Source organism: Nocardia pseudovaccinii NBRC 100343 (assembly GCF_001613225.1).
Lineage (GTDB): Bacteria > Actinomycetota > Actinomycetes > Mycobacteriales > Mycobacteriaceae > Nocardia > Nocardia pseudovaccinii.
The window spans coordinates 1-92204 of record NZ_BDBY01000043.1; the positions used below are offsets into that span (position 1 = coordinate 1).

Sequence of the window (92204 nt, forward strand, 5' to 3'; positions counted from 1 at the left end):
GATACCAGCCGTCTGGACGCCCACAGCGTTTCCATCGAACATTGCCATTTCTCAAAACCTTTCGTTACAGATGATCTGGATCGGAGATCGCGATGATCTCCGATGCGGGGTTCGAAACGGAGCTACTGCGGCGGCCCCCTCCCCCGCGCATGTTGTCCGATAGCGCCGTAATCGTCTGCATGACAGAATGTTCGGCATCCGAGGTCGGCAATATCCATCAGTCACCATCCAGGATCAGACCGCGAAACCGGCTGCGGCGCGGTTGTGCCGCAGCCGGAATCGCTGTTCGAACTCTTCGGTATAGATCGACGGCGCGACCGAGGACGACGACTGTTCGATCACCCCGTCGTCGGCGACGTAGAAGATGGCGCGGCCGATGGCGATCTCCCCTGGCCGAGTGGGAACGAACACCATCCAGCCCACGCTGAGACGCTCGGCGACCAGCTCGTCGAGCGGATAGTCGGTGGTGTCGAGGCCAAGACCGTCGATGTACGCACGGACCAGCGCGATCGCCCGATCCTGCGGCAGGTCCTCGGGGACCGTCGTCACCAACCCTGCCATCGACAGCTGATGCAACGCGCCATCGATATCGTCGCCGGGATCGGTGAACAGCGCGGCCATGGTATCGCGAGTAACCACGCCCGCCTCCGCGGCAGCAACCAAAGCCGCTGCCGCAGTGCGCAATTCGTCGTCCGGTGCGTCACTGAGCACACCGCACACCACGTCGATCGCGGTGTCGGCGGTCCAGATACCGGGCACTGCCGGGGCGAGGAGGTCCGAAGTAGGCGACTCACCGCGATGCCAACTGCCGCCCTCCCACCAGTAGCAGAACGACAGCAGCCCGCGTGTCACACGAGGATTGAGCACCTGATGGGCCATCCACTCCGGAGCGCCCGCGTACAGGTCCGGCAGCGGTGCGCCCTCGTTGTAGGCCGCGTCCAGTGCCGGCGCGTCCCACATCCCACCCGACAGCACCGCCCGGCCACCCGGCAGCACGTACAATGTGGACCCGCTACGCGCCGCACCCTCGAACAGACCGAGCGAGGGCAGAATTCGCGGACCCCATTCCGAGCCCACCGCCACGAACGCCGCCGCGATCACCGCCCAGCGCGCCCACAACACCGGTAGCACGGGGAAGTCGTCCATGGACCGCACCGCCATGACACCGGCCTCCCGGTCAGCACGGGCCTGCGCGGCGGCCTGCTGCGGCGACCGCCACTGCCGATTGTCATGCCCGATATAGGCGGCCAGCCACACCGGCAACCATTGCCGCGGAAACGCCTCGAGATCGGCCAGATACGCCTCCGGCGCCAACATGTGCTCGCCCGGGAACGGATCGTCGCCGTAGTCGTAGTCGACCTCCAGGTCGCCGTCGCGATCGACGTCGATCATCATTCGCCACCAAGGACCGTCGCCGAGCCCCGCCGACACCTCGCGCTGCCGCTCGACCAGTTCCAGGATCTCCGCCGACGGCTCGACCTGGGCGACCTGATCGGCGGCGTCGTAATAGAGGACGGTGCGTACCCCGCCGGCGACAGTGAGCGCGAACACCGCCTCCAGACGACTCCAGCCCTCCGGACCAGCCGCCGCCAGCTCACGCGCGACCTGCTGTGTCAGCTCGTTCGCCCGGTCCTCGATCGATGGCGTGGCCTCGGCCGAATCTTCCTCCGGCGCAGCCGAATCCGGCGCATCTGCGGTAGCAGGTTCGGGGGACTCCAGGGCGGGTGGCGCTGCCTCCGAGTCAGGCGCATCCGCTTCCCGGGAAGATGAATCTGCGTGCAGGGAAGGCGAATCTTCCTCGGGCGCAGTCATATCCGATAACTGCGGGGTAGCCGACGGCGTAGGCTGCGACGGTCCGGCGCCCATCGCGAAGGCGATGTCCGGCCCACTGCCCTCCGCAGGGGTGTTGTGCTGCGATTCGGTCATCGGATCACGCCCCCGAATCCATTGTGTCCATCTTGTCCGCGGCACCGGACATGCCGTCGCCGAACTTCTTTCCCGAACCGGCCATGTTGTCGCCGCCGTCGAGCAGGTTCTTCGAGGAGTTCCCGTAACCCTTGTCACCCTTGACGAACTTGTCGCCGTAATCGTCGTGGCCCCACGGATAGCTCTTGCTCTGCAACGTATTCCGCAGCGTGGACATGATCTCCGCCGTCTTCCGGCCGACCTCGTCCATCTTCCCCGCGGCCTGCCGCAAACGCGTGGTATCCACCCGGACCCTGCGTTGTTCTGCCATGTCAGTTCCTGTCGTGGTTCGGGGTCAGTACCGGTCCTCGGAACGCCCTGATTCCCAATGGGTTTCGAGACGCTCCAGCAATTGGGCGATATCTCTGTCGATCCGCGCGGCGAGCTGTCGCCGGCTGGTTCCGACCGCAACCGGCGCCTCATCCAACGACATCACGTACCGGCCGTCGCCTGGCATGTCGCGCCACAGCATCTTCGTCTCGTGAATCCCGCGTGGGCCGTACTTCGACCGGCCCTGCACCACCATGATCGAGCCGGTGAGATCGGCACGCTGCCGGAAGAACCGCTGCGTCTGAGCTACCGGCCTGTCGTCGACGTTGTCCCAGATGAGGCTGTCTCTCCAGGCCGGCGTGACGTGCTCGGCCGGGTCGGTGACGATCGGAATGTCGGGCATCTGCCCGGCTTCCACCGCCGGAAGGGCCTTCACTACCGTCGCGGCCAATGTGTTCGGATCACATTCGGTGACGGCGACCATCGGCGAGTCGTAGGTGAGATTTCCCGGCACCTGTGCAAACGCATATCCGAGCGCACCCGACCGTGCGACGTGCAGGTGGAGCCTCTTGTCCATATCGTCCCGGCTCTGCTCGTCCCAGCCGCGGACGCGTATATACAGTTCGGGCGCGCGCAGCACCTCGATCACCCCGTCGAACGAGCCGTCCAGGCGACGCTGCAGGTCCTCCCACACCACGCGCCTGCGCGCCGCCATCTCGTGCACCATGACGTCCTCGGTGCTTTCGAACCACAGCGGCTGCGGCAGCGACCCGGCACGATAGCGGTCGCACAGTACGAGAAACTCGAGGCAGGTGAACTTCCACTGCTGAGTCACGGCTCGATCACCGGCCTCACCCGATCCACATCGGGCCCGACGATCTCGTCGAAATTGCTCACGGTGTCGAGGAACTTGGCGCGTTTGTGGCCCTGGCCGCCGTTCTGTCCGCCCATACCGCCGCCCATACCGCCCATCGGCGGCGCCATCGGGCCCGCGGGACTCCCTCCTCGCGATGATGTCGGCGTGGCGGATATCACCTCATTCCCGTTCTGAATCGCCGCCCGCGGGAACAACTTCGACGAATCGGCCGGATGCGCGGCGTTGACCTGCGAATGCACACCGCCGTCGCCACCGCCGGCAAGTCCGGCGCCACCGCCCCCACCCCTGAGAGCGGACGCCAGCTCGGTGGGGAGCGCGTCTGCCAAGCTACCGAGATGTTGCGGTTCGGCGATGCCCGGAATCCCGACCATGCCGGAATTCGCGAGACCGGCGATCACTTCCGTGCCTGCCTTCGTGACGGCTTCCACGACCCCCTTGATCCCGTCGGTCAACGTCCTGAGCAGCTCCGCACCGCCCTGGCCCCCGCCGCCCAGGGTGTGCCCCAGGTTCTGCAGCGTTTCCGGGCTCAGGTTGCGCAGCGCCTCCGGGTTCAGGTTCTTCAGTGCCTCGGGCCCGAGGCCCCCGAGCAGGTCGTTGCCGAACTTCTGCAGCTCCTGCGGGTCCATGCTCTGCAGCAGGTCGGAGCCCAGCTTCTGCAGCGCCTCCGGGGTCATCTGCTTCAGCAGTTCCGGGTTCAAGCCGCCGAGCAGATCGGCCCCGATCTTCTGCAGTGTCTCGGGGTCCAGGTCCTTCAGCGGGTTCTTGCCCTGGAGCAGATCGTTGAGCAGATCCTGCGGCGATTTCGGCGCCTTCGGCGATCCGGGAGGCGGAGGGTTCTTGAGGACAGGGTTGTTCGGCCGGTCAGACTTATTCTTGCCGTCGTCGCCCTGGTTACCGCCGTGTCCGTTCGAGTTGCCGTTGGTGTACGGGTTCGAGTCACCGTCACCATTCTTGCCACCGACATCCCCGAGGCCCTTCTTGTAGCCGTCCTCGTAACCGCCCCTGTACTCCGGGCTGTTCTTGTCGATGCCGCTGCCGCCGCCCTTACCGGTACCATCGCCCGGACCATTACCCTGACCACCGGGACCATTACCCTGACCACCGGGACCATTACCCTGACCACCGGGACCATTACCCTGACCACCGGGACCATTGCCGCCGCCACCTTGATTGCCGCCTTGGTTGTTACCGCCGTTCTTGCCGCCGCCCTCCTTCAGGCCTTGGTTGTAGCCGTCCTGGTAGCCGGCCTTGTAATCCGGGCTGTTCTTGTTGATATTTCCGTTGTTATTACCATTACCATTACCATTGTTGTTCTTGTCGTTGTTCTTGTCGTTGTTCTTGTCGTTGTTCTTGTCGTTGTTCTTGTCGTTGTTCTTGTCGTTGTTCTTGTCGTTGCCGTTGCCCTTATTCTTATCGCCGTCACCCTTGTTGTCCGGCGGTGGAGGCGGGGGCGCCGGCTGAGTGACGGAACCAGTCACGGTCACCACAGGCATAGCATTGACGGCGCCAGCGATACCCGGCTCATAGACCGCCTTGTAGGTTTCACGATAGCCGTCGACCCAACTTCGCTTTTGACAATCGGTACCATTATTACTGTGCACGCTGGCCGGGGGCGTGTCATTGAACATGGCATAAATCCACTTTGCGCAATAAATCAGATCGGCACCCAAATTATCCAGACTGGTGGCGAAGGTACGCGAATTTTCGGTGAAGCGCTTTATCGCATTACCGGCTTTGTCCGCCCCGTCGCCAGTCCACATTTCGGCGGTGACCTTTTTCAGCGAGCCGTTCAGTTCGTCGAGATCACCCCTGAGCTTCTCGGCGATCCACTTGTACTGGACACCGGATTCCATCGCTACCCAATCGCTGTTCTGCAGCGATTGGCCGAATTCTTTGAATCGTTCGAAACCCCAGCCACTGGCATCCGAAACCCAGATCGGATTGCCATTGTCGGGGCTCGGCGGTGGCGTCGGCGCCGTGGGGTGGTCTCCCGTGTTCGAGGGGGTGTAATCCTTCCGATCATTCGGCACATACCCCTTCGGCGCGATGGAATCCACCTTGTTCAGGTCGCCGACCTTTGCGAAATCTTTCGCCGCATCATCATCGGTCTTCAGATATTGTTTACACGCACTGATGAATGTGTCGCCCATATCCTCCATAATGAGCTTCAACATATCCATCGCCTCGAGCACGCTGACGGCTTTACGGTTGAAACGGTCCGTCAGCTCTTTACCACCCGTTTCATCAGAAAATTCCTTCATGCGCGTCATACCATGGCTGTTGATATGCCCCTTGTACCAATCCAGTTTTCCGATCATGTCGTGGCATGCCTGCGCACACGCTGCGAAAGCCTTCGTATCGGCCTTCAGCAGATTGGCCTGCAACTTGTGCGTATCCGCCTTTGTGCGCAGATCGTGCCAGTCGTCGCGATCGGTCTTGGTCGTATCGTCGATCTTCGGTTTGTCGTCTTTTTTCTCGTCAGCCATCGGTGGTACTCCTCGTGGTCTTCGTGGACGATCGCGCGGTGCTGTCCGGTTCGGATTCGGCGTTCGCAGCTTCCAACGCGAACGGGACATCGGCGGCGGAGTCGTCGGGTCCGGCCCGCAGCGCGGGCGCCTCGAACGGCGAGGGCATCAGCATCGATTTCGGATTCTTTCGGGGCTTGTCGTCCTTCTTGCGGTCCCGGCGCGGCGGCTTCTTCGGTCCGGTAGCCGCCCCCGGCGGCGCGGCGGGTGGCGCGGCGCCGGGTGGCGGCGCCCCGCCGGGCGAGGACGACCCGGTGGGTTGGTGCCCGTCCGGCATCGGTGCCGCAGGCGGCTTCCCCGGCATGGACGGATGCTGCGTCCCGGATCCACCCGGCTGCGACGAGTTCCCCGGCTGCTCCGTAGCTTTCGGTTGCCCGGGCTCGGACGAATGATCCGGGTTCCCGGGTGCACCCGAATGGCTTCCGGTTCCGGACCCATCCTGGCGGTTTCCGTCGCCCGGAATGCCGGGGTGTGCCCCTGCGCCGGGGGTATCCGGAGGACGGCCGACGCCGGGCTCGCCCTGGTGTTCCCCAGTCCCCGACGGATCACGTTGTTCCCCGGCTCCCAGCCCATCCCGCTGGTCCCCGGCTGCCGGCGCACCCGGATCGTCCTCGGACACCGGTGCGTGCGAAGGATCGCCGGACTTCGGCGCTCCCGAGTGGTCACCACCGCCCGGCGCACCTGAATTGCTCTCGCCGCCAGGAGCTCTCGAGTCGCCGGGCTGGCCCGGCGACTGCTGCCGGTTCGAGTTGTTCGACGCGTCCGGACGATCCGACTGACCTCCTCGACCGGGTGCTCCCGGCTGCTCCGGCGCACCCGGCCTGTTCTGTGCGGCCGGATCGTGCGATGCGCCCGGGCGCTCCCCCGCACCGGGATGCTTCGGTGAGCCGGGCTGATCGGGGGCTCCCTGCTGCCCCGAACCATCGTCCCCGCGGCCTGCGAGCCGGTCGCTTGCGAGTTTGTCGAGGGCCCCGCGCAGCGCGGACAGGTCAGGCCTGCGAGGACCGCCCTCGCCGCCGGGCGGCGTGAGTTTCGGCGGTGGGCCTGACACACCATTCTGTGAACCCGGTCCCGCGCCTCCGGTCTGCTCCGAAGTCGGCGGCCGCAAACCGTCGCCGAGGCCGAAGCTCGAGAAGTCCGGCGACAGCTCGCCCTCCCGGTCACTCCCACCACCCGGCGTGACCCGGTCGGACTCACCCGGCGGCGGCGCCATCCCATCCGCGGCATGCAAGTTTTGGAGCATCCGCTTGAGCATCGCCGGGTCCAGCCGCGGAGCGGGCGGGGGCTGCCGGTTTTCGGGCGGAGAGTTCCGCTCACTACTGGACGAGCCGCCCTCACCGGAGGGACCGGAACTCGAATCACGCGATCCGCCAAGCGAATTCGGGGCTCTTCCGGAACCGCCATCATGACCGGAACCACCGCCACCGTCATCGGAGCCGCCATGGCGCCCCAAGCCCTCGGGACCCTGATCGTTGTCGTAGGGGTCGCGATTCGGCCGATCCCGGTCATATCGATCCTGTGGATCCCAATCGTCGCGGTCACGATCCGGCGGGCCCCAGTTGGCCTTATCCTGCGGGTCCCAATCGTCCGGGTCGTAGTCCGGCGGGCCCCAATAGTCCGGATCGTGATCCGATGGATCCCGTAGGAAGTGCTCCGGCGGGACCTTCTCGTACCCCGGTGGGATCCAGATATCGGTTTCGGGCGCGGTCGGCGCCCGATACCCACCGGGTAGCGGATCGTTGTCGCTCAGGTGGCGTGGCTTGATCTTGGCGGTCAGGTCGGCACCGTCGACATAGGGATTCTTGGGGTCGGCCGGCGGCGCGACGGTCCCGTCGGGATCGGAGACGTGCACCTTGTTCTTGCCGTCGACCGTCCAGGTGGTGCCGTCCCCCCTGGTGCCCCACGAGGTCTTGTCCCCTGCGGTGACCCGCACGGCACCGTCGCCGCGGACCTCGCGGACGGGGCCGCCATCCGGTTGGTTGACGAAAGCCGTTCCGTCCGTGCGGGTCCCGCGCACCACACCGTCGCCATCGGTGAAACGCACGCCGCGCGGACCGATCTCGGAGACCGAATCGTCCTCGTGCACGACCCGGAAGCCGTCGCGAGTCCGCTCCAGCTGCGCACCGTTGGACAGCTCGATCGGCTCTTTCATGGACCGGGACTCGGTGTGTCCGTTCGGCGCGGTGATACGCACGGACCCGCGCGAACCCCGCTCGTAAACTGTGCCGTCGTCATCGAACACCTTGATGCCCTTGGGCGACGACTCGAACCCGGTCCCGTCGGGCCGATCCATCTGAACGACACCGGGTTTGCGCGGACCATCCTGACCGAGGCCGCCGAGCCGGTCACGCGACCCGACGTTCAGGGTGTCGTTCAGGTCGTGATGGATCACAGTCTGATCGGGATGCCGAGTCCGCCCACCGCCCTCGAGATCCGTGGAATCGAATACGACATGCTCGGTGCCGTCGGGATCCTCGACGGTGACCGCGCCATTGGGCTCGGTGGTCTGCTTGGTCTGGTCGGGACCGGTGATCACGGTGGGCTTCCCCGGCCCGGACTCGACCACCGTGTCGTCGGCCTTGTACACGATCTTGTCGCCGGTGGGCGAGGTGAATTCCGCTGCCCCGTTCGGTCTTACGGTCGTGGTCCAGTCGTCCGGAGACTTCGTCCGCACCGAACCGTCGCCCAGCACCGTATGCGAGACCCGATCCGGACGGGTGAACGCCGGCGACTGCACACCACTGCCCTTGCCCACGGTCGCCTCGGAGCGGGCGGCCGGGCCGGTGCCGTCCGGGCCGACGAACACGATCGAATATTCGGGACCGACCTTCATCAACTGCGGATCACCGGTACGGCCCACCACTATGGTCCCGTCGTCGCCGATCACATGCCTGGTGCCGTCCGGGGAGGTGACGACCAGGTTGCCGTCCTCGTCGCGTGTACGCCCGGCCTTGTCGTTCGGGACGACGTGCACCGTGTTGTCCGGCGTGGTGACGGTCGTCGGGTCGCCCGGCCGGGTGTGGACGGCGGTGCCGTCCGGGTCGAATCGGGTCCGTTCGTCCCTCGGTGAACGCAGATCCGCTCCACCGTCGCGCCCGACGATCGTCGTCGACCCGTCCGGGGATTCGGTCCGCACCGAGCCGTCGTCCAGCACCGTGTGCCGGGTCCCGTCGTCCCGACCGAAGCCGAACTCGCCCTCTCGCCCCGGTCCGGCCTGCGGACCTGGTTCTGCCACAGGGCGATTGCCATTGTTGGGCAAGAATTCGACCGAGCGGTCCGGGCCGATCCTGAGCAGCGTCGGATCGTCGGGGCGTCCGATGAAGATGTTCCGGTGCTTGTCCACCCAATGCTCGGTGCCGTCGGGCGAGGTGATCAGAATGTCGCCCGACTCGCTGCGCGTCCAGTTGCGATGTTCCCGATCGCCCTCGAAGGTCCGGGCGCCGCCCGGCCCGGCGGCGTCGTGTCCGCGCCGCCCGCCCGGGTCCGAATGATGTTCCTGCGGCACCGATCCGCGCGACGGAGGCAGATCCCCCTCGGGCCTCGGGCGCAGCGGCGGCAGCCCGCCCGAAGTCGATTCCGGCGGACGCTGCCTCGGCGGCGTGTGGCCCGAATCCGATGTGGGCATCTGTGGGCGCCGTCCCGATGGCGTCTCGTCGCCGGAGTTCGGATTCGGGACCGCGGACCGTGGCGGATTCGGGCTGCTCGAACCCGAATCCGAAACCGGCGGACGCTGTGGTGGCGCCCCACCGGGATTCAAGTCGACGGGTCGGCGTGGCGGCTGCCCCGACGCCGTCGAGCTCACATCCGACACCGCCGACGAACGCGGCGATTGACCCGAACCCGACGAACTCACATCCGATACGGCGGGCGAGCGCGGCGGCTGGCTCGAACCGGCCGAATTGGCCTCGGAGGCCGACGCCGGTCCGCGCTGCGATTGTCCCGCAACGATATTCGTGTCGGGTGTGGACGGGCGCGACGGCATCTGGATACCGCCCTTCGGCGGTTGCGACGTCGGCGATCGGTCCAGCTGCACCGAGCCGTCGCCTCCGGGGGACGGACGCGTGACGGCCGGGCCGCCCGTAGGCCGGTCGCTCGGACCGCTGATCGTCGACGAATTGCGGCCGTCTCCGGGCAGGTTCGTCGAGGGCGACGTTCGCGACGCTCCGTTCGAGTTGGACGAACTTCCGCCGTTCTCGGACGGATTCGAGGATGCCAGGGATTCACTCCGGCCTCCCCCAGCCGTCGACGACCCACTCGACGAGTGCGAGCCACCGTTCGAACCACCGACGGAGCCACCGGATTTCGACTCATTGCCCGACAGCGACCCATGCTGTCCGGAATTGGACGAACCACCAGACTGACTTCCGTTGACGTTGTTTGCCGCAACCGGGGGCGACTGCTTGCTCGAACCGGAGTCGTTCTTGCCTGAGTTGCTCGCACTCGAGTTGTTCGACCCGGAGTCGTACTTGCCCGAGTTACTCGCACTCGAGTTGTTCGAACCCGAGTCGTTCTTGCCCGAGCTGTTCGTGCTCGAATTGCTCGTGCTCGAATTGCTCGAGTCCGGGCCGCTCTCCGCCTCGTGCTGTGGAATCTTGCTGGGTGGCGGCGCGGCCGACCTCTCGGAATAATTGTCACCGGTGAAAGAGGCCGGGTGCGTTGCCAACGAATCCTGGTGGCCACCAGACGATCCCGACCTGCCGCCGGGCGAATAGGAATTGTCGGAGCTATTCCCGTTACCACCGCGCGGCCCGTTCGTTCCGCCCGGCTCGTTCTGGGGCATGATGTGCTCGCCGCCGAAGCCATTTCGAGAGCCGTGCGGTCCGAGCCCGCCCGGGTCGAACGAGTGCCCGCCCCGGACAGGGACATTCACCGACCCGTCCCCAGGCATCTTCCAATTGACCTCGAAGCTACTGTTGTCGAACCGGCGGCCGCCGCGGTATCCCCGGACGCCACCGACGATCCCACCCTGGGCCGCACCGCCGACCCAGCCGGCGGGATTGCCGAGCGTGCCGGCCCAATCACCGGTGACCAAGGCGGCACCGAGACCGCCGAAGGCGCCGAACACGGGGCTGGACCCGATACCCACGAGTGCGCCGTTCCCGGCTCGAACCCACGGATTCTCGAGTTTGTTTCCGAAAGCCTTCGTCGTGAATTTATTGAGCGAGTTGGCGGCTGATCGGCCGAACGGTGCACCGAGGCCCGTGGATGCCGCGGCCCCGAACTCTGTCCAGTCGAAGTGCTTCCGGTGCCCGGAGGCGATCTGGCCGACCTGCACGGCCGCATCGAGCCCGCCGGCAATGAACGCGCCCTCCAGGATCTTCATCACCCAGCCCTTGCTGAGGTTGGCGAACTTCTCCCCGAATACGGACAGCACTTTCGCCAGAATCCGTTCCTGCAACCACAATTCCAGTCTTCGCAGGATGAATCGGGTGGCCGCGGTCTCGGCGGCCTCGACGGCGGCGGCGGTCGGCGGAAACATCCAGGCCCAGGCGATCTCGATGGCCAGCGCGATCAGCGAGACGATCGTCATCAATTTCGCGGCCTCGATCTGCGTACCGTAGTCGTATACCGCGTCGGAGATCTGTTCCATGTACTTCGCCAGTGACTCCACCGACTGGTCGCCGGTGAGCATCTGGTCGAACAGCGCACCGATCCTGTCGCCGCCCGCGCCTTCGGGGTAGGCGGAACTCGCTACGCGTTTGACGTCCTCGATATCCGGGAGCTGTTTCCGGAGCGAACCGCTCGCGGTCTTGTAGGCGTCCGAGACATGCCAGACGTCGGTCTCGTCGCCCTCCGGCCACGCCCCGCCCGCAACCCAGCCCAACCAGGCCAGCTCCGGCGGAAGATACAGTCCCATGACGCTACGGCCTCACTCGTCGAGGTCGCTGACCATCGACCGACGACCGAGCTTCTCCGCGTCACGGAAACGCGTGTCCTCGTTGTCGTGCCGCCGCTCCGGCGAGTTCGGCGGCGCCACCGAGGCGGGCGGCGCCACCGGCATGGCGGACCCCAGATCCGGCGCACCCTCGATGAGATCGGACAGGCGCGGTAACCGAGACTTGCGCTCCCGCAACGGTTCCATGAGCCGGCGGCACTCCTCGTTCACCTTCCGGGCGGCAGCCTGCACCGCCTCGGTCATCGCCCCCGCGATCTCCGCATAGGAAAGTTCGCCGATATCGTCGGCGAACCAGGTCTCGATGAGAATGCCATCGGCATTGACCGTCACCGTGATTCGTTTCTCACACGCGGTGGCGGAAGCGGTGAGCCGGGACCGGTCCCGTTGAATTTTGGCGATGCCCTGCATTTGTTCCGTAAATGCTTCCATCATCATCGCGGCGTCGGCCCGCAGCCATTCATTCGCCACCAGAAGCCTCCGCATCTCAGGTCGAGCCGGTTCCACGATGCCACGCCGGAAACCGTGGTCACACAACAGGATTGAACACGAAGCGGATCATTTGCTCATCACTTGAAAACACGCCGGATCATTTGTCCATCATAATTCCGTCATAAATACGTCAGAACGTGTTTTTGTACGATGAGGTGCGGTACGTTCGCCAGGGAATCGATGCGGAACCGTCGCGAGTTCCGAATCCCTTCGGGCAGCAGGAGAATTCGACGTGAACAACGAACGCACCAAAGGTGACCTCGCCGACCTACTCGACACGGTCAACGGGCAGATCCGCGCGATCGCCGAGGCACAGCAGAAACGCGTCGAACTCACCGCGACCGCCACCGCGGGCGAGGGGCGCGTGCGCATCACCGTCAACGCCGACGGTGTCGTCATCGAGACCCACTTCGCCGACGACATCGACGAACTGGACTACGACGAGATCGCCGACGCCGTCACCGACGCCACCCAGGAGGCCGCGGCCGAGGTCGCCCGCCGCGCCGACGAGTTGATCGCCCCCATCCAGCAAACCCGGTCGCGGCTGCCCAGTCTCTCCGAGATCGTCGGCGGACTGCCCGACCTGACCGCCCGCGCGCCGGAACCGCAGCGAGCCTCGTTCGATCCGCCGTCCGAGCGAGATCAGACCGGCGACAACGGTTTCGGGACCCGGCGATCCCCTCTCGCCGACAACTGAAACCAGCGGACCCCCAAGCAATTCGACGCCGGAAGTTTTGATCGATGAGCATCCAGATGCCCGAGGGGCTGCAGTGGCTCAGCTACCTCGCTGGCGCTGAGTGGCCCGAGGGCGACGAAGATGCGATGTTCGCCCTCGGCGACGACTGGCAGACCGCGTCGAAGGGCGTGCACGACATCATCGATGCTCTGCACACCGCCTGCAATGCCGCGCTCGCGAGCTATTCCGGCGACGGCGAAGACAAGATGAAGAACCAGTTCGACAAGTTCTTCACCGGTGATCAGTCCATCGAGAAGCTGGCCGGACAGCTGGAGCAGCTGGGTAAATCGTGCCGCGACTGCGGCACCCAGGTCGAGTACGCCAAGCTGCAGATCATCATCACCCTGGCGATCCTGGCCGCGGAGATCGCATACGCCCTGGCCACCATGTGGGGCGCGTTCGCGATCCCGGCGATGAAGGTCGAAGCCGTCGGTGTCATCCAGGGCATCGGCCGCACCCTGACGACCGCCCTGGCCAGGCACGCCAAATGGATGGCGGAGCTGCCGATGTGGAAGCTGGCCGCGATCGTCGGGGCGGAGCAGGCGGCGATCGGCTTCGGCACCGACCTGCTGGCCCAGTCCATCCAGATCGGCAAAGGTCACCGCGACGGAATCGACGGCAAACAGCTGGCCACCATGACCGCGGTGTCCGGAATCTCCGGAGTGGTGGCCGCCCCGGTCGGCAGTGTCCTCGGAAAGCAGCTGGGCAAGTGGACCAACCAGGCGCTGACCAAGTTCGGCGGAAAGGAGCTGCTGGGGGGCAAGTTGGTCGTCCCCAAGGAGATGACGTGGTGGATGGCGGGAGCCAACGCGATCGGCGCGGGTGTACCCGCCGGTGTCGTTGGCGCCGGCGCGGGCATCGTCGCCTACGGCGCCATCACCGGCCAGTGGGAATTCGAACCCGCCGCGATTCTCGGCGGCGTGGGCGGCGGTCTGGTCGGTGGAATCCACGGCGTGGCGGGCCACGCGCAGTTCAAAGCTCTTGGCGAGAAGGGCTACATGAACGGCGACGCCGTACCACCGCTGGGCACCGACGGCAGCCACGACCGGCCCGATCCGAAGGTCCTCGATCACGACGGATCCTCCACCAACTCCGCGCGTGACAACGGCGCCAGACCGAATTCCGATGCCGTGCAGACACGTTCGACACCGCCCGGGAACTCGGACAGGCCTCCGGCGCGGAACAACGAATCCGGCACGCCACCAGTGAATTCCGGTTCCGACCGCAACTCGACGACGAGCCAGCACGGACCGCAGACCAACGCGCGCAACGAAGTCGGCGGAGAAAACGGCTCCACGGCGAACAGCGGCTCCGCGGTGAACAACGGCCCGCGCGGCGGGATCGATTCGAACGCGGCGTCCTCTCAGCACTCGGTCACCGCGGGTGCCACGGATTCGGTTGCGCCACAGTCGGCTACGCAACCCCATGTCGAAACGGGATCGAATCACGAAAGCGGCGGGAACAATTCGATCGCCTCGCCGGACTCCGATCGGTCCTTCCAGACAGCGGATTCCGGTCAGTCGTTCCACACGGCGAAATCGGATCAGTCGTTCCACACAGCCGAGTCCCAGCCGAACTCGCCAACGGGTTCCACCGAGACAGGCTCGCAGCGCACGACGCCGCGGCCGGACGAGTGGAAGGGCGGGGAGCCGCCGACGTCGTGGTCGTCGTCGGTGGACGGCGGGTGGCGACCACCCGTGTCGCACACCGATGATCCCGCGAATTCGCTTGCACCCCAATCGGGTACGGGAACTCGCCCGGAGGCGCAGTCGCCCACCCGGAACGCCAGTCTCATGTCGGGCGGCCCGCAGTCCGTGGCGTCTCCGCGAAGCGACGGGCCCGCTCTCACCGACAGGGCATCGGCACCTCAGTCGCAGCGCCCGACCGTCTCGTCCCTGGGCGACGGCTCCCACACGCGACTCACCACCGAATCAACCCGCCCCATCGGCGAGCATCGCACGCAGACCCCACCGCCGGGCGACCACATCACATCGAAGGTTCATCCGGACCTCCAGCAGCCCCCGCCCCTTGTCCCGTCACGCGAGGAGCAGCCCACCGAAAACCCGCGCAGCAGACTGGAATTCGAACCACAGGATCGCTTCGACCCGACACCGGAGCAGGCGGCCGCGCTGCCCGGGTATCGCCTGCATCGCATCGACGCGGACGGCGACTGCTGGTTCGCAGCGATGGATCACGTGACCGAAGGAAGAATCGGGTTCGGGCACGAGACGCTCCGGGCTCCGATCGTCCAGGCCCTGGGAGAGCGCAAGGGGGAACTGCTCCCCTTTTTCGCCCCCCAGTCCGAGCAGTTCCGGGAGATGTCGGAGGGGATAACCAATCTCGATATCTCCATCCGCGACCATCCGGACGACCCGGAGCACGCCGACTGGGTCGTGCTACGGGACGACCTTCAGAATCATTACGACCAAGAACGCTCGAGAGAGTTCGACCGGCAACTCGAGAACCTGCTCCGGCCCGGTACCTACAACAACGAGCTCGGCGAATTCCTCAATACGGTTGGCGCCGACCATTTCAACCGGCGCCTCGTGGTCGTGACCCAAGACGGCAGAATGGAGTACTTCGGTCCGCGAGACGCCCCGGAAGCGGTTCTCGTCCGGGTCGACGAGGCCAACGGCCACTACCACGTCGCCGAGCGAATCCCGGAGCATCGCCGCGGCGCCGAGTCGTTCACACCCGATTCGAATCCGCCACCGCGCACCGAGCCGACGGGCTCCAGGCACACCGAGCAGGAACCCGGTCCGACACGCTGGGAGCCCGCGCCCGCCGGGGATGATCCGCTCTTCGCTAGCATCGCCCACATCCTCGACCTCCCCGGTGCCGATCATGTGCGCACAGGAATCACCGACCACCTGAACCGCTTGCAGCAGCAGGAAACTCAGCGGCGCACCGATATCGATACAGAGCGGCAGCAGGGCCGGATCGACACTGCGCGGTGGCGCAGCGAACAGGACTGGCGCCGGGAATTCGACACCCGGATGAACGAGTGGCGCCGAGCGGCGGCGCCGGATTCCGGCACGACGCGGGCGACGCCACAGCGCGAGGTCGTGGACCGGGACGTCCGCCTCGCCGCGAGTGCGTTCGAGACGAACCTCGTCGTCGAGCACCCGAACGGCTCCGGGACGACCGAACACTTCTTCGCGCAGGATCGGCCGAATGCGTACCTGCGCTACACATCCGACGGCCGCTACGAGATCGGCACAACCCCTGACCGCGAGCCACGCGCGGGCCTCGGCCCCGAACACGACGGCAGCGACACACATTCCGTCCACGAGCGAAGCGATGACGGCTCCCGCGAGGCTCCGGCCGGGACGACCACGCCTCGTCCCGAGCCCCCCGGTGGTCAGCAACGTACCGACCCGCAGCGTAAGACGGCTGGTGCCGAGGAACCGATGGACCGGCACGAGGTGCGGCTCCGTGAGCGGTTGCGGGCGGAGGTCGAATCCGATAACCCGAGTGTCATCGCTGCCCGCGAGCGGTTGGACACCGCTGCGGCCGAGGTGCGTGAGAGACGTCGAGCACTCGAATCCGCGTCGGCAGAACATGATCGGGCGCGGGAGCGGCCGGGCACTCGCGCCGAGGCGCGGAGCAGGACCGAAGACGCCGAGGCGCGGCTCGAGTCGGCCCGGGCCGAGCACGATGCCGCGCGGGCCGAGCACGATGCGGCCGTGCAGCGTGCGGTGCAGGAGCGCTACGAGGAGCTGCGGGCCGAGTCGGAGGCGAGAGTCGCTGCCGCCGAACAGGACGCGCTGCACATGCGTGCCACCACCGACGAGCAGATGAATACCGCCCGCGAGCATCTGCGTACGGCAACCGACGATGTGAAGGACGCCCGGAACAGGTACGAGACGGCGAAGGCGGAACTCGACGCAGGTCTGAAGGACAGGCTCGACGACAATATCGCGGCCTCGGAGCAGCGGGTCGAGGCGGCGGGGAATGCGTTGCGGGACAGCCGGAACGAGTACGAACAGGCACGGGCGGGCAACGAGCCGCGGCGGGAATACCTCGACCAGCTGCGCCGGGAAATTCAACAGCGTCATAGTGACCTGCGGAGCGAGCTGATCGAACACGAGGCGCTGCTTACGGCCGGAAAGAATCACACCGAGGAGTTGGCTGCGGCGCGAGACAGACGTGCCGAGCTCGTGCCGGGTTGGCGGGGACGGTGGCTGTTCGATTGGAAGGTCGCGCGGCGGGCCGCCGACTGGGGCGAGGCGTTGAACCGGCGTGAGCGCGACGCTGCGGCGGAGTCGCAAGTAAACGAGCTGCACCGGGATCTGCAGGCGAAGGAGCAGGCGTATCCGCAGGCGGTAGCGGATTTCAAGAACGTGATGCGGGGGGTGATCGAGGATCGTCTGGCGAGTGTGGGACGCGCGAAGGCACCGGACCGAGACGCCTACGAGGCGGGGCTCGCGGACCGGCGGAAGGCGATGCGGGCGGCCTCGCACAAGGCCCTCGAGGCTGCGGACGCAGTACAGAAGGCGGGGTTCGTATTCCGGGACGAGGTATTGCGCCGTACCAGTGAGACGAACCCGGTAGTCGGGCGAAGGGCGTCCGACGACGAGGTAGACCGCCTGGTGCGCGACGGTTCTCCTTGGGAGCGGGTGGCGGCGATGCCGGAATGGATGACGCGCCGTGATCCGGAGGGCCGCACGCCGCGGGAGACGCAGATGCTGGCGTACGTGCTGACCGAGTTCGGCCCGGCGGATATGAAGGGCGGGGAGGGCAAGACCCTGGTGATGATCATGTCCGGGTACCGCGATGCCCGCGAGCACGGCGTATCGATTAACTTGACCAGCAGCGATCCGCTGGTGGTCGACATGATCGACGAGGTGCGGACGTATCTGGGGGAACACCACCCGGATTCCGGGGTGGATATCGTGCAGCTGCGCGAGAACGAGCCGTTCCCGCAGTCGGCCTGGAAAGCCTTGGAGGACGGGCGCAGTCTGCTGGTGGTGGGGACCAAGGAGGGGGTGCTGTTCGCCGGGCTGCACGAAATACAGGCGATGGTGGACGAGATCAAGCGCGCCGGTGCGTCCGACGACGTGGTGACGGAGCTGCGGGACTGGCTGCGCACCGAGCCGCAGGTGGATGCGCTGACGGATCGTTTGAACACGGTGGCCGAGGAGCACGGGGTGACGCGGCGGTTCCGGCCGCTGCCGGAGGGGGTGGCGAATTTCGACGAGGTCGATACCGCCTTCGACGGGGTGGTCCGAGCCATCTTGTCGCCTGGTGCGCGCGGAGACGCAGACCCGGCGACCGTGCAGCATCTGAGCGATGTGTACGAGAATTTCCGGCTCGCGATGCTCGAACACGGACTGACCGACAAGGACTTCGGCAGGCCGGAAAATACGCGAGGGCTCTGGCATTCGCGTATGAGCGACGAGGCGGCCGACAAACTGGCTGCGGTGATCGGCGACCGGGATGCCGTACACGCCGACGCCCGGCATTACGCGCAGTTCGCGCTGGCCAGGTGGGGGCTGCACCGCGGCTCCGACTTCATCACCTCCCGTGAACACGACAAGGTAATGCTGATCAATGCGAAGACCACCGACAAGCTGTCGTGGGATCGCGACAAGGCCAGCGAGACACGACTGCAGGAGCTCGGGCAGTACCTCGACATCGTCGAAGGCGTGACCGTGCGCGGCAACAACCCGGCCGATTCGCTGACGATGTCGTTGAAGCAGTGGATCGGCAGCCGCTTCCTGCAGAACCCGAAGGGCGTGTCGGGCACGGCGAAAGAAGTGGAAAACGCCATGTACGACGCGTGGGGCGGGTCCCGTGACGTGCGGGGCGACTATTTCGGCGTGCCGGAAATCGAGCGGTTCTACCAGAACAAATTGTTCGAGGAAGCCCTGGCGGAGTTTAAGAACCGCGAGGCGAAGCTGAAGGGCCAAGCGACCGATGCCATAGACGCCGCGAAAATCTCGTTCACGGTGCGGGACGGCGAGATCGTGGGGATCGAGCAGAAGGGCCGGCCGTGGTGGAACATTTCGCTCGACAACGCCGAGATCCGCGGAGCCGACGAGCGCCGGGTGGAGACCGTGGTCGACAAGCCGGGCGGCGGGCGAATGGTCGAGGAGACCAGGATCGAGCTGAATCACTGGCGGGACAAGGAACTTTCCGAGCGCGGGGTAATCGACTGGGTCGACGCGATCGTCGACCAGCGAATGAAAGACTATGCGCGGGAACACAACCTGACGATCGCCGACGGAGTGAAACTCGACTACACGGCGATCGACGCCCGCTGGCACAAGGAGAACGGCGGCGGGGACGCCGCCGAACGCAAGGCCGCCGACCTGGTCAAGAAATTCGGGAAACCGGGCAGCATCATGTTCATCAACAAATCCGGCGCCCGCGGCACCAACCCCAAACCTACGGCGGAGGCGAAGGCGCTCGGCGGCGTGATCACCAGCATCAGTGGCGGCCCGGCATACTCGAAACGCGTACTGCTGCAGGCGATCTGGCGGTCCGCCCGCGGCGGGTCCGGCGAGGATCGCGTCAACGGCGGCACGCCCGGATCCTATCGGAATTACACCTCACCGGAGGACTTCCGCACGGAGATCGAAGACGCACAGGCCATCCGGGAAATCACCCGGTATCTCGACGCCGTCGACGAACGCGACCAAGCCGCCCACAGCTACGAAACCGACCCCACCGCAGGCAAAAAGAACACCCTCGAAGAAGCCGATCAGCGCGTCGACGAAGCCGTACGGGTACTGCGGGAAGAAACAACACCGAGGCTGCAACAACGCGTCGAAGAACAGCTCCTCGCCCCCCACATCGGGCACGGCGACGCGCAACCCGCACTGCCACCGCAACCGACGGCCAATCCCGCGACAACCGCGCTCGACAACCTCGACCTCGCCCCACCGGGCATGGGCCTGCCTACCCCGATGGCCGGGCCCACACCATCTTTCGAACCCGAGGGCGACGACACCTACTTCGGCGACCACCTCGACGACATCCTCCGGTCGGACTGGCCCGGACCCACCACCGAGCACCCGCAGCGGACCCGATTCGACGACACCGCACTCCAACCGCCCACCTGGGCCGAGCAGCAGACGAAGCTGCCCCGGACACCACCCGCCGTCCCGGTCACCGCCCACCGCATCGATCACCCCGACGGCGGCGCCGCCCTCGCCATCGTCAACCACGACGGCGACCTCGTTCTCCTACCGGCCCGTGGCGACATGAAAGCCAACCTTGGCGTACTGCCGTCCGGTCGTCCCGCCTACATCCTGCCGGACCCGGACCCGGATAAACCGGACGCCGTTGTTCCCGGGGACATGGTGCCCGAGTTCACTTTCCACCCCGGCGCCGACGACACCCACGGCACCGTCACCTGGGAGGACCGAGGCGAAATCCGCATATTCGACGTCGGGACGATGTCGTACGGAACCGAACTCGTCGCAAGGCCCGAGCCCCAGGGCCTGTCGATCAAGCACCCCGGGACCGCGACCTGGCTCGCCCACAACATCCCCCACGAGATCCTGCCGGACATGCCGACGCTGGACCGACCCGACGGGGAACTGTTCCCGCACGACCCGCGAGCAGGAGACGCACGCCAGGGCAACGCCGCCGACTGCGACCTGTTCGCCGTGCTCGATGCGAAGGCGGACCGCGACCCACAGCTGATCCGCGAACTACTCCAAGACCACAAGAACGGCTGGGCCAGTGTGCGGATCGTCATCGATGGCGAATTCGAGTGGGAGCCGGTCAATCTGAACGAACTCTACGTGACGGCGCGCACCCAGAGTGGACACTTCGCCCGTCATGAACCCGGAGAACCTTTGTGGCCCACCGTGATCGAGAAAGCTCTCGCGCAACGCCTCGGCGGCATCGACGGGTACCACGGGCTCCGCGGGCTCAAGACCCAGCCCTACCTCGACAAGGGTTTCCACCGCGCCTCCAACGGCGCGCTGACGCAGCCCAGCCGGGTCATCGATGAAAAAGACTTCCTGCACCCATTCCGTCTCGACGCCGACACCCTGCGGCAACTGATAGTGGCGGGCGGCGGCGACACCGAATTCGTCCCCCGTCTGACCGAACGCATCGACACCCGCGAGCAGCAGACCAAGGCTCTGGCCGCTGCCGCGCGGGAAGCAGTGAGCACCCACTTTCCAGACGACCCCACAGCCGGGCGCGACGTCCGCGAAGCCACCAGGGCCACCCGTGAAGCCACGCATGAACGAATTGTTCATCCCGAGCTCCTACTGAATCCCCGAAGCTTTCGCCGGTACCTCGACGAGCAGTTTCCGGATAAATGGTCGAAAGAGAAGACTATCCTGGCCGAATACCACCGTGCGATATACAGCGGGCCCGCCGAACTCCGGGTGTTCCCCGAAGAACGGGAATTTGCCTCCGAGGCGATCGCCAACCGCATCGACTGGGCGCTGCGACCCGAACGCGGCACCACAGTGGTAATCGGGACGAAGAAGTTCGGAGATGCCCCCGGCGCGGTTCGGGGGTTGGAGTCCAGTCACGCATACCGGGTCCTCGCGGTCGAACGCGACAAGGGAAAACCAGTCAGACTCCTACTTCGGAACCCGCAGAACGACGCCATATACCCCACCCCATCGGAGGGCATCGAATACCGCGAATCCGTGGACGAATCCGTATACACCACCGACGGAAACGGCACTCGTTACCGCAGGTCCCCGGACGGCACATCGGAAATGTACTCCCCGATCTACGGCAGGTTCTGGGAAACCGCCGACGGAACGACGTTCTGGACTACGCTCCACGGCGCCAAGAGGCGCAAGGCCCGAGAAGACCCGGCATGGCTTCCCGACCCCGGCCGCATCGACCCGCTCGAACACACCACACCCCGCCGGGACATCGACATCGCCGTCGACCTCCGGCACCTCCCGAAGTTCTACACCCTCCGGATCAGCGGCCCCGGCGCACGCGGCCTCTACGGACCCGAAACCACGGCCGACGCGAACCGCCGCACGGCCACCCCCGGACCACGCGCGGGTCCCCTCGGTCCCGAACGTGGCAGCGCATCGCCGATTGCACCCGGTACCGAGCCGCGAATCGGTTCGGGGTCCGACGGTGACCCGGGTCGGATACTGCTGTTCCCGAACCCGGCTGTGCTGCGGGACTTTCCGGTCTCACCGACGGGCGATGCCTTCCTGCCCGGGACCGTCCTCTATATCACCGACCCGCACGTGACATTGCGGCTGACTGTTACCGAAGACGGGGGTGTGCGGCCGCACCTCCACTACCACCAGGTGGCCGGTCATGTCGCCGAGGGAGAGGGGCCTGAGTTTCACGGCGATGCTGCCCGGAATCTCATCCGAAGCCATATCGGCTTCCCCGGCCGCACTATCACCACCGCCGTCGTCCACCTTCCCGCACCCGATGCGCCCGGCGGCATCGACGTGTTCGGCGCGGCCGGATTCGCCGACCACGATCATTACCCGACCCTGATCACGGGCACCCGGATCGATCTCCCCGGAAACACCACCGCCACGATCCTCGCCGATAGCACCGTCGACGTCCGGACCCCCGGTGAAACGCTGAGCCTGACCCCCGCCGAGTTCCTCGCACAGCACCTCCGCACCCCCGACGGAACGCGAAATCTCATCCCTGTCGCCGTCCACACACACGGTCCCGACAACTGGACCCAGCACCGCCACACACCGGTCGAAGCCATCGCCCACATTCTCGGCAAGAACAGCAGTGAGAAATTGCCGGAACTACGCGAAGCGATCGCCGTCTTCCTATCGGCCCGTCGTGACGAATTGGTCCACCTCATCACCAATGACGAGATCGATACCGCATTGGCCCAGGAAGACGAGCGACACCTGCAGTTCCTCACCGACCCCGGCCGCCACACGAACCTCGCCGCGCTCGCCGCCGAGAACGCTCGTGCCGCTGAATTCCGCGAAGACATCAGCCGCCGCCGCTACCGAGCGATCGGCGACGAGATCTCGGCTATCCGCAACGGCACCACCACCGGCAACCGGTCCACCACACACCCGGGCCTCCCGTTCGCGTTCCACGCCGCCATCGGCCACGCCGGAAGTAACGTCGTCATCCGGCAGGGCGCGACTCAGCACATCCTCCTCACCAACCGCGCACCCGGCCAGAAAGTCCATTACCTCCGTCAAGAGTTCGGCGGCGACACCTACCGACACGCACGAAAAACCGTCAGCAGCAACCTCTACACCGAAACAATTTTCGGCCCCAAACTCGCACTCAGGCAAAAGACCGTATTCGAATACTACGAGGCCGGCTGGACAGGCAACGACGCCATCGCCCGCCACCTCCACGAAATCGGTGCGCTCAGTTCCGATAATATGACGGCGATCGTCGACGCATTGTCCGAGGGCTATGACGGAAGCCCGAGCGCATACCGCAGGCTCGGAGTCAACGATCGCCAGTCCGCAAGGCTCGAAGTACGCCGGTGGCGAATACCCGACGAGAACGCCGTCGAAAAGGCCCGCGAAGCACGTCTGAAATTCGATGAAGCGGATACCACAAGACACCGACTGCCCGATATACCCACGCGACCCGTCAAGATTTCGGACAAACATCTGGCGATGCTCACCAGTTTCAAGGAAGGTCACGCCAGCAGCCGTGACATCGCCCATCACATGCGCGATCGAGGATGGGATGTCACGGAGTCGCACATCAAGGGACAGAGAAGCTACCTCCTTGTCGGTAAACTCGGAATACGCGATATTCGCGGGCACTCTACGGAAACCAGGACCAAAAGAGCGGTGCGACAAGCCGAAAGAATGATCGAGGCAGGAGTGCTTGTCGGCGAGGACGACCGCCCGATTCGATCGCTCACAACCGCGCAGCCGGTCGCGGGGCCCGCCGATGGCAGTAGTGCCTTCCAGCATCTTGCGGGTCCGGCACCCGCGGGTATCGGTGAACGCCCGGGCGGCAGCCCAACCCCCGGACTCCTGCACTCTCCGGTTACTCCGCCTAACCAGTGCGTCCGCACCAATCTGACCGCTGTCCGCGATCTCGTCGGCAGCAGCTATATCACCGTTCCCATGTCCACCGGGCCGGGAGGGGAAACCTTCTCCGCGACTGTGGGTTTCATCGGTACGCCGGTCCACGAATTCGGCGATCAGGCTCGCCTGGAAAGCTTTCTCCGCGCGTATGCGCCCGCCCTCGCGGTCACCGTCGAGATCTACACGACTCCTTCCGGCCGATACAACATCGGCGGCCACCTGTACTACGCCGTCAGCGACCGGCACGGCGTTCTCCACACCGCAGACCATGAACTCGGCAGGTTCCACCCGCATCTGCCGCGGCCCCTCCGGGAACTGAAGACGGTCTACGCATCACTGATCACACTCGACGGCGGACATCCGATCGAGCATGCCGATCCGCTGGGCGACCGGACCGACGCCCACGCCACCGAGAACGGCGACATCCGGATCGCCGACTCGAGCCACACACACGCAATCGACAGCCTCACCCAGCAGCTCAACAAAAACACCCTGCCCACCGACACCGAGATTCATCTCACCGACGGCACCACCGCCACCATCCACCGCGATGGCACCATCGAACTCCGCACCCCCACCGACGACCCGCAGGCCCTCTACCTCCACCAATTCCTCCCCTATCTCGAAGATCTCGACACCACCCCCACGATCCACACACCCACACCCGACCACTGGACCAAATTCCACCACACACCCATCAAAGCCGTCGCTCACGCACTCGACATGGACAATCCCCTGCATTTGCGCCGGCTACGCCGCGAGGTCGCCGAGTACATCAACACCCACCGCGACAGATACCGCGACCACATCACCCACGACCACTGTGACGCCGACCAGGCACTCGGCCACGAAATCGACGCAATCCTCCGAGGCCGCACCACCAGAACCCGGTCCAGCGCAAACCACGGCCTCCCCCTCGCTCTCCTCGCCGCCATCGACCACACCGAATCCAATATCCTCGTCCATCAACACGGCACCACTCACACGATCATCAATAACGCCACCCCCGGCACCCCCGTCCACTACCTTCGGCAAAACGTCGACAACATCAGCTACCACCACGGCCAAACACGGCGCAAACTCGCCTTCACCAAGCCGATCCCCGGCCCCCAGCTCACCAGACTGCAGAAGGCCATCCTCGAGGCGGACGGTGACTTCGACCTGTCAGCCCGAGAAATCGTCGATCGACTCAACCAAATCGACGAATTCCGGGGAATCACAACCTCCCGGGTAGGCGGCGCCATAAGAGCAGGCGGAAGTAGCATACGCGTTAAACTCGGATATTCCGACCTTCCGTCCGCCCGGGCCGAAGCGCGCCGGTACCAGCTACTCGACGAGGTCGCGATCGTCGCGCCCGCGGCGTCCGTCGCGGCGCCGACACTCCCACCGGCGGCCCCGGCGCCGGACGACGCTCGGCGCGATACCGCCCGCCCCGGTCCCCCCACCATCGACGACGTCATTCGGCAACTCCGCGACAACACCCTGCCGAGCGGCACAGAGATCCGCCTCTCGGACGGCACCACCGCCACTATCCACTACGCCGGAAAAATCGAACTCGGCACCGCCCCGCGTCGCACCCTCTACACACACCAATTCCTCACCCGTCTCCAAAACCCCGATACCACGCCGACCATCACCATCCACGTGCCCGCCCCCACCCACTGGACCAAATCCCCGCGCACACCCGTCAATGCCGTCGCTCACGCGCTGAGCATGGACAACCCCCAGCAATTCCGCAGGCTACGCCGCGACGTCGCCAACTACATCAACACCCACCGCGACAAATACCGTGACCACATCACCCACGACCACGCCGATGCCGACGTCGCACTCGGCCACGAAATCGCGGCAATCCTGTACGACCGCACCACCAACACCCGTTCTACGGCATACCCCGGCGTCTCGCTCGCGCTCCTCGCCGCGGTCGAATTCACCGAATCCAACATTGTTGTCCTCCAACGCGACACCACCCACACCATCATCAAGAACCCGACCCCCCGTGCCGCCGTCCACTACCTACAGCAACACACCCACAACAACAGTTACCACCTCGGGCTGTTCAGCGAAAACGGTCCAAGCTACTCGAGAGTGATCCCCGGCCCGCAGCTCTCAGAGCTGCAGATAGCCGTACTCGAGGAGTACGCTGCCGATAACCGACGTCCGAGATTCATTACTCGCGAACTCAATCGACGAGATGAATTCCGGGAAATAACGGTCGTTCAGGTAAACAACGCGGTAAGAGACGGGCACGGAATATTCGCCAAACTCGGATGTTCGGACGTTGTGTCAGCCCTCGCCGAAGCCCGCCGGTACCAGTTGCTCGACGAAATCACCCCGGCCAGGCGCCCACCGGCGGCCCCGGCTCCCGCCGACGGCAGCACCACTCACCCCATCGCCATCGATGACGCTGCACTCACCACCGAACCATCGACGGCGGTAACCCACACCGGACAACAACCCGAACCCAGCCACGCGGACCTCGATCTCCCACCAGGCTTCCGGACAATCGAGGTGTCCCCGCAACACCTCCGATCACACACCGATTCCCCCATCACCGGCGTCCCGCCCACCACTCATATCGACATAGTCGACGCCGACGACGCCAGAGTGCGGCTGACCGCGGTCCCCGGCAACCGATTCACCGTCCACTATCGCCCGACTGGAGGCCCGGAGGTGCACGTGCCCGGCCCGCCCCTGGGCACCGAGGACGCCCTGAGCCTGATTCGCCAGCGATGCGACACCCACCACGTCACCAAGATCCAAATCCACCACCCGGGATTCCACACACCCACGATCGACGCCTCGAACACACTCGCCCCCAACGAATCCGGGCAACCCGAGCCGCAGCGACCCGGGCCGGTCGACGACGACAGCCACGACTCACCCACTCCCGAACCCGGCTACACACAGACCACCGGCCACCACACCCGACCACCGACCGCCCGCGACGAACCACACACCGACGTCGCCCCCGACGGCAACCCCCATCACATACGCGTACTCGACCAATCGGGTCTGCTCCTCGCCGACCCGACTCTCGCACTCACCCTCGAACCGGACCGCACCGGCGGCTACCCACCCGGCACCCACATCTACCTGGGCCGCGACGACGAAACGCTCCGACTCACCGTCACCCGCAACCACGGACTCACCCCACAGCTCCGATACCGCACCGACGCAGAACCAGCCATCTACGAGGACGAACCCACCCTCCACGGCACCGCAGCCCTGAACTACATCCGCACCTACCTCGCCGACACCGATCGACCGATCACCGACGTCGTCATCGTCCGCCCCACACCCGACACCTCCGGACCCATTACCGAGACGACCGCCGAAAACCTCGCCGTCCACATCCGCAACAACACACTCCCCAGCTACACCCGAATCGCAGTCCCGCACCAACCCGTCGTCACTCCCGCCCACAACGGCACCATCGAACTGAGCACCGAACCGTCACAAACCGTCCAGAGAAAGGAATTCCTCGACTTCCTCGAAAGGAACGCCACCCCGGGAATCACCATCCCCGCCGGGCAGCGACGCCAGCTGGGCCATGCCATCGCCGATTTTCTCGAACGGCACCGCGACGAATACCGTCCGCTCATCACCACCGGATACCTCGATGCCGCAGAGGCCAGCGAGAACGCGCGCAGCTATCGGTTCTTCACCGAGACCGTGTTCAGCGACGACCACGGCGTGATCGACCCCGCCGCACTCAGCGCCGAAAGCGCCCGGGCCGAGCGCTCCCGGGACCACATCGCGCGAGAACGTGACGCCGCATTCGACGAGGAAATCCGCGCCCTCCGCAGCGGCGACACCACCGGCAACCTCTCCACCGCATACCCCGGCCTCTCCTTCGCTTTCCACGCCGCCTTCGCCTACGCCGACGCCAATATCACCCCCGAAGCCACGGTGGAAATGGGCATCGAGCGCCGTCTGCTCACCCCCCTCGCCCCCGGCGCCGATCCGGTCGTCTCCGACGGCAGCGGCGTCCACCCCGCCAGTGGTCCGGCTCCCCGCATCTACACCAGCCACACCACCCGCGCCCCCGCGCCCGGACACGACACCCCTGCACCGCGGGCCACCATCGGCAACGGGCGGGACCTGATCGGCGCGCGCCGGGGCGACCACGACAACCCGCGGGCACCGAATCCTCAACCACGCCGCAGCCCGGCAACTCCCCGGATCACCCGCCCGGATGGCCGCATTATCGCAATATCGGACGGCAGCATTACCCGTGCAGGCGTCAGATTCGGGATCAACGAGTTCCTCGCGAACTCGTTCGACGCCGAATACCCTGCCGGGACGAAGTTGTATCTGCAGACCCCGGCCGGGGAAATCCGTGCCACATTCACCGACCAGCACGTCGATCTGCATAACGATGATCACCGGCAACCCGCCGAGACGCAGCAGCGCGTCGCCCGCCACACCGGGCAGCCCGATGTACACACACAACTCGCCGGCACGGCCCGCCACACCATCGAAGATTTCTGGGACCACCTGCGATCCGAACACGCGGCACTGGACGTGGCGCAGGTGACGGTGGTGCGAGCACAAGCCGCCGACACCGGGTCGGCGACCGCGTTCGAGCCCGGCACCCACGACACCTACTTCGGCGAACACCTACTGAAGCAGCTGCAAAAAGCCGAAGAGCACCTGTTGCGGCGGCCGAGGAAAACACAGCCTTCCAGCTCGGCCGAAAGTTCACCAACACGTTCCGACGAGACCGAGATCGAGTACGACGAGCACGGGCTCGAGAAACCTCCCCCGCTGCCCGAAGACCAGCGCCTCGAAAACCTCTCGGCCGCAGAGAAACTGGCACTGATACCCGCCGTACCGGTCCAACTCCCACGCCCCGAGTTCTGGGGCGGCGAGGTACTCACCCTCGTCGACCACAACGGCGACGTGACATACCTGCCGACCACCGGCGCAGTACGTGCAATCCGGCGGAGCCCACAGAACAGTGCCCCCTACTACGAAGTAGTCGAACCGGGCTGGCAGAACCTGCGCATCAGCATCGACCTGTCCGGTGGCTTCGATTTCCCGACCGACCGCCGTTCAGGCATATTGAGCTGGAATCTGCCCGGCGGCCGAGTGCGGTTCTACGCCCTCAACGACAACGGGCCGGTACCGCTGGACATCCTGTACGGGTCCACCCTGGTCGGGAAGCCCGGCGACGGACCGTGGCGCTGGATCAAGGCCGACCTGGACACACGATGGTTCCGGGTCAATGCGCCTACCAGTGTCATCCCCGAACTGCCGGAACTCGTCGATCGGTCCGGCGACCCGATATTCGGGCCGGGCGGAGCACGATCGCAGGACGCGCGACAGAATCAAGCCGGTAATTGCTTCCTGGTCGGCCTCCTCAAGGATCGGGCCGCACGCGCTCCACAGGCGATCGACGAGGTCGTCCACGATTACGGCGACGGAACCGGCGCCATCCGCTTCCACGTGGAAGTCAAGCGGAACGGGCGGCGCGTCCTGGTGCCGAAATGGCGGCGCGTGCTGTCCCACCACGTCTTCGAAACTCCCGGCACTACCCGCGGACATTTCGTCGGACACGAACCCGGGGACCCCCTCTGGCCCACCATGCTCGTGAATGCCTGGGCACTCGAATTCGGCGAAGGCAACGGCCACCGCATCTTCGAGAAGGGCGGCTCGTCCCGCATGACGGGCAAACGCCTCGACAAGGGCTTCTACAAGGCGGCCGGAGGCTGGCGGCGGCAGCCCGTCCACAGTGTCGACGCCAACTTCTTCCTGAACCCGCTCCGTTTCGACGCCGACACACTGCACGACCTGGTGGGCGGCGACCCCGAGTTCTCCAGCAGAGTCGCCGACACCTTCCATGAGTACGTGTCCGCCCGTCAGGCCGTGTGGGATTCGACCTGGCAGCGCCTCTTGACTATCCATCAGGGCGACCCAGCCGCCTTCGACAACGCCTGGCGCGATTATGGCAGGACCGAGGAGCTCCTCGGTTTCCGAATGCACCTGGACGAGCAGTTCCCGCAACAATGGGAATCGGAGAAAACCACTCTCGCGAACTATTACTCGGCAGTGTTCGATGGCAAGGCCGAGCACCGCTCGCTCCCTCCCGCCTACCGGGGTGTCATCGCCGAGGCGGTCAGCGAGCTGATCCGCTACGCCCATGAACGCGACACCACGGTGATACTCGATACGCCCTCGTTCGGGGAAGGCATCGAAAACGCGACCGAGGTTCCGGGACTGGTCGGCAGCCATTCCTACCCGGTCCGCGGAATCGAATACGACGACGCCGGTAAGCCGGTCAGGGTCCTGGCAGAGAATCCATGGGACCACAACGGGGCCTACCCCGTCCCGATTCCCGGCATCGAATACCGCTATGACCCCCAGCCCCGCGGCACGGTCGACTACATCGCCGATTCGGACGGTATGCACCGCACCGCCTCCGACGGAACCGTGTACGGCATTCGCAAAGACGGCACCAACTACCGCATCGACCCGGACAGAACCGAATACGGCATCACCCGCGGCGCGAAGACATACCGCAAAACCCCGGACGGAGCACTGCACGAACGATTCCCCAACGGCCAGCGATACTGGCGGACAGCCGACGGGACCGAATACCGAACCTCCGCCGACGGCACCACCAAAGAGCGGAAACGGCGAAACGATACCGACTGGTCACCCGACCCCACCCGGACCGACCCGCCACCGGACATCACCATCCCGCGCCGGGGCGGCGTCATCGCGATCGATTTCGAGCACCTGCCGAAGTTCGTCAGCATCACCCTCATCGGCCGCGCCGCACGCGCCGCATACGATCTCCCCTCCGAAAGGCCCATTCGGACAAGCGCGGGCTTCACCCGGCAACGAACCACCGGCCCTCTCGAACCGGAGGGCGACGAAACCTACTTCGGCGAGCACATGCGGGACATCCTCGGCTCCGACTGGCCCGGCCCCACGACCGAACGCCCGCCACGAACCCATTTCGACGACTCCGGACTCCGGCCACCCACGTGGGCCGAACAGCGGACGAAAATCCGCCGGGAACCGATCGCGGTGCCGGTCACGGCCGACCGCATCGAGCACCCCGACGGCGGGTCCGCCCTCACCATCGTCAACCATGCCGGGCACGTGCTGCTGCTACCCGCCCGCGGCGACGTGGAGGCCGACCTGTTCGCCCCGGCAGTGGGCCGCCCCTACTTCCTCCTGCCGGGCGCGGGCCCGAACGGACAGGGCGCCGTCCTTCCGGTGGATATGGTGCCCGGATTCGCGTTCCAGCCCGGCACAGGCGGCGATCACGGCACCCTCACCTTGGACGTACCGGGAGAAATCCGGATCTTCGGCATCGGATCGATACCGTACGGAACCGACCTCGTGGCTGTGCCCCGGCCTCAGGGCCTGTCGATCAAGTACCCCGGTGACGACCGCTGGCTCGCCCACAACATTCCCCGCCAGGTCCTGCCCGACATGCCGAGGCTGGTCGAGCGGCGCGGCGGGCAGCTGTTCCCGCACGACCCGCGGTCACGAGACGCGCGTCAGGGCCGCACCGGCGATTGCGACCTGATCGCCCTGCTCCAGGCGAAAGCCGACCGCGGCCAACAGCTGATCCGCGAACTGCTGCACGACCACGAAAACGGCTGGGCCAGCGTCCGATTGGTCATCGATAACAAATTCGTCTGGGAGCTGGTCAAACTGGACGAACTCTATGTCACCGAGGGCACTGAGAGCGCGCATTTCGCGGCTCACGAACCCGGAGAGGCCTTGTGGCCCAGCGTGGTCGAGAAGGCCTTCGCGCAACGCCTCGGCGGGATCGACGGCTATGCGGGACTCGACAAGTTCAATGCCCAGCCCTACCTCGACAAGGGTTTCCACCGCGCCGACGGCGGAGCGCTGACACAGCCCAGCCGGGTCGTCGAAGACAAGGACTTCCTGCACCCGTTCCGTTTCGACACCGACACGCTGCGGCAACTGATCTCGGCGGTCCGCGGTGACCCCGCATTCGCGGACCATGTCTCCGGGTACGTCGAGGACCTCGAGCGGGAGATCGAGGCTCGGCGCGATATCAAATGGGACGCCTTCGTAGCCGCGCATCCGGACGACCCCGATGACCATCCCGATATTCGCGACGCCAACGAGGCCGAGCGCACCATCGCGTACAACCGGTTCCTGGAGACCGACGATCTCCGCTCGCCGGAAGGCTTCCGCAAATACCTCGACGAGCAGTTCCCGGACGAATGGCCCACCGAGAAGCACATCCTGGCCGAATACCACCGTGCTGCCTACAACGGACCGCCCCGGCACCGGGTGTTCCCGGTCGGCTACGAATTACTCGAGCAGGCGACCGCCGAACGCATCGACTGGGCACTGCGCCCGGAGCGCGGCACCACGGTCACCATTGCGACGTACCCCTTCGGATCGGACGACGAAAACTGGACCGCGGTGCCCGGTTTGGTCGGCCAACACGCCTACGAGTTCCTCAGGGTCGAACGAGACGACAAGGGACGACCGGTCGGGCTCGTACTCCGAGACCCGCACGCCAGCCATGACAGCAACAACCCCGCCCCGGAGGACGGCATCGAGTACCTCCAGTCCCCCGACCGGTCGGTGTACACCGTAGACGAGGACGGCACCCGCAGCCGCCGGTCCCCGGACGGCACCTCGGAATGGTTCTCTCCGACCTACGGCAGGCACTGGCGAACCGCCGAGGGAGAGCGGTTCTGGACCTCGGCGTCCACCGGCACCAAGATGCGCATGGCCCCGGGAGACACGACGTGGGTTCCCGACCCGGACCGCATCGACCCGCCGGACAACACCACCCCCCACGAGGGCATCGTCGCCGTCCCCCTCCGGCACCTGCCGAAGTTCGGCCGCATCCGGATCAGCGGCCCCGGCGTGCACGGACTGTACGGACCCGATACCGCTGCCGCGAGCGCCGGCACCACTACACCCTCACCGAGCAGTCACGCCGTATCGCTACCCCAGACCTTGGACGAGACCCCACCCGCCCGACCGTTCGTCCCCGAGGGCGACGGCACCGGGCATTACACACTGCCGCACCGAGGGGTTACCGGCCCGGCCCGGCCGATATCGGATGCGATCGGTTTCAGCGATTTCTTGTGGAGATACCGCGGCATCGAATTTCTCGACGGCACGACGCTGCAGCTGCGTTCGATGCGCGGGACGGTGCACGCGACCTTCGGCGACGGCCGCGTCACCGTGACGTTCGACGGCGAAGGCGCGCCTCCGGCGAAGCGCCGACGGGCAGAGCCCGATGCGGGCGGATCGGCAGCGACGGCTTCGGGCACGTCCAGACGCTCGCCGATAGCGGTGGGTCGTCACAGCATTGCGCAGTTCTGGGCCAAGGCCGGGTCCGCGCGTGGGCTGCGAGACGTCCGGATCGTCGAGCCCGCTGAAGATTTCCCCGCAGATACGGGCCGTGGTCCCGGCTACTTCACCGACTCGGGCTTTACCGACCGGGAGCACGAGCTGTTCAGCGACGAGCAGTGGTTGGAGGATGCGGAGAAGAAGCGGAAGGAGAGGACGAGCGACGATCCCGACGCGAATCAGCGGACATTCCGCTCGACGGTGCCCGACGACCTGACGGTCGGTCAGGTCGGCACGATCCGGCACACCGGGAATACCGTGCTGATCGGCGTGGACGGCCGGGCCCTGGTGATCGGTCCGGACGAGCAGGTGCTGCTGGATCAGGTGCCGGCCGCGGGTGATTCGGCGACCCGATACTCGATCCGGTTGGCCTCGGATCCGGCCGGGGCGAGATATCCGATCCATGCCGGAATGATCCGCGTTTTCCGCTGGGGCCCGGAGACGAACGGTGTGCGAGCCGGGACGCTCGAACATCACGATGGTCAGCCTCCCACCTTGCTGATGTATGAGACCGGCGAATCCGCGGGCGTACTGGGAGTCTCCAGCGTGGTGCCGATTCGTCCTGCCGACAACGGTGGCCTGAGTTTCGAGTCCATGAATTCGACGGTGGTGATACCCGCGCATGCTGCGGAGGCGCTGGGCATGCACGGGCCCTCGGCGATGACGATGCATGCGGGTCCAGTGTTCTCGCAGAGGAATTCGCGCCCGACGCCACGGCGGTCCGATATTGTGCTCGGAACCCAGCCGAGCCATCGGGCCATGATGGAGAACTTGGGTGACCTCGCCGAGCAGGATCCGCAGGGGCTCGTGGACATGTTCCACGAATATCCCGACGGCACGGTCGGGGTGCGGTTCTTCGTCGACGGCAAGCCGCAGTCGGTGGGGGTCGACCGGAGCCTGCTGCACGATTCGTCGGGATCCCCGATGCACGTGGCGCATACCGACGGCGAGCCGATGTGGGGCGCGTTGGCGCACAAGGCGTATGCGCTGCTGCGATTCCGGACCCGGCCCGGGGCGACGGTGTCGATACGGCCGTTCGGTGTACCGCTCGATCCGGATTCGGTGCCGATATATTCCATGCCGCGGTCGACGATCAAGGCGCCCTCGGATCGGTTGAGCATCGTGGACCGCGGCGGCCGACTGCTGACCGTGCGGGAAGGCGAACAGCTGCACGGCACCGCCGACCCGGCAGCCCCGGATTTCCTCTCGGTTCGGGTCGGCGATGGCCCGGAAGCCCCGAGCTACTCGGTGCATCGTCGTCTCCTGTCGGAGATGACCGATCTCGGCCCCGGTAAGGACCGTAAGTATCACTGGACCGTGCCCGACCAGGATTCACGCGTCCAGGGCCTGCGGTGGCTGCACAACGACACACTGCGGCACCTTCCCCCCGGCGAATCGACGTCCGTGGGCGTCGGCCCGCAGGGCGGCGGTGTCATCGACGGGCATGCGCCGATATCCAAGGAGACGCTGCGCGAGCTGGGGCGCACGCTGCGGCAAGCGACCGGTCCCCAGCGTGCACCGGGCGACACCGGCGATGAACAGCCGGCGCCGACCGTGTTCCACCGCACGCCCGAGGGGAATCACCTGCCGGTCTCGCGGGATGTAGCCCAGGGCAAACTCGGTGATTGCTACCTTCTCGCGCCGCTGCAGGATATGGCCGACAATAATCCCCGGGCGATCCTGGATATGTTTCACGAATATCGCGACGGCACCGTACTCGTGCGATTGTTCAACAAGAACAATGTTCCGGTCTGGGTTCGAATGACCAGGGATTTGTGGGCGGATGCCGACGGTAAGGTACTGTACGCCGCCTACGACGACGCTCATGCGCCCTGGGTGGCGCTCGCCGAGAAGGCATATGCGATCGTCATGGGCGGCGACTACGAAAAAATTCGGGGCGGCCATGCCGGAATTGTGATGCAGCAATTACTGCCACCCTACGAGGTGAGCGATTTCGGCTCCATACATCAGCCTGTACGCAGCGTCGCACTGACGACATTTCTGCATCCGATGCGGTTCGGCGTCGACACCCTGCACGACCTGATCTCCGAGCAGATGCACAAGGAGGCGGACTGGGAGTTCGCGCAACGCCTCGGAAAACTGGAGCAGCAATGGCGGGACGCGCGGTTCCCCGACAAGCGCGTCCCCGAATCCGAGAAGGAGAAGGAGAAGGAGAAGGAGAAGGACGTCCCCGAATCCGAGAGGTTCGAGAAGTTCCTCCGGACGCACCTGAACGATGACGAGCGCAGCCGGTGGTCTGCGGAAATGGCCGCGCTGCTGAAATATCTGGCCGAAGCCTATGATCCTGATAAACCGTTCACGAGCGGAGTGGCCGGGAAACATATCGCCGATCTCATCCGGTTCCTCCGCGATCGCGGCGATACGATCGTTCTCGACACCGCCCAGTTCGGCGATGCGCTGGAGGATGTCACAACATATCCGGGCGTGGTGGGCAGCCATGTCTACTCGAAGGTGGATGTGCGATCCCACGACGACGGCAGAATCACGCTGCAGTTGGGGAACCCGTGGGGTCACAACCCTGCCGTGCCGGAGGCCATCGGCGGCTGGCCGGGAACCCTTCGCGGCATCATCTACGGCAAAGACGGCGCACTCAGCGTCGACATCCGGCATCTGAGCAAGTTTCCCAGCATTCAAGTCCGTGGCACCGGCGTGCGCTTCGCGATCGGAGATCCCGATCCGACGCGGACGATCGGGTGGAACCGCGCACAGACCGAACCCGAAGGCGACGACACCTACTTCGGCGAACACCTTCTCGAAACCATGCGGCGAGCGGTCGCCGAATTCGAGCGAAATGGCACCACGAAAGAGGATCGCACCCGAATCGATCGCAGCGACCTCCGTAAGCCCACGCCCGCCGAACACCGGGAGCGCCTGAAGAACCTCACGCCCGAACAGCGCGCGAAACTCTCCGCGTCGAATCCGGTGTCGATGTACGCCGGGCGCACCACTCGTCCTCGCGACACTCTCACCCTCGTCAACGGCGACGGAAAATATATCGTCATGCCTGCCACGGGCAGTGCGCACGCGAAGCTGATCGAGCTGCCGTCCGGTGAGCGCGTCTACGAAATGGTCGACTCGACCGGACTACAGTTCCACGCTCCCGAGCAAATGGTGAACGATTTCGTGTACCCGCCCGGTGTCCTGAATTCCTTCCGCCCCATCTCCTGGAACGTACAGGGTGAAATCCGCATCTTCGGCAGGAACCGCCACGGCAAGGGCGAGGTCCTCAGAGTGGCATACGGAGAACAACTCGTCACTATGCCCCAGCCGGGGCCGCAGTACACAGGGCCGCAGTACATCGGAAACCCCAAGACCTCGGACTGGGTGGCCGTCAAGGCCCCGAACCACGTACTTCCCGCAGCACCCGTAATGCGCGATCGCACCCACGAGGAATTGTACGGCCCCGAGGGGCCGCGATCGCAAGACGTACGACAGGGCACGATCGGCAATTGCGCCCTGGTCGCACCGCTCAAAGCCATCGCCCACCGCGAGCCGCAGTTGATCAAGGACATGCTGCAAGACAACGGCGACGGCACCGTCTATGTCCGCCTCCGCATCGACAACAAAATCGAATGGGTGCCCGTCGAAAAGAGCATCCCTGTGACCGCAGGCACCGAGAGCGGATACGTAGTCGGTCACGAGCCCGGACAGCCCCTGTGGCCCTCGATGATCGTGAAAGCCATCGCACAGCGTCTCGGCGGCAACACCGGATACCACGTGGGCACCAACTCGGACCTGGCCAGGATGGACGTGTTCGCCTACCTCGACGCGGGTTCCCACCACCCCGACGGCGGCGCATTGACACAGCCCTCCCGCGTGGTCCTCGACTGCTTCTACTGGCTCCGCCTCGATCCCGACACCATGCGGGAACTGGTGGGCGGAGACGACGAGTTCCACCGGCAGCTGGGCAAGGCTCTCGACAATATCCAGCCGCACTTCGAAGCCCTGTTCAAAGCCAAGGTGAGCGAGATAAAGGCCGCACACCCCAAGGACCCCGCCGCCCGTCGCACCGCGTGGGACAAGTTCACGCAGACCGAGGATCCGACCGCGCCCGCGGGCTTCCGCAAATACCTCGACCAGCAGCTCCCCGGACGGTGGGCGAGCGAGAAGGACGCCCTGGCAACCTATTTCGACGCGATGTACGGCGGACGGGCCGAGCAGCGGCTGCTCACCGACTCGTCGCCGCCCAACTATCGGGCCGCCATAGCGGCGATCGCAGAACAGCTGGACTGGCTGGCACGGCGCCACACCACGGTCACGATCAGCACGGACAGTTTCGGGCAGAGCCACGAGAACACCACATTGGTCCCCGGCTTGATGGGCGACCACGCGTACGCACTACTCGAAGTCGTGCGCGACAACACCGGGACACCGATCGGGCTCCGACTCGAGAACCCGCACGACAGAATCGGCGTCTACCCCGTCCCGGCGAAGGGCATCGAATACCGCCTCGCCCCGAGCGATTCCGGCTTCACCCTCGAACACACCCGCCACGACCCCGGCAGCAACGCCACCTACACCACCTACGTCCGCCACGACCCCGACAACACCACCTACCGGATCGAATACCGCCGGGACCCCGACGGAACCGTCCACCGCGAAGCCGAGTCCCGCGAGGACCCCAACGGAACCACCTACCGCATCACCCCCACCGGAGACCGGCACGTCCGACTGCGCAACGGTACCCAGCAGTGGGTCTCCGCCGCGGGTATGACCTGGGAAACGCCGGGCGGGCACCAATTCTCGACCGACGCGAACGGCAGAAAACTACGCAGGGAGCCGGGCGCCGCCACCTGGATCCCCGACCCCGGCCGCACCGACCCACCCGACGCCACCATCCCCCTGCGCGGCGGGATCATCTTCGTCAGCCTGGACCGCCTGCCGACGTTCCGCGCCGTCGCCCTCGGCGGCCCCGGCGCGCGCGGCCTGTACGGACCCGAGAAGCCCGGTCCCGCAGCGACTTCCACCACTACGACCGCCGGTCACCCCGCGCCACCACTCGGCATCGGCCAGCCCGCACCCGAGGTATTCGTCGAGTACCCCGGCACCGGCGACACACGGAGGTTCGACGCACCCGACGTGCCGCTGGCAGACCTCACACTCTCCATCCAGACCGGTCTCAACAACACCTACCTGCCCGATACCCGCCTCCGCCTCCGTGATCACCGCGGAACGCTCCACCTCACCGTCACCGGCAACAACGGCATACACCCCGAATACTTCCCGCACACCGGCCCCGAGAGATCCACCTTCACCGGCGACAACGCGCTCAACTTGATCCGGGCATATATCAACGAACCCAGCCACCCTCCGATCACCACGACACTCGTCGAACACGCCCACCCCTACCGCCGCCAAGAATTCGACACCCCCGAGCTGCTGCTGGCGGACCTGACCCGGGCCATCCGCACAGGCGGAAACGGCAAATATCGACCCGGCACCCACATCCGCCTCGGCCCCGAAGACGGAACGCTCCGACTGCTGGTCACCCAGCACGGCTTGCAGGTCGAACCCAACGGCGACACACCGATCTTCACCGGCGAGAACGCCCTCGATTTCATCCACAATCACACCTCTCCGGCGCCTGCCGTCCACACTCTCGACGCCACCATCGCCGAGCTCACCGACCAATTCCGCCGGAATATCCTGCCCGCCGATACGCGAATCGACCTCCCCGGCGATGCCACCGCCACCATCCACGCCAACGGCAAAATCGAACTCCACACCGGCGAAGGATCACGAACCCTCAATCGCACCCAGTTCCTCGAGCGCCTCGACACGGATGCCGCCGCCGACACCGCCACCGTTCACCCGCCCACACCTCCGGAGTGGAGTAAGCATCACCCGCCCCTCACGGCCCTCGCCTACGCGCTCGGCATGAGCAGCACCCAGGAGATCCAAGAATTCCACCGTAAAATTGCTGATCACATCGCCAACGACCGTGAAACATATCGCGACTACATCTCCAATTCTCAGCTCGCCCCCGAGCAAGCACTCGAAAACGAAATCGCCGCAATTCTTCAGGGGGAAACCACCGACCACCCCTCCGCCGAATATCCCGGTATTTCCTTCGCGCTGCACGCCGCCATCGCTGCGGAGGGATTAAACGTCGTCATCTACCAACCCGGCGCTATCCAGACAATCCTCAACAATCCGGCTATCGGTGCCCCCGTCTATTTCCTCCGCAGGCATCCCGACCGTGGCATTTATCAACGCGGACGGACCCCCGGCAGCAAAGACAACTACCCCACGACGATCCCCGGCCCCAAACTCACGGGCCTGGATATAGCCATCCTCCGGCAGCGCGACGCCGGTCACACAACGTACAAAGCAATCTTCGACCGCATCAAAAACGAGTTCCCCGGCATTATCGAGCGTCGCGTAAGAGACGCGATGGGCGGGAAGCGCGGCATCTACCACAAACTCGGAGTTTCCGACCCGGACGCCGCCGTGCGAGAGGCGCACTCGTGGGGACTGCTCGACACAGATGCCGCGACCGCGCCGGGCCGGGCACCGCGGGATCTCGGCCAGGTCTTCGCCGACCACGACATGCAGGCGGCATACGACACCCTCGTCGCGACCCTGGACCCGCGGGCCGACCAGGGCTACCCGCCCGGCACCCGCATCCGCCTGGTCAACGATCTCGGCGAGATCGGACTCACCGTCACCGACGACCACGGGCTACGACCCGAATACCGCTCCCACGCCAATCCGGGCACGCGCTGGGACGAACCCGTCGTCACCGGCACCGCCGCTCTCGAACGCATCCACGACTTCGCCACCAACCCCGACCATCCCGTCACCGCGATATCCCTCGAACATCCCACACCCGACACCACCACTCACACCACGATCAACCCCCACGTCACCACCACCGAACTCATCGATCATCTCCGCCGCAACACCCTCCCGTCCGGCACCGAAATCCGCCTGCCCGGCGACGCCACCGCCACGGTGCATGCCTACGGCACCATCGAGCTGCACACCACTCCGACAGAATCCGAAACCCTCCCCCGCACCCGCTTCATCAACCACCTCGAGCGCAACTACACCGACTCCGACATCACCCTCCACACGCCCGCACCGCCGCGCTGGAGCCACAAGAGACCGCCCCTCGATGCCCTCGCCCGAGCACTCGAAATAACCGACCTCCAAGAGTTCCGCGACGGTATCGCCGACCACATCGAAATCCACCGCCGCGAATACCGCAACTACCTCGCCGCCGATCACACCGACCCGGACCGGGCACTCGACGACGAAATCACCGCAATCCGCAGGGGTACTATCACCGGATACCGCTCGACCGAATTCCCCGGCCTCCACCTGCCTCTCGAACTCCATGCCGCCATCGAATACACCGGCACCAACGTCGCGATCCACCGAAACGACACGACCCACATCCTCACCACCGATACGGCTCCGGGCCGGAAAATCTACTACCTCGAACAGCACCCCGAACACAACACCTACGCATACGGATTGCATCTCCACGGCGTCGGCCATCGCTACACCACAAAAATCCCCGGCCCGAAACTCACGCCGCTACAGAAGGCTGTCCTCGAGCACCGTGCTGCCGGTTACACAACATATGAATCGCTCATCCGCCAACTCAACCAGAGCGACGAATTCAGACAAACCAGCAGACAGATGGCCGCGCTGGCGATAGGTGGGATGCAACACGGCCGCGCCAGCGCATACCAAAAGCTCGGAGTCTCCGACGTCGATTCCGCCGTGCGTGAGGCCAACTGGTGGAACCAACTCGACAGAAACAAGATCGCTGCAATCCCCGCGCCCGCCTTCGAGCTGCCGAGATCCGAACAAAGCTTGTTCGAGTGCTATGCGGAAGGAATCGTCGATCCCAAAGATATCGCACGACACCTGAATGGCGGAATACTTCCGACCGATATGAAGAACGCCGTGAAAGGGGTACATCGGGCGAAGAGGGCACTTCTCGGAAGGCTCGAGATCGAGCCCATCGACGGCGAGTCTCCCGAAGCCACGGCGCAGAGAACAGTGCGCGTAGGCCTCCGGAAGGGCGTCAGGACGTCACGGACCACCCCTGCAGCCCTGCCACCCACAGCCCCGCCACCCACCGACGACGGCAGCGCACACCCACGCACCAGCGGTCGAGCGGGAGCGGCCCCCATCTCCGAAGACCCCCTCGGCGACATCCGCATCGGCACCGGCAGCCGGGATGATGAACCTAGCGATCGCCTGTTCGCCCGGCCGCCAACGGATTCCGCGCCGCGTGCGTCCTTGTTCGACGGTCCGGAAGACCATGTGCTGGGAAACCTGTTCGATGGGCCCGGGCACGTCGCGCCGGTGAGCGAGCCGCCGGACGGTGACACCGATTTCGGTCTAGCGCGCCTCTTCGGTACCGCCGATTCCCTGTCAGCCCCGGATGGTCTGAGCCCGGTGCTCCGGGAGATCGGTACGAGGCGCGACGGCCTCCAGGACATGGTCCACATGCTTCCCGTTCCCCCCGATCAGATCGAGCGCCTGAGCGAGCGGATCATCGGGCTGGTCGAGGGAGACGACGGCCCGGATCCGGCGTTCGAGGCATTGCTGCGGCCCGCTGTGAAGGCGGCCGCCCAGAATTTCCACCAGCTAATGACCGTTTCGGGCACGCCGGTGGAGGCGGAGTATCGGGGCAATCCCTATCCAGGTCACCTGCGTCTTGCGTGGCGGGTCGTCGGCCGGTCGGACAACCAGCGGCCACCGGTCGGCGGTGTTCCTCCGGTGGGCAACCAGAGGGCGGATTTCGCCACCGCCGAGCACCGTAACCGGCACAGCAATACCAACGAGCGATCGGGTATGTATTCGTTCGTCCATCGTTGGCTTGTCGATCTCGGTGTGCTCCACCGTATCGTCTTCACCTGGCAGCCTCACGCCACATACAACGAATTCACCGGCGGCACGCTGGCGGATACCGACGTGCAGTCGATCGTGAAGCCGCGCAGCCTGGGCCCGTCGGATCTCTACGAACTTCTCGGGGAGTGGCAGTTCCGCCCCGGTAACGGCCGGGCCGACATGCTCTCTCCGCACCAGCTGACCGACGGCTGGCAGACCATCGTCGACGCCGCGCCGCTGCAGGGCTACTTCCCTCGATACCTGACCGAGGGCGGCGAACTGCCGACGATCGATCCGGAAGACCCCGCCACGATTCCCGCGCCGATCGAGCGGCTGGTGGAAGAGTTCCCGCTGCACGGCATCCTCGGTGTTCCGAATATCGACCAGATCCGCGCCGATCTGATGGCCTCGTTCGCTCTGCGCGACATATCCGACGGCTCCATCACAGAGCTGCTGCGGTTCTTCGACGAGCGCAAGTTCGCTGCCGCAATCCCGTTGATGGCGGACGGTTCGGTGTCGACCCGGCCCCTGGACACCACATCCGGTGACACGATCGGGCAGCTGCGATTCCGCGCCGTCCTGCACGGCGGTACGGAGATCACCGGGCCGACCGCGAAGAACAGCCGCGTCGAGCTCTACGTGGCACGGCAGCTGGGCCTGCAAGAGACTTCGACGATCAAGAACGAACTCGGCCTCTCCCTGGCGCTGACGTTCCAGCTGAGCTCCAGCGCCGCCGACGACGAGACCGGCTTCGCACCCATCGGCGGCCGAATCACCGGCCGGGGCGGGGTATTCGACGAATTCAGCCAAGAACTGACCTACGCGAACTCGGCCAGCACGGCGCAATCGCTGCGGTTCGCGGGGGACTACCTGAACGTGACGCCGCAGATGACCCTCTACGTCGACCTGGTCCGCCCGTACGGCCCGCCCCTCGAGCCCGCCCCCGGAACCCCGTTGCACGGCGGGAAGGACTACCCGATCCGTGCCCTGGTGCCGTCGCTGCGGGATCTCGGCCACGCTCCCGCCGACAACGAAACCCGGTATCCGCGCCCGCATGTCGTGCATCTGTGGAATCTCGGAACGAGCACGACGGTGCTCGGCGTCGACGGCACCGAGGATCTGTTCGACGACGCCGAGCAGACCCTGTCCGACCTCGGCTTCTTCCCGTCCGAGCACGACTCCCCCGGACTGGCGGATCGGCTCACCCAGGACGTCACCGCCGACCAGCTGCTGGAGAACGTCACCCACTTCGATCGGATGCGCGGTCGGCTCGGTCGGCGTTCGGGGCAGGTAGAGGCGATCGACGGTGGTCTCGTCGAGTGGTTCGAGCGGGCGACTGCGAACGGCACCGAGCGCTTGTCGATCACATTCGAGACCGCGCGGAGGTATCTCTCGGACGACCCGTACGACGGCGTCGACCACCAATGGAGGATGCCCGGATGGCAAACGCAGAACTACACCGTCTCCGCGACCTCCGGCGGCCACGAGTCCTCGGCGGCGGCGCCGTGGCGGAATTGGCGCGCCAGCATCAACGCCGGGGTGACCAATCCGTTGAGCGCCCCCAGGAGCCAACCGTTCGGGGGCGTGACCGGCGTCTACGAACACTCCCGGAAGAACACGAAGAGCCGAGGGTCCAGCTCCGGATTCGGCGAACAGAACTACACCGTCAGCAGCCCGGATCTCGAGATCTTCACCCTTCCCACCAGCTACACGATGACGTTCACTCACTGGCGGCCAGGCAGCGCATCCACCCGGGCGATCACCGACAACGGCAGCCTCAGCGTGGCGGTCCCCACCAACCGCACCCTCTCCGAGAGGCATGCCGACGCGCCACGCCCCTCGTTCACGATCCGGAATCCGACCCCCGGGGACACCCGGCGGCTCGCACTGCCGTCCGCGGGACGCACCCTCGAAGACGGGGTTCTGCGGATCCCCGACGGCGCCGTCATAGAACAGGTCGTCGGCAGCAAGGCGCTCCGGAAAGCCCTCGCCGGCGCCATCGCGGAACTCCGCCACTCCGCCCCGCCCGCCGACCCGCCGGCGCCGGACGCCCTCCCCGCGGATTCGGCGGAGGAGCGACAGTCACCCGACGAGATGCCGGGCGACCTCTCTGATGATGTCGACGTCGACCCGCTCACAACGGTGAATTGGTACGAAGTAGGCGGCGCCCTCCGCGGCGCGGTGCATTGGGTGGTCGATCAGGCAACCGGCGCGGGCAGGTGGGTGTGGCGAAACGCGGTCGGCGAGCCCGCCACCAATCCCTGGTCGATGACCGCCGAGGTCACCCATACCGCCCTCTCGCCGCACCATCTCAGTGCCTACGCACTGCCGATCTTCCAGGATGTCCTGGTCGGCGAGGCCGCGAGCGAGGAAGGCGCCATGGGCGGCGGCGGCTACACGTGGACGCTCACCGCCTACCTGGACAGAGTCAGATATCTGGGGCCGGAAAAGAAGGACCTCGAACACTGGCTCCGGCACGAGAACAAGTACCATCGCAGCGCGGCCCGCCAACGGGGCCACCGCTGGGGCCTCTCCCCGCGCGGCCGCTACGGCGAGACCTTCGACAGCAGTTTCGCACCGGCGGGCAACTTCCAGCACAGCACTTCCGCCGAAGACTCCGACTCGGCCGCCGACAGCACGTACGCGTCCCGAGTCCCCAGCTACGTCGGAGGCGTCGGCCACGGGTTCTTCGCCGACGCTCACTTCGAGCTCCGGGTCACCAAGGGAACCCGCAACTGGCTCGTCAACCAGATTCCGGGCGCGCCCCGCACGGTAACCCGCATGATCGATGTACCGGATATGGAGTTCTCCCTCGTCGACAACGACTTGCAGAATCACCCCGAGCTGGCCGAAATCGTCCGTGCGAACAGCGATTACGAGATCCCCCGGGCGCCGCGGCCCGACCGGCTCCCGCCGATCACCTTCCGGCAGACCGGCGGCGGCAGCCTCGGCGCCGGCGCCGTGACGAGCACCATCCTCAGGGGCGGGCGCGCGGCCTACTACAACCTTGCGGTAGCACTCGTGGAGCAGGTCGCGCCCGGCATCACCAAAGTCGACTCGAGCAACTTCCTCTCCGCCCTCCTGCCCCTGATCAACGGGCAGACGACGAGCCTCGGCCTGCGCACCCTCCCCGGCAACCGCGTCTCCGTCAGTTTCCTCGATCGCTCGTGGCCCTACTCGATCCTGCCGCGCGTGGTGACGATTTCGTACGCCGCCTTCCCCGCACCCGGAACCAATCTCGACGCGCTGCTGGGCAAACAGGTCACCCCCACCTCCACCATGGACACCGTGATCGGCGCCTCGAGCGGCGACGGCAGCGCGCTTCCCGTCCCGGGCGCCACCGCTGTCAGCTCGAAACGTTCCAGGAGCTACCAGATCGGCTTCAATCCCAGCGGCGTGACCGACACGGTGCGGCCCGCGGGCGCCTTGACCCTCGGTTGGAAGAGCACCCGGGCCCGCGCCCGGACCGACGATCCCGGTACCGCGTCGTGGCAGCGCACCAGCCGGAGCACCACGACGGGCCGGGGTGCCGGGGTCGTCCAGGGCACCACCGAATTTCCCATCCCCTACGTGTACGAGGTTACGGTCAGCTCGCGCTTGGCGACCGAGGACCTGAAGACCTACCTGGTGTCCAAGGGGATCGATCTCGTCAATTTCGTGGGGCGAGCGACCACGACCTTCGGGCGAGCGACCGGGATTCTCCCGCCTCTGGACGAAGCCGAACTCCCGCCGCCGGACCACACGGTCAGCGGCACCGTGGACGCCGACAACCTGGTCCGGTTCTACACCTCCGACACCGAGAACGGCGCCGTCGCACACCGCACCGCGCCCGGCATCTACAGTTCCGATCCGGCCGTGCCCCGCCCGCCTGCCCCCGCCGACGGCGTCGCCCTAGAGATGGAGGTCCCCGCCGAGCTGCGCGCCCTGTTCGATGAGCCCTGGGTACCCGACGGGCCGTTCACGCTCGAATACTTCGGCGGCGCAAAGCAACTGGCCGACGCGCTCCGCGCCGTCGACCCGTCCCTGGACAGCTCCGTCCTCGGCATCGGCGAACAGACCTACTCCACGACGAGTGTGCTCACCCGGCTGCGGGACTTGGCCGCCTCGAATCGGATCACCCTGCTCGGGCCCGAATCCACCGCCCCCTTCCTCGGCGTCGCGGGCTCGGGTGACCATGTGCCGCCCCCGGCCGCGCACGCCGACGGCGAGACGGTCACCGGCACCTACGTCAAGGTCAGCCTGTACGCCCCTCGCATCGATCTGACCAGCAAAAATACCGCCATAGACCACTTCAGGACCGCGAAGACCAGCGCCAGCAGCACGGCCGACAACGAGATCGCCATCGGCCTGACATTCGGCCTCACCAACTCCTTCACGGCGGACTCCACCAACCGGGGCAACCCGTCCGGGCTGCCGTTCGGCGGCAACAGCGCGACCCAGGGCCAGTCCGGCGCCGTCATCGGCGAGAGCCGCGACATCCTCAAGGTCGGCACCGGCGCGGTGACGGAATCCGGCGAGGGCGCGGAGAATCACCGCTTCGCCGGGTTCGCCAAGATCGAAATCGGCGGCCGGAGAGGCAAACTCTTCGTCTCCGGGGACGCTATCGGGCGCACCACCGACAACCTGGACGCCTACAACACGCGGCAGGCCGAGCAGACCACCGACTCCACCGCCTCGGTGACTTCCACGTCCCGCACCCCGCTGGAGACAATTCCCGAACAGGAAGATCCACCCGCGCAGGACACCTCGGCCAACCTGCCCGCCCGACCCGCACCCGCGGTGCTGGCCGAGCCCAGAGGACCGCTGCGCCAACTGGTCCGGCGCGGGCACTCGCGAGCAGACGGTTCGAGCCCCAAACCCGCTGCGGCCGTGCCGATCCGAGCCCTGCCGTCGATCGATACCTCTGTGGGTCCGCCGCAGGTCGCTGCGGCACCCGAGGATCAGACACACACCACAGACTCGAGCGAACGACCCCGTCCGCTGCAGGACGAGCCCGGCCGTGCCGTGCGGGAGGACGAACTGCGGCAAGAAATGCTCGACGCCTTGACGCGAGAGCAACTCGACCGGTCACCGCACGACGACGCAGAACACCTGAGCGACCTGCTCGACGAGTCCGCCGCCTCGCCCACGGGCGATATCCGACCTTCCTCCCCCACCGGCACCGTCGGGTCCACCGGCACCGTCCGGTACGCACCGCTGCCCGAACCGGGACCACCCAACACGGCCGAACACCGGGAATCCGCCCCCCCGCCGCGGTCGCAGACACCGATCGAGCACGCGGACCTGTCCGATGGCGAGTCCGTCTACAGCACCAACTCGGACCACTCCGCACAATCCCGCGAACCCTCCCCGGACGAACCAGCGCAGACCAGGAGCGAGCACACCGCACCGATCGGTCCGGCGATCCCCCTCAGCCTGGAGCACATCCGGTCCGCCTTGCGTTTCGACGACGACGATTCCGACGGCGGCACCGACGACCAGGATCGGCGTCCCGGTCGGCTCGTTCCCCCCGAGATTCCGCCCCGGAGCAGTTCCCTCCAGCACGGGCGAAAGGCCGAAACCGCCAGCCGGACACAGCTTCCCCCGGTACACACGACGATCGAGATTCCGGCCCGGCACAAGTCCGTGGCACCGCTCGAGGAGCGGGCCGATCCCTTCCGGCCGAACCGGTTCGCCATTCGGACCACCCACGACCGAGACGGCAAAGTTCTGCACACCGGCCTGGCCGACATTTTCGAGCCGTCGGGATCGATCCGGGAAACGCAACGATTCCGACCGCTGCCCGCGTTCGGCATCGAGGAGACGCGCGGGCCGCCGCGCGCTGGGCATCGACCTGCGATCACGCGCGACTCCGAGACACACGAACAGCCCGGCGAAACATCGCAGACGGGCTCCCGACTGGGCTCGACCGAGATGACCCGCCCACCCGGGATGGCTGAAATGGTCAGAGAGCCGGGGCCCTTCGAGGACTTCCCCGACCTGGTCTACGACGCACCCGGCACCGAACCCACCGCATCCGACGACCATGTCGGCGACACTCCGCACGATGGTGACAGCCGCACGCCGCGCACCCGATCCGGTGACGGCACAGGGACTTCCACGACCGGACGTCAGGATCCCATCACCCAGGCGACAGACGGCAGCACGCACGTTCGGACCGGCAACACCCCGGACATCCGCACCAACGACACCTCGCACGAGCCACCTGCACGCAGATCACACGCACGAGAACGTCTGCGGGGCTTCGTCTCCCGTCTCAGCGGCCATCGCACCACCGACGACGGGCCGACATCACCGGCGGCAGGACACGCGCAAGCCTCATCGACCGAACACACTCCACGTCGTCCCCTCCGGACCTTCTTCCACCGGATCGTGCATCGAACAGGCAGCGGCACAAGCACTCCCACCACGCACACGACCGCGGCCCCCGCGCAGGGAGACGGCAGCACCGCCCACCCGGCTGTCACCAGCCGACCGCGTGCCACCGCGCGCCGCCGTTTCGTGGATGTCTATGACTGCCTCACCCGGGCACTGGAATTCATTCAGGGAGACAACCGCGGCACCACAATCCGGCCGCACTACCGGTCCACGCGGCTGCCCGGCCTGTCTCGACGGGAGCTGCCCGGCCGCTCGCTGCGAGAGGCCAGGAAGGCCGCCGGTGGCAGACTCCGCGGATACGCCGACGAGCACCACGTCGCAATACAGCTGCAAATCCTCGGGCCGGGAGCCAAGGCCCTGGTCGTTCGCCAACACCCGCAGGTCAACGAGAACGGCATCGGCGCACACGCCTACGCCATGGTCAACGATCGTGGGGTCATCGTTGTCCACGACACCGCCGACCCGAAACACAAACTGCCCGGGAAGGGCCGAACGCCCGGCGGGGCCGTCCACGCCGTTCTCTACACCCCGGCCCTGGCGCCCACCCGTCCGCTGCACCTGCCCGCGCCGCACCTTCCGGGCGAAACCATCCCGCAGCTCCCCCGCGACGTCCGCATCGGCGCACCCTCGACCACCACGGCGACGCCGAGCGATCACAACACAGCGCCGCCGGCAGTCGAACCGGCGCAGACGGGCGACGGGCATGGCGCGGTCGATCCACTGCGACCGCCCGCCGGGCTCGGCACCTCGGCCACCTGGTGGCGTGATGTCGGTGAAACCTGGTGGAACAACCTGCATTTCGACGATCTGCCGGATGCCGAACAGCTCCGTCTGCTGACCGAATTCCCTACTCTGCGCGAAAACCTCCCGTTCGAGATGCAAGACTCCCTCAGAAGGCGACTCATCGAGCTCGAGGTGGACCGGCTCGGAAGGCTCGCCGACGACAGCGGCGAGCTCGCGCCGGATGTGTTGCGGCAGTTGCACGAGCTGGATTCGCCCTACACCTACCCCGGTACCGGCCGCACCTGGTGGGACAACCTGCTCATCGGCGAATGGATGAACGACGAACAGCTCCGACTGCTCGACAAATTCCCCGCCCTGCGCAACAGCGATGTCATCGCCGCGCCGATCCGGCACGCCCGCAATATCCGGTACCTCATGGTCAAGCGGGACTGGTTCCAAGAGCACGACGACTTCGACGACGGGCTGCCGCCGGACCTGCTCGAACAATGGCACAACCTCGACATCCCCCGCACCGCCCTGCGCGCTGCCGTCAGGACCGCCGAAATGGCCGCCGATTCCTCCGGCAGCACGCCACCGGCGGTGCACCTGCTGTCCTTCGCCCACGACGATCTGGGTCGGCGCGGGCGCATAGCCATCGGGTTCGGCCCCGTCGACACCGCGCCGACGGTGCACTGGCACGCATACTCGGCCACCACAGCCGCCGCGATGAACGGCATGCCCGGCCGCGTCGCCGGACTGCACACCGACACCACCCGCACGCGCCCCGGCGACGCGAGCGTCTTCTGGATCGACTACGGCGCCCGGGCACCCGGCGATTCCACCGACCACCTCCACACGGCGATCACCCAATTCACCACCCACCACCCCGGCACACAGCACATCCACCTCTACGCACCCACAGCGATCACCGCATCCCTGCCACACGCCGATCCGGCCACGTGGACGGTGCAACCCCTGGTCCCCGACACCACGACCGCGAAACTGCCCCTCGATGGTGTGCGCGTGTTCACCAGCAACCGAGACGGCGCCGACTACGGCCACACTGTGCTCCGCACCTGGCCTCGGCAGCTACCCGAAGTACGCACCGCCCTGATGACCTACCAGCAATCCTCCGCCCTCACCAACACCCTGATACGGAAGATGCACGCGGGCGAGAGTTTCGAAGAGGGATTCGACCGGTTCCAGCGCCACGCCGCCACCAGAGACCTCCTCAGCGACAGTCCCTTCAGCACGCCCGATCTCAGTACGCTGGTCCAGTCGCGAAAAGATCTGCAGGACAATCTGATCGGCAGGTGCACCGCGGCCGAAGCGCAACAGCTACGGCCAGCTCTGGACAAGAATCCCGGCGACCGTACCGACTCCGACCGCGACACGGTGCGCCGACTGGAGAGTGCATACCTCGACGACTCCGAGACTCGGAAGTTGCACGCGCTCAACGAGATTCTGCACGACCCCCGCCCGCCAGCGCGCTGGGAACAGATCGGTGTCGACGCGATCTTCTACAACCGGTTCGACAGGGCATATCGAGAGAACTTCGGTACCGCGCCCACACCGGAAAACGTCCGCCAGTTTCTCGAACTGCTCGAGCAGGGAACCGGCCGGCCCCTGCCTGGAACCGAGCCGTTCCTCGTCGTCCGGGCACTCGGCGACATCGACTTCATGGCCATCGATCAGCACGGCAACACCGTCGACGGACGCAAGGACCCCCGCCTCGTTCTCAATGTCCTTCAGCGCAACGCCAACCTCCTGTCCACCTCACTGACCACCGAACTAGTTGCGACCAGTACCAAATCGAACTACCGCCTCGAACTCGAGGTACCACGCAGACGACCCGGACAATCCGGCCCCCTCGGGGTGTATCTGGGCCGCGACGGCCGCGCGAAAAACGCACACGAGAACGAGCTCCTGTTCGCGAGTAACACGCCCTACCGAATCACCGGAATCGGAACCGACCCCTTCAACTCCTTCTACACCCCCAACTTCATCGTCCTGCGCGGACACTTCGAACCACCGACCGCACCGCGGCCGGATCCGAGGTTCGAGCCCGAACGCGGCGAGACCTATTTCGGTGACGCTCTGCTCGATACGTTCGAATCCGCGCACGGTGACGGCTCCGCTGCTTACTCGACCGTCGACCGACCGCAGACTGCTGTGCGCGGTGCCGACACGGATTTCGACTGCCTCGCCCAGGCGCTGACCGATATCCAGGAAGACAACGGCAGCACCGCAATCCAGCCGTACTACCGATCCACACCGCCCGACGGCACAGCACCCGAACTGCCCGGCCGCTCGCAGCAGGAAGCCGAGAAAGCCGCCGGAGGAAAGCTCCGCGGATACGCCGACGAGCACCGCATCGCTGCGCAGCTACTGCGTCTCGGCCCCGGCGCGCAGGCCCTGGTCGTCGGCGTGCACCCGGCCGTCAACGCGAACGGTATCGGCGCGCACGCGTACCGCATGGTCAACGAGGGCGGCGTCATCGTCGTCCGCGATTCGGTCCCCGACGCCGACGGCAGGATCCACAGGCCACCGGGCCGAACCGATTCGGCGGCACTGTTCGCCGTTCTCTACACCCCGACCGGCACTCCGACCCGCGGGCTTCGCCTCCGCGGCGAGCCGATCCGGAAATTTCCCCCCGGCATCCGCATCGGCGCACCCGACGACAACGATTCTCCCGACGTCACCCGATCACGCGGTCCCGCGGCGGGTCCCGGTCGGACGGACGGCTCGCACGGTCCATCGGCCAAGCGGCAACGGCGGAGTAACGAGGCGAGCGGATCGGCGCGAGCGACTGCCGGTGCGTCGGGACGCTCGTCCATACCCGGCACCGACCCGCACGCGGCCGGACCGTCATCGGCGACGATCACCCCCGGACTCGGCCAGACCGACTCGACCCACCCCGTGGTAACGCCCGGTCGCTTCTCGGAGCAGGATCGGGTCGACGAGTACGGCTGGCGGGTGTTCACCGACAAGTTCTCGGGGGCCGCGTTCCCGGTGGGGACGCGGTTCGAATTCAGCGCCGGGAATCGTATCGTGCTGACGGCATCGGTGGCACCTGACGGGATCCGGACGGTCCGCGCCCACGACGGCCGGGAGGAATTGACGAATTGGGATGGCTTCTGGCAGGACGCGGGGCACGGATCCCCGACGCTGAGTAACGGGGGCGTAGTCGAGATCGTGCAGCCCACCGTCGGTGCGGCGGTCCCGCGTCATGTGTGGGAAACGGGCCGGTTTCTTCATCACTCCACTCACCTCGGGTTCGGCACCGGCACGCGGGCACATTGGATCGATCCCGAATCCGGAACCCCGACGACCGCGGAATTGCGCGACGCAGGGTGGTCCACCGTTCCCCGCGCCGATCTGGCACTGCCGCCGATACTGATCGGCGACCTGCAGCAACCCTTGCGGGGCGTGCGCACGGTCCAGGTGGAAGCCGTCGCACCGGCGGCGACCCCCGCTGATCCGCCGACAGGAAGGCCGAAGCAAGCCATCGAACTGGCCATGCGGGGCAAAACCAACGCAGATATCGGTCGCGAACTGAACATCGCCTCCACCGCGGTCACCGCCGATCTGGAGCGTGTGTTCGTCAAGGTTGAATTCAAGGGTGAAGGTACCGATCGACTGGCCTGGATGCCGCTGATCCGGAAGCAGGGCTGGGTGCGTCCGGAGCCGCGGCCCGGTGACATAGATTATCTGCATTTCGGACGGAATCCGGAGACAGGTGAACCGGCGCCGTTCACAACCGAACAGATGAATATGCTGTACCAGGCATCGCGCCGCAAACCGAATATGGAGAAGAAGGACCGCATCGATATATACAAAGAAATCGGTTCCACGAAATACAAGGCCGAAAAGCTCATGTCCTCGATATCCACGCAGTTGGGGTTGGGCGGCGATGCCGACCATCAGACCGTCGTGCGGGAAGCTCGTAGGTGGCGGTTGCTGGCCCGGAAACCCGAACCCGGCGATCTCGATCATGAACGTCACTTCGAACATCGCGGCACTCCGGTGTCGTTCACCGACGACGAGTGGAGTGTCGTCGAACCGTTCATGCAAGGAAAACTCAGCCCTGCGATAGGCCGGGATATCGGAATCGACGATAAAACTGTCCGTACACGATTGAATCGTATTGCGGCGAAACTGGGTCTGCGTGATCGGAACGAGCTGATAGGGGCGCAGGAATCGCTGGTTCCGGTGGCGGGCGGTGCGCTTGCACGCAGTGTGGAGGGTGATGGTTCGGGTGTGTTCGCTGGTATCGGCACTCGATCGCCCGGTGTCCCCTCGGCCGGTCCCGGCCGGGCCGGGTCGACTCGCCCGGAGGTGGTGTTCCGTCCCGTCTCGGAAAGGGATCGGGTCGACGAGTTCGCCTGGCGGGTGTTCACGGACAAGTTCTCGGGGATTGTCTTCCCGGTGGGGACGCGGTTCGAGTTCAGTACCGGGAAGCGTGTCGGGCTGACGGCATCGGTGGAGCGCCAGGGCGTACGGATGATCGGCGCGCGCCGTGACCTGGCCGGCTGGGAAGGGTTCTGGCGAGCCGCGCGGGGCGCGTCCTCGCTCAGTGACGGCGGCGTGGTCAGGATCGTGCAGCCTGCCGTAGGTGACACGGTCCCGGGTCAGGTATGGGAAACCGGCCGCTTCCTCTATCACTCCGGCCACATCGGATTCGGCCCAGGCACGCAGGTGTCCTGGACCGATCCCGAAACCGTAACCCCGATGACCGCGGAATTGCGCGAGGACGGCTGGTTCGCTGTTCCCCGCGCCGACCCGGCGCTGCCGGCGACACTGGTCACGGATATGCGGCAATGCTTATGGGACGTGACGGCAGTCCAGGTGAAAGCCGTCGCACGGACGTTCACCCATTACGATCCGCCGGCAGCACTGCTGAAGCAAGCGCTCGAACTGGCCGTACGAGGCAAGACCAACGTGGAAATCGGTCACGACCTCGGCACCGACGACCAATCGATCCGCAAGGATTTCCTGGACGTAGTCGCCACGGTGGGGTTCACAGGGAAGGTTTCCGATCGGGCGGCCTGGGTGCCCTTGATCAGGGAGCAGGGCTGGGTGCGTCGAGACCCCCTGCCCGGTGACACGGATTATCTGCATTTCGGACGGAATCCGGCGACAGGCGAACCGGCGCCGTTCACAACCGAACAGGTGCAGCTGCTGTCGCGGGTATCGCGACGCAAACCGAATCTGGAGGAGAAGTCGGATCGGGAGATAGCCGAGGAAACCGACTCACCCCGTAGTGGTGACATGATCGCGCGGAATATTTCTGCGATATCCACACAGTTGGGGTTGGGTGGTGATGCCGACTATCCGACCGTCGTGCGGGAGGCTCGTGACTGGCGGGTGCTGGCCCGGGAACCCGAGCTCGGCGATCTCGATCATGAACGTCACTTCGATTATCGTGGCGCCAGAGTGTCGTTCATGGACGACGAGTGGAGTGTCCTCGAACCGTTCATGAAAGGAGAATCCGCCCGTGCGGTAGGCCGGGATATCGGAATCGACGGGCGAACTGTCCGTACACGATTGGACCGTATTGCGGCGAAACTGGGTCTGCGTGATCGGAAAGAGCTGGTAGGGGCGCAGGAATCGCTGGTTCCGGTGGCGGGCGGTGCACTTGCCCGCAGTGCGGAGGGTGACGGTTCGAGTACCTTCGCCGACGGTGCTTCGACGGGCGGACTGTCCGGAAGTACGTGCGGGCCGCATACCGCGACGAGATTACGTTCGCGTACCGGCAACAACGATGTCGGCCAGCTGAACGACGTGGTCGGTCTCGGCGGGACACCGGAAGACGACTTCAGAGGAGCAATACCGGCAGAGTTCCGACGGTATCCGCAACATGAACACATCGGCATCGAGCTGTCTCTCATGGAGGTGGGCTCGACGGCGGTGGTCGTGGACGAGCACGACGTGAACAACAAGGGCGTCGGCGCGCACACGTATCTGATGACGAATGACGAGGACGGCATATGGGTTGTCGATGAAGTGCTCGGCCCCGACGGTGTGCCGGTCGTGACTCGTGAACTATTCCGGCCGGGCCTGCTGCCCGAGGCGGAGGGCATATCTGCTGCCTTCTTCTCCCCCAAGTCACCGTCCGGCGAGCCAGGTGTGGCGATCGCACCGCAGTTCGGATTCGATTCCCCGCTGGGGGAACGCCTGGTCCGCAGCGGCGGGACGATCGGACTCGCCCCGCCCGCCGACGGCGGCCCGCACCGCCACAGCGGCAACTCCGCGGTGGCACATCGGTCGCCGTTCTCGGATCCTGACACCGATCGCACGGTCGATATTTCCAACCTGCGGAAAGCGCTCACGGAAAACAGCCTGGACACCGAAACCGAAATACATTTCCATGACGGCGACCGGCACAAGGTCGCCGTGGTGCGCAGAGACGGTAATCTCGCCGTCCGCGAGCCACGCACCCGAGGCGATCTACCGCCGGACACGCAGGAAATCATCAGCCGATCGGAATTCGATCGCCGGCTCGGCGAGTACGGGCTGCGGGAAGTCCGGGTCGTCGCGCTCTCGCCCATCGAGTGGTATCGCATACCGTCGAGCGAGCAGGAGAACCTGTTCCCAACTTTGGCCATGATCCTCGGACTCGATACCAGGGCCGTGAAAGAGGCGATCGTCAAAGACATCACCGCGAATCGGGACTATTATTTGGCGCACATTACGAATTCCGAACTCGACGACCGGCGGAGCAGCTCGACAGAACTCCCATCCTCGGAATTCGTGGCGTGGAGAAGTGGTGAGCAAAGTAAACTGCTGGACGCCGAGAAGGAGGCGTTGTCACAACCGGATGGTTCCGGAAGTGCAGGCAGCCGGGGTCGCGATGACGTAGAATTCGCACTGTTCGCAGCCGCCAGAACCCATCGCCTGAACTTCGTCTTCTCGAGATCTGGCGGGCCTCGTGTCGATATGACGAATAAACCGGAGCTGCCGAAGTTCTTCCTGCGGCACACGGATGACGTCGGCTATCAGGTCGGCATCACCGCAACCGGCCACTTCGCCACAGTCGTCGAACCGGAACTCGTCCACCGATCCCAGGACGACGCGACGGCCGTACCGACCGAGCAGATCCCCGGCCCCCTCACCAAGATGCTCGCCGGCGGTCCGGAACCACTGCTGGAGGGCGCCGCCCTGCGGAAGCCATACATTCCGGAACAGCGGCCGGTGTCGCCGAGAGCGCCGAAGCCCGAGGTGGTATCCAAGATCAACAGAAGGCGGCGGAGGACGAATTGGATACGGAGCCGGAGAGTTCCGGGAGATAAGCGCAGGGGTCGGAACCTCAGCTCGGAGCATCTGTTTCGGGACGAACTTCGCTATACGACGCCGACCCACTACATGGACGACGTGGAGCGCGAAGCCCATCGGCTCTTCGTCGACGAGGTCGGCCGGCTCCGCCATGCGCGTGACGGCACGCTGTTCCAAGCCGAGCGGGACGAGAATAATCTCGGCGAAGTTGAACATATTTTCGTGATGGACGAGTTCGGCAACCTGTATGTCGCCAAGAAGATCCGGGGTCTGATCCAGCATTCTTCCTTCCTCGGCGGCCGGACCATCACCGCCGCGGGTTTGATCTCCGCGCAGGATGGAATCGTCACCAGGATCGTCGACCACAGCGGGCACTATCGGCCCGCCACACAGACGAACGACTATGCCCTCGCTTTCCTCGAGACACAGGGCCTGCGGTTCTCCGAAGATTTCCAGCGGGTATACCTGAACCGGTACGACCAGTTCGAAATGCGCGACTCGGAAACACGCGCGCGGACTCGAAGTGCCGCCTTCGACCGGGCCAGGCGCATTCTCGACAGCGGGCCGACTTCTACCGCACCTTTCGTGATCTACCGGACCGATACGTCGCACACGGACCTCACGTGGAGCCGTTTCCCGCCAGGGACCACAATCAGTTTCCAGGACGCGCTGTTCGACACCACGGCCACCGTCACCAGCGACCGCAGCTTACGAGTGGTGGCCCGCCGTATCGACGGATCGCAGCCTGACCGGGAACACGAATTCGATGCCGAAACGCTGCGGGACCTGGTTCTCCGGCTGGGCGTGGACACCGTTCGGGTCGAGCGGCCCGAAGTCCCCACCTACGCGGAGCTGCGGCGGCAACGGGAGCAAGCCGAATATGCCGTCGGCAGCTCGACCTCGATGCCGACCACCGACGGTCCTGGGTTCGCCGCCATCGCCCGAATCCTGAACACGCTGAACGTCTCCGAAGTCGAGGATGTACACAGGCATATCGTGGATCACCTCCACGAGCAGACGACCATCGAACGCGAACGGCGCGAGGAGGTCGACGAGAGCCGCGCGGCCGGGGAGATCCATGACGCGGAATGGCAGAAAGAACAGCAGCAGCGAGAGGATTTCGACCGCCGCCGGGCGCGCGCAGCTTGGGCCATGGCCGACCCTGTCGGGGACGAAGTGCTGCGGGTGGTCTCGGCCGTCTACGAGGTGAACTTCGTCATTGCGCACCCCGACGGCCGACCGCACGAGATCGTCGGAGCCCCGGGATATTCGACGGTACTTCTGCATCGCACCGCCGACGGTCACTACAAGATCAGCGTCGGCGCCACAGGCGACCCCGTAACGGTGTGGCCGCCACAGCGGGTATGGGATGCGCTCTCCGCGCGGGGCGGCCGAGTACCCGTGGACCGGATCCCGGTGCCGTTGCATCGTGCGCTGGTGGCCCCGGAGATGCCGCTACTCGCCGCAGCGGTGCCGGACAAGATCTCCACGCCGGACCGCGCCCGCCCCGTCCACTACATGGACGCCAGGGAACTCGAGTCGCATCGGTTGTTCCTGGGGGACGACGGCAGGCTGTACCGAGCCTCCGACGGCATGCTGTTCGACACCACAGAGGTCGAGGGCCTGCCGGGCGACCACCGCTTGGTGCTTTTCGTGATGGACGAGTTCGGCAACCTCTATTCCGCCGCCACCGAGCCGAGCGGCCGAATCCAGCACGCGTCTTTCCTCGGGGAGCGGACCGCAACCGCCTTCGGCGAACTCGAGGTCATCGACGGGCAACTCTCACAATGGGTAGATGCCGACAACCAAGGTTCGCGGCACCCGAAGCTCAATGACTACGCGCTGGATTGGCTACGCCGCCTTGGCCTTTCGCTGCACGAGCACTTCGAACGCCTCGATAACGAGGGATTCCGGCGCGATCGGGCCGGCGAGTTGCAACGCCAGCGGACCGAGATCACGTACCGGCAGGTCCTCGCGGACGCCACGGAAAAGGCGCTGCACCACATCGAGAACACGCTCGGCCACCGGGACCCCGCGACGCGGGAGGTCGTACAGGCCGCCCGCGAACAGTTCTTCCAGGAGCAGTTCCAACTCGGCCAATGGCGTACCCAGCTGCACGGCGGAAGAATCTCGAAGACGCAGCGGGACAAGATATTTGCCCACCCCGAACCGACCGGTCCCGGCGATCGCATCAGGCCGCCGCCGCAGTCCGATACCCTGCACGCTGCCGGAACCTCGCGCGCCGACCGGGCGGCCTGGTGGGAAGAGCACGGCCGTGCGTGGTGGCAGGCCCTGCATTTCGCGGATCTGGCACCGGAGTACCAGGCGTGCCTACTCGAAGACACCCCCGGTCTCCGCACTGGCGACGGCATCCCCGCCGCGGTGCGAAACGCCTTGAACCGCAGGTATATCCAGCTCGAGATCCCGCGCCTGCGGGGGGAGGTTGCCGGTACCGCTGCGCCCGATCTCCCCGAGCGCCGCCGACTGCTCAACTTCGAGACCACGCTGGCGGCGCTGCACGGTGCGGATCTCGAGACGGCGATAGCGGCGCGGCCACCCGGTGTCACGGAACCCGTGGTGCAACTGCTGTCGTTCGGCCAGAACCTGCAAGGACGCGGTGGAAGCGTGACGATCGCCTTCGGGCCGGTGGACACCGCGGCCACCATCGATCGGCTGGTGACCGGGAGCGAGTCGTTCGAATCGCTGGCGCCCGCAGCAGCCCGCACCGCGCGCATCCATGCCGAAACCGCCGGCACCAGAAGCGATCACGCGACAGTGCTCGTGCTCGCACGCGACACCGAATGGGACACCCCCGGCGAATCTGCCAGCACAAATCCTCCGCCCACACCCACAACGAGCGACCCCCACACCGCACCACCAGTCGGACAGCAAGGCCACGGGACGCCGACCATTGCCACGGATGCCCCGGACCCAGCCCAATGGCATTCGCAGATCGACAGCGACGGAGTGCGCTCGTTCTCCACCGATTTCGGCGGCGACGCATTTGGTCATGAGCAGCTGCGGGTGTGGCCACAGGTACCGGAGGAGCAACGCATCGCGCTGCGCACCTACGAGCGCGCGTACCTCGTCAACGAGGTGCACCGGCGGAACCTGTCGCCCGAGGAACTCGGCCGGTGGCTCACTGAACTCCGAGAGACCGCCGAGACATTCGAACTGCTAGCTGCCCCCTACGGTGACCCGCAGGATATATACGACTTCCCGCCGAGCCTGGCCGAGCTGCGTGCCGGGCAGACCGAGTTGCGTGGCGCGCCCGGAAAATCCGAGGCCGAGGAGCGAGAACTGCGGGAACTCGACACGCTCCTGGGTGACCCGCGGCCCGCGGCCCGCTGGCAGGCCATCCACCGCGATGCCCGGCTCTATCGCAACACCGACGCCGTCTACCGGCGGTTCTACAACCGCGGACTGTACGCGGACACAGTGCTCGAGCACTCGGCCCAGCTCGATCTGGCGGCCGACCGCATCGTCCCCGTGGACCGGCCGATTCGAATCATTCGCGCCCTCGAGCACATCGACTTCCTGCTCATCGGCGACGGCACCCCGCTGGGCCGCCGGCACCCCGGCCTGTTGTGCGGCGTGCTGCAACGCGAACCCGGCTTCATGTCCCTGTCGGTCACCTCCGTGGCACTCGAGTGGCTGGTCGACAAGACCTCGTTCCGCCTGGAGATCGTGGTGCCGCCCGGTGCCCGCGGCGTCTACATCGGCCGTGACGGCGAGGCGAAGGCGAAGAGTCAGCGGGAACTGATGCTGGCGCGGGGCACGCTCTACCGGGTCACCCATGTCGTCTACGACCCCGAAATGGGGGTCACTGTCCTGCATGCCACAGTGGAGCTGCCGTCCGCGGGCGAGCATCATTCGCCCGCAACGCATCCGATCGCTCTCCACGCCCCGGCGAACTCGAGCGTCGTCGAGAACGGCATCCGCCGGTTCCCCACCGATATCTCCGGAGACATGTTCGGATACCAGCACCTGCGAACCTGGGAGCAACTGCTCGACGAGGTACGGACCGCGCTGCGCGCGCACACGAGATCGCCGCTGATCAACCGTATCCTGCGTGATCTCTCGGAAGGCGAGGATATACCTGCCCGCCTGGAGCGCTACGCTGACGACGAAAGGATCGACGGGCTGCTGGCCGATGTCCCCGCGGATCTGGACGCGATACAGAACCGTCACGACGAACTCGACGACAGCGACCACCGCAGCCCTGACCAGGAGGACGAACTCGAGGCCCTCGGTAATCTCCTGCGCCACGATTCGCCCGTGGACCGGCGCAGACAGATCACCCGCAACGCCGACTTCAACCTCGAACTGAGGGCATACTTTTCCGATCACCTCGATGAGGACTTCACTCACGACACCGTCACCCGGCATATCGCCCTAATCGACGACGCCGCCGGACGGGAACTGCCACTCGCTGAACCGATCCACGTGGTACGGGGCCTCGCCGATATCGGATTCATGGTCGCCAAGGACGGCGCGGCGCTCGGTGACCGAAACCCCCGGGAACTGCTGGGCACCCAGCGCGAACCCGGCTACCTGGCCGTCTCGCTCGGCCCGCGGGTCTACGACCCACACGGAATCCTCCGGTACCGTCTCGAACTCACCGTTCCGCCCACCTGTGGCGCCTACCTCGGCCGCGAGGGCCACCACCCGTGGTCGAACGAACTCCTGCTCGCGCGAGGCACCGCATACACAATCAGCCACGTCGGAAACGACGGCGACACCGTCGTGCTGCGCGGCGAGGTGCTACCCCTGGCGGAATCCCGACAGTTGCCCGGCGGCGACCCGCCCACGGGACCGCAGGCTTCCGGTGACCCCGACGCCGGGCCAGTCCAGGCCCCGAAGGATAAGGGGCGCAGCGAACCTCGGGGCGACACCCTCGAGTCGTTGCCGCAAGCGACTGGTGCTGAGGGCGGTGCCCATGCCGACGCGCCACCTCCCCGCGAGCCGATACCGGACAGGAGCGATCCCGCCGTTGCCGACTCGCAGGACGTGCACGACTGTGTACAGGGCCTGCGAGCGGCAACCACGCCACAGATGGCGCTGGCGTTGGTGGCGCAGATGGACCGGCACAAGCTGTGGGCGGTGCAGGCCGAGTACCGGGCGCGGACCAAGGGGCGTGATTTGGTCGGTGACTTGCACGCCAGGCTGCCCGACAGAGCGGACTTCATCGACCATCTGTTCGCGGAACTGCCTTCGGAATCCGAGGAATCCGGCCACCGTCCCGGTCACGACTCGCCCGCAGCACCGCACCCACCCCGACCGACCACGCCCAACCCCTCGCCGGAGCAACGATGACCGACACCCCGACCACCTACAGCCACTGGACCCGCCGCCCCCTGACCTACCTGCCGGTGCACCGGCAGGGTCGGCTCATCGGGTATCTCTGGGCCTCCGAAGACCACCACGCAGCCGGTTTCGAACGCCAACTCGCCACGGCCGGAGACGATCTCGACTGCCTGCTCGCCTGGGAACGCCGCCTCGACGACGCGGCCCGGCGCGGCCTGACACCGAGGGAAGCCATCCAAGAATGGATCGGCGAACCCGAAGACCCGGTCGCCGGCACGATTCCGCCCGGGATCCGGTTCGGCCGCGCCCCGAGCCTCGCCGAGCTGTGGGACCGCCTCAATCCCGACGGCCCGCCGCTGGGCGAGGGGCCGCTGGTCCAGGACGACACCTATCCCGACGGCACGCCGGTCGACCGCCGCCATGGCTGGGGACCACTGGTGAGCGTCCCGCTACAGACCTACCCCACCGAAACCGACTCCCCCGTCCGATACCTTCCGGTCCGGATGGAATCCACTGTGGTCGGCTACCTTTGGGCCGCCACCACCGGCGAGGCGGGCGGCTATCTACCACGCGCCCGAGCCGGACAAGCCGGGGAGATCGCCGCAGGGCTCTGGCAACTGCGGTTCAGCGACGCCTACCTCGCCGGACTACCGGCCACCGCCGTACTGACCCGGTGCCGCGACTTCCCCGCCGACCGGCTCTCCGGAGTCGTCGGCACCGACGCCGCGGAACGAGAGGCACCCAGCCTCACCGAGATTCGGCACCTGGCCGACGACACCAACACCGGAGGACACGATGAGTAAGAAGCCCGTAGAGGTCAAGCCGGACGGAATACGCCGCGCCGCAAGCGAATTCGACGGTGTCGCCGACACCACCAAGAAGCTCTTGGACACGCTGAAGGCCGCCTCCGAGAGCAAGGGCGAGCCGTGGGGCGGCGACAAAGCCGGTCGCAAGTTCGCCGACGGTGAGCAGGGATACAAGAAGAACCGCGACAATACCGTCGAATCCTTGTCCAAGGTCGTCGAAGTCTTCCGGCAGAACGCGACGAACCTCCGGGATACGGCGACTATGTACGAGGAGAACGAACGCCGCGCGTCCAACGCCCCCACCCCGCAAAACCGCGACACCTACCAACCCGACCAGCAACGCAACGCACCCATCGCCCGCACCCGGCAGAACCGCGACACCTACCAACCCGACGAACAACGCAACGCACCCATCGCCGACGTCCGAAGCGACATTCCATCGCGACCGGCATTGCGCAGCTCCCTGCCCGGCAGCGACCCTGCACACGACTCCGCGCCCCGGCTCAAACCCTTCTCCATGCGTGTCTCCGAGGCCGCCGCGATACCCGATACGGCACCGAGCACAGAGGGCGTCGTCGAGACCCCGCAGGACACACCACACGAACCCCACTCGGCCCCAACAGAACTGCGACCAACCACCCACTTCCCGCGAATGGACGTCCCGGCGCAGAACGACGCATACCCCGTACAGTCGCGCCTCGCCGTGGAGGCAGAACCGGATGCCTGAACAGGCGGAGCGGCTAGCCTCCGGCCGGGTCACGCTCGCACGTATGTGCCGTCGAACTCGGCCTCGTCCTCGGTCCACCGTGTCTTCGGCGCGGTGAGCTGCTCGTCGAACAGCTTCCCGCGGGTGCGCGGACCGGTGCCGTGGTTGCGCATTTCCTCACGGTTCCAGCCGATTCCGGCGCCGAACAGCACTCGGCCGCCGGACAGCAGATCGTGGCTCGCCACCTCGTTCGCGGTGTGGATGACGTCGCGCTGCGGCAGCAGGGCGGTTCGTGACGCATATGTTCAGTCCGGGTGACGCTGTGGTTCACGCGCGGGTGGCACCGATCCTCCTAGACTTCGCGGTAGCTCGACCGAACGGGAGCGACCTCCCGTACGCAGATGTTGCTGCACGCTGCGCCACGCAGACAACACGGGTCGACTCCGTACCGATACCGGACCCGGTCACCGACCGACGAGGTGAAACGGCCGCTGCGCGATACCGACCCGAAGGTCGCTCCGCTGGTGGGCGGTGTCGGCCGCCTTCGTCCGGCATGCCAGGGAGTGCCTCGTCAGAGTGAATCGAATGTGAGGAACTTGTATGGCAGCGCAGCAGAGCCCCGGTATCGGCGATGCCAAACCCGGGGAGCTTCGGCTGAACCTGTTGGGACCGGTGGAGGTGCGACTGGAGGGCCGTCAGCTGGATATCACGGCACCGCAGCAGCTGGCCGTGCTTGCCATCCTCGCGGCCGAGCCGGGACGAACGCTGTCGACGACGCAGCTCGCCGAACGTCTGTGGGGCGATTGGCCTCCGTCGTCGGCCGTCGGTGCGCTGCGCAATCATATGCACGCCCTGCGCCGCCAATTCGAGCACCATGGCCACCCGGGCGCCGGGACGAAATGGCTCGACACGATTCGCGGTGGCTACCGGCTCGGACTGCCGGTCGGGTCCGATGCCACCGCAGTCGAGGCGCTGCTCGCGGCCGCCGAATCCGACCGCAACTCCGGCGCGGCCGCTGAGGCGAACGAGAAACTGACTGCCGCACAACAACTGTGGCGCGGCGATCCACTGGTCGGCCTGCCCGGACCGTGGGCGGAGGAGGAGCGGGCCCGCCTGCGCCGGCTGCGGTCGACCCTGCACGAGGCCGCGATAGTTGTCGCGGTGGACCTGGATCGGTATTCGGCCGCACTCGCGGAGCTGGAGGCGCGCGTCGAAGCCGAACCACATGGCGAGCGATGGCACGAACTGCTGATGATCGCGCTGTACCGGAGTGGGCGGCGGGCCGAGGCGCTCGACGTCTTTCACAATGCACGTCGACTGCTCGCCGACGAACTCGGCGTGGAGCCCGGCCCGCGGCTGGTCCGGTTGCATCAGGAGTTCCTGTCGACAGAGCCACCGATCCCCAGCGCCACGCATCTGGTCACCGTGCGTGACTTGCCGCCTGCCGAAGGAGAACTCGGGACCCCGACGCAGTTACCCCTCGACATCGCCGACTTCGTCGGACGCGAAGATCTGGTCCACGAACTGGCCGACGTGCTGGGCGAGGCCTCCGACCGCCGTGCGGTGGTGGCGATCACCGGAATGGCCGGTGTCGGAAAGACCACGCTCGCAGTGCATCTCGCGCACCGCGTACGGGACCACTACCCGGACGGCGTGACCTATCTCGACCTCGGCGGGATGGACGAGCGCCCGCGATCGATGGACACGCTGCTCGCGGGCGCATTACGCTCGATCGGCGTCGACCCCGGCGAGATACCGCACGGGCTCGCGGAGCGAACGGAGCTGTGGCGCACCACCGTAGCGTGCAAGCGCATCCTGCTGGTGCTCGACAACGCCCGCGACGCCGACCACCTCACTGCGTTGCTGCCGGGCCCGGGCGCGGCGGCGGTGCTGGTCACCAGCCGTTCGAGCCTGGCGGAATTATTCGATGCGCGGCTGGTCCCTCTGGACGTCCTCACCCCGGACCAGGCATGGACGCTACTGGAGCGCATGGTGTCCGCGCCACGGTTGTCCGCCGAACCGGAAGCGGCACAGGCGATCCTGCGCGCCTGCGGCCACCTTCCCCTGCCGCTGCGCATCATCGGAGCGCGGCTCGCCAGTCGGCCCGGCCGGCAGCTCGCCGCTCTCGCCGAGCGCCTGGCCGACGAGCACGTCCGGCTGGCCGAACTCGCGGTCGGCAACACCAGTGTGGAGCTCGCGTTCCGGGCCAGTTACCGTCGGCTCGACCCCGAGTTGTCACGCGCGTTCGTCCTCGTCGCGTTCTGCGATGCGCCCCATTTGCCCATCGCCGCCATCGCCGCACTGCTCGACCGAGAGATGGCCGAGGCCGAACACCTCTGCGAAGCCCTCGTCGACCTGGGCATGCTGCAGACACCGGAGTTCTGCCGCTACCGCTATCACGATCTACTGCGTCTCTACGCACGCAGCGTGGCGGAACCGGCGCACCAGCTCGAATGGCCGCAGGCCCTGCACCGGCTGGTCGATTTCTATCTCGCGAGCGCGAAAAACATTGTGGAACTGCGCGATCCGGGTCTGGGCGCAGATTTCTACGCCGCCACCAGGGCAGCGGGGCAGCAGTACACCGACGAACGACACTGCACCGCATGGGCGTTCGCCGAGCGGTTCGGGCTGGTCGCACTCTACCGGCAGGTGGCCGAGCATTCTGATGCCCAGACCCGGACGCTCGCAGTCGATCTCGCGCTGTTGCTCGCGGTAGGTGAGGATGCGGGCGAGCATCTGCCCCAGGTGGCGCAGGCGCTCGAAGCGCTGAGCCGAGCGGCCGGGGACGACGGCGACCACCCGACCATGGCCAGGGCCGAGCTGGCCGCCGCCACCGCGCGGCTGATCGGCACGGGCGATCTGAGCGCCGAACACGCACTCCGCCACGCCGGGGCGGTTCTGCAAGAAGGGGGAGACCTGACCAGCGCCATCCTCGCCGAGCAGGCGCTCGGCACAGTCATGGACTACCGGGGCAAGACGGATGCCGCCATCGAACATCACCGCCGCGCCATCGAACTGGGGCGCCGAGGCCGGGACCCGGTTCGGTGAGGGGGTGAGCTGGGCGGCGATCGCTCGGGTGTGCTGCGACGCCGGGTGCTGGGCCGAGGCCGCCGAGGCCGCCGAGCAGGCCCTGCTCATCGCGCTGCAGGTCGGCAGTCTGCGGATCGAGTCGATGGCGTTGCACGAGTTGGGATTCGCGATACTGCAGCGCGGGGACTCCGTCCACGCCCGCAAGCTGTGCGCGCAGGCGCTCGACATGGCCCGCCGACACGGCAGCCGACACCAGGAGGGATGCGCACTGACCCGACTGGCCGAGGTCGCCCTCGGTAGCGGCGATGCAGACACCGCGATGCAGATCGCTGAGGAGGCCGTGCAGGCACTCACCGAGGTCTCCGCTGCGGTGCGACGGCTGCAGGCGATGCAGGTGTATGCGCGCGCGCTGACCGCCGTCGGCCGTGCCGCCGAGGCAGCACCGATTCTGGACACGGTGACGCAAGCGAGCCGACACATCGGCCTCCCCGGCCCCGAACAGCATTCGGGAATGCCGACCAGTCGCACGGACCTGAAACCCGGTAGTCCTTCTGCCACTCCGACGGATTCGAGGTCACCAACAGAAGGCATGACCGACAAAAGCGGAGTCGTGCTGCGCGGCGCGCCGTCGCACCATCGCTTCAGCCACGGCGTCGAGCCCATCCCGATACCTCACACCGGGCAGCACCGGTGACGTCGGACTGAGCGTCCGCGACGCGTGACCTGCTCCGGATGTCTATGTGCCGACGTTGCCTGCGCCGGACCGAATGGCCGTTCTACGGGGCGGAGTACAGGGCCGCGGCCAGGATTGCGGCGGGCACGGTGACCAGCAACGGCCGCGCCCGCGAGACCGCCAAGGACGCAGACTCCGACGCCGCCGATTATTCCAACAGAGTGCCGACGGTGGCGCGCGTAGTACTGGTGGCCAGCGCAGTGTCGGGCCGCGGTGCCGCGTTCACCGTGCCGGCAGCGGCGGCAAGCGCCACCACGGCCGACACAGAGATCACGACATGCTTGCTCACCTTCACAACTACTTCCTGGTCGTCAGTCTGCGGAACGATCGACTCGTCACCTGCGGCAATGCCGCAGTGCGGGGTGCCACAACGCTGTATCGGCCGAGGATCGACCGGCGGCGAAATCAGCGGCGGTGCCGTCTGATGCGGTCGTGCCGGTTGCCCGGTGCCAAGGGTAGGTACCGACGTAACCGTTTCCTTGAAGATTCGCCCCTTCGGCGAGGTAGTAGGCACGCGCGAGGGCTTGGAGGACTGAATCCCACACGGGGCCTTGCTCTTCGGCGGGCGGAGCGTCGCTGAGCCACACCAGAGCGTCGATGGCATCCACCGCCAGCGCGGCGGCCTCGAGCACCGGCGAGGTTGCCCGGGCCGCACCGGCGTCGGTGGCATGGCGCTGTTCCAGCCACTGCCGCAGCTCGCGAACCGATGCCTCGTATACTGGCACCGCCGCACAGTTCGGCGATACGGAGCCGCCCCGAGTGATCCCGACGGCACCCACTACGGCCCGTAGTCGGGCTGTAAATACCACTTCGCTTCCTCCTGTACTCCGGATTCGCGGCTATGCGGTTGACCGACAGCCGCACGCGCTAGGGGTCAGGAGACCGGCGCGTGGTCTGCGCAGCCGAAGCCGTCGCGGTTCCGGTCGATTCGCCGAACATCAGGGCGAGCGCCGCACCGGCCGGTTCCACGATCGCCGGGCCGCGCATCAGGCTCATGGTCGGGAATCGGCGTCACAACGAATACTGAACCGCCGCAATCGATTGCGATCACGAGATCGCCAGGGCGGGCGCTACGAACCGTACATCCCGGTGGTCGAGGCTTGCGTGGCTCACCAACGTTCCACGAAGCGCGCCAACGCGGCCAGGGTCTGCACCATCGTCCGCCGGTTGCGCACTGACCGTCGTCCCAGACCGGTGGTGACCACCGAGGTCACCTTGTAGAACAGGGAGCGCTGGTCGAAGACGCGCTCGATGACCTCGCATCCCTTCGGGTGCGGGGCGATCTCGTACTCCCATGTCGACACCGGACGGCCCGCCGCCCGCACGGCGAAAGCAAAGCGTTTTCCCGGGTCGGCCACCGTCACCGTGCAGATCGTGCTCCACTTCACCCACGGGCGCCGATTGTCCCCCCGGAAGGTGGATCCGACAGCGCCCGGCGCACCGGTGAGCCACTCCGCTCCTGCCGACTCCGGACTCCACTCACTCATCCGAGTCACGTCGGCGATCAGGTCATACACCTTCTGCCGGTCACCGGCCATCACATGCCGGACCTCGACTGCCGCCACAAAACCCACCTCACGAAGCCTGTTGGTGCACAGTTCTTTTCGCCCTCCCGCGAGGTCGACTCCGGGTCGGGCTACTGTCGCAGTGTAGGAAGATCGGCACCGCCCGCGCGTGAACCACAGCGTCATATGGAGGGAATATTTGCGCCAGATCGAGTTTTCCATGGACTCCTCGACCTCGGCCCCGCCGGTGAGCAGGCCGCCCTCGCCGCCCTGCTCGAACTTTCCGCGCCAACTTCCCGATTCCCCACTGAACCTTCGGTTTCGAGCCCGAGGTCAGGCACCTGCGCACAGCGCTGCCCCGCCGATCGTGATCGGCTGGGCAGCGCTGCGCTGGGCCTGCCGATCAGCTGTCGCAACCTCAACACTCTCACCAGCAAGGATGTCCGATTGCGATGAAATAGCTATCAAGCGGCACGTGCGCCAAGGCTTTGCCCTGAAATGCGATATTGCCCGAATACAAGAAGATAGCCGGGAGTGATCCCATTCAGTGCCGTTCGTCTGTCGTCGAGGTCGGCGAGATGATCGGTTGTGTCATCGGCATTCTCATCGGGATCTGGTTCTTCCTGGTGGGTGCCATCATCGGCTGTGCGGTCGGTGCGATCATCGGCCAGTTCCTCGCCTAGTTCGATTTGCCGATGACCAGCAGTTTTCGGTGTTGCAGGAGGTTGGCGTACTGGTCGATACCCCCTCCGGACACCAGCTGCAGCACTCCGAGCAATGTCACACCCGACGCCGGAGTTCTCAGACGCTCACTCAGATGCACCAGACAACACTGCCGAGGGGGAAACACCACGTAGCTGATCCGAATGATCCGTCGACCGGAGCAATGGCGGACGCCGGAGGCGCGGCGACGGTCGAATCGGCAATGGCTGCGGGCGCCGCGAGCACGAGCAGGGGCGCGGCAATGGCAGTCGCGACCAGGGTTTTGACGATATTGTTAGACATTTCGCTTCCTTACAACGAGCTTTGTTTCGTCCGTGTAGGAGGCCGCGCTGCCGAGCTACCGGACTGGGCTGCGAGTGCGTTACGTGCCGAATCGGCTTTGCGACACGCGATTCGCTACTTGGTGAAGTATTTGATGCGTCCCGCGAGAGAAACGCGCATTCGACTGGCCGACAGCTGCAACATCGACCGGCCGGACAAGGCGTCATCCGGATCGCGGAAGGCGTCAAAGACAGTTTACCGCTGGCTACCGTAGTCACGAACGCAGCCGCGGTGTTCGGTTACCGCACCCGGTCAGTGGTCTTCGGTTTGATCCGCTGTCCAAGCCGCGATCTGAGCGCGGGAGTTGAATCCGAGCTTGGTCAGGATGTGTTCGACATGACCTTCGGCCGTGCGTTGCGCGATCACCAGCTCGGCGGCGATTTGCCTGTTGGTGAGTCCTTGGGCGATGAGGGCGGCGACCTGCCGCTCGCGTTTGGTCAATTTCGCGGGGGCGCCCGCCGCGGCGGCCGCATCGGCGGGTTGTACCCCGAGCGCATACGCGATAGCGGCATCCATACTCATCTCCCGGCCTTGCCGAAAGGCACCATCGAATCTGCGAGTGCCAAGGGTTTGACGTGTCGTCCGCTCGCATTCCTCGTGAAAGCGCGACATATTCCGCAGGACGGCCCGCACACTGCTGCCCACCAGCCATTTTCCCTGGGCTGCCCCCATCAGCACGGCCGCGCGCTCGGTATCGCCCTGGTCAGCGGTAGTCCAGGCCAGCGCCTCGAGGCTGAATGCGGTGAACACCGGACTATTCGGCCGTCTGTTGATTCGTAATGCCGCCTCGAGCAACCGTTGGGCACGGTCTCGTTCGCCTTGCAGCCATGCGGAAACACCCAAGCCACGCAACGCGACAGAGCGATAGAGCAATTCGCCCTGCGCTTCGGTGATGGTAAGTACTCGGCGGTAATGCTCGGTCGCTGGGACCATGTGGCCGCGCAGTTCGTATGACCAGGCGAGAATGGTCAGAGCACTGATGTAGAGCTCTCCGGTCTCGTTCGAGCCGAGCAGGTCGACAGCTCGTTCCAGGGCGGAGGATGCGTCGGCCGCTGCGCCGCTGGCAAGTGCGGTGATGCCGGTAGCGTAGGCGAGCTGTCCCTGGATGGCGGGGGTAGATGCCTGTTGGGCGAGCAGTCGCCCCTCCTCCAGAAGGGCGGCGGTGGCTGGGAAATCCCCCTGTGGCGCGGCCACCTCGCAGGCGGCGCGTAGCGCACCGATGCGGTCGGGTACCGATTGCGCACCGGGGTGGGCGAGTACGCGGTCGAGCCAGGTTCGGCCTTCCCCGTACATTCCGCGAAGGATCCAGAATTCGTGCAGCGCGGCGGCGATTCGCAGCCCGGCCGCAGCCGCCTCGTCGGTGTCCTCGGAAAGGCAGCATTCGAGCGCGTCGCGCAGGTTGGGGAGTTCGCGCTCGAGGCGGGCGATCCAGTAGGGCTGCCGGTCACTGATCCACCCGGCCTGGGCGTCAAGCGCCAATTGCTGGTACCAGTCGCGGTGCCGTCGGCGCAGCTCCGTATCTTCGCCGGACTCTCGCAGCTTTTGCCGACCGTAGTCGCGCATTGTCTCGAGCATTCGGAATCGGACGATGGTGTCGGATTCCTCCCGGATCAGAATCGACTTGTCCACCAGGGCGGACAGCACATCGAGCGAGCTGTGCGGCGCAAGGCCGACACCGCATACCTGTTCCACGGCGTCGAGTTCGCAACTCACGGCGAACACCGACAACCGGGCCCACAGCCGCTGTTCGTCCGGGGTACACAACTCATAGCCCCAGTCGACACACCATCGCAGCGTCTGCTGCCGGGTCGGCGCGGTACGACTGCCACGGGTGAGCAGCGTGTACCGATCATCGAGGCGTTGCAGAATCTGCTCGGGTGACATCGCACGCATCCGAGCCGCCGCCAGTTCGATCGCCAGCGGCAACCCATCCAGCCGAGCGCAAATCCGGGTCACGGCAGCCATGTTGTGCTCGTCGAGTTCGAAGCCCGGCACGGCTGCAGCGGCGCGATCGGCGAACAGCGTCACCGCATCGAAACGAGGCAGCCTCGTCAGCGCCGGCTCCCGGTCCTGATCCGGGACCGTCAACGGCGCCACCCGCAGCACCGCCTCCCCCGCGATATTCAACGCTTCCCGGCTGGTGGCGAGAATCCGCAGCTCCGGGCAGGTCCGCAGCAACGCCTCGGTCAACTTCGCCACGGCTTCCACCATGTGCTCGCAGTTGTCCAGAACGAGCAATATTTCCCGTGCGCCCAGAAATTTGACCAGAACATCGTGCAAAGGACCGGGCGCCGCGTCCCGCACACCCAGGGTAGCCGCGACGACATCGACCAGCAGCGCGGCATCGGAGACCTCGGCCAGTTCGACCAACCACACCCCGTCGGCGAAATCCCGCCGCGCTTGCGATGCGGCCCGCAGCGCGAGCCGCGTCTTGCCGACACCGCCGACTCCGGTAAAGGTGATCAGCCGGGACGTGGACAGCAGATTTTTTACCGCCGACAACTCGGTGCGTCGGCCGACAAAACTAGTCAGCTCGAACGGCAGATTGCCACCACTGCCCGCGGCGGGCGGGCGCCGTCCCTCCACCGCTGGCTCCCGGTGCCGATGCTCGACAATCGAATCCGACTGTCGGCCCGCCTCACCAACCGCGACACCCTGGCGCTGCTGCACCTGTCGAATGCTCTCCCCCAGACCCGCCGCGGAAGGGCGTTCGTCAGGGTCGCGGATCATCGCGGCACCACCACCGACACATCATCGGGGATGCCACTGTCCCGGAGGCCCGGCACCGGCTGGGCGGTGATCCGCGGAAGCTGTGTCCCGTTCTCAGCCCTACGACGCTGGAACGCGGCATGGCCGGTCAGCGCGCAGAACCGGGTCGCGCCGAGCGCGTACACATCCGCTGCCGCCGTTCGATCCAGCGCGACCTGACGGCAGCGATCTACCACCCCGAAACCGCCGCGGCCGATCTGCACCGCATCCTCGAAACCGGCCGCGGCCAACTCCGCCATGGTGGTCGTTGCCACCTCATGGTGTGTGCGAAGCGGATCGTCCTGGGTCATCGGCCGAGTGCGATCCCACCGACATGTCTTTGATCACCGGGCAACATGCGCTTACCTTTCGCCAATGTTCAGCGTATCGCCGACAAAGGCGAGGCCGGGGTCGCGCACTCCACCATCGATGCAACCAAGCCAGCCGGTTTCGATCCGGCGGACAAGGAACAAGCTGAGGTCTACTTCGGCGGCGGGACAACGGGGGTGAGGAGCAGCCGTCCCGTGGCGCCGACGCCTTCCTCGAGTCCGCGTTCGGTCATACGGCGGAGCATGCTGTTGTTGCGTTGCATCCAGAGCGACTGCGTCGTGGCCCAGGCGGCGTCCCTGGCGTGGGCGATGCTGAAGCTGCACAGGATGTGCTTCATTGTCTCGGCATCCTTGGTGGTCAGCCGGAGCAACTGGGGCTCGTATTCCGCGCGGACCTCGGCCTCGATCCGGGCCAGCAGCTCATTGACCTTCAGATAGTCGGCGTGCACCGGTTTGGTGTCGGGTGTGGTGGACCGCTCCTTGCAGGTCATCACGACTGCCATCGCCAAATCGTGGTTGATGTGTGCATTCATGCCCGCCAACGCGAACTGCAGTGGCCACACGGTGCGGTTGGACCGGGAATCGAAGACCGGCTGCCAGACCGGATTCGGCCATCTGCCGTCCTTGTCGGCGTCGATCGCATCGAAATACAGCTGCGCGAACACCACATCGAGGCGTTCGACGAAGTCGGGGTCGGCGAAGAATCCCGCGGTGATCTGTTGACCGACCAATTCGGTGACGCGCAAATACATGTTGTTGAAGCACGCGACGCCGTCGCGCGGATCGAGCTCGTCCTTGATGTCGTGCATGCGCCGGATGACCTCGGCGACGGGACCGGGAATTTGAACCGTTGTCACGATCTCCTCCTCTGCAGTCCTCGGCACGGCGGAGTTACTGCCGGGCAGGTTGAATAGGTACTGGAGGGTTGATCCGCCCGTCGCGTCGGTTTGCTGAGATTTGTTGGCTTCCACCGGCTTCTCGCCGGGCCTGACCGAACCCTTCCACCTACCACGGTATCGCTGGGCGAACGACCATGAGCAGCAACGGATTACTTCGGACAAACATCATGGAATCAGTTCCCGACGGTCGGACCGGTGTCGGTACTCATTTCGTTGTGGCTTTCACCGGATGGTCGGTGCCGACGTCGGTGATCTTCCAGCCCGCACTCTTGTTCACGGTGACCTTGTAGGCCACGGTGGTCATCCCGCCTCCGGGCGTCTGAACACTGGTGGAGCTGACGGTGAGGTAGACGTTCACCACGTAGACGCCCGCGTTGTCCGACATGACCTTGGCGGCATCGGGAGTAGCGGTCGAGGTCCAGCGCAGCGGGGTGACCAGATCACGCATCTTCGGTGCGGTGGTGTCGAATTTCGTGGCCAGGTCGGCGGTGGTATTTGCCTTGAGTCTGCCGATCCAGGCATTGAAATCCTGGTAGTCGATGGTCGACGCGCCCGTGGCGTAGTCGATGGCGACCTGTTCTGCCTGGCGCTGTTCGGCGGCGGCGGTGTCGCGGTCGGCGAGGTCGCCGCGTGCGAAGGCCCACAGTGTGCCGAAGGTTACTGCGGCAGTGAGCAGCAGCGCACCGGCCGCGGCGACGAGCACGGTCGACACCGGCACGCGCACGGTTCGCTGTGCGGTGGCGGGTTTCGCGGCCGAGGGTCCAGTCGTCTCGGGGGTCTCGCCGTCGGTCGGCACATCTTTTTCGGCTGTTGTGGCCATGGTGTCTCCGGGTCTCTGGTGATGGTGCTATTTCACGGTGATCTGCAGGTGCAGTGCGCCGTCGTCGCTGGTGGTGTGCAGCGCTTGGGAAATAAGGCTGCTCAGGTCGATTCGCCCCGCGGCTGTGGTCGCGGATTCGGCGAGCGGCAGCAGTGCGGGGGCGAGTTGTTGCAGCTGTGGACCGGACTCGTGCAGGAAGGCGACGAGCCGGTTCAGAAACGGCAGCAGGCCGTCACCGCCCACATAGTCGTCCGGCATGGTGCCGCCTTCGTGATTGCGGACGATGGTCTCGACGACATCGACGACATCGCGGATCTTGGCGCCGAACTGTCCCCAGTGCGGCCCGCTCTCGGCCAATGCCGGTCCGGCCCAGTCGCTGTCGGCGCCGACTCGCTGCAATTCCTCGAGCAGGGTGCGCACTTCACCCGATCGGGACAGCAGCAGTGCCGCCAGCAGCCCGGTGGACCGGCTCAATTCGGGCATGATCTGTTCGGTGCCCGCCAAACCCTGGGACATGGTCGAGATCAGCTCGCCCAGCGCCTGCGGATCGAACTGTTCGAGGAGCCGGGTCATCGTGTCGGCCAGTTGCGGGATCGACACCGGCATACGGACCTGCTCGGCGCCGAGCCGCTGCCCGTCGGTGAGATACGGAGCGCCGGTGGTCGTGCCGGGCCGGAATTCGATGTACGGCTCGCCCATGGCCGAGAGCCGCTCGATCACCACCGAGCTCGACGCGGGCACGTGGTAGTCGTGTTCGATGCGCAGGTCGACCACGACGCCGCGGTCGGCCGCGGTCACCGTCGTCACATCGCCGACGCGTACCCCCCGAAACAACACCGGCGACTTCGGCAGCAGCCCACCGGAATTCGGCAACGCCATGGTGAGCCGGGTGTAGTCCTGCAACCAGTCGACGCGGACAACGTCGTGGCCGAGGTAGCCGACGCCGAGCACGAGAACGGTCGCGATCGCGCCGAGCGAGGCGATCGAACCGCGCTTCATCGCACCATTCCGATCACGCGCAGCGTGTCGATCATCCGGGCGAGCTGCTCGTCCTCGGGCAGCGCTGTCGCGTTTACGAGGTCGACGCCGACGACGTTCACCTTCGGTCCGTGCTCCGCGAAGGGAATGATCTTGTCCCGCAGCAGAGACACCAGCGCGTTCAGATTCGACGGCGCGTTCAGGTCGAACGGCCGACTAGTGAACGCCAGTGGCACGAACGCCTTCGCCGCGCTGTCACCGGAGGCGGCCAGCGGCGCCAGCCATTCGATGCTGTGCGCGATACCGCCCAGCGCGCCGATCACGCCGAGCAACTGGACCACGGAAGCGGCCGAGGCGGTGACCTGTGCTGCCGAGGCCGGGGTGAGCAGCTCGGTCAGTTGCGGGGCGTTCTCCTCCAGCACGCGCAGGTTCTCCTGAATACCGTTGGCGAGAGCGGTGACCGCATCGAGGTTGGCGCCGATATCGGTGAGGTCGGCGCCGAGCACCCCGGCGATCCGCGCGATCTCGCCGGGTTTGTCGGGCATGGTGGCGTTGACCCGGTTGACGATGTCCTGGAAGTGGCCCACCGCACCCGCGCCGATGAAGGTGGACATCCCGGACAGGATGTCTTCCACTTGCATGGCGGGTTTGCTCTGTGCCAGCGGGATGACACCGCCAGCTGGGATGTCCGCGCCGAATCCGGCTGCCGGACTGGTCAACTCGATGAAGATGTCGCCCAGAACCGTGTTCTGGCGCAGCTGCGCGGTGGTGGCCGAGGGCAGCCGCACCGACCGCCGGATCTGCACGTCCGCGACGGCCATGCCGGACGCGTCCGCGGTCGGGTTCATCACCCGCACCGCGACCAGGTTGCCGATCGGCACACCGGCCGACATGACCTTGGCCCGCGCGGGCAGATTCAGCGTGTTCGCGAATTGGATACGCACGTGGTAGGTCTCGCCCGACACCGTTGTGCCGGGCACCGGCACCGAGCCGGGATCGAAGCCGCAGCTCGCGGCCAGCACCGCTGTCAACATGAGCGGGGCGATCCGGCGCACCCGTCGGAATCGATCGACCGGCAGGGTCTTTCGCCGTCCGGCCCGGTTCATCGGCCCCCCACCACGGCGAACAGCAGCTGCGAAAGCTCGACGGTGGCCAGGTGATCGCCGGAACCGGCGCAGGCGCCCGGCGACAGTGCGTTCAGCGCGGCGCACACATTGTCGGCATCCGGTTGGGCCAATGCCACTTTCGGCGCGGCGTAGACCAGCGCCGAGTCACCCGAGACGGGATCGGCGGCCCCGCCGAAGGCGGACGCGATCGGCGGAATCATGGTGATGATCTCCTGTAGGGAACCGATATGGGCGGCGAGCATGCGCAGATACGGCACTGTGGCCTCGAGTCCGTCGAGCACGGGCCCGCCGTATGGCCGGATTATGGTGTTCACCCAGATCAGCAGAGTGCCGATGTGATCGATAATCGGGATGGCCTGACCGAAGATCGAGTCGTTGATGAACTCGAATCCCGGCCCGAGTCTGGTGATGGCCGCCTCGACTTCGTCCCAGTTGATGCTCAGGGTCTGCGCCAGCGAGGACAGCGCGTCGATCAGCTCGCCGAGGTGCCCGATCGCGGCGTCCGGTGAGCGCAGTGCCGTACCGAGTTCGTTGATCAATGTGTTGAGAGCGGGCCCGGTGCCCGCGGTCGCTTCGCGGAGTGCCGCGACGCCGTCGCGGACCTGCCTCGAGGCGCCGGGGTCACCGCCGCCGCCGAGCTCACTGGCGAGTTTCGAGACGGCGTCGAGGGTTTCGGTGATGCTCTTGGCGGTCAGGGTTCGGGTAATGCACTGGCGCGGATCCCATTTCGCGGATGCGTTGCCGTCGAACAGGACGGCCAGATCGCGGTCCGCCACTAGCGTGTCCGATACGGTGGCGGCCGAAACGCCGCCGCGCAGTGGATGATCGGCGTCCACTTCGAAATCGACCCGCACGTATTCATCGCCCGGCGCGAGTGCGGTCACGGCGCCTACCGCGATGCCGCGCACGGTGACATGGCTGCCCACGTACAGTCCGATCGTGTCGGGCATCGTCGCGCAGTAGGCCTGCATCTTCTTGGGCGGTGCCAGCGCCGTGTAGTAGGCGAACATCGTAGCGGCGACCAGTACCAGCACGCCGGTGACGGACATGAATCCGCGTGCGGCGAGTATTCGCTTCATACTCAGCACCCCGCTCCCGGCAGTGGAATGCAGATCGTGCCGGTGTCGAGGACCTGTGCGGACTGGTCGATGGCAACCGCGCCCTGCGGAGTGGTCAGCTGTCGCAGCCGTTCGAGCGCGTTCTGGATCGTGGCCAGTGCCGAACCGGTGCCGTCAGCCAGCCCGCGTAGTTCCGGTATCAGCTCGGCGACCCCGCTCGCCAGGGGTTCGAGAGTCTGGTCCCACACCGGGCGCAGGGCGGTCAGGCGTGCCAGGAACTGATTCGTGATGGACAGACCTGCCATGATTTCGTGATTCTCGGTGAAGATGACGTCCTCGACTCGCCGCAGCGAGGCGAGGAGATGGAAGATCCGCTGCTTGTTCTGATCGGCGGCGCTCATGTACTCGTCGGCCACCGCCAGCACTCGCGAGATGTCCTCGCGCTGGCTGTTCATGATGCCCACCAGGGAATCCATGGCCTGCCCCAGGCGGCGGACGCCATCCGGGCTGGTCGAGATGGCCGATCCGAGCGCGGCGAAATTCTCGCGCAGGGTGTTGCCGTCGATCGCCCCGACCGGGCTGGCAGCGTCCTGGAAGACCTGCATGAGGCTGTAGGGCAGGCGCACCCTATCGCTCTCGATGACCTTGTCCCCCAATGGCTTTCGGCCCGCCGGGAGCACCGCCAGATAATGGCCGCCGATGGCGGTCAGCATCCGGACGTCGAGGGTGGTGGCATCACCGATGAAGACGTCGCTGTCGACGGTGAAACTCAAGCGCACCCGATCGGCCAGCAGTTCCAGCCCGCGTACAGTGCCGACCGGAATGCCTGCCACGCGCACACTGTCACCCACCCTGATCGACCCGGCCTCGGACAGATCGGCGCGATAGGTCTGCTTGCCGAGCGGCAGTGCATAGGTCACCGCTGACACGGCGACCAGCACCACGACCGCCCCCAAGCCCAGCAGACCGAGCCGGAGTTCTCGCCGCCGGGTATCGCCGGGCGCGGCCGCACCGCGCAGTCGCGCGAGTCCGCGCCGCCGTGAATTCATCGCTTGCACAACGAGATCCGCTGTCCGTTCAACAGAATCGCCAGTGTGCCTGGGACGTCGGCGTTGCCATGAGAACATATCCGGTTCACCTCCTGGCCGGTGCGGGGAATCATCGCGTCGAGGGATTGCAGCAACGCGGGCAACCGACCGAGGACATCGGCGGCGACGTGCGGGTCCGGAAAGGCCGTCCGCACGGCCTGCTCGAGATCCGGATTGCTGTCGGGTGTCAGTCCGAGTGTGGCCGCGAGGCTGTCGATCGGGGTCAGCACCGATGGCGCGGTCTCGACGAAATCCACCAGACCGTCCAACTTCTGCTGCAGGGCGTTGAACACATCGTCGATCCCTTCGAGCAGGGTCATCGCGTTGCCCGAGCGCCCGTCGAGGCGGTCGGCGAGCTGCCGTAGATTCGCGACCAGCACCGCCAATACCGATTGCCGGTCACGCACATAGGACGACACCCGTTCGATGGCCTCGAGTGCGGGGCCGATCCCGGTGCCGTTTCCGTCCAGCACCGCCAGAATCGTTTCGGTGAAGTGGTTCACCGCGGCGGGCGACAGTTCGGCCAGCACCGGCTGCAGCCCGTTGAACAGCGCGGTGATATCGAATGATCCGAGGGTGCGTTCGATTCCGACGACCGCACCGGGCGGTTGCGGCTTGCCTGCCGAATTCGGTTGCCGCACATCGATATACCGCTGGCCGACGAGGGTCTGGAAGCGAATCGCGATAGTGCTGGTCCGGTACACCGGATGGCCCGCCTGGACGGTGAAACGCACCCGCGCCCGAAAGTCCTCGTCCAGCTCGATTCCGCTCACCTTGCCGACCTGCACGCCGAACATGCGCACGTCGTCACCGGTCTTCAGCCCGTTGGCGTCGGTGAACACGGCCGTGTAGGTGATGTCGGCATCGGCGACGGGGCGTTCGATGGCCTGCACGATAACGATCAGCAGCACGGCCATGAGGAGTGTGAACGCCAGCATGCGCCAGGCGATCGAGCGCAAGCTTTTCATCGGCCCACCTCTGCGGCCTGGCCGAGCAGGATCGTCGACAGCACCGGCACTCCACTGAGCGTGACCTTCAGATTCAGCGTCGGGCCGTCCGGGCCGTCGGTCATGGCCGCCCCCAGCCGGGTGAGCAGTTCGCGCAGATCCGCACCCGACTGTTGCGGTGTGGATACCGTGCTGCTCAGGGCTGCAAAGAGAGGAACCAGGTAGTCGACGTACTGGTTCAGATATTGCTGCGCGGTCGAGCTGGTGCGTGCGGCCCCCGGAAGCAGATCGTTGGCGATCGCGGCGACCGTCTTGTCGAAGGCCGCTCGATCGGTGCGCAGTGCCTCGATGTGGTTCAGGTTGTCGAAGAGCTGGATGGTGCCGGTCAGGAAGGGTGGCAGCCCGGCCAGTGTCGCGGCGTATTCCCCGATCAGATAGGACGGGGCGTACCGCTGAGTGTCGGCGATGCTGCGAGCGGTGGTCACCATGGCCTCCAAAATCGGTGTGAAGGCCTTCGAGGCGGTACTCACCTGCCGCAACGTATCGGCCAGTTCGGGCGTCACCACCTGGTTGGCGGTCTGGCTCAGCTGCCGCAGCAGCGCCCCCATGGTGGCGTCGGACATCCGGTCGGCCGCACCGGCGGTCAGTTCGATCACCGCGCCGGAGTGCAACGGACGTCCGCCCGCCCCGCGCTCGATATCGAGTTCACTGATGCCGAACAGATTGCCGGGCGCCGCCAGTAGGGACAGCGAATCGGTGACCCCGGGCATGCGGGATTGATTCAGCGCCAGGATCATTCGCAGCCGACCGGGCCCGGCACTGTGGATGGACTCCACCGAGCCCACCTTCAGGCCGTCCAGCCGCACATCCGATCCGGTGACGATGCCGTCGCCCAGTTGCTCGGCGACCACCTGCACGCGCAGGATGTCATCGGTCCGCAGGCACCGGCAGCAGGTCCACGCGATCAGCGCGACCGCGACAATCACCGCGGCAGTCACACCGGTGCGGCGTGATGTTCGCGAATCCATTGCCACGCCGGGCATTCCGTAAATCGCCATGCCCCTTATCCCGTGAATTCGATCGAGGAGTGCAAGCCCCACAGCGCGATGGACAACACCATGTCGAGGGCGATGATGGCGACGAAGCTCGCCCGCACCGCCCGCCCGCAGGCGATGCCAACCCCTTCGGGGCCGCCGGTCGCGAAAAAGCCCTGATAGCAATGGATCAGAATGACCGCGGTGGTGAACACCACCACCTTGATCACCGCCGCGACCATGTCCCAGCCGGAGACGAACTGGAAGAAGTAGTGGTCGTAGACACCGGGAGACTGACCGTGCAGCGTCACCACCACCATCTGGCAGGACAGATAGGCCAGGATCAGCGCGACCAGGAAGGTCGGCACGATCGCTACCGCCCCGGCGATCACCCGGGTGGTCACTACGAGCGGAATCGACCGCAGGCCAAGGGATTCGATGGCGTCGATCTCCTCGGCGATGCGCATGGACCCGATCTCGGCGGTCATGCGGCAGCCGGCCTGCGCGGCGAATCCGATGCCCGCGGCGATGGGCGCGAGTTCCCGGGTGTTGGCGAAGGAGGAGACGATACCGGTCAGTGGCCCCATGCCCAGCATGTCCAGGGTGGCGAAGGATTCGATGCCCACCCCCACGCCCATGGCGATGCCGAGCACTGCCAGCATGGGCACCGTGCCACCACCGACGATCACCGAACCGCGGCCCCAGGTCATATCGGTGATGACCCGCATGGTCTGCGTGCCGTAGTGGCTCGACGTCAGCGGGATGGACCGGAATACCTGCCAGACGAACCCGAGCACGAAGCCGAAGTTCTCCAGCGGAGTCCAGACCCGCTGCCGTGACCGGGCCGCGTGGAAGAGCCAGCGCAGTCCTTTCGGGGAGTACTCGGTCGCCACCATCAGGCCAACCTCACCGGCAGGAACATGGCGGTCAGCTGGGTGAGCGCCACATTGGCGACCACGATCCCCAGCACCGAGAGCACCACCGCCGCGTTCACGCCGTCGGCCACACCGCGTGGGCCGCCCTTGGCCTCCAGCCCGCGCTGACACGCAACAGTCACGACGATCAACCCGAACAGCACCGACTTGCCCAGCGACACAGCCACATCCGCGACGACAGTGAACGAGCCGAAGGTCAGCCAGTAGCTGCCGGAGGTAACACCCTGAGCGGTCACCGCGACCAGATAGCCCGCCAGGATGCCCATGAACATGATCAGGATGTTTACCAGCGGAGCAACCACCACCATGGCCACCAACCGCGGAATCACCAGGCGGCGAACGGGATCAATGCCCATTACCCGCAGGGCATCGATCTCGTCGCGGATCGTGCGCGCCCCCAGATCGGCCGCGATGGCCGAGGCCGCCGCGCCGCCGAGCAGCAGTCCCGTGGCCGTTGGCGCACCCTGTTTGATGACGCCGAGACCACCCGTAGCGCCCAGCAGCGAATCGGCGCCGATCTGATGTATCAGATTGCCCACCTGCACCGACACGATCACGCCGAACGGAATCGCCATCAGAATGGCCGGAATCGCAGTCGTGGTGACGAAGAACCAACTCTGCCGCAATGCCTCCGACCATTTGAACCGCATCCGCGCGATGTCGACGACCGCGCCGCCGACCGCCTGCCCGAACAGATCCACCAGGCGTCCCAGTGTGCGCAGCGACGAGACGGCGGTCATCCACATGCCTTACCGCGGAGGCCGGTCAGCCTCCACAGTGCGGCGCTGACCGCCATCGGCTGTTCGAGCGGCGCGCAGTGGCCGCCGGGAAGTACGACCAAGCCGAGCGAATTCGGGAATCGCGACGCCAAACGCTCGGATGCGGCGAAGCCGAGCAGCTGGTCGTCGGTACTGCCGATCACCAGCGTCGGCGCGGTCAGCCGCGAGGCATCGAACTGACCGTCACGCAGTGCGAGCAACGTGCGGAACAATCTGCCGCGAGTAGGTGGCAGGGTCGTCAGCACCAGCTCTTGAACCAGCGCCCGCGCGGCCGGAGCAGCCGCGCGGCCGATCGCGATCGGCGAGATCAGCCCCATCCGCCGGAGCAACCGGGCGGGTACCGGGATGCCGCCGAGTGTCTTCAGCGCGATGGGCGCGAGCCGATCCACCAGCGTCGACAGCGGTTTTCGCAGGCGGCCACCGGAAATCGTCGCGGCCACACCCGTTCCGATATCGCCGGGAGTCGAGTTGATCAGTGCGATCGAATCCGCGCGGCGCGCGACATCATCGGGATAGCGATGCGCCCACGCCTGAATCGCGATGCCGCCCATGGAATGTCCCACAATGAGCGCCCGCTCGCTTGGACCGAGCGCCGTCCGCAGCACTGCGGCGAGATCGTCGCCAAGGTGCGGCACGGTCCACCCGCCGCGCGCCGGTCGCCCGCTGCGGCCGTGACCGCGATGATCGAACGCGATGACCCGATACTCGGTCGACAGCACGGCGATCTGATTGGCCCAGAAGCGAATCCCGCAACATATTCCGTGTGACAGCACGATCGGATAGCCGTTTTCCGGTCCGAATACCTCGGTATGGATCGACGTCCCATCGGCCGACCGCACGTCGAGCACCCGCCCCTGCGGAAACCTGTCGTACCGCTCGAACTCATCGGAACCGGCCAATCGAGCCAGATCATGCCGACTCAGCGTCCGCCATCCAACCGACATGGTCATGATTTCTCCTCCAGGAGAAGGTGACTGCCTTCGGATGAGGCATCGGGGACGCTGGTCAGATCACGCTGTACTGCCCGCAGCGACAAGGCGCCGTTGATCGATGCGTAGCCGATCGTCTCCCCACCCGCGCCGTATCGGAAGGCCGCCGGTTCGGGCCCGCCGGTTCGACCGAATCTCTTTCGCTGCCGCAGAACGAGATCCCGATGCGCTGTCAGATCGAGCGGCGTCACCTCGTGCCCAGGGGCGTCCAACGCCAGGACATCGATGTGGAGGTCCGCGCCGATCGTTGTCCAGAAGTACAGGCAGGTGTCGAACGGGGCGTCGGAACCCAGCATTGCCCGCGCCGCGTGCCTGCCCTGCGCGGCGGCGACCCGGTCGTGTTCGATTCTGACGCGACGACCGTGGCGGATGCTGTCGAACTCGCATACATCGCCTGCGGCCCAGACGTTTTCGTGACCGGTGCGCAGCGTCGCGTCGCATCGGACACCGCCGGTCGTGCCCAGCGGCAGGCCGGAACGCTTCGCGAGCGTGACCTCAGGCCGCGCACCGACGCCGACCACAACGACATCGGCGCGGAGCTCCGCGCCGTCGGCCAGGACAACTGTGCGGACCCGCTCGTCGCCGCGCAGCGACTCCACGATGCTGCCCCCGCGGATGGTGACACCCAATCGGGACAGCTCATCTGCCACGATGCTGCCCACTGCCCCACCGAGTGAACGCGCCAGCGGCGCCGACTCGGGGAAGACCATGGATGTGCGGACCCCGAGCGCGGCAATCGACGCGGCGGTCTCGGCGGCAATGAAGGAGCCGCCGATGACCACGGCATCGCGCGCGATCTGCAGGTCTTTGCGGAGGTCGTCGGCGTTCCATGTGGTGCGCAGATAGTGCACTCCATGCAGCCCGGCGCCCGGGCAATCGAGCAATCGCACGTTGGCGCCGGTGGCCAGCAAGGCTTTTCCCCAGCGCACCGAGCGGCGGCCGATGCGAGCGGTCCCGGTCTGGAGATCGATGGCTTGGACGGGAGCGCGAAGCCAGAGCTGGACGTTGTTGTCGAGCCACCATTCCGGGGAGTGGACGGCGAGGTCGTCGGGAGCGATGCCGCCGCGCAGATAGTCTTTCGTCAGATAGAAGCGGTAGTACGGCGGATCGCTCTCCCTGGTCGCCAGCGCGATGCTGCCGCGGAAGCCTTGACGGCGCAACTCCTCCGCAGCTCCAGCGGCGGCCACGCCGCCCCCGATCAGCAGGATGTCGACCTCGCAGTCCTCGGGCAACCCGGTCATGCGATCAGTCCTCCCACGGGACGAAGTCGACCTTGCGGGCACCGCAGACCGGGCAGACCCAATCGTCGGGAATGTCATCGAAGGCGGTGCCCGCGGCGATCCCGCCGTCCGGGTCGCCTTCGGCAGGGTCGTAGACCATTCCGCAGCGGACGCAGACCCACAGCTGGCTGGTGGCAGTGGTGCTCATCGGCTCAGGGCTCCATCGGCGTAGGAGCGAGACCGAATCTGTTCGCTCGCCGGAACGTCCCGAAGTCGTCGAATCGAACACCGTTGTCGCGCAGCACCTGCTGGCAGTCCCGCTTGATCAGCTCGCGGATGTAGAACGGGTCACGAACCAGGAAGTGGTGGATCGCGTGGGTCTCACCGAAGTTGAAGCAGAATGCGTGGAACGGCTTGAGCCACTTGGCGGTCCAGACCTGCGTCTGCTGCATCACGTTGTGCGCCTGGACATCGCCGAAGTAGTGCATGTTCGAGCTCACGAAGTGCAGGCAGAACGTGCGCACCGCGTTCGGGGCCAGGATCGTGACCGCCAGGAAAGTCAGAATCCCCGCGCCCGGGATCGACGTCGGTCCGGCGAACAGTTCATAGAGGTTGATCCCGATGAACAGGTGCCACAGTGTGTAGTGGAAGACGCCGAGCGGGAAGTAGGACATGAGGTTGATGGCGGCCAGGTGCCGGGCTTCTTCGGGCGTCCGGGCCTCGTGCGCGATGTAGGTCCGCACGAGGTGGTGTGTCCGGAACGGCTTTGTGTACATGCCGAGGACCGAATCCAGCAGGCTGATCGTCCGGTGCGCACCCCAGCCCTCACCGTTGGTGATGGCACGCTCCTCGAGATCGGAGTCGGTGCCGGACACCTCGTGGTGGTGCAGGTGCAGGCGGCGGCGTACCCACGGGTTGATGGTGCTGGGCCGGAAGAACCAGACCCCGAACATCATCACGTGGTGCACCACACGGTTGTTCCGGAAGTACATCGAATGGATGAGGTCGTGCTCGAGCTCGTGCAGGATCGACAGCCAGAAGCCTGTTACCAGGATCGTCGCCCACCAGGGCAGTACGCCGATCGCGTAGAGGTAGCCGTCGCCGAGGACACCGGCGATGGCGACCAGGAAGAAGCCGAGGCCGACTTGGTCCTGGTGTGCGGCGAGCCAGGGATGGCGGGCGCGCCACTCGTTGCCGATTTCGATCAGCGCACCACGAATGTGGGCGATCCTGTCCGCGTCCCCGGCGGCGAGGGTGCGCTCGCCGGGAAGTCGGGTTGCAATTCTCATGATTCCTCCTCAGGGAAACCCCGCCTCACAGTTTGACTGCTCTCACGAGCTAATTGCTTGGCCGATCGGAGTGAATCTCGCATTCAGTTCATACTGAGGGTGTGAATCCTGAATGGCATCGCGAGCCTCTGGTCCCCACGGATATCGCTGACGCTCTGCACGCCGAGTTGCGCGCGACGGCCGAGGACATCCTCGAAACGGTGCCGCGGCAGTTGCCGGTTTTCGCGGACCTGATCGCGGGCGATCTGGGCGAACAGGCTGCGGCGGCGATCAAGACCATGCTGGCGGGTTTCCTGGTCGTCGCGTGTGGTCCCCGACCCGGCCGGAGGGCGGTCGATCTCGCCGCCGTGCAACAGGCCGCCTACGAGCTCGGGCGGTTCGAAGCTCAGTCCGGGCGCTCGATCGACGCGATGAACGCGGCCTTCCGGCTCGGGGCGCGCATCGGCTGGCGACACTGGAGCGCCACGTCTCAGGCCCACGGCATGAGCACATCCGACATCGCGCGGTTGGCGGAACTCAACTTCGACTACATCGACAACCTCGCCGATGCCAGCGTCAGCGGCCACGCAGACGAGCTGGCCTCGGCCGGTCAGCGGCGTCAGCGACTCCGGGAACAGCTCGCCGAACAACTTCTGCTCGGCGCCGCGAGCGAGGAGGTCCTGGCAACGGCACTACTCGCGGGCTGGCAAGCGCCCGACTCCATGGTCGCGGTCGTCCTCCCGCGCGCCGACGCGCGTAACGCCATCCCGCTTCTCGACCATCGCACACTGCAGGCGGGCGAGGACCTCCTGTCCGGCTCGCCGCGCTCGGGCCTCGCCGTGCTGCTGGTACCGGTCACCGCCGCAGTGCCCCGCGGCGACCTGATTCGGCGGCTCGCCGACATCCATGCGGCCGTCGGGCCCGAGCAACCGTGGCTGGACGTGCAGTACTCGGCCACGCTCGCCGCGCGCGCGTGGGGATGCTGCGAGCGTGGGTCGTCGCCCATCGACACCGAGAACGTATTGGCGGCGTTGGTGATCCACGCGGATCCACGGACTCGCGAACGTCAGCGCGCGGCGGCACTCGAGCCGTTCGCGCACCTGCGACCCGACACGCGGGCGCGATACGAGGAGACGCTCCATGCCTGGCTGTTGCACCAGGGGCGGCGGGAGGATGTCGCCCGCTATCTGGTCCTGCACCCCCAGACCGTGCGCTACCGAATGGATCGGATCCGCGAGATCCTCGGCGAGGATCTGACCGACCCGCAGCGAGTACTCGACCTCACGATCGCTCTCGCCTGAGACCTCGGCTCACGCAGATGGTCCCGTGTCCGGCCGCCATCCGGCGAGCTGGTGCGCGCGCAGCCCGTAGCCCGTAGCCTCCGGCCGCGCGCCGTCGGCGGAGAGCTCGCGGGCCAGCAGAGCGGCCCGCATGTACGGGGTCCCGGAGGGATGGCAGGGGTCGAAGCCGATCACGGCGGCGATCCGGCGGAGTCGGTTGTCGAGGGTATTGACGTGGATGTACAGGGCTTTCGCCGAGGCGCGGCGGTTGTAATGGTTGCCGACATGGACGCGAAGGGTTTCCAGCAGCTCGGGGTACTCGTCGAGCCGATCGAGCATGGACACGAGCAGGTCGCGTCCGGGGCCTGGTCGAGACAACTGGTATTCCAGGGCCAGATCCTCGAAGCGATACAGCCCCGGCACGGCGCGAAGCCGGCACGCGACGTCGAGAAGTTGGTGCAGTTGATCGACTATTTCGGGGATGGCGCGGGTAGCAACCGTGTGCGCTGTGGCCGTAATCAGCACGTGTCCGGCCTTCGACGGCTGCGCGATCAGCGTTTCCGGATCGATGTCGGTGCATTCGGCCGGTATCAGGATGGTGCCGCCGTCGAGGCTGAGCAGGCTCAATGCCTGCTGACGACTGCGGGTCGCCAGTTCGGCCTGCACTTTGCGGAGTCGACGGCGTGAGACGACCTCGCGACTCATCCGCGAACTGTTCTCGTCCGGCTGCGGCGACAGCGAAATCGCCAGGACCGCATAGGAATCCGCAATCGCTATCCCGCTGTGCCTGGCCATCGCGCCGGTGGGGTTCCCGCTGAGCAGCGCGGTGGTCAGCGTATGCACCGCGGCGTACTGATCGTGGCCGCCGCCGCGCAGTTCCCGGTCGTAGGCCATGGTGACGATGGTGGTCAGGGTGTCGAGCATGTCGATGAGCACGAACACCGCCGAACTGGCGCCGTCGAAGTCTCGTGCCGAATTCGCGTCGCTGACGAGCCGGTGGCCGATCCGCGAGCCTTCGAAGATCGCATGCAGGACACTGTCGAGCGGGATCCCTTCCCGCGCCCATCCCGCAGCGGCCTTTTCCAAGCGGGCCATGTCCGCAGGGTTGGGCTCCAGGCCGCCGTCGAGCAGCATGCTCGCCGATTCCAGGCAGATCGCGACCACGGAGGCGAGATCGGTTCCGGCCGCCTCGGTCGGCAGCATCTTGCACGGCGCCACCTTCCCCGCGAACGATTCGACGATCCGCTCGGACAACGCCCGCACATCGCGCAGCGGCGCGGAGATCGGTTGCCCACCGGCCATCACCATCGATCGCGGTTGGTTCGAAACCACCATGACCCGCTCCTTTCCAGAATCAGCCGTAGCTGCCAACCGTGTCGCGGCGTTCCGCGGCCACATCATGCCGATCGCCGCCGAACCGGCCTTCCACTCAGCGCATCGAGAAGCCCTGAAGCGAAGACAAGAGCGCGCGATCCAACGACATGTCAGATAGTTCGTTTCGACCCGCCACCGAGAGCGAGCAGCAGAGGAGAGCGTGAAACTGTTGCAGCGCAACGGCATACACGGTCGAGAGCATGCCCGGATCGAATGCATCCCGCCACGGGAACCGTGCGATCTGTGATCGCTCTCAGAATTGATCGCCGAAGAGTTCCGGGAATTGTGGCGCGCCACACGACCGGACTCGGTAGGCCATGGCCTCTTTCGTCATGCCATTGACATTACTTCTCAGTAACGTAACTCAGAAGTAAGTTGACTTGAGAGTAAGTTAAGATTTTCCTGTGTGGGCGATGAGATCGGTTGCGATGCTCGGAAAGGGAGTTTGCGCGAGCCGGTTCATGGTTACAGCTAGGAGGATGCCGGTGCCGAGGACGCCACCGGCTCATGATCGGGGCTGGAGACTAGCCCGCGGGAAATGCAGTCCGCCGCTTACCTCGGCCGACTGCCACGACAGCGGAAGGAACCAGACACATGCTGATGCTCACCCCCAATGCCATCGAGGCAGTTCGCACCATCACCTCCGCGGACGGCACGCCGACGGATGCCGGGCTGCGGATCTCCACGACGGATGGCGCAGAGACGATGTCGCTCGCGATCGCCGCGGGTCCGGCCGAGCAGGACCAGGTCCTGACCGCGGAAGGGTCACGGATCTTCCTGGACGAGCAAGCCGCCGCCTTCCTGGACGACAAGATCCTCGACACCGAACTGGATCCGAACGGCCAGGGCACCTTCGTCCTCGCCCAGCAGGACCAAAGCACAACCGGCCGGTAGTCCGGATCGGGGGATCAGAACCGGCTAATTCTGCGGGAAGCCCCAGCAGGGGTAGTCGCGGCCGGCATCAACGAGGCCGACGCTCTGCGGCGTGCGGCAGATGACGTACGGTTTGTGGCGATAATCCACAACCAAATGCAACGTCGCCGCCTTCTCACCGGTAAACGTCTGATGGCATTGGGAACAATGGCACACATTGTGCGCGCTCAAAGGCCACCAGTTGCGACATCCGCGGCATTTCACCGTCTCCGGCGATCTCGTCTTCATGATCACTCACCCACTCGCGCAACCCGGATGCTTTCCACCATCATCCGCGGCCGTACCCGCAGGATAGACCGTCGCAGCGCTCAGGCATCAATTCGTGTCGACGGCCGACCGATATCTCGCTGGGCCGCCCCCGGAGGGCAGCCCGTGCCGTGCTCCGTCAGCTCTCGTAACCGATTGCGGCGCTGCGTACTTGGTTGACGTAGACGGTGGAGTGGTTGTAAGCCAGGATGGCTTGCCGCCAGCCATGGGCGGTGGCCAGGTCACCGCCTGCCGCGCACAGGTAGCGCCCCGCAGCCAGCGCCGCATCGTCGATGTTGTCAGGGCTACCCGAAAGATCGCTGGTGGCCGCGACTTTGCCGGTCTCCAAGATTTTGGTGAGGGTGCTGTAGTCGGTGGCGCGCACACCCCAGCGCTTCCAGGTGTCAGGGATGAACTGAAACGGTCCCATCGCGCGGACATACACCGTGCGCCCGGCTCTGGCCGAGGCGTTGGGGTCGACGATCAGGGCATTGCCGCCGGTGCCGTTCAAGGCGATTCCGCGGATCGGTGGCCGCACCAGACCATCGGCCCCGATGGTGGCACCGCCGAATCGGGCGTGATCGCTTTCCACACGGGCGATCCCAGCCAGGGTGACCCAGCCGAGATGGCACGTCGGCTGTGCCTTCGCCATCGCCACCGTCGCATATCCATAAGCCTGCAACGCACGCACCGGGATTCCGAATTTTCCGGCTCGCACTCGAGCCCAGTCACCGAGCTGGTCGAGCGGGTGATCGACCGCGTCGAGCCGAATCGCCGGAACCGGCTCACCCGCACGGGGCGGCAACGGATCGGATGCGCCACCACATCCCGCGAGGATTGCCGCTACCGCTGCCACGAGCAGCGCCGCGGGCGCTGTGATCACGCCACGACCGTGCGGGCCGAGCGGATAGGAATTCGTCATCGTCCCTCGAAATTCACTGTTGCAGTGGGTCTTCCAATGCGTGCGGCTCGCTATTCGGTGCGCAGGGGTGGCGACGTTTTCGCGGTCACCTTCGTGGGCTTGGGCGCGGTCGAGTGATGTGGAGTCGTGGTCGGTGGATGCGCGATCGTCGGCTGAGACGGTGGCGGTACCGGCTTGCTCTGGGTCGTCTTCGTGATCGTGGTCGTCATCGGAATGCGTTGGGCCGATGTGGTTGTCGTCTTTCCGGACGGCGTGGTTGTCCTGGCGCTGGTCGATGTCGCTGTCCTGCCGATAGCCGTCGTGGTTGTCGGGAGGACCGATGTTGTCGTGGTGTCGGTGGTTGTTGCCGTGCCGGTCGACGGCGTCGATTCGGTCGGCGCGGGGCTCGTCGAGACAATGGTGGTGCTGGAGGGGGCGACGATCACCGGAACGGTGGTTGCGGTGATCGGATCCTGGGTGGGTACCACGCCGGGCTGACTCATGTCCGATTGAGGGGCGGCCTGCACCGAGAAACTCGCACTCGCGCTGACAGAAACACTGGACGCTGCGGTCGAGGCCGCGGAGTCGGGGGGCGTCGTGCCCGGATCGCTCGTGGTCGTGTCGGTCGACTGGCCGGTGGTCGTGTCGGTAGCGGCGTCCGCCTCGCTGCCCGATGTTGCGGTGTCATCCGGAACGGGCACGTCATTCGGCGCCTCCGAGTTGCTGGCAACGTCACTGATCGCCCCGATCTCGGTGGTCGTATCCGCGGTGCTCGACGTCTCGGAGACCTCCGACGACGCCAAGACATTGCCCGCCTTTTCGTTTCGCCTCGAATCCGCGGCTGCCACCGCTCCGATAACGAGTGCGATCAGCACAGCGGCAGCCGCGGCATAGGGCAGGTGCCCGGCCGCGAGATGCGACAAGCGCTTACGAAGATCGAGAAACCGGGTGGACGGCCCGGAATCCGGGGATACGGAACTGTCATCGGATAAACTGTCGCCGAAATCAACGGCACCGCTTTCACCGCGTCGGTCGCCGGTATCGACAGCGGCATGATCAGTCGTCCCGCTGAGCACCTTTGTCCGGTAATCGGTGGTCCCGCTGTCAGGGGGGCGGATAAATTCGGTTGCATCGCGGTCAGCGATATCGGTTGGGTTGGAATCGTTCGGACCGGGTTCGTTATTATCCAATGATTGCATCAGGAATTATTTTCTTTCCGAAACGAGTAGTGCCTGTCAGGATTTCCGTGTTCCGGTCAGCCGAATACCGCCGGGGATTCGGCGTGCGGAATGAGCAGCCGCGGACTGCCCGAGCCATCCGCCGGGACCGCCCAGATATCCGAGTCGTCGGTGCCCCGCGGGATGGCGTAACCGATGGTGTTCGGGTCCAGCCAGGCCGACTGGTCGTCGACGCTGCGGGTTTCGGCCAGCGGGGTCCGCGCGCCCGACACCAGATCCAGTACCGACAGCCGCCAGCCCTTCGCGGGGTCCCCATCGATCGCCGACTTGAAGGCGATACGTCCGCCATCCGCGGACAGTGATGGGCATTCCACGTTCTGCGCGATGGTTCGTACGCTTTTCGCCGCGATATCACCTTCCACGAGGTACCGGTGTCCGGCGGTGGACATCGTGGCGTAGAAGGTATTGCCGTCGGCGGCGAAGGTGATACCCCAGAAGTTGAGGTCGGCAGCGGTGTAGGGATGGCCGTCCAGGATCACCGTTAGGAATTCCAGTGAGTCGATCATGTCCCCGGTCTCGAGGT

At 66.0% G+C, this 92204-nt stretch carries 39 protein-coding genes and 1 pseudogene; 10 read left to right on the forward strand and 30 right to left on the reverse strand.

The annotated features are described in order from the left end of the window. Positions 1–234: 234 nt before the first annotated feature. Genes NP3_RS05885 through NP3_RS05910 form a run of 6 tightly spaced genes read right to left on the reverse strand, consistent with a single transcriptional unit; the run spans position 235 to position 12001 of the window. Positions 235–1926 (reverse strand): antitoxin YezG family protein, encoded by a 1692-nt coding sequence (locus tag NP3_RS05885; protein ID WP_245720833.1) that lies wholly within the window; start codon positions 1924–1926, stop codon positions 235–237. A 4-nt stretch (positions 1927–1930) separates the two neighbouring features. Continuing rightward, positions 1931–2236 carry a hypothetical protein gene (locus tag NP3_RS05890; protein WP_063038562.1) on the reverse strand — a complete coding sequence of 102 codons (306 nt, stop codon included), beginning with the start codon at positions 2234–2236 and terminating at the stop codon, positions 1931–1933. A gap of 24 nt (positions 2237–2260) precedes the next feature. Next, complete coding sequence (locus NP3_RS05895) at positions 2261–3070, reverse strand: ESX secretion-associated protein EspG (protein ID WP_063038564.1); 810 nt, start codon at positions 3068–3070, stop codon at positions 2261–2263. Next, positions 3067–5598, reverse strand: coding sequence for a hypothetical protein (locus NP3_RS48930; protein WP_063038566.1), 2532 nt, complete (start codon positions 5596–5598; stop codon positions 3067–3069). Before NP3_RS48930 ends, NP3_RS05895 begins: the two co-directional genes overlap by 4 nt. Next, the gene (locus NP3_RS05905; protein ID WP_063038568.1) at positions 5591–11494 is read right to left on the reverse strand and encodes a WXG100-like domain-containing protein; all 5904 of its coding nucleotides are present in this window, start codon (positions 11492–11494) and stop codon (positions 5591–5593) included. The genes NP3_RS48930 and NP3_RS05905 overlap by 8 nt, the downstream gene beginning before the upstream one ends. 12 nt (positions 11495–11506) lie before the next feature. After that, positions 11507–12001: a YbaB/EbfC family nucleoid-associated protein gene (locus tag NP3_RS05910; RefSeq protein ID WP_063824700.1), complete on the reverse strand. Its 495-nt coding sequence runs from the start codon at positions 11999–12001 to the stop codon at positions 11507–11509. A gap of 253 nt (positions 12002–12254) precedes the next feature. Here NP3_RS05910 and NP3_RS05915 point away from each other — a divergent pair, with 253 nt between their 5' ends. The 4 genes from NP3_RS05915 to NP3_RS05930 are packed head-to-tail and all read left to right on the forward strand — an operon-like array spanning position 12255 to position 63199. Beyond that, positions 12255–12719: a YbaB/EbfC family nucleoid-associated protein gene (locus tag NP3_RS05915; protein ID WP_063038572.1), complete on the forward strand. Its 465-nt coding sequence runs from the start codon at positions 12255–12257 to the stop codon at positions 12717–12719. A gap of 44 nt (positions 12720–12763) precedes the next feature. Beyond that, entirely contained in the window at positions 12764–61675 is a 48912-nt protein-coding gene (locus NP3_RS05920) for a C2 family cysteine protease (protein ID WP_063038574.1), read from the forward strand. After that, a complete protein-coding gene (locus NP3_RS05925; protein WP_063038576.1) occupies positions 61672–62469 on the forward strand; it encodes a hypothetical protein in 798 nt (265 codons plus the stop codon). Before NP3_RS05920 ends, NP3_RS05925 begins: the two co-directional genes overlap by 4 nt. Further along, a complete protein-coding gene (locus NP3_RS05930) occupies positions 62462–63199 on the forward strand; it encodes a WXG100 family type VII secretion target (RefSeq protein ID WP_063038578.1) in 738 nt (245 codons plus the stop codon). The genes NP3_RS05925 and NP3_RS05930 overlap by 8 nt, the downstream gene beginning before the upstream one ends. A 29-nt stretch (positions 63200–63228) precedes the next feature. Here NP3_RS05930 and NP3_RS05935 read toward each other — a convergent pair whose 3' ends face one another. After that, positions 63229–63462, reverse strand: a complete 234-nt coding sequence (locus tag NP3_RS05935) for an LLM class flavin-dependent oxidoreductase (RefSeq protein WP_084508239.1) — start codon at positions 63460–63462, stop codon at positions 63229–63231. Between the two features lie 316 nt (positions 63463–63778). Here NP3_RS05935 and NP3_RS05940 point away from each other — a divergent pair, with 316 nt between their 5' ends. Both NP3_RS05940 and NP3_RS05945 read left to right on the forward strand, forming a co-directional pair. Further along, positions 63779–66226: an AfsR/SARP family transcriptional regulator gene (locus NP3_RS05940; protein WP_063038582.1), complete on the forward strand. Its 2448-nt coding sequence runs from the start codon at positions 63779–63781 to the stop codon at positions 66224–66226. Next, entirely contained in the window at positions 66159–66902 is a 744-nt protein-coding gene (locus tag NP3_RS05945; RefSeq protein WP_063038584.1) for a tetratricopeptide repeat protein, read from the forward strand. Before NP3_RS05940 ends, NP3_RS05945 begins: the two co-directional genes overlap by 68 nt. Before the next feature lie 187 nt (positions 66903–67089). Here the strand turns inward: NP3_RS05945 and NP3_RS47655 are convergent, their stop codons facing one another. The 19 genes and pseudogenes from NP3_RS47655 to NP3_RS06040 form a co-directional block, all read right to left on the reverse strand. Continuing rightward, the gene (locus NP3_RS47655) at positions 67090–67236 is read right to left on the reverse strand and encodes a hypothetical protein (RefSeq protein ID WP_157124143.1); all 147 of its coding nucleotides are present in this window, start codon (positions 67234–67236) and stop codon (positions 67090–67092) included. A gap of 40 nt (positions 67237–67276) precedes the next feature. Beyond that, positions 67277–67666, reverse strand: a complete 390-nt coding sequence (locus NP3_RS05950; protein ID WP_157124144.1) for a hypothetical protein — start codon at positions 67664–67666, stop codon at positions 67277–67279. Between the two features lie 384 nt (positions 67667–68050). Then, positions 68051–68506 carry an SRPBCC family protein gene (locus NP3_RS05955; protein ID WP_169814448.1) on the reverse strand — a complete coding sequence of 152 codons (456 nt, stop codon included), beginning with the start codon at positions 68504–68506 and terminating at the stop codon, positions 68051–68053. 753 nt (positions 68507–69259) lie between these two features. Then, entirely contained in the window at positions 69260–69451 is a 192-nt protein-coding gene (locus tag NP3_RS05960; RefSeq protein ID WP_063038590.1) for a hypothetical protein, read from the reverse strand. Positions 69452–69742: 291 nt separating this feature from the next. Next, a pseudogene (locus NP3_RS05965) lies at positions 69743–72549 on the reverse strand (ATP-binding protein). Between the two features lie 170 nt (positions 72550–72719). Beyond that, the gene (locus tag NP3_RS05975; RefSeq protein WP_218024816.1) at positions 72720–73424 is read right to left on the reverse strand and encodes a DUF5995 family protein; all 705 of its coding nucleotides are present in this window, start codon (positions 73422–73424) and stop codon (positions 72720–72722) included. Between the two features lie 247 nt (positions 73425–73671). Then, positions 73672–74286: a hypothetical protein gene (locus tag NP3_RS05980; RefSeq protein WP_245720834.1), complete on the reverse strand. Its 615-nt coding sequence runs from the start codon at positions 74284–74286 to the stop codon at positions 73672–73674. A 27-nt stretch (positions 74287–74313) separates the two neighbouring features. After that, positions 74314–75285, reverse strand: a complete 972-nt coding sequence (locus NP3_RS05985) for an MlaD family protein (RefSeq protein WP_063038596.1) — start codon at positions 75283–75285, stop codon at positions 74314–74316. Next, positions 75282–76370 (reverse strand): MlaD family protein, encoded by a 1089-nt coding sequence (locus tag NP3_RS05990; protein WP_245720835.1) that lies wholly within the window; start codon positions 76368–76370, stop codon positions 75282–75284. Before NP3_RS05990 ends, NP3_RS05985 begins: the two co-directional genes overlap by 4 nt. Continuing rightward, positions 76367–77470, reverse strand: coding sequence for an MlaD family protein (locus NP3_RS05995; RefSeq protein ID WP_063038598.1), 1104 nt, complete (start codon positions 77468–77470; stop codon positions 76367–76369). Before NP3_RS05995 ends, NP3_RS05990 begins: the two co-directional genes overlap by 4 nt. A gap of 2 nt (positions 77471–77472) precedes the next feature. Next, complete coding sequence (locus NP3_RS06000; protein WP_063038600.1) at positions 77473–78498, reverse strand: MlaD family protein; 1026 nt, start codon at positions 78496–78498, stop codon at positions 77473–77475. Further along, positions 78495–79505, reverse strand: coding sequence for an MlaD family protein (locus tag NP3_RS06005; RefSeq protein ID WP_063038602.1), 1011 nt, complete (start codon positions 79503–79505; stop codon positions 78495–78497). The genes NP3_RS06000 and NP3_RS06005 overlap by 4 nt, the downstream gene beginning before the upstream one ends. Continuing rightward, entirely contained in the window at positions 79502–80542 is a 1041-nt protein-coding gene (locus tag NP3_RS06010; RefSeq protein ID WP_063038604.1) for an MlaD family protein, read from the reverse strand. The genes NP3_RS06005 and NP3_RS06010 overlap by 4 nt, the downstream gene beginning before the upstream one ends. 5 nt (positions 80543–80547) lie before the next feature. Beyond that, positions 80548–81414 carry an ABC transporter permease gene (locus NP3_RS06015; RefSeq protein WP_063038606.1) on the reverse strand — a complete coding sequence of 289 codons (867 nt, stop codon included), beginning with the start codon at positions 81412–81414 and terminating at the stop codon, positions 80548–80550. Next, positions 81414–82193: an MlaE family ABC transporter permease gene (locus tag NP3_RS06020; RefSeq protein ID WP_245720836.1), complete on the reverse strand. Its 780-nt coding sequence runs from the start codon at positions 82191–82193 to the stop codon at positions 81414–81416. The genes NP3_RS06015 and NP3_RS06020 overlap by 1 nt, the downstream gene beginning before the upstream one ends. Then, positions 82190–83182 carry an alpha/beta fold hydrolase gene (locus NP3_RS06025; protein WP_245720837.1) on the reverse strand — a complete coding sequence of 331 codons (993 nt, stop codon included), beginning with the start codon at positions 83180–83182 and terminating at the stop codon, positions 82190–82192. Before NP3_RS06025 ends, NP3_RS06020 begins: the two co-directional genes overlap by 4 nt. After that, positions 83179–84462, reverse strand: a complete 1284-nt coding sequence (locus NP3_RS06030; RefSeq protein ID WP_063038611.1) for an NAD(P)/FAD-dependent oxidoreductase — start codon at positions 84460–84462, stop codon at positions 83179–83181. The genes NP3_RS06025 and NP3_RS06030 overlap by 4 nt, the downstream gene beginning before the upstream one ends. Positions 84463–84466: 4 nt before the next feature. Beyond that, positions 84467–84649: a rubredoxin gene (locus NP3_RS06035; protein ID WP_063038613.1), complete on the reverse strand. Its 183-nt coding sequence runs from the start codon at positions 84647–84649 to the stop codon at positions 84467–84469. Positions 84650–84653: 4 nt separating this feature from the next. Next, entirely contained in the window at positions 84654–85730 is a 1077-nt protein-coding gene (locus NP3_RS06040) for a fatty acid desaturase (protein WP_063038615.1), read from the reverse strand. 101 nt (positions 85731–85831) lie between these two features. Here NP3_RS06040 and NP3_RS06045 point away from each other — a divergent pair, with 101 nt between their 5' ends. Then, the gene (locus NP3_RS06045; RefSeq protein WP_063038617.1) at positions 85832–87010 is read left to right on the forward strand and encodes a PucR family transcriptional regulator; all 1179 of its coding nucleotides are present in this window, start codon (positions 85832–85834) and stop codon (positions 87008–87010) included. Between the two features lie 9 nt (positions 87011–87019). Here NP3_RS06045 and NP3_RS06050 read toward each other — a convergent pair whose 3' ends face one another. Next, a complete protein-coding gene (locus tag NP3_RS06050; RefSeq protein WP_084508249.1) occupies positions 87020–88324 on the reverse strand; it encodes a PucR family transcriptional regulator in 1305 nt (434 codons plus the stop codon). A 633-nt stretch (positions 88325–88957) separates the two neighbouring features. Between NP3_RS06050 and NP3_RS06055 the strand changes: the two genes are divergently transcribed. After that, complete coding sequence (locus NP3_RS06055; protein WP_063038619.1) at positions 88958–89257, forward strand: hypothetical protein; 300 nt, start codon at positions 88958–88960, stop codon at positions 89255–89257. A gap of 24 nt (positions 89258–89281) precedes the next feature. Here the strand turns inward: NP3_RS06055 and NP3_RS51790 are convergent, their stop codons facing one another. Together NP3_RS51790 and NP3_RS06060 are read right to left on the reverse strand one after the other, a co-directional pair. Then, positions 89282–89524 carry an FDXHR family putative zinc-binding protein gene (locus NP3_RS51790; RefSeq protein WP_444980779.1) on the reverse strand — a complete coding sequence of 81 codons (243 nt, stop codon included), beginning with the start codon at positions 89522–89524 and terminating at the stop codon, positions 89282–89284. Positions 89525–89681: 157 nt separating this feature from the next. Beyond that, positions 89682–90464, reverse strand: coding sequence for a lysozyme family protein (locus NP3_RS06060; RefSeq protein WP_063038621.1), 783 nt, complete (start codon positions 90462–90464; stop codon positions 89682–89684). A gap of 174 nt (positions 90465–90638) precedes the next feature. Here NP3_RS06060 and NP3_RS06065 point away from each other — a divergent pair, with 174 nt between their 5' ends. Beyond that, positions 90639–90941 (forward strand): hypothetical protein, encoded by a 303-nt coding sequence (locus tag NP3_RS06065; RefSeq protein WP_063038623.1) that lies wholly within the window; start codon positions 90639–90641, stop codon positions 90939–90941. Between the two features lie 99 nt (positions 90942–91040). After that, entirely contained in the window at positions 91041–91337 is a 297-nt protein-coding gene (locus NP3_RS06070; RefSeq protein ID WP_063038625.1) for a hypothetical protein, read from the forward strand. A 361-nt stretch (positions 91338–91698) separates the two neighbouring features. On the opposite strand, the gene NP3_RS06075 is transcribed toward NP3_RS06070, so the two are convergent. Continuing rightward, the coding region (locus NP3_RS06075) for a TolB-like translocation protein (RefSeq protein WP_507762161.1) at positions 91699–92204 on the reverse strand (506 nt) is incomplete at its 5' end.

Coding starts and splice junctions, on each gene's coding strand:
- NP3_RS05905 (WP_063038568.1), bottom strand. CDS start 11,494: ATGGGACTGTATCTTCCGCCGGAGCTGGCCTGGTTGGGCTGGGTTGCG.
- NP3_RS05890 (WP_063038562.1), bottom strand. CDS start 2,236: ATGGCAGAACAACGCAGGGTCCGGGTGGATACCACGCGTTTGCGGCAG.
- NP3_RS05930 (WP_063038578.1), top strand. CDS start 62,462: ATGAGTAAGAAGCCCGTAGAGGTCAAGCCGGACGGAATACGCCGCGCC.
- NP3_RS05925 (WP_063038576.1), top strand. CDS start 61,672: ATGACCGACACCCCGACCACCTACAGCCACTGGACCCGCCGCCCCCTG.
- NP3_RS06010 (WP_063038604.1), bottom strand. CDS start 80,542: ATGGCGATTTACGGAATGCCCGGCGTGGCAATGGATTCGCGAACATCA.
- NP3_RS06035 (WP_063038613.1), bottom strand. CDS start 84,649: ATGAGCACCACTGCCACCAGCCAGCTGTGGGTCTGCGTCCGCTGCGGA.
- NP3_RS05945 (WP_063038584.1), top strand. CDS start 66,159: ATGCCGCCATCGAACATCACCGCCGCGCCATCGAACTGGGGCGCCGAG.
- NP3_RS06060 (WP_063038621.1), bottom strand. CDS start 90,464: ATGACGAATTCCTATCCGCTCGGCCCGCACGGTCGTGGCGTGATCACA.
- NP3_RS05980 (WP_245720834.1), bottom strand. CDS start 74,286: ATGGCCACAACAGCCGAAAAAGATGTGCCGACCGACGGCGAGACCCCC.
- NP3_RS05990 (WP_245720835.1), bottom strand. CDS start 76,370: ATGAACCGGGCCGGACGGCGAAAGACCCTGCCGGTCGATCGATTCCGA.
- NP3_RS05940 (WP_063038582.1), top strand. CDS start 63,779: ATGGCAGCGCAGCAGAGCCCCGGTATCGGCGATGCCAAACCCGGGGAG.
- NP3_RS06050 (WP_084508249.1), bottom strand. CDS start 88,324: ATGGTGGTTTCGAACCAACCGCGATCGATGGTGATGGCCGGTGGGCAA.
- NP3_RS05985 (WP_063038596.1), bottom strand. CDS start 75,285: ATGAAGCGCGGTTCGATCGCCTCGCTCGGCGCGATCGCGACCGTTCTC.
- NP3_RS06020 (WP_245720836.1), bottom strand. CDS start 82,193: ATGACCGCCGTCTCGTCGCTGCGCACACTGGGACGCCTGGTGGATCTG.
- NP3_RS06040 (WP_063038615.1), bottom strand. CDS start 85,730: ATGAGAATTGCAACCCGACTTCCCGGCGAGCGCACCCTCGCCGCCGGG.
- NP3_RS06015 (WP_063038606.1), bottom strand. CDS start 81,414: ATGGTGGCGACCGAGTACTCCCCGAAAGGACTGCGCTGGCTCTTCCAC.
- NP3_RS06025 (WP_245720837.1), bottom strand. CDS start 83,182: ATGACCATGTCGGTTGGATGGCGGACGCTGAGTCGGCATGATCTGGCT.
- NP3_RS06030 (WP_063038611.1), bottom strand. CDS start 84,462: ATGACCGGGTTGCCCGAGGACTGCGAGGTCGACATCCTGCTGATCGGG.
- NP3_RS06000 (WP_063038600.1), bottom strand. CDS start 78,498: ATGAATTCACGGCGGCGCGGACTCGCGCGACTGCGCGGTGCGGCCGCG.
- NP3_RS06005 (WP_063038602.1), bottom strand. CDS start 79,505: ATGAAAAGCTTGCGCTCGATCGCCTGGCGCATGCTGGCGTTCACACTC.
- NP3_RS48930 (WP_063038566.1), bottom strand. CDS start 5,598: ATGGCTGACGAGAAAAAAGACGACAAACCGAAGATCGACGATACGACC.
- NP3_RS05920 (WP_063038574.1), top strand. CDS start 12,764: ATGAGCATCCAGATGCCCGAGGGGCTGCAGTGGCTCAGCTACCTCGCT.
- NP3_RS06055 (WP_063038619.1), top strand. CDS start 88,958: ATGCTGATGCTCACCCCCAATGCCATCGAGGCAGTTCGCACCATCACC.
- NP3_RS05960 (WP_063038590.1), bottom strand. CDS start 69,451: ATGTCTAACAATATCGTCAAAACCCTGGTCGCGACTGCCATTGCCGCG.
- NP3_RS05885 (WP_245720833.1), bottom strand. CDS start 1,926: ATGACCGAATCGCAGCACAACACCCCTGCGGAGGGCAGTGGGCCGGAC.
- NP3_RS05995 (WP_063038598.1), bottom strand. CDS start 77,470: ATGAAGCGAATACTCGCCGCACGCGGATTCATGTCCGTCACCGGCGTG.
- NP3_RS51790 (WP_444980779.1), bottom strand. CDS start 89,524: ATGAAGACGAGATCGCCGGAGACGGTGAAATGCCGCGGATGTCGCAAC.